Origin of the sequence: uncultured Chitinibacter sp. (genome assembly GCF_945957625.1) — a bacterium.
GTDB classification, from domain to species: domain Bacteria; phylum Pseudomonadota; class Gammaproteobacteria; order Burkholderiales; family Chitinibacteraceae; genus Chitinibacter; species Chitinibacter tainanensis.
Map to the genome: position 1 here is coordinate 1 of NZ_CAMFLP010000009.1, position 115343 is coordinate 115343.

Below are 115343 nucleotides of genomic sequence, written 5' to 3' on the forward strand. Positions count from 1 at the left end.
AAACGTCACTTCGTTTCGCTGCGTCATCAGCAGAGAGGCCGAACTATACCCACCCATCGAAAACACGTCAACACCAATCCAACGAAAAAGCACCAACAAGTCGATAAGCGATTGATTTGCAAAGAAGCGAACACCAAAGAAAATCGCGCCAAACCAAGAAGAACTATCAAACCCCAGGCCCAGCAATACTGCAGCACCAGCGCAAACACCGCCAAAACCCAACCTAGAAACACCACAGCCCGCTGACGCGGGCTGTGGTTGCTCTAAAAGTGAGCTTTAGTAGCAGTGTTCGGTGGGGCACGCGCTCACCGCTGAACTACTTTGTGGCAGCCAGATACTCACCGTCACCCCTGCGGCGGGACGACTATCCAAGGCAATGTCACCCGCATGCAGCCGGACAATATCTTTACTCATGGCCAGCCCCAGCCCTGTACCCGGTTGATGACCGGAATGATCCGCGCGATAGAAGCGCTCGAAGGCATGCTCGAGCTGCTCCGGCTTCATGCCGATGCCGTGGTCACGAATACTCAGTAATACTCCGGCGGCATCACCCCGCATTTGCGGCCGTAGCTGTAGATCAACTTGCTTGTGTTCGGGGCTAAATTTGATGACATTACTAAATAGGCTAGAAAACAGTTTCAGCATGACATGCCGATCTACCTGAACCAAACATTGCTCAACTTGGTAGTCACGCGTCACCAGAAAATCATCAGCCCCAGCAAAGCTAGAGCTAACCGCCATTTCGAGTAGCTCCCGCAAATCATGGTTAGCGAGTTTAAGCTTATCGCGGGTCAGCTCATCCAGCTTGCTCAGGCTGAGCAAATCTTCGATCAATTCGGTCATATTGACCGACTGCCGATTGATGGTGGCCAACATATCTTGCTGCATCGCTGCGGGCACGGGGCGACTCACCAATAACTCGGAAAACCCCCGAATACTCGCGAGGGGGGTGCGCAATTCATGCGCAGCCATGGTTAGGAACTCGGTTTTTAGTCGATTAGCTTCAACCTCGGCGGTGATATCCCGCAAATACAGCACCACCCCGCCCTCTTCATCGGCCGTGGCGCCTTGCAACTCGATCACCCGACGATAAGGCACATTAAAAGACAGGTGCAACGGGAAATGAGTATCGAGCATTTGCGCCAGCGAGGGGTAAGTTGGCGCCTGAGCGGTTTGTAACCAGACTTCGAAATCACGCCGTTGCAAATGATCAAGCTGTTCGGTAGAAAGCCCCAGCAAGCGCTGAAAGCTCGGGTTGGCATAATTTAGCACCCCATCGGCGCCAAAGTAGGCCAAGCCGTCCGGGCTTAAGCGCATCACGGTATCGAGCTGCTTGGATTTATTGCGCAAGCGGCTAGCCAGGCGATTGGCGTCTGCCAAGGACATTTGGTTGGTTCGGTGCATCAGCAGCATATCGCCACTGGCATCATGGAAAGCAAAATCCCCCATCCCCAGGCCCGCCGCCTGCATTTCCTCGCTTGAGGTAAGTACCGGCGAAAGTAATAGTAATAAGCCCTCTGCCCGGACCAGAATGTTGCCACGTAAGCGTAACGCCCCCTGCTGACGCGCTTGCACAACCAAGGCAACATCATGCTGAGCGGCTAATTCCTGCACAGTTGCCACTTTGGGGCGCACGATCGCAAAGCAATCTTCGAAGTATTGCCCCGCAGCCAAGCCTGGAAAAGCTTTACAGAGTGATACCCCTGCCTTGTATATCTGACCCTCTGGATTAAGCGCCAGATAAAAGGGGAAAGCTTGCGCCAATTCAGCTTCAGTGAGGTGAATCATGCCCGTCTCCGCGTAACCCGCGTTTGGCTCAGCTTCAAGCTTCCTGAATCCGGAAAACTCCGGCAAACCCTGCCCGGCTTGGTAATTGCTCGATCTCAATAGGCTGGCCAAATCGCTTAGCCAGCCCTTTGACCAAGCCCACCACCATCGGCGCTAGCCCTTCCCGCTGCGACTGATAAAGCAATACATAGCGGCCCGGCCCTTCATCTTCAACTGAAAATACCGGGGCGACCATTTGGGCAAAGACAGTTTCGATGCGGCTGTGCATCTGGTCTAGATTACCCAGAAATTCGCGCAGACTAGTCCCTGCAGTTTGCAGCAAATCGGCATAGCCCTCTTCGGCGGTATACATAATCCAATATTCGCCAAATGCTTCCAGCACCTGCTCAGGGCTCATGCCCATTTCTTGCGATACGGCACCGACCAGTTTGTAAGTCATTTGATCGGGGTAGGCACTGATCGCCACAAAGCCATCATCAGCAATACCGGCCTGCTTGCAGACGCGTGCCCAGCCGGTCGGGCCCAAATGTTGTTCCACTAACTGCTCGACTGCGCGGTTCACCAATCCATACATGATGTGCTCCTCCATTTTGTTTAGAGCCCAACCAGCTGCAACCAGAGGTGCGCAGGATCGGGAATACAACGTTCAGGGCATTGCGAGGCCAAACACAGCTCACGCGCATGAATCAACTGTGTGAGATGTTCACCCACATACTGCACCAGACGCGGGCTATGCCCGCTAAAGACCGCGGCCACCGGTTGTAATTGGGCGGGGCCTTGGGCCTGAGTGAGCAAATCATCTAGCTGCAGCACCAGCGCGGTCATCTGTGCCGCTTCGTGCACCAGCTCGCCCTCGGCCGTATGCTGAATACCTTGCGCTAAGAGCGCCATTTGCAAAACAATCAGCTCACTCATTTGCACTTCGGGCACCGGGCTGGCCGCCAGCAAAAAGGGCACGGCCTGTTGCACGGCCCCATCGCCCGTGCGCAAAATCGCCGCCAGCATGGCCGCACGACACAACTGCTCACAGGATTTGCGATCAAGCCCGGCAAAGTGCGCAAGCAAACCAGCCAGCACCCCAATACGATAGCCACGACGCTGCTCAAATGGCTGCAACTCTTCAGCCAGCGTAGCCCAGCGCAGTAACACATCAATCTGCCCAGCGTGCATCTGCTGCATCATTTCTTCGCGCTGGCGCAGCGCCACCTGCATATCGGACATCACTTTATACAGCTGGGCATAAGCCATGCTTTCGCGGTCACTCGGCGGCGGAGCACTCGACCAACGTGATATCGGATCGGGCAATGCCTCTGTGACTTCGATTTCTTCTTCAATCTGCCAATCAAATTGGTAATCCATGCTTACCTCCTCGCTGGGCTAGATAGGCAACAAGGGGAGCCACAATGAGACGGTTGTCCCCTGCCCCCACGTGCTATGGAGTTTGATTTCGCCGGAATGCAGCTCGATGATCTCTTTCACCAGCGACATCCCCAGCCCAGTACCGGGGATAGACCCGGAATCATCAGCGCGGTAAAACCGCTCAAACACGCGCGCCAATTGCTCTTCGGTCATGCCGATACCCTGATCCGCCACATGTAGCGCCACCCAACCGGCGCGGCTGAAATCAAAACTGAGGGTAATTTCGCCGCCTTGCGGGGAATACTTCAGCGCATTAGACAGGACATTCAACAACGCCTGCTGAAGCTTGGCGACATCGGCATTGACCATGGCCTTGGGTAGCTCGGCCGGTAGAATTTTGGCGCTGTAATCATTTTGATTAATGGCTTTGACACTGTCTTGCAGCACTTCAGCCAGATCAAGCGGCTGCAGATGAATATCTTTGCCGCCACGTGCTTCGATGCGGGCCAGATCCAATAGCTCGTTTAATAGCCCAGTCATCCGGCGGGATTGCCGCAAAATCGTATCCAAGATATCGCGCACAGTTTCCGGCGGAAAATCACGCAAGCGCAGCAACTCGGCAAAGCCCATGATCGATGCCATTGGTGTGCGCAGCTCATGCGCGGCGGTAGAAAGGAACTCGCTTTTAATCATTTCTACCTGATGTTGCTGGGTAATATCGCGCAGCTGCAGTACGGTGGCAGTTGTTTCACTACCGGCATTAAACAGCGTAATTTCCAGATAGCGATTAGGCTTGCCTTGCAGCTCGAGCACCGGCAGGTTGTTCAAGAGCATGGGGGCAAAATCAAATTCAAAACCAAAGTCGTCCGGCTTTTGCTGCAACTTTTGTACCCAACGGCATAACTCAAAGCGTGGGGATTTATCGGTCAGCAGCACATTGAGCATGGATTCGGCCTCGGGCAACCCGACCCCGGTGAGATCCCCAATCGTGATATTGACCAGTTTTTCAAACGGCGGATTGGCATAGGTCAGGTTGCCGGAGAGATCAAAGGTAGCGAAACAATCGGGCGTGAGGGTGAAAATCACTTCCTGCCGGAATGCAAAATCCATCATCATTTTTTCGCGGCGTTTCACCTCGGTCACATCCGAAATAATGCCATTCACCCGCACGCCACCATCACCCGGTTCCCGCACCGGGTGGAAATGATTGCAATGCCAGCGCACCTGGCCATCGGGCAAGACCACACGGTATTCCAGCTCGGCGCCTTGACCGCTAGCAGCACCATCAAATGCCGCTTTAACTGCGGGGTAATCTTCGGGGTGCACTAATTTGAGCCAGCCCTGCGGGCTGTGCAGCATATCGGGCTGATCCAGCCCCAGCCACTGTCGCGCTAAGGGGCTGAGGAAAATAAACTCATCCATCGCCGCATTGGCCGAATAGAGCAAATACTCTTTCTCGCCCAACACCCCGGAAAGCACGTGATCCAGATCGGCCATTTCCTCGTCGCACCAAGCCTGCTGCAACAGAAGATCGGTTTCACTCGAGCGTAAGTGCTGCGCCAAGTCCAGCATGGTTTGCGCCACTAAAGTGCCGGGTTCATCTAAATTGCTGGGCAAGGTGGGTAATGGCGCCTCGGTATTTTTTGCGGCTAGCCACGCCTGCATTTGCCGCGCCAGCACCGTTAAGGCTTCTGGCGTGGCGAGCACATTACGCGCAAGCGGCGCACTGCCGCCTACCGACATGGAACGAGTCATAGTGGACTCCTTGGCCGGCGCAACCGGCAGCTCAATCAGGCGCCGGCGGCGGCGCGCTCTTGCAATAGTTTCTCGATGGTATCGATCAACTCTAAGGGGCTAAATGGCTTGGTCAAGTAGCCATCTGCGCCAGCTTGGCGGCCAGCCTCGAAATCAGATTGCTGCCCCCGCGCGGTTAGCATAATGATGGGGATATGGCGTAATTCCGGGTCGGATTTAATCCGGGCACAGGCCTGCAAGCCGTCAATCTCACCGGGCATCATCACATCCATCAAAATCAAGGATGGCCGCACAGCCTGCGCCATTTTGACCCCGAGCAAGCCATGATCCGCTTCATGCACTTCGTAATTACCAAACTGCATGGTCATATTTATCAGCTTGCGAATATCGCTTTGATCTTCCACTACCAGAATTGAGGTTTTCATCATGCACCTCTGCACTTGGTTAATCGGCTATTTCACTATAGCTACGGGGTTTTCATCCGCCGCGCCATCAGCTGACTAATGTCATGGGCGTAACGCTCGATCTGCGCGGCATTCACCTCGGCTTCTTTGCGTGGCGCACCAGTCGGCAGCTCTAGGGTGATGCCGCCGCTTTCTTCATCCAGCCGCACATGCCCGCCATAGCGTTGCACCACCGCCTTCGCCAGCGCCAAGCCCAGCCCCAAACCAGCGGGGCGCGCCGCCGAGCCGGCTTGGGTGCCATGAAAAGGCATAAACACGCGGTCACGCATATGTGCCGGCACTGGCCGGCCGCTACTCGAAAACACCAGCGTGGCGAATTCACCGTATTGCCGCGCTTTGATCAGAATTTCGCCGCCTTCAACACTGCGTGCCAACATGTCTTCCAGCACCGAGGTCACGGTTTCTTGCAACCAAGTTTGGCTGCCATACACCGGTGGCAATTCGGTGTGATCCAGCCCGCTTAAAGCAAAATTAACTTTGCGCCCAGCGGCTTGCTGGCGAGTTTGCTCCAGCGCCGTTTTGACCAGATCGGGCAGCATCACCCGCTCGATCGCCCCCAGGGGCTCACCGGCATGCAGTTGCGCCAGGCCCGTAATCTGTTTCAGGCATTGCCGTACTTCGGTGAATAAATCGAGTGCCTGCTGATGCAGGGCGGCATCGGGGCTAGCGCTGGCTTGCGCCAGCGTGTCGAGCAAAGCTTTGGTGGGCGTGATGCAGCCGTCATACACCAAAGTGAGGAGATTATCGACGGTGGACTGATAAAAATGCTGGGCCGCCACATCGCGCAATAGCAGCACCAAATCATCCCCCACCGGGCTGCGCAGCAAAGTAGCGGCCAGGCTTTCCTGCCCCGGCACTTCCAGCTGAAACTGGCTGGGCAATTCGATATAGCCGGCGCGCACGCCGGTGAGCTGCTTGCCGACGGCATCCTGCTGCAAAATTTGCCCCATCAGCAAACCCAACATGCGCTTGGCGGCTGGGTTGGCAAAGCGGGCTTTGCCTTCCGGAGATAAAATCAGCACACCATCGCTCAAGCTATTAAATAGCAAGCTCATTCCGGTATTCATGATTCACCTCCCGCGTGCTGGGGCCTTGGTTTGAATCTATATCAGTATTTACTTATAAACAAAGCCATCCGGCTAACACGTAAGGTTTAGCTGACAAGCGGTTTGACCGCCGCCACAGCTGCACTACGCCGGCGGCGATCATTCTGATTGCTAGCTAATCGGCTGCCATTGCGCAATGGCTTTCTATCGCCACCAGCTCGGCCAAGCGCATTTTTTGCCGACCATCGGTCGTAAAGTTATCGTCAGCCAGCCAGCGCTGATAGGCGCGCCAACGGGCCGGCCATTCACAATCAATAATCGAAAACCACGCGGTATCGCGGCTGCGGCCTTTGTTCACCGTGGCCTGCCGAAAGGTGCCCTCATACTGAAAGCCCAGCCGCTCGGCAGCGCGGCGGGAGGGCTGATTAAGCGCATTGCATTTCCATTCATAGCGCCGATAGCCCAGCGCAAAGGCCTGCTGCATCAGCAACACCATAGCAGCGGTGGCCAGCCGCGTGCGCTGCAGAGCCGGCGAAAAATGCAGCCAGCCCACCTCGATCGAACCCGCGTGCGGGTCGATGCGCAGATAGCTGGCCAAGCCCAGCGCCTGCCCGCTGGCCGCAGCGATAATCGCGTAGTACTGTGGGTCACGCGCTTGCGCGCGGCGCGTAAGCTCTGCCGTGAATTCGGCCAGCGTGGCATAGGGGCCGGCGCTGAAGTAAGTCCACATAGCGCCGCTATCGGCGCTGAATGCCTGCCACAAATCGGCGGCATGTTGCTCTGCATCCAGCGGTTCTAGCCGGCAGCCCCAGCCAGCCAGCACTTGCCGCGGCGGAAACTGCGCCCCTTGCCAGTTGGGCACCAATGGCCCCAAGGGCTGGCCAAATTCATTGAAATACACCCCAGTAGTATCTTGCTCAACACTCACAGCGGATACCCTCATCGAGCAATACCCCCGGCTCAGCCCCTGTGGCAACGGCATAGCCATCCTGTTGCCACCAATGAATGCCGCCAATCAGCTCTTTCACCTGAAAGCCCAGTTTGGCCATTTTGTAGGCGCCCCAGGTCGAGCCATTGCAGCCGATGCCGTCGCAGTAGCACACATACACTTTGCTGCGATCCAGCTGGGCCGTACTCGCCGCCGTCATCGTGCGATGCGGAAAGGAGATCGCCCCGGGGATATGCCCAGCCTGATAAATCTCGGCCGAGCGGGTATCCAGCACCACAATCTCGGGCGCCTTGGCCAACAAATCGGCGGCGAGATCAGCCGGATCAGTGCGAAACTGCAATTGCGCTTCAAAAAACTCGGCGGCAGCGCCCGGGGTGGCCAGACCACTACTCAATACCACACTCATGTTCTTGCTCCTTTCGTGAAATCATCTAAAGCACCGGCCGGCCAGCTCACCCGCCAGGTGGCGATGTGACTGCCATCCGGCGCGGCCCAGCTGGCGGCTTCCTGCTGGCTCGCACCCAGACGCAAATAAAACGCGAGTGCCGGGGTATTGGCCTGATTGCAATACAAATAAAGACCTTGCGGGCCATACCCCAGCAAGGCAACTTGCGCGGCCGCATGTTGCAGCAGCTGGCGCCCTACGCCCTGCCCTTGCCAGCCAGCGGCCACATGCAGGTTATCCAGATAATGCCCCCACTGCGGGTGATGGGCCGGATACAGGCAATAAAAGCCCACCAGCGTTGCGCCGGCGCGCACCAGCCACACTTGCTGCCCCGGGCTGGGCGCCGCTAAGCGTTGCTGCCAGACGGCGGCCCGCTCGGCAAGCACAGGCCCGGCCAGAAAATCCGCCGCCAGCTGGCCGGCGTAGGTGCGCTGCCAGCTCACCGCATGCAGCTGGGCAATCTCGGCCGCATCGGCCAGTGTGGCGGCTTGCCAATTCAACATACTGAACTCCCCCATCCAGTCCGCCACACGGCGGTGCTTACTGCAGACCACTTTACGCGCATAATGGCCTACTGAAACCGACCAATTTTGCGCACAGGAGCAGGCCAATGTTCAGCCTTCAAGCCTGGCTTAGCGATGAAACGGCGGCGCGCTTACCGCGGCATGAGCAAATCAGCCGCGCTTTGCGAGCCGCGATCCTGGCTGGGCATTGGCCGGCGGGCAGCCGCTTGCCGGCCACGCGCCAGCTGGCCAGCGAATTGGGCCACGCCCGCAGCACCATCGAGCAAGCCTATGCACAGCTTGAGGCCGAGGGCTATCTGCAGCGGCGGGTGGGTGCGGGTAGTTTTGTGAGCCTGCCGGCCAGCTTGCCGCTCCGGCGCTCACCCAGCCCGCCGGCCGCCGCGCGCCTCTCGCAGCGCGGGCAAGCGATTGCCGATACGGGCGCCTGCCGCGAGGCCACGCTGGGGGTCGGCGCAGACAGCCGCCAGTTGTTTAGCGGCCAGCCGGATAGCCAGGCTTTCCCCCACGCGCTGTGGGGCAAATTGCTGCAACAACGCTGGCGGCAGGATGGCCCTGCGCTGATGCGCTATGGCGATCCGCAAGGCATGCCGGCTTTGCGTACCGCCATTGCCAGCTATCTGGCGCTGGCGCGCGGGGTGAATTGCCAGCCCGAACAGGTGCTGGTGCTCTCCAGCTCGCAACAGGCCTTGCTACTGGCGGGGCAGCTATTGCTGGATGCGGGCGAGCTGGCCTGGCTCGAAGAGCCCGGCTATCTGGGTGCGCGCAATGCCCTGCTCGCCGCCGGCGCGCAGCTGTGCCCGGTGCCGGTGGATGATGAAGGCCTCAATACCAATGGGGAGTACCCGAAGCCAAAGCTCATCTACACAACACCTTCACACCAATACCCCCTGGGAATGGCCATGAGCTTGCCACGACGCATGGCCTTGCTGGCCCGCGCCCGCGCCGCCGGGGCGTGGATTATCGAAGACGATTACGATGGCGAATTTCAATATGACACCCATAGCCTGCCGGCGCTGCAAAGCCTCGACCCAGATGGGCGGGTGATCTATGTGGGCACGTTTAGCAAGGTGCTGTTTGGCTCCTTGCGGCTGGCGTATATGGTGGTGCCGGCCAATCTGGTCGAGGCCTTTAGCAACGCTCGCACTGCGTTTGACGGGCATAGCAATCAGCTCTTGCAGGCGGTGACGGCCGATTTTATGGCCGGTGGGCATTTCGCCAGCCATTTGCGGCAAATGCGGCTGCTGTATCAGCGTCGGCGCGATATTTTGCTCGCCAGTCTGGCCGAACATTACCCGGCGTTGTCGGTGCGCCACCACAGCGCCGGGCTGCAATGCGCGGTGTATACCCCGCCCGGCCGCGAAGCAGGCTGGACGGCGCTCGGCCGGGCCCAGGGGCTGCCGTTGCGCCCACTGGCGCAATTTTATGCCGGCCCGCCAGATCGGGAAGGTTGGCTCATGGGGTATGCGGCGCTAAGCAACGAAGAGATTCGCCGCCAGATCGATACCCTAGGGCGTATCTTGCGCCATAGCGCTTAATGGCGCTGCCAGCGGGGCTAAGGGTAATTACTGACAGGTTTTTCCTGATGGTGTCATGCTGGCAGCCTGCGACAATCCAGCCGCATATTATTAATAATATTTAATTCGACTGGAGTGGCTATGCAGGATTGGGTGAACACCATCAATGGCTTTGTCTGGAGCCCGGCGCTGATTTATCTGTGCCTGGGCGTGGGCGTGTATTTTTCGATTCGCACCCGCTTTATGCAGGTGCGGCATGTGCGCGAGATGATTCGCCTGATGTTCGATGGCAAAGCCAGCGATGAAGGCGTGTCTTCGTTTCAGGCGCTAACCATGACGTTGTCTGGCCGGGTGGGAATCGGCAATATCGCCGGTGTGGCCACCGCGATTGCCTTTGGCGGCCCGGGCGCGGTGTTCTGGATGTGGATGATGGCGTTTTTGGGCGCCAGCACCTCGTATGTGGAATGTACGCTGGGGCAGATTTACAAAGAGCGCGTGAATGGCCAGCTGCGCGGCGGCCCGGCCTATTACATTGAACGCGGCTTGGGTATGCGCTGGTATGCGATTGCCTTTGCGCTGGCCACCATTCTGGGTTGCGGCGTATTGCTGCCAGGCATGCAGGCCAACGGTATCGCCAGTGGTTTGGCCAATGGCTTTGGTATTCCGGCCGAAACCACCGCGCTGGGCGTGGTGATTGCACTGGGGCTGATTGTGTTTGGTGGCGTGAAGCGCATCGCCCGCTTTGCCGAAATCATCGTGCCGTTTATGGCGCTGGGCTACATACTGATGGCCTGCGTGATTATTGCGCTGAATCTCAGCCTGCTGCCCGAAGTGCTGCGCCTGATTGTGAGCTCCGCGCTGAGCCTGGATGCCGGCTTTGGCGGCATGATCGGCATGGCCATCATGTGGGGCGTGAAACGCGGCGTGTATTCCAATGAAGCCGGCCAAGGCTCGGGCCCGCATGCGGCAGCAGCAGCCGATGTCAGCCACCCGGCTAAGCAGGGCATCGTGCAAGCCTTTGCCGTGTATGTCGATACGCTGTTTGTCTGCTCGGCCACCGCATTTATGATTTTGATCACCGGTAAATTCAATGTGGTGAATCCAGCCGGTGGCTTCTTGTTTAGCGGCTTGCCGGGGGTGGAAGCGGGTACGAGCTACACCCAATCGGCGGTTGAGAGCATTTTCCCGGGCTTTGGCGCGATGTTTGTCGGTGTGGCGCTGCTGTTTTTCGCCTTTACCACCATCATTGCCTACTACTATGTGGCCGAAACCAATGTGGCCTACCTGCTGCGCGGCCGGGCGGGCAGTGATGTGGCGCTGTTCCTGCTGAAATTCGCGCTGCTGGCTACCACCGTGTATGGCGCCGTGCGTACCTCGGATCTGGCCTGGGGGCTGGGCGATATTGGCGTAGGGCTGATGGCCTGGCTGAATATCATTGCGATTTTGTTATTGCAAAAACCGGCACTAAAAGCCCTGGATGATTACGAAGCGCAGCAGGCCAAAGGCCTCGAGCCCGAGTTTGATCCGCAGGCGCTAGGTATTAGTAATGCCGATTACTGGACCAGCCGCAGCAATGCCAGCGAGCCCGATGTGCGCAAATAAGCGTGCAGCGCTCGCATCAGGTAAAAAACCGCGCTTCGGCGCGGTTTTTTTTGGCGGGCCCATGCTAGCGCGCCTGATAGCTCTCCACCAGCTGACGCATCAGGCCTTCTTTCACCAGCTGATTGATGCCCGCATTCAGTTCATCCATAAAGCGCGCTTTATACACTGGCGTGAAATACGCGCTAAACCCCACATGCGCGGTCGGGTCGCCCAGCTGCACGGTTTCAACCAGCTGCAAATGCTGGGTGACGGCCGCCGTGGCCGGGCTGGTTTGCAGGCGATGCAGGGTATAGCGAATCGACAGCGCATCATTGGCATAGCAATCGATGCGCCGCGCCGCCAATTTGAGCAGATTGGCTTCGTTGCTATCGGCTTCGTCGAGGCGAATCTTGCCGTTGCGTGCGGCAGTTTGCAGCGTACGCGCCAGCAAAAAGCCGCGATTCACGCCAATATGCAGGCCAAGAAAATCTTCCGGGAAGCGGGTACGCGGCTTTTGCATCACATCGGGATGGCAGGCAATCAGCAAGCTTTCCTGCCAGAGCGGCACCGAATACGGCACCATATAGCCGCGCTCGCTAAATTGATACGGCGGAAACAAGCCCATTTGCTCGCCACGGCGAATCATCTCTAACCCGCGCTTCCAGGGTACCGGCCGTAGCTCCAGCTCGAAATTGCTCAGCCGGGTGCTCACCTGCTTGAGAAAATCGACGTAAATGCCCTTAAATTCGCCGTTTTCTACATAGGAATACGGTGGATACGCCTCATCCCCAAACAGCACCACCCGCTCGCGAGCCTGCGCGGTGAGTAGCCAGAGACACAGTAGCCAGCAGAGCCAAGGTCGCAGCATGCAGCCTCCACGGAGCGGTGCCCCTATTTCTGCACCTAATGCCCCAGTGTAGTAGAGGCCCACCACGACTGCGGGCCAAGCTTACGAACGGCCTGACGGCGCCCCACTGTCAAGGTATAGCCCGCAAGGTCATATTGAATAATGCCTGGCGGGCCATACATCCCTAGCGTATGTTTTTCAGGAAGCTCTGCCCATTGCGCCGTAGCTGCTGCACCAGGGCTTCAACGCCGATTTGATCCAGCTGCTGATCGCGCAGATAGAACACCCAATCCACATCCTGCTGGTACTCACGCCACGCCGTGCTGCGCAACAGGCCGGGGCTGCCATCGGGCATGCTGGCGTTGCTGAGCCAGATTTGCAGCGCCAGATACATCGGGTGATCGGGCTGGGCGATTCCGCTGTAATCCTGCATCAGCTCGCCATCCACGTAAAAGCGGATATAGCCATCACTCACATTCATCAGCAGCGTATGCCAGCCGCGCAGGCTGCCGGACCGACTGGCCGTGGGGTGATTCAGCGCATCGTAGGCCGCGATTTCGTAAGTGCCGCTCCACATGGTGGGGCCCACTTTGCCCCAGCCGCCATTGGGCAGGTATTCAAAATCGATCTCGCTATAGGGCTCGGCGCCTTCCAGATACTGGGTAATGCCAAAGAAGGCATTCACCACCATATCCCCATCGGGCCCGCTCACCGGCTCATCGCCCATATACATCCGCGCCGCCCAGGTGCCATTGAGGTAAATCGCCTCTTGTGTGCTGAGCTCGGCTTGCGACACCGTGCCGCTGGTCAGCGTATTGCCATTCACCGTGTCACCGCTGGCATTGGTGCGCGCTTTCATCCGCAGCAGCACATTGCCCGGATTGGCCGGATCGGGCACAAAGCTGAGATTGTCTGGGCTCCAGCTGCCATTGCTAAAGCCGGGGCCACCACCCCAACTGCGCACTTGCCAGCCATTGCCGCCCAGCTGGCTGACGCTGCTGTAGCTGAAATCATCAAACAGCAAGCCTTGGCTTGGAATCGTGGGGGTAGGCGCGGGCGTCGCCGTTGGCGCAGGGCTTGCTGTCGGCGCCGCAGTCGGAACAACGCTTGGAGTTGGCCTTGGGCTAGCGCTCGGCGTTGGCACCGCAGTCGGGGCGATGCTGGGTTTCGCGCTGGGGGTCGCCGTCGGCGTCGAGGTTGGGCTAGCCGTGATCACCGGCGTGGGCGCGGGGGTGCTGCTATTCAAACAGGTGCCCATGTCTTTCCAGGCGCCCCAGCTTTCATAGCTTGGCGCGGTATTAACCCACCATTTGGCCACAAAATTATGCCCCTGATAGCTCACCAGCTGGCCAGCCGTATATACCCCGCTTTGCCAGGCCGCAGCGCACTGGCCATGCGGCGGCAACAATGGCGTCACTACCGGCGTAGGAGTGGGCGGTGGTGGCACCGTCAGATTTGGCGTGGGTACGGGGCTGGCGGTTGGCAGGCTAGTCGGCGCGAGCGTGGGGGCGCTGCTGGGCGCCGTACTTGGGCTTGGGGTGGTGGTGCTGAGCAAGCGCCAGAGCGTAGGGGTATTGGCGGGCCGCCAGCCGGCACCCACATAGGCGGTGTGGGTTAACAGCGACTGATAGTCTTGCCCGCCGTCGCTCACTACCGTACCGGCCGGGTAGCTTTGGCCTTCCTGCCATTGCGGGCTGGCCGCCTGCGCCACGACCGCAAGGCTTAGCAGCGCGGCGGCGCTGATTGTTTGAAAATGCATGTCTCACTCCAATTGTTGTTTTTTGTGTGCGCGCCCACAGCGCCATTGCCAGCCGCAACGTTCTGCCGCTTAATCAACAGGCTTACAAGGTGGAGCGCAGCGCCAGCTTAAGCGATTGGCCAGTGCCTGAACATGGCCGAATCTGATCTGCGCTTTGTCCGGATGACACCTGTCATGTCGATGATTTACCAAGAATTATTTGAGATTGGCCCCGAAGCCCAGCAAATGAGCGTGGGCGCCCGCAATTACCATCACCCGCATCTGTCTTTGCTGGCTCAGCATGAGATTTTGTTTATGGGCCTGTCGGAAGCGCGCGGGCTGGTGCATGTCGAGCGCAAAGGCGCGCCCTTTCATGTGCTGATCATAGGGGTGGAAGGCCAGGGCGAAATCATTGCCGGCGAGCAAACCCTGCCACTGGGGCCCAATCAGCTGGCGATTTTGCCGGCCTATGGTCATGGCGGCTTTCGCCGGGTGAGCGAGCATTGGCGCACGGCCTGGTTTTTGCTCAATGATGCGCCCTGCTGGGATCGCCTGCGCGGTGACACAGTGCGGATTGTCAGTATTCAGCAGGCGCATAGCCTGTTTTACGCCATGTATACGCTCTGCCATGAAGCGCGGCTGGCCGAGGGGCAAGCCAGCGCTACCGCGCTGGAACTGGTGCTGACCTTATTGCAGCGCATGCTGGCCAACGCCGTCAGCGGCGATGCGCTGGCCGAGCGGCTGCGCGAGCTGTTCCGGCCGATTCGCTTTGAGCCGGCGCGCGCCTGGCGGGTGGATCAGCTGGCGGCGCAATACGGTGTATCGGCGGCGCATTTTCAGCGCCTGTGCCAGAAAAATCTCGGCGCCACCCCGCAGCAATTGATCATCGAACAACGCATGCTGCGGGCGCAGGAATTACTCAGCACCGGGCGTTACACCGTGAGCGAAGTTGCGCTGCTGATCGGCTATGAAGAAGTAGCGAGTTTTTCGCGCCGCTATCGCGCGCATTTTGGTGGCTCGCCCGGCGAGCTCTTACGCCCATTGCGCCAACAATGGATACCCGACGGGGTATCGACTGCGACAGCAATTTAATCAATCATCCTCTGGCAATACCCCTGCCACCGTATCAGGTGCGGCGGATTCATCCACCACCACCCGGTTGCGGCCTTGCGCCTTGGCGCGATACAGCGCCTGATCCAGCCGGCTAAAGAAGGCCGCTCGGGTTTCGCGGCGCTCCCAGCGGCACACCCCGAGGCTGATGGTGAGGCTTTGCTCGGCCGGCAAGCCCAGCGGCGCTGCGGCCACGCGCTCGCGTAGGCGCTCGGCCCATTGCGCGGCCTGCGCCAGATCGCAATCATCCAGCAGCACGATAAATTCTTCGCCGCCCCAGCGGGCCACCACATCACCCGCGCGGCCCTGCTCGCGCAGCAACTGCCCCAGTGCCCGCAGCGCGGTATCGCCCACCTGATGGCCATGCTGGTCATTCAGCAGCTTAAAGTGATCCACATCCAGCAACACCCCGCATAAGGGGCGCGGCTGACGTGCGAGTTCCAGCCCTTTTTGTTTCAGCAAGACCTCAAAGGCTTGGCGATTATTCACCCGGGTCAGTGCATCGGTGCTGGCCAGTTTTTCCAGCAAGCGCTGGGTGCGGTTAATGCTATACAAGGCCGCCGCAATCACCACGCCGGTCACCAGCGCCGAAATCAGCAAATTGATCAGCAGCATCCGCTGCGCGGGGCGCAAGAGCCGGGTTTCGTTTTGCTCCACCACCAGATACCAGCCCAGCTCGGGGATAAAGCGGCTATTGAGCTGAATCTCTTCACTGCCTTGCCGGTACACCAGCTGCGTGGGCTCGGTATTGCGCGACAAAATCTGCTCAGCGATGTCGCTTAAGCCCGCTTGCTGGCGAATCGAGCCGCGATGCTGATCGGCGCGCCCGGTGAGCACCACTTCGCCCTGCTGGTTCAGAAAATAAATCTGCCGGCCAAAACGCAGCTCATACGATTTAAGCAGCTTGGCCATGCTATCGAGGGTAATGCCCACGCCGGTAATGCCAATAAAGCGCCCGGCGTAATCATTCACCCGATAATTAATAAAAATGGTGAGCTTGTTGCGATTGGCGTAATCGGTATCGACATTGATTTCGTAATCGGCTTTGAGCTGGCGCGCGCGGAAAAACCACGCATCACGCGGGTCAGTTTCCGCCACGGTTTTGAGTAGACCTTGGTGATGATAATAATGCCGGCTGTGCTCGGAAATCAGAAAGCTGGTAACGGTTTGATTGCGCAGGCGCACTTCGGCCAGATAGCGCTCGATACGGCTGGTGTCTTGCTCGCCGGCGATAATCCAGTCGCGCAAAAAGGTGTCATGCGCCATTTGCGCCGAGATAAACACCGGGCGCAGCATGTCTTTCTGGATTTCCGAATAAATCGTGTCGCCCGTCAGCGGCAGCGCGTTATTCACGATGCTGCGGTGAATTTCCTGCCGTGATACCCAGTAACTAGCGAGCGAGGTGGTGACAAAACCTGCCACCAGCACCAGCGTCACCAGTGCGAGCAAGCGCCCGCGTTCCCGAAACAGATTCACGCCTGACTTTTCCATTCAGCTTGGATAATGGCGCATTATCCACGCTGAGCGTGGCGAGCCCCAAGCCGCACCCAAGGGCGCGGCACGGAAAAACCACAAGCGCCTATTGCGCCTGCGCCGCCGCGTTCACGCGGGCCTCTAATTCACTGGCCGGGATATCCTCGCCCACCGGCTGGCTGGCCGACCAATTCACGCCGGCCAACACGCCATCCTGCGTCAGCGCTGGCACCCACTGCGCGCAAAATTGCGCCCAATCCACGGCCACCGGGGTGAAGCCCGCAAAGGCCGCCACCGCGGCGATTTCCTCTTCAGCGCGCTCGGCACTGGCCCAAAAGGGCATGCTGCGATAGCCGGCCGTGGTCATCGGGGCGGGAAAACCCACCTCGTCTTTAATACTCCACAGCTGCTGTTGCTGGGCCACAGTGGTAAAAAAGGCCTGATTATCCGGGGCAGTTTGGCTCATGGCGCGCACTCTGAAGCGATCAAAACGGCGCAGCCTACAGGGTTTGGCCGGCTTTGCAAACCAGTGGGCTATCGTGCTCGCGCACCCTCAGATTACCCCCTACCCGTATAGTCATACGGCAATTAATTTGAATTGGATGCGTGGCAATACCCATAGAAAAAGCGGCCAAGGCCGCCTTTTTGATACACGCGCAGCGGGGCTTATTCCTGGCCGGCTACTTGTGCTTTTTCTGGCGCCGCCCAAATCCGGTATTGCAGCTCAACGCCTTCGGGCACATACACCACCAGCGGCAGTTTGGCGTTGTAGCGAATCAGCTGCTCGTTATACACCGGCACAAAGCGCTCGGTTTTGCTGCCTTCCGGGCAGGCCATCAGCGTCGTGGGGCCTGCGCTCACCGGGCCGACGGTCCAATAGTTATACCCCCAGCCCTGTACGGTTTGCTCTTTGATCTTGGCGCGCAGGCTGCGGGTATTGCAATCGGCCGCGATGACTTGGCCGGGGATCAACTGCACCCGATAGAGTTCGGGGTTTTGCATTTCCGGCAGGCGGATCACTTTGCGCACATAGCCTTCTTTGGCCGGTGGAAACGGCTGCAAATCGCTCGCGGCCAGTGCCGGGGTGATTAAGCCTGCGGCCAATACGCCAGCCAATACTGATTGTGCGGTGAGTTTCATATCCTGCTCCTTGTTCGGGGTGAATAAAGCATGCCTTAAGCATAAATGCGCGCGAGCCGTTGGCACGATGCAAGATTGCACAGCGCAGCGCGGCACAATTACCAAGCCGCCCAGCGCCAGCCATGCCATCTGAATAAAAATTTTTCCTATTCTGGCAAACTTGACCTACACCAAGATTACGATGATTGCATATTGCAAGTCAGGTCTAAATCAACTTTGCACAGGTGTGACATGCAGCTCACGATTAAATCCCGTCTGATCTACACCATTACCTTTCTGGCCGTGCTGCTGCTGGCCATTGGCGGGCTCGGCATTTACCACCTGGGCCAACTGAATCAATCGCTAAAAACCGTGTACGAAGACCGCGTGGTGCCGCTGAAACAGCTTAAACACATTGCTGATTTGTATGCGGTCAACGTGATCGACACCGCCAATAAGGCCAATGCCGGCCTGCTCGATGCCCCCACCGCGCTCAAAGCCCTGGCTGAAGCGCAGCAGCAAATCAGCGAGGAGTGGAAAAGCTATCAAAGCACCACGCTGACCAGTGATGAGAAAAAGCTCTCTACCGAGGCCATTGGGCTATTTGATAAAGCCAATGCCGATATTGATCGCTTGGAGCAATTTTTGCAGCAGCATGTGGGCCCACTGGCCGGTGAGCTGGGGGATTTTGATGGGCCACTTTATCAAACCATCGATCCGATTGGCGGCAAGATCAATGAGCTGATTGTGCTGCAACTGGATGTGGCCAAAGCCGAATATCTGGGCGCCCAGCAAACCTATGAGCAAGTGCGGCTGCTGTCATTGATTTTACTGGCTGTGGGCATAGGGCTGGCGATGCTGTCGGGTTATTTATTAATCCGCGCCATTTCCACTCCGCTCTCACGTGCTGTCGCGGTGGCGCAAGGCATTGCCAAAGGCGAGCTGGATCATCAAATTGTGGTGCACAGCCGCGATGAAACCGGACAGCTGATGCTGGCCATGCAGCAAATGCAGCAATCCATTCAAAGCTTTGTCAAAGCCCAGCAACATATGGCTGCCCAGCATGCCGCCGGCACCATGAGTGCGCGGATGGATGCCGCCCAATACCCGGGCACTTTTGGCACCATGGCGCAGGAAGTCAACACGCTGGTGAGCGAGCATATTCAGGTCATCCAGCAAACCATTACCGTAATTGGCGAATACTCGCAGGGCAATTTCAGCCGTGATATGCCGGCCTTGCCGGGTGAAAAAGCCCAGATCACCGCAGCCATTACCGAAGTAAAACGCGCCTTGCTGGCGATTAGCGGCGATATTCAGCGGCTGGCCGAAGCCGGCGCCAAGGGCGATTTCAGCCAGCGCTGCAATGCCGAGCAATATCAATACATGTTCCGCAGCATGCTGGAAAACCTCAATCAGCTGATCATCACCTGCGACGTCGGCTTTAACGACATCCTGCGGGTGAGCGAAGCGCTGGGGCGTGGCGATCTGAGTCAAACCATCACACAGGATTATCCGGGCCTATTTGGCCGAGCCCAGCAAGGGGTGAATGGCACCGTCACCACCCTGCGTAGCCTGATCGGTGAAGTGAATAAGCTAGTCAGCGCCGCCGCCAATCAGGGTGATTTCAGCCAACGGCTGGAGCTGGCCAATAAACAGGGCTTCTCGCTCGAGCTGGCCGAGCAGCTCAATCAGCTCTCCAGCGTTACCGACAATGGCCTGCGCGATGTGATGCGCGTGTCCAGCGCCCTGGCCAAAGGCGATCTCACCCAGATGATTACCCACAGCTATCCGGGCCTCTTTGGTGAAACCAGCACCGCGGTGAACACCACGGTGAGTAATCTGCAGCAGCTGGTGGGTGAAATTCAGCTCTCGGGCCTGACCATTCAGCGGGCCGTCGGGGAAATCGTGCAGGGCAATACCGATCTATCACGCCGCACCGAAACCCAAGCCGCCAATCTGGAAGAAACCGCCGCCAGCACTGAAGAGCTGACCGGCACCGTGCGGCAAAATGCCGATCACGCCAAAGAAGCCAACAACCTTGCCCGCGAATCGGTACGCATCGCCAAAGAAGGCGGCCAGAGTGTGCGCCAGGTGGTGGACACCATGCAGGCGATTCAAGATGCATCGCGCAAAATTGTCGACATCATTGGGGTGATTGATGGCATTGCTTTCCAGACCAATATCTTGGCGCTAAATGCCGCAGTTGAAGCCGCCCGCGCCGGCGAGCAAGGCCGTGGTTTTGCCGTGGTGGCCTCGGAAGTGCGCAATCTGGCCCAACGCTCAGCCGTCGCGGCCAAAGAGATCAAAGAGCTGATCAGCAATTCGGTGCATCAGGTGGAGCATGGCAGCCAGCAAGTGCAGCAAGCCGGCCACACCATGGGCCAGGTTGAGGCCAGTATTGATAGGGTGAGCACGCTGATTGGCGAAATCGCCGCCGCCTCCAGCGAGCAAAGCGCCGGCATTGCGCAGGTAAATCAAGCCGTCACCCAGATGGATGAAGTCACCCAGCAAAATGCCGCACTGGTCGAAGAAGCCGCCGCCGCTGCCGAATCGCTGGCCGAGCAGGCGCATGTATTGGCTGAAGCGGTCGGTACTTTCAAGCTCAAAGCCGATACTCTATTGAGCAAAAATCCCGCCCCATTAGCGGCCCTGCCCGCCTAAACGCGGCAACCGCCGGTTGTGACACGAATGTTGCAATTACCCACGCCGCCCACCCGGGCGGCGTGTGCTTTACCCTGCCGCGTATAAGCTGCAAAGCTTTGATCTGCAATGGCTTTGCGCACATACCCCCGTGTGACCTAGGCTGCTTTGTGATTCATGCAGCAAATCGCCCCACATTAGGGATTTCCGCAGGTCTTATCCCATCCGCATATCCCCTATCCTCCTTGTGTCTTGCCGAACGAGAACACAAAACCGGCGCAAAACGGTCGGGCAAGACTTAACCAAATAGGATGGAGATCCCTCATGCAAATCAAAACTTGCCACGCGCTGGTCGCGTGCGCGCTGGCCTCGCTCGGCCTCACGGCGCAGGCCGACACCGTTGACCGGATTGTGGTCAAACTCAAACCCTCGCCGATGATGCGCAGCCTGAGCGCCAATGATGTCAGCGATACGCTAAATCAAGCCACGCAGGGCAAAGGCCGGCATGCCTTTACCATGGCCGACGGCGAATCGCATGTAATTCAGCTGCCCAAGGGCCTGAGCGATGCCGAGCTGAAAGCCTATCTGCAAAAACTGCAGGCCAGTGGCGAGTTTGCCGCCGTTGAGGCCGATATCCGCATGTATCCACAAGGCGTGGTGCAGCCCAATGACAGCCTGTGGAGCTCGATGTGGGATTTCCTCGCCCCGGTACCGGGTCGCAGCTATGGCGCGAACTTTCTCGGCGCATGGGAATTTGGTAGCGGTCAGAATGTCGTGGTGGGCGTAATTGATACCGGCGCGGTGCCGCACCCTGATTTGGGCACTTTAAGCCCGTTGGCGGGCAATTATGTGTCGGATGGCTATACCTTCGTGACCGACTGCTATCGCGCCGGCACCTGCGACTGGACCAGCGGCAGCCGCACCATCAAGCCATTTGCCGGCGCATTGGATCAGGGCGACTGGTGCACCAGCAGCGATGTCAGCAATCAGATTTGCCAGCGCACCAGCAATAGCTCTTTCCACGGCTCGCACGTGGCCGGCACCATTGCCGCACTGGGCTACAACAATGTGGGCGTGATCGGTGGCGCCTACAACGCGCGCATTCTGCCAGTTCGCGCGCTGGGTAAAGGCGGCGGCTCGGCGATTGATATTGCCGATGCCATCCGCTGGGCCGCCGGCGTGCACCCTAGCATCCCCAACCCGAATCCGGCCAAAGTGATCAATATGAGTCTGGGTGGTAGCTCCAGCTCTTGTCCAAGCTACTATCAATCGGCGATTAATGATGCGGTGAATGCCGGGGCGATCATCGTGGTGGCGGCCGGCAATGAAAGCCGCGATGCCTCACAAGCAACGCCCGCCAACTGCGCCAATGTCATCACCGTGGCCGCCACCGGCCAGTCGGGCGAAAAAGCCAGCTATTCCAACTTTGGTAGCAAAGTGACACTGGCTGCCCCGGGCGGGAATGGCAGCATCCGCATCACCTCCACGGTGAACAAGAGCACCAGCCGCGTTGATCTGTCGGCCAATGGCGCCGGCTACACCGGCATGAATGGCACTTCGATGGCCACGCCGCACGTTGCGGCGGCGGTTGCGCTGATGCTGGGTGTAAATCCAAAGCTGAAATACAACGACGTGGTGAGCTTGCTGCGCCAGTCGGCGACGGCATTCCCAAGTAGCGGTGGCTGCACCACCAGCAACTGCGGCGCGGGGATTTTGAATGCGGAAGCGGCGATCCGCCTGGCCAAGCAATCGGCTGGTGACAACACCGAACCCAATCCAACGCCCACGCCAGTGATCACACCAACCCCAGCGCCGGTCATCACGCCGACGCCAGCGCCAGTGATTACCCCGACTCCCGCGCCGATCGTAACCCCAACACCAAAACCGACTACCCCACCGAGCGCCGGCTGCTACAGCGCCTGGGCGGAAGGCAAAACCTATCAAGTGGGTGATTGGGTGACCTTTGATGGCCGCAACTATCGGGCGCTGAATACGCATGTGGCCTATGTAGGCGCCAACTGGACGCCAAAAGCCACGCCAACCCTGTGGCAAGATGGCGGCGCCTGCAGCGGTAGCAGCACACCTGCACCCGTGGTCACGCCCAAACCAAGCACCGCGCCGGTCATCACCCCAACGCCAGCACCGGTGACCACGCCACAGCCGAGCGCGGCACCCAGTACCGCGCCGACCGCCGCCCCAGCCTGCCCGGCTTGGGTAAGCAGCAGCGTGTACACTGCCGGCCAGTGTGTGAGCTTTAATGGCAAAACCTACACAGCCAAATGGTGGACAACCGGCGAGCAGCCAGGGGCTTCACAATGGGGCCCATGGGCGGCTCAGACTGTAGCCAGCAGCAAGCGTTAAGTCGCGCCCCTAGTCAGCCTCTGCGCTGACTGGGGCTGACTCACCACATTTGCGGCGATCGCCGAGGGTATACCCGGCAAAGGAGCATATATGAAGCGTTTTAGCCTAATACTCTGCGGGGTATCATTGGGCATAGCCAGCGCACTGGGTGGCTGCAGTACGCAGGCGGCCAGCCCCAGCAGCCAGCAAGTGGCCGCCAACGGGCCGAAGCTGATTATTCAGTTACGCTCGGCGCCCAGCGATGCCAGCGCGGCGCAGGCTGCACTGGCGGCCTTGGCGCAGCGCCTGCAGCTGAGCTGGCAGTTCGAGCGCGAGCTGGGTGGTGGTTTTTGGGTGGTGCAACTGCCGCAGCCGCTGAGCCAAGACGCACTCAATGCCCAATTGGCCCGCATTGGCGCCGACCCGGCCGTGCAGAGTGCAGAAGCCGATCAGCTGCAGCAAACCCAGCCAGCCCCGTAATTAGATCAACAACCCCAAAACCGCCAACACTGGCGGTTTTTTCTATCCTGCGGTGGGCTTAGACGCTACGCCCTGCTTCGGGCTGCAGCGTAGCGGTATCTCGCGCTGACTCTGGCGCAGCAAGCTCAACCGTCGCCACTCGGGGTATTGGCTTGGCCGTAGCAATGAGCAAGGCCGAGATCAAGATACCCACCCCACCCAGCAGTTGCCAGCCGCTGAGTTGGTCGCCGAGCAACGCCGCTGCCAGCAATACACTCACCACCGGCTCAAGCGTCGAGAGCATCGAGGCTTCGCTGGCCGGCAAGCGCTCCAGCCCGGCCAAAAAAGCCAAAATGGCGCCCACCGTCGAAACCAGCGCAATCGCCAGCAGCGCCAGCCAGCCGCTGTGGCTCCCCGGCCAGACCGGAGTTTGCCAAGCGCTGGTCAACCACAATGCCAGCGCCGCGGCACTCATCACCACCGTCGCAGCCGGCATCGCACCGGCCTGCGGGGTGAGCCGGCTACCGGCCAGAATGTAGCCAGTGTAAATCGCCGCCGCCAACAGCCCGAGCAGCACACCCAGCCATTGCCCACCGGCCGGGCCAATGGTGAGAATCAGGCTGACCGCAGCCAGCGCTAGCGCCAGCAATTTGCGCCCGCCCAGCCGCTCGCCACCCCAGATGACCGCCACCAGCGTCACCAGCACCGGATAGGCATACAGCAACAAAGCAGCCAGTGCGGCCGAGCCATACTGCAGGGCGGAAAAATAACTATAGGCCTGCCCCACATAGCCCAGCGCCCCCATGGCAGCCAAGCCCAGCAAGACCTTGCCGCGCGGCCAGCGCCCGCCACGCCAGAACATCACCGCAATCATCACGGCGGCCGCCAGCGTAAAGCGCACCAGCAATAAGCCTTGGGTGTTCACCCCGCTTTGGTAGGCCCAGCTGCCAAAGATCGGCATCCAGCCAAACGCGATCGCCGAGAAAACCACCAGCCACTGGCCAGCGCGTCGGGAAGCCTGCATGACAGCTACATCCGGAAAGCAAAAAACACAGTGTGCCGGAAAGCCCAGCGGCGCGGCAAGCTAGGCGCGCGCGCCGGCTGGTATGGTGGCGTGATGCTTCAGCCGAGGGTGGTCAGCACGTTTTCCCATTGGCGCACCAGCTGCTCGATGTGCACGGTGTCGGCTTGGAGTGCAAGCGCCTCGGCGCTGGCCGTGCGGCCAGTGGCTTGCGCGATCAGATGCCCTTGCGGGGTGGCTTGCCATTGATATTCGCCCTGACAATGCGGGCAGGCCAGATAATCCCCGGCCACCGAGCTATGAAACTGCACCAAGGTGGGCCCGCACATCTGGCATTGCCCCAGCGGGATACCTGCACTGGAATGCCCGACAATATGCGCCAGCTCGCCCGCCTGCCCCAGCGTCAGCAGCACCGTGCCGCATTGCCGATCAAACTGTTGCCCCAGGGCCGCTTCGATAATATTCAGCGCGCGCTCAATCGGCATTCCCGCCCGATAAGGGCGCGAGCTGGTCATGGCATCAAAGGCATCACACACGCCGATGATGCGCGCATCTAGGGAGATCTGCTCGCCCTGCAAGCCGGCCGGATAACCGCGACCATCCGGCGTTTCGTGATGTTCCAGCACCCCTTTAAGCACCAGCGGCGCAAACGGATGTTGCGCCAGCAGCCGCGCACCCAGCGCCGGATGGGTTTTGATCACCGCGTATTCGTCGTCGGTGAGTTTGTCGGGCTTGCGCAAGATGGCGTCGGGCACGCCAATTTTGCCCAGATCATGCAAAAAGCCAGCCATAGCAATGCGATTTACCTCCACCGCATCCAGCCCCAGCGCTCGGGCCAGCTGGGCCGAGAGCATGGCCACGCGCCACAAATGCCCGCCGGTGTAGGCATCGCGCGCCTCCACCACCCAGGCCGAGGCCAGCAAGCTGGCTAGCAAGGCGCGCTGCTGCGCCTCCCATTGCTCGCGCAGGCGGCTGAGTTCGGCTTTGGTTTTTCCTAGAAACAGCATGGCCTTTCTCCGGGTGAGCTGTTTCCTTGGTATAGCTGGTTTTCAGGCCGGTGGCGCGTGCCGCGCCAAGAGATAGTCAATCCCGGCATTCAGCGTAGCCACTTGCGCGGCATTGCACTGCGCTGGCGTGGCGCTGGGGCTGTCAGGGTAGACTTCGGTGGTGGTCACCAGCGCCGCCGCAGTCATCCCGCCACACAGCCCAAGCTCGCGCTTAGCGTAATTGATCACCCCGTGCTGCTGCAGTGGCTCGCCAATCAGGCAGCCCTGCGCATCGGGCAAGGCAATGTGGGTCACCTGGCTCACAGCGGTAATCAGTGCGCGCTGAAACTCAGGCGCTGGGCGCTCGCTATCGCCCACCAGATAAAAGCCATCCGGAATCGCATGCCAATCAAAGGCCACGCCATCACGGGCGGCTTTGGCCGGGCCAAATTCGCTATTGTCGGTGTCGGTGGTTTCGTGCAAATCGATATGCAGCGCCACCTGCGGCGCATGGGTGGCCACACAGGCCAGCGCCGCCGCGGCTTCTTGCGCCGGGCTATCGGCATAAAAATGCCGGTTAGGGTCGAGCGTGAGCGGATTCCAGCGATTGATGGTTTCAAAGCCCCACGGGCTGATACAGGGCAAGACCAAGAGATTCACTTGCTCGGCATAGCGGGTAAATTCGTGCGCAATAAATTGCAAGGCACCAAGCACGCCGCTGGTTTCGTAGCCGTGTACGCCCCCGGTAATCAGCACCGTCGGGCGCTCGGGCCGCCACACTCGGCTTTTTACCGCCAGCAAAGGATAGCTCGCCAAGCCCAGCGCGCAATAATCTAGCCGGCCGTACTCAATCAGCTCCGCTGCGGCGGGCAGGGTCTGGCGCAACGGCTTGAGCACCAGATCGGCATAGCAGCGCTGCCGTTGCTGACGGGCCAGCCAAGCGGCTTTTTCCGCTGCGCCCCAGGCCTGGCCGGGACGGCCAATTGGGTAGATGGTGCGATGGGGAGCAGACATCAGAAGCAACCTCGGCAGACAACGCAGAAGGCCTCACTATACACCGCCCACCTTGGCCTCGGGATCAGGGGAATCGGTCACGGCTGAGGTGCCCAGGACTTGCCACACGCCTTTATCTGGTCGGCCTATAAAAAACAAAACCGCAGCAATCGCCGCGGTTTTTAATGGGTATCCCCCTACAAGCATTGCTTTAAAAAGCTTACGGGCAGATACCCTTAGCCGGCATTCCAATTCACCAACCCAAAATGCCAGGTTGCCAGCACAATCAGGCCGAACACGATGCGGTACCACGCAAACACCACGAAGGTATGCGTAGACACAAAGCGGATCAGCGCGCGAATAGCGATAAAGGCAAAAATAAACGAAGAAATAAAGCCCACCGCAAACACCGCAATATCGGCGCTATCAAGCACATGACGGTGTTTATACAAGCTATACAGCGAAGCCGCGCCCAAAGTCGGAATGCCCAAAAAGAACGAAAACTCGGTCGCCGCTTTGCGCGATAGACCGAGGAACATCCCGCCAATAATGGTCGCGCCAGAGCGGCTCGTACCGGGAATCAGCGCGAGGCATTGGCAAAACCCGACTTTGATCGCGTCTTTCAGCGTCAGCTCGTCTACCGTCTCAACCCGCACGGTGTGCTGGCGTTTTTCCGCCCACAGAATAATAAAACCACCAACGATAAAGGCCACCGACACGGCCACCGGGTTAAACAGCACCGCCTTGATGTGCTCGGAAAACAGCTTGCCCAAGATCGCCGCCGGAATAAACGCCACAATCACGCCCAGCAGCAAGGTGCGGCCCGGGCCGGGCTGGCCGGCGCTGGCAATACTGCTGCCGATTTTGCGCCGGTATTCCCACACCACCGCCAGCATCGCGCCCAGCTGGATAAAAATCTCGTACACATCGCGCTTTTCCTTGGTCAGGAAATTAAGCAAATCGCCAGTCAGAATCAAATGGCCAGTCGAGGAAATCGGCAGGAATTCGGTGATACCTTCCACCAAACCCATAATCAGGGAATGAAACAGCAGAATCGGATCCATAGCGGGGCGCAGGCAAGCAGTTGAAAAGGTGCGCGATTATAGGCTTAAGCGCACTGTAATGGGCAAGTATCGCCGCGGCGGATGACGGCCTGATGATGTGGCGCGGTGTGAATATTTACACCCACCCTTGGGAACCGCCCCAAGTGGCCCCACTCTCAGAAGGGTGTGCAATGCACGAGTGCATTATGCTCATCTCCTCCCTGTTGACCGGGCGCCCGTTACCCAACCGGCGCCCGTTTTTTTGCCCTCGGCAATCAGCGCCAGCGCGGGTGATCTTCCGCGCGTATCGGCTAGGCCAGCGTGGCCTAGCGCCGATGATGGCGCAGCAAATTACTCAGCGCCTGCTTTAAATCCGGATCACTCACCTCTTCAGCCAGCGCCGAAAACGCCGCCTTGGCCGGCTCGGTCATGCGTAAAGTCTTGGTTTGCATCGGATTTCCCTGCTGCAGGGCAACTTGCACCTTGGCGCGGATTGCGGTAGCGTGCACTCCAGCCCGATCCAATGCCGCGAGAATATCCGGCTCGGACTGGCGCAAACGCGCCGCCGCGGCACTGCCGGGCACAGCCACCAGCAAGGTGGAACCCGACCAAGCCACGCCCTGACACACCCGTGCTACTTCCGGACTCAGGGCCGAGCGGACAATCTGCAGCAGCTGTTGATACTGATCGAGCTGACGCACCAGCCGTTTAAGCTGGAAATCGCCTTCCATCAGTTGCGAAACGTGGACCTGTTTATTCATACAAGGATTCCAATGAATATCATTGTGGTGTCGCCCCGACTCAATCAAGCCATCTCGCTGGGCCCGCGCGAACTGAGCGCGATTGGCTTAATGCTGACCGTGCTGATTGGGGCTGCGGCCTTTGGTTTGGGCATGCTGTTTGCTCCCAATCGGGTCGAGCCCTTGCTACGCATGATGCCCGGCCAGCACGCCCGGCAAAACGAAATCGATGCCCTCGCGGTACAAGTCGGGCAATTGCAAGCCAAATTGGCGCGGCTCGATAGCTTGGCCAATCAAGTGGGCGACAAAACCGGTATCGATATTAAACCGTTTTTAAGTCAGCAGGCAGCGCCACAGGGCGGACTGGCTCAGCCCGGCCAGCATTTTGCCGTCTCGGGCCTGCGTGAAATCCTGCAACAAACCGATGCCAAAATGGCCGCAATGATTGATCAGCTGACGCTGGCCGAAGCGGTTTTGATGACGCCCGACGCGAGCTATCTACCGCGGCATGCACCATTGGCGATTGCCCCGCAATCATCGAGCTTTGGCTGGCGGATCGATCCCTTCAAAGGCACACAGGTTTTCCACGAAGGGATTGATTATCAGGGCGATAGCGGCACCCCGATTGTGGCCGCTGCCACAGGCAAAGTGGTGTATGCGGCTTACCACCCGCAGTATGGTAATATGGTCGAGCTTGATCATGGCAAAGATTTAACCAGCCGTTACGCCCATGCCAGCCAGCTACTGGTCAAGGAAGGCGAAACGGTCAAAGTCGGCCAGAAGATTGCGTTACTGGGCAGCACTGGTCGCTCTACCGGCCCCCACCTGCATTTCGAGATCCGCTACCGCGGCATCGCGCAAAATCCACTACGTTTTCTTGATGGCGGACAAGCAAACCTAGCCGCGGCAAGCAGCAAGCCTTGAAAAAAGGTAGGGTGGAGTCCATTTAGGCCCAATGCCCCTGTTCCGGCTAAGGGCTTTTGAACTAATTGATAAAAATTTGAGCCTCGCCGAGGCCGTCACGTTGGTAGCACTATGATTGCAACTCTGCTGAAAAAAGTATTTGGAAGCCGTAATGACCGTTTGTTGAAACAATACGGTGCCATCGTCAAGCAGATTAATGCGCTCGAACCGCAAATCGCTGCCTTATCCGACGAGCAATTGCGAGGAAAAACCCAAGAATTCAAAGACCGGCTGGCCAAGGGCGAAACCCTCGACCAAATCCTGCCGGAAGCCTTTGCCGTCTGTCGCGAAGGCGGCAAGCGCGCATTGGGCATGCGCCATTTCGATGTGCAGCTGATCGGTGGTTTGGTGCACCATCAGGGCAAGATTTCCGAAATGCGTACCGGTGAAGGTAAAACACTGGTGGCTACGCTGGCGGCGTACCTGAATGCCCTGACCGGTAAAGGTGTGCACGTGATTACCGTGAATGACTATCTGGCGCAACGCGATGCGGCGCAGATGGGCAAGCTGTATAACTTCCTGGGCCTGAGCTGCGGGGTGAACCTCGGCCAGATGGCACATCAGGATAAAAAAGCCGCCTACGAATGCGATATCACCTACGGTACCAATAACGAATTCGGCTTTGACTACCTGCGCGACAATATGGTGTTCAGCGTGGAAGAGCGCGTACAGCGCGGCCTGAATTTCGCCGTGGTCGACGAGGTGGATTCGATCCTGATCGATGAAGCGCGTACTCCGCTGATTATCTCTGGCCCTGCCGATGACAACACCGAGTTGTATAAGGCCATGAACAACGTGCCAGCCCGCCTGATCAAGCAGGAAACCGAAGAAGGCGAAGGCGATTACTGGGTGGATGAAAAAGCCCACTCGGTGATGCTGTCGGAAGCGGGCCACGAGCATGTGGAGCAAATCCTGACCGAAATGGGCCTGCTGCCTGCTGGCGATAGCCTGTATGCGCCAGCGCATATCAGCCTGATTCACCATCTGAACGCCGCCCTGCGCGCCCATGCGCTGTTCGTGAAAGACCAGCACTATGTGGTGATGGATGGCGAAGTAATCATCGTGGATGAACACACTGGCCGTCTGATGTCGGGCCGCCGCTGGTCAGAAGGCCTGCATCAGGCCGTCGAAGCCAAGGAAGGCGTCGACATCCAGCAAGAAAACCAAACGCTGGCCACTATCACGCTGCAAAACTATTTCCGGATGTACAACAAGCTGGCCGGTATGACCGGTACAGCTGATACCGAAGCCTACGAATTCCAGCAGATTTATGGTCTGGAAACCGTGATCATCCCGACCAATCGCCCGATGATCCGTCAAGACCGCCAAGATCAGGTCTTCAAAACTGCGGCGGAAAAATACAAAGCCATCATCACCGATATCAAAGGTTGTGTTGAGCGTGGCCAACCCACGCTGGTCGGCACCACCTCAATCGAGCAATCCGAAATCCTGTCGAACATCCTGAAACAGGAAGGGATTGCGCACAACGTCCTGAACGCCAAACATCACGCCAAAGAAGCGCAAATCGTGGCGCAAGCCGGTAGCGCGGGTCAGGTGACCATCGCCACCAATATGGCCGGCCGTGGTACTGATATTGTGCTGGGCGGCAGTATCGAAGCGCAGCTCAAACAAATCGAAGCCGACGAAACACTGGACGAGGCTGCCAAAGCCGCCCAAGTGGCCGCGCTGAAAGCCGACTGGCAAGTGAAACACGATGCGGTCTTGGCCGCTGGTGGTCTGCACATCATTGGTACCGAGCGCCACGAATCACGCCGGATCGACAACCAGCTGCGTGGCCGTTCTGGTCGTCAGGGTGACCCGGGCTCAAGCCGTTTCTATCTGTCGCTGGAAGACCCGCTGCTGCGTATTTTCGCCGGCGATCGCGTGGCCTTCGTGATGGACAAGCTGAAAATGCCGGAAGGCGAGCCAATCGAAGCCGGCATGGTGTCGCGCGCCATCGAATCAGCCCAACGCAAAGTGGAAGGCCGCAACTTCGACATGCGTAAACAGCTGCTGGAATACGATGATGTCGCCAACGAGCAGCGCAAAGCCATCTACAGCCAGCGTAATGAAATTCTGGAAAGCACCGAAGTCACCGACACCATCGCCGCGATGCGCACCGGTTACTTTGGCGAGCTGTTTGACACCTATCTGCCACCCGATTCAATGGAAGAGCAGTGGGATGCCGAAGGCCTCGAGCGCGCGCTGAACGAGCTGCAAGTCAGCGCCGCGGTGCGCGAGTGGGTGGCCAACGAGAAATCTCTGTCGATCGAAGACATGCGCCAGCGTGTAATCGACGCGGCCAAAGCCAGCTACGACGCGAAAGTGGAACAAGCCGGCGAGCCGAATTTCCGCAATTTCGAACGCTCAGTGCTGCTCTCGCACGTGGACCAATACTGGCGCGAACACCTGTCGGCGCTGGATCACCTGCGTCAGGGTATCCATCTGCGCGGCTACGCGCAGAAAAACCCGAAACAGGAATACAAACGCGAAGCCTTCGAGCTGTTTGCCGCGCTGCTGGATCAGATCAAACGCAATGTGCTGCAAGTGATCATGACAGTACAAGTACGCAGCGCCGAAGATGCGGCCGCCGTCGAACAACACGCCGTGCCTGCCGAAGCGCTGCAGTTCTCGCACGAAGAGCTGGAAGCTGTATTGGCCAGTGGCGATGAAGAGCAGATTCGTGCCGCGCTGATGGCCGCCATGCAGCAAGAAGGTGGCCCACGCATTCAGTTCAGCGGCGTAAGCCGCAACGACCCATGCCCATGCGGCTCGGGCAAGAAATACAAACACTGCCACGGCCAGCTGAACTAAGCCGCCACGCAGCCAATAAAAAAGCACCCCGCGGGGTGCTTTTTTATTGCGGGCGCATCGCGCAGCTCAGGGATAGATCAAGCAACTAGACCTAAAGCCGTGGCTCGCTCTAGGCCAGCCCATGGCCAGCGCTGCGTATCTGCACAAGCCAGCAACCATGTTGCCACCCGAGGCGACCATCACCGCCCACGATGACTTTTCAACCGCAGATACTCAGACCGGGTATCTAGCCACAAAGCTCATTCATAAATAGCTTTCCGGCTATACCCCATTCATCACTTACTGGCCGCGGGCAAACTAACCGGCTCGACCTTATACCCTAGCTGGCGTAGTAGATTCGGCAAGCCATGTTCACCGACCAGATGCAGGCTGCCCACCGCGATAAAGTTAGCCTGCCCCTCGCGCAACAGCGCATCAATGCGCTGCGCCATGCGTGGATTGCGCTCATCCAGTAAGCGCACCATCGCCGCGCGATCTTCAGCGGTGTTTTCACATTCACACCAGCTGCGGTATTGGCTCATGGTGGCCCAGTCGCGGCGATTCCATACGTCAACCAACTTGAGCAATTGCTGGCGGCCATGGCCATTTTCCAGCATGGTTAGCGCCTGTTCATGCTGCGCCAGGCTAAGCTCGCCATCGTCTTTCAGCGCGGCCAGCTGCTCGGCGACGGTTTCCAGCCCTTTGACCGGCAGCTGCCGCTGTTTGGCCAGCTGCAGCAAGACGTTTTCGGTGCCATAGCTGCCTTCCACCCCGGCCAGCTGCGCATCCAGCAGCGTTAAGGTCACCATCAGGAAATTGATGTCCAGCTGTTCCAGCAAGGCATTGGGCAAACACAGTCGGGCCAGCTGCGCCTGATAGCGTGCTTTCACGGCTGCGGGCACATTGGCTTTGCCCTGCATGCCGGCCAGCAATTGCTGCGAGACACTGGCGTCGTCCAGATCCAGCTCCAGCACCAGCTGGCGGCTAGCCTGCAAAGCACTGCGCACTTGCGGCCCCAGCGCGCTCCCTTCTACGCGGTTGGCATGGATGGTGCCATACAGATAAGACTGGGTTTTACCGTGACTAATGCGCCAGAGAAAGCCGCGCTCGCTGCCCACTTTGGCCAGCTGCGCTGGTGTGAGCGGAGTTGGTATCGGATTGGGGCACACTGCCGCCTGCGCCGTGGCCGCGAGGCCGCAAACGGCGAGCAGCGCCACCGCCAGCTGCTTTAGGCGCATGTGGCCTCCTGCGCAGCAAACATCGCCGCAATATCGCGCACCAGCTGCAGCGAGGCTTCGATTTCGTCTTTGCGAATTGCCACACTTTCTACATTACACCCAATGGGTATCTGCTTGACTGCCGCATACTGCAATAGCTCGGAGAAGATACTCCGGCATACCGCCAATGAATCAGCCAGAATATCGCCCGAATGGCGCAGATCATTTTCCAGCCATTGCGGAATACTGATCCCCAACCATTTCATAAATTCCAGCGTTTTGGCCGAGCCGCACGGAGTAATGGTAAAAATAATCGGCACCATCGGCGTGCCGCTGGCCTGGCAGGCGTAGTAGTAATCCGAAAGGAAATTCTTGGCGGCCTCGACGTTATACACACATTGGGTCACAAAGAACGAGCAGCCTTCGGCCACTTTATGCGCCACGCGCAGATGCTCATCCTGCTTCACCAAATGACGCTCAGGAATCGCCACCCCGCCCACCAGCAAGCGCGGGTTCACTTCCCGGCGCAAGGCATAGGCCTGATTCACCGTCAGCGCCACCGCCTGCTCACGCGAAGCCGCGCCCACAAACACCGACACCCCCTCACCCAGCGCCTGCAAATCGGCGCCAAACTGCGCCGGCGCATATTTGCCCACACAGCGGTAGTTAATCTTGGGTATCGGCAACGCGGCCAGATAATCGCGGCTGTAGGTCAGCGGATCGAGCGTCGCCAGAAACGGAAACGGCCGCGCCATATCGGTACGCTCAGCTTCATCCTGAATGTCATACAGCACCAGCCCATCAATCGGCAGCGGCGCAATGCGCTCTACTTGCAAGGCGGCGATTTCAGCAATTTTCTCCGCCGGATGATTGGCCTTGGGCGGCGTAATACCGTACAGCAGAATCCCAGCCTGACGCTGGGCAATTTTGGTGTGCAATGGAGTGGGCATGAACAGGCTCGCAATCGTTTGCGCGATTTTACCCAGTTTTAGGCCCTGCGGGGCTGAGAAACCGTGCCCTAGCTGTTTGAAAAAACGCAGAAATCTAGCCCTGATTGGCCCCTTTACTCACCCAATCGTACCCACCCCTGCGCCGGTATAAGCCAATCTGGCCCCGCACCACCACTCTCCGCTAGCTTTGTATTGGCTTAGGTAGGGCTTTCTCGCATTGCTGCACTGGTGTGAAGCGCTGAGAATGAGCTTTTTAACGCATGGCAGAAGGTGAAAAATGCAAATCCGCACTCTCTTTTCGACCCTGGCGCTGGCCATGGGCCTGTCTTTGGCACCGGCACACGCTGAGCGTGTCTACACCGTGGGGACAGACGCCACATTTGCGCCATTTGAATCGTTGAGCCAGAACCGCGAAGTGGTTGGTTTTGATGCGGATCTGATCAAAGCCATTGCGCAAAAAGCCGGCTTAAAAATCAAAATCATCAACACCCCGTGGGAAGGCCTGTTTGCCGGCCTGAATAATGGTGAGCGCGATATCGTGATCGCCGCCGTCACCATCACGCCCGAACGCAAAGCCAGCATGGATTTCAGCGAGCCATATTTTGAAGCCAAACAGCTGATCATCGTGCGCGATGGCAGCAAAGTGACCAAACTGGCCGACCTGAAAGGCAAAAAAGTCGGCGTACAAACCGGCACCACTGGCGACACCGTGGCGCAAAAAGCCTTTGGTAAAACCAGCCCGGACATCCGCCGCTATGAAAACATTGTGCTAGCCATGACCGAGCTGCGCGCTGGCGGCATTGAGGCCGTGGTGGCCGACAACGGCGTGGTGAATAACTATCTGGTGAACAACAAAAACAGCAAGCTCAAAACCATCGATGACAGCAGCTTTGCAAAAGAGTACTACGGCATTGCGGTGAAAAAAGGCAATAAAGCCCTTCTGGATCAGCTGAACAAAGGCCTGGCCGCCACCAAGGCCGATGGCACTTTCCAGAAAATCTCGCAGCAATATTTCGGCCACTAAGCCAGCGCGAGCACTCGCACTCAGCCCGGCCTAGCACCGGGCTTTTTGTTTAGCCGGCCGCCGCCGGATTGGGTAAGCTTAGCCCGCCGCTGAGCGCGCCATCGCCATACGTGCGCAGTACTTGCGCAATGATGACCTGATAACCGCCTAGCCACGTTTGATAGCGCTGCTTGGCGGCCAAATGCTGCGGATGCGCCATCAATTCGCGCAGGCCCGCTTCGCTGGCCCAGTAATACACATTGGCAATCCGCCCGGTTTTCGGGTCTTCCCAGCTTTCTTCGCCCAGATAGCCCTGGCTGGCTTTGGCGGCGGCAGCGATTTGCGCATCCAGCGCTTCAAACTCGGCATCGTATTGCTTGGGCGTAAAAATAAAGGTGGCGGAATACATGGCGGGCGCTCGCAAAGGGTGAGTCAATGTCCTTGTCATTTTAACCTACCCCACCCCATCCGCTCGCGGCACAGCCAGCCCGCGCCAAGATAGCCACCTATACCACCCCATGGTATCGAGCTATAAGCATTATTAAAAATAGCGCCCCAGCCAATACCCATATCCAGCCAACCGATGCGACCAGTCGTAATTTAGGAAAGGTTTGCCTGACAGTTGGTTACACGTCATCCCGTTGTCATTTTGATAGCATGAATTGGCCACCGTTACTCACCCGGTGCCGGTGGCGACTTCCCACTCTCACAAGGAGGCTTCATGTCATGGCTCAACCGCATTACCGCGCCGTTTCGCGGCCTACCCCGCAGCGTGTACATTCAAGCCACCGCCACCCTGATCAACAATATGGGTGGCATGGCCAAGCTGTTTTTGCCGCTGTATTTTCGTGAACATTTCAATCTTTCCTATGCCCACATTGGCTGGCTGATGGGGGTGTATGGGCTGGGCCTGCTGGGCGGCTCTTACCTTGGTGGCCTCTTGAGCGATCGCTATGATTCGCGCCGGATTGCCAAGCTGATGTTGCTGGCCAGTGGGGTGCTGACCCTGCTGCTGGCAGCGCCATTGCCGATCTGGGCCTATGTACCGCTGCTGCTGGCGGTCGGCACCAGCGATGGCGCATTTCGCCCGGCCAATATGCGCCTGGTGCTCGAGCCCGTTCGCCCCGAACAACGTGCGGTGGCGCAGGGCGTGTATCGGATCGCCTTTAATCTGGGCGTATCGGCGGCCGGCATCAGCGGCGGCTTGCTGGCCGCGCTGGGCTATCACTATGTGTTTGTGGCACAGGGCATCGCCGCCTTGCTCGCCTGTGGCTGGCTGCAATGGGCGTGGCGCGGGATGCCGTGCCTAAATAGTGGGCTAGCGTCCAGCAAGGCCAGCTCGCCCGACATGGCCACCGGCTCGCCTTGGCAAGATCGGGCGTTCTTGCTGTTTGTGGCCGGGCAGCTGGTGATCCTGACCGTGTTTGACCAGATGTATGGCACGCTGGGGCTGTTTTTGCGCGAGCATTATCGGCTCTCGCCCAGCTGGCTGGGCTATCTGTTTACCCTGAATGGCCTGATGGTGGTGACGCTGCAAGTGGCGATTGCCAACCGGGTGAGCCACTGGGGCTTGCTGCGCTCATCCATGCTGGGTGTGCTGTGCATGGGCGGCTCGTTTACCTTGCTCAATGCTGGGCAACACGCGGGCTGGGCTATCGCAATGATGGTGGTGCTGACCTTGGGCGAGCTGCTGATTTCGCCGACCTGGACCACGATCATCATGCAGCACACCGAACAGCGTCAGCGCGGTCGCTATCTGGGAATTTACTCTGCCGTGTGGTCTGGGCGCACGCTGTACGCCCCCACCGTGGGAGCCTTCAGCTATGCCATTTGGGGCGCCAGCGTAACTTGGTGGCTGTGCGGGCTGCTGGCGCTGATTACCTGTGCGCTGCATCGGCCGGCCCTGCGGCAGATGTTGGCCCCAGCCAATTAAATACCCCTACCCCGTAAAATAACAAAGGCCAATCAATGATTGGCCTTTGTCTTGATACCCCTAGGGGTTATTCTTCATCGCGCGGTTTGGTGCCGCTGCCCCCCAGCAAAGCGGGCGTGGGCCGGCTGCTGCGGCGCGCGGGTTGGCCTTGCTGGCCTTCACCATGCGGAGTGTGATGCTTGGGCTTGCGGTGATCGCTGCGATTGGCATCGCGCGGTCCACGTCGCTGGCCATTGCCGGCGCCCTGACCGCCCCCATTCCCACCTTGGCCACGGCCACCGCCGCGATTCTGGCGCTCTTCATTATCGTAATAGCCGCCTTGCCGCGGAATCGGCGGGAAGCCACCGAGCGGATCATAGCTATTCGGATTGGCACGGCGCTGGCCGCCACCACCGCGGCGACCGCCTTGGGTCAGCTCGAACGGCAGCGCATTGGCGTTGGATACCGGCTGGCGCTCATCGTAGTTCGTCCGGTTGCCGCCGCGCTGTCCACCTTGGCCACCCTGACCGCCTTGCGGTTTTGGCTGGCTGCGGCGCTCATCCCGACGGTCATCCCGACGGTCATCCCGGCGTTCGCCCCGGCGTTCATCGCGGCGTTGGCCTTCACCTTGGCGTGGCGGGCGTTGCTCGCCAGTTCTGGCTTGCGCGGCGGCTGGGCGGGCTTCGCCTTGGCCTTCACGCGCACCACCACGACCACGGCGACGATTACGTTTGCGCTGTTGTTCGTCTTCGCTGCCCGCAGCGGCAGGCGCACCTTCACCCGTGCTGGCGGCAGGTTTGGCCGCTGGGCGACGGCGGCGCTGTTGCTGCTCGCGCTCGGCTTCGGCTTTCTTTTGTGCCGCGATTTTCGCGACTTCATCCGGATCCATGCCTGCATCGAGCATGGCTTGTTGCTCGGCTTTCAGCGCTTCGGCATTGGCTTTATTCCAGCCTTTGGGCGGGCGTGAATTCTGATTACGCTGTGGGCGCTCGCGGCCCAGACCACCACGCACAATCGGCTCGGGTTTCACGCTCAGATCGGCTTCATAACCGGGCACGGTAAATTGCTCGATCGGCTGCTTGATCAGTTTTTCGATGTTTTTCAGGTACTCGAGCTCATCCACACACACCAGCGACAGCGCTTCACCGGTGCAGCCGGCGCGGCCAGTGCGGCCGATGCGATGCACATAGTCTTCGGGGACGTTCGGCAGCTCCAGATTCACCACATGCGGCAGCTCTTCGATATCCAGCCCGCGGGCGGCGATGTCGGTGGCCACCAGCACTTGCAGCTCGCCGGTTTTAAACTGGGCCAGGGCCGCCGTGCGGGCGTTTTGGCTCTTATTGCCGTGAATCGCCAGCGCGGTAATGCCTTCTTTCTGCAATTTTTCGGCTACGCGGTTACAGGCGTGTTTGGTGCGCATAAACACCAGCACCTGATGCCAGTTGCCTTCTTTAATCAGCTGGGTGAGCAGCTGCTGTTTTTTATCGCGATCCACCAGATGTACCCGCTGGGTCACCAGCGCATTGGCGGTATTCGGGCGGGCCACTTCGACCAGCGCCGGGCTATTGAGCAGGCCATCGGCCAGTTTTTTGATCTCGTCGCTAAAAGTAGCCGAGAACAGCAGATTTTGCCGCTGCGCGGGCAAAAGCTTCAGGATTTTCTTGATGTCATTGATAAAGCCCATGTCCAGCATGCGGTCGGCTTCATCCAGCACCAAGATTTCCACTTCGGCCAGTGTCAGCTCGCCCTGTTTGGCCAGATCAAGCAAACGGCCCGGCGTAGCCACCAGAATATCCACAGGCGCTTCTTGCAGGCGTTTGATTTGCGGATTTACCCGCACGCCGCCAAACATCACCATGGATTTAAACGGCAGGTATTTGCCATAGGCTTGTACCGATTCTTCCACCTGTGCCGCCAGCTCGCGGGTTGGGGTCAGGATCAGCACCCGGGGCGCGGCCAGCGCGCTGGTGGCGCTGTCGCTGAGCAGGCGTTGCAAAATCGGCAAGGTAAAGCCGGCGGTTTTGCCGGTGCCGGTTTGCGCCGCCGCCAGCAAATCGCCGCCTTGCAGCACCTGCGGGATCGCCTGCGCCTGAATCGGCGTAGGTTGGGTATAACCGGTATCAGCGAGCGCACGCAACAGCGGCTCGGCCAAGCCAAGCTTGGCAAAAGTCAGATCAGACATTGGAGTATTCCTGCTGCGGCCTATCGCGAGCGCGATACCAATCCAGGGCAGGGTTTGGGTAATTAGGAGTTTGGGCCGGGGAGCTCGTGGCTCACGCGCCGGCGCGCCGATTGGTTAGGCGCCAAGGAACTGAATACTACCGGTTTTTCTTTAAATTACAACCTCTACGCCGCTTAATGGCATTTAGCCACCACAAACTGGTGCAAGAATGCGCTGCGGTAACAGCGCCTGCTGCAAGGTGCTCAGGGCCTGCTGAATACCGGCGCGGCACGCCGGATCCGCGGCAATGGCCTCGGCGCAGCTCAAATCGCCCACCACCGGAATCGTGAGCGAGGCTGGCGCGATCCAGTCTACCGACATCAGCTGCAACGTTTCTTGCAGTGCCTCGTAGGCGTGCCGCGCCCGTGGGGCGGCGTTGAGCAAGGCCAGTGGTTTATGCACCAACACATCGGTACCCACCAGCCAATCCAGCGCATTTTTCAGCACGCCACTCACCCCGTGGGCGTATTCGGGGCTGGCCACCAGCACGGCATCCACCGCGCGCAGCTCAGCCAGCCAACGCTGCAGCACCGGAAACTGCTCGGGCGCTAGATCGGGATTAAACGGCGGCACGAAGGCGAGCGCGGTAAACGGGGTGAGCGTCATTCCGGCTGGCGCCAGCTGCGCACAGGCCTGCAACAGCGCCGTATTGCGTGACTGTGCGCGCAAACTTCCGGAAATCGTCATGATCTGCATGCCCTACCCCCGCTCGAAACCAGCCAGCATCATCGCATGCCGTGTGTAGGGCAGCAATTCAGGTACACTGCCGTCTTTCGCGATGAGGGATCACCATGGCGCTGAAAGCCACGATTTTTAAAGCCGAGCTCAATATCACCGATCTGGATCGCAACTACTACGCGACCCATGCCCTGACCGTGGCGCGCCATCCTTCTGAAACCGACGAGCGGATGATGTTGCGCTTGCTGGCCTTTGCCCAGCAAGCCAGCGAGACGCTGGAATTTACCCGCGGGCTGTGCGCCGATGATGAGCCCGATCTGTGGCAAAAAAATCTGGTCGACGAGATTGAATGCTGGATCGAGCTGGGCCTGCCCGATGAAAAGCGCATCAAAAAAGCCTGCAATCGCGCCGCCAGCGTGTGGATTTATGCTTATGGCGGCCCGCGCGCCGTGGATTTATGGCTCGATGGCGTACGCGGTCAGCTCAGCCGTTTTCCGCAGTTAAATATCGTTAGCGTGGATGGCCCCGAGCTCAGTGCGCTGGGCGCGCTGGCCGAGCGCGGCATGCAGCTGCAGATCACCATTCAGGATGGTCAGCTGTGGATTTCCAGCGCGCAGGGCGATCTGGCGATTACTCCCCGCGCTTTGTGGCGCGATGGCCAAGCGGTGACGAGCTAATACCCACCCAATGTATCAACCCCAAAACTAATTAATATATTGATTACCAACACATACCCCAGGAGTCGAAAATGAAAGCCCTGTGTAGCCTCTTGCTCGCCACCCTCGCCTTCAGCGCGCAGGCCGCCGACGCCGCCAAACCCGTCAAAACCGAATCGGGCATCGAAATCACCATGCTCAAAGAGGGCAAAGGTGCGCAGCCCAAGGCGCTGGATACCGTGACCGTGCACTATCGCGGCATGTTTCCAGATGGGAAGGAATTTGATAGCTCGTATAAACGCGGCCAGCCGGCGAGTTTTCCGCTCTCGGGCGTGATTCGCTGCTGGACCGAAGCCGTGCAACAGATCAAGGTGGGCGGCAAAGCGCGTCTAGTGTGTCCGCCCAATCTGGCCTATGGCAGCCGCGGCGCCGGCAATGTGATTCCGCCGAATGCCACGCTGGTGTTTGAAGTGGAATTACTGGCGATCGAATAAGGCCAGCCTGCAGGGTATAGGCTGAAAGCGATTAATTGATCAGTCTTTCAGCCACATACCCAGGCGCAGTAACCGCGCCACCTGCTGCGCGGTACGGGTGAGATTGGCTTCGGCCTGCAGCAAGACCTCGTCGCGGCTAGCCAGCGCCGGAATGCAGTCAAACGCTGCCAAAATTCCGGCCGCCTCCAGCTCGCGCGGGCTGGCTTGCAATGCGCCCACAATCGCCAGCACCGGCACCCCCGCCTGCTGCGCCAGTTGAGCCACGCCAAACGGGGCTTTGCCGGCCAGCGTTTGCGCATCCAGACAGCCCTCGCCGGTAATCACCAGCGCCGCACCTTGCAAGGCCTGCGTGAGCTGCACCGCCTCCAGCACGATATCAATGCCGCGCCGCAGCCGGCAATTAAACAAAAACGCCAGCGCCGCCGCGCCAATGCCTCCGGCCGCCCCGCCGCCGGGCAGGGCTTCTACATCTTTGCCCAATTGTCGGCGAATCACATGGGCAAACTGGTGCAAGGCCTCATCCAGCTGCACCACCTGCGCCGGGCTCGCGCCTTTTTGCGGCCCAAACACCGCCGAGGCGCCGCGCGGGCCGGTGAGTGGGTTATCCACATCGCAGGCCAGCTCAAACTCGCATTCCAGCAAGCGGGCATCCAGGCCGCTCAGATCAATCTGCGCCAGCCGGGCCAGCGCCGCACCACCGGGCGGCAAGGGCTGGCCGTCGAGCCCCAGCAATTGCGCCCCCAGTGCCCGCAGCATGCCGCTGCCGCCATCATTGGTGGCTGAGCCGCCCAAGGCCAGAATAAAGCGGCGGATGCCCTGATCCAGCGCCGCACGAATCAGATCGCCCACGCCCTCGCTGCTGGTGAGTAGCGGATTGCGCTCATGTGGCGCCAGCAGCGCCAAACCACAGGCTGTGGCGATTTCGATCACCGCCGTTTGCCCGTCGCCCAATACGCCCCAATGCGCCAGCACCGGCTGGCCCAATGGCCCGCGCACTTGTGCTTGCTCCAGCCGGCCACCACAGGCTTCCAATAGCGTGGTCAGCGTGCCCTCGCCGCCATCGGCCAGCGGGAGCTGCACCAACTGCGCCTGTGGCAACTCGGTGCGCAGCGCCGCCGCGATCATCGCCGCCACCTGCGGGGCGCTAAGGGTTTCTTTAAACGAATCGGGGGCAATAATAATTTTGGGCATGCAGACCACAAAAAATAAGGCGCCGCCGGCATTCGCCATGGCGGCGCACAATCAGATTAGACACGGGGTATAGCCCGCAAGCCTTTTCAAAATAAAGCCTAGCGAGCAATACCCAAAAGAATGACTAGCGCGGTTGCGGGTAAGGGCGCTCGACCGCTTCCCACAGGCTAGGCGCTTTCTCTGGCGTCCAGCCAGCGCCCCGCTCGGCTTTATGACTTTGCAGGCAGCGATAAGTGCGGCCGCGATAGCTAATCAATTGCCCGCGCGCATACGACACCCCTTCCCGCCAGCTGCCGCGATCACCCCATTGGCCATCACCATGGGCGTCCACTTTGCGCCACAAGGCTGGTGCGGCTTCCGGATTCCAGTTGGCACCTTTCACCGCATCGTGGGCTTGTTGGACTTCATACAGTTGGCCGTGATACATCACTCGCTCGCCCAGCTGATAGGCGCGACCTTCACGCCAGGGGCCAGCCGCCCAAGCGGCGCTAATGGTCAGACACAGGCTCAAAGCCAGAATACGACAAGTACGGTGCATGAGGTTCTCCTTGGCAGTGCCCGACAGTATCGCCGAAAGCGCGGCAAACCCGCATGACAAAGCGCACAAGCAAGGGGTGAAAAGTACCCAAGGCACCCCAGCAAGTTTGACGCGCATCAGGCGCAGGCGCTAAAAGCCCGCGCCAAGGCGGTGAATGTTGTCTACAACCGAGAAACACCTTTGCCGGGCAGGCCTATTGTATGTACAACCGCAATGTGACGATGGACAGCATCTCAACCTTCCGCATCCGGCTTTTTGACATGATCTGCGCGCTCTCAACCGCGCTAGATTTACTCGACCCGGCGCTGGGCTCGCACCAGAAGCGCACCTGTCTAATTGCCTCGCAATTGGCACGCAGCCTGCAGCTGAGCGATTCCGACTATCAGGAAGTCTTTGGTGCGGCGATTTTCCACGATATTGGCGCGATTGGCCTGCAAAACCGTTTATCCATGCTGGACTTTGAAGAGGTCGATCCGCACACCCATGCCACGCTGGGGGCTTTGCTGCTGGAACGCTTTCCGGCCTTCCGGCGCTATGCACCGCTGGTGCGCTGCCACCATGTGCAGTGGCAACATGGCGCGGGCACGCAGCATGCCGGCCAAGCAGTGCCCACCTACAGCCATCTGATTTATCTGGCCGATCGCATTGAAGTGCTGGCGCAAGGGCAAGAGAATATCCTTGGTGCCGTGCCGCAAATCGTGGCACAGATTCAGGCGGTGCGCGGCAGCAAATTTCACCCACAGCTGGTGGACGAGTTTGTCCAGCTCGCCCAGCATGAGAGCTTCTGGCTGGATATCTTCTCGCGCAATCTGGATCGCATCCTGATGGATGCGGCACCGTTCGATAATATTGAGCTGGATCTGCAGCAGATGCTGCAATTTGCCCAGTTTTTTGCGCTGGTGATCGATTCGCGCAGCCATTTCACCGCCACCCACTCGGCCGGGGTGGCCATCACGGCCGAAATCATCGCCCAGCAAATCGGGATGACGGCGCAGGAATGCACCAAAATGCGCATTGCCGGCTATTTGCATGATTTGGGCAAGCTGGCCGTGCCCAGCGAATACATCGAGCGCAATGGCAAGCTCGACCAGACCGAGATGGCGCGCGTGCGCTCACACAGCTACATCACGCTGGATATTCTGGGCAATATCAAAGGGCTGGAAGACGTAGCGCAATGGGCATCTAGCCATCATGAACGGCTAGATGGCAGCGGCTACCCCTACCATCGCACCGCCAACGAATTACCACTGGGCTCGCGCATCATGGCCGTGGCCGATGTGTATACCGCCCTCACCGAAAATCGCCCTTATCGGGCCGGCCTCGCTCCGAATGCCGTACTGCAGATGCTGGATGAGCTAGCGCAAGACGGCAAACTCGACCCAGTGGTGATCGGCGTCTTGCATCAGCACCTGGCCACCGTCGAAGCCGCCCGCATTGCGGCGCAAGAACAAGAGAGCCTGGATCTCGCCGAATTCTGGCAAGTGGCCTCCCGCGAATGTGGCGTACAAAAGGCTCGCCAAGCCGCGCAGGCAGGAGTCTAGCTTCAGAAATTCGAATGAAGCTACTGCTCCGCCAATATTGCTTACGCCAGATCAGTCATCAATGAAGCTTGCCCTCATTTTCATCAAAAATAGTCGCCACAATTCAAATCCAACAAGATAAAACCAAGCGCCGTCAGGAAGCAGAAATTTAACTTGCCTTATATAATTTCACGACAAATAATATTCAAGCCAAAAAGGCGAAAGCTACATTTAGATTGCAATTACCCAAGGAGAGTTACCCATGAAACTGATTCAAACTACGATTCTGGCGGCTATTCTGGCAATGTTCGGCGCATCTGCGATGGCAACTGAAAACAATACTGCAGGCGTTAAAAAGTCTGTAGAGAAGAAAAATGAGCAAATTAGCAAAGCAAATGCCAGCGGTGCAAGCAAAGCTAAGAAAGCAAAAAAATCTCACGCTAGCGGTGAAAAAGCAGCTGAGCAAGTTGGTCACTAAGCCACTAGCTACTGCTTACTAGAAATCAAAAGGCTTTGCCACTTGGCAAAGCCTTTTGATTTCTGACGCGCCAGTCTAAAGAATCTCTCCAAACCTGCCTGAACAACCTTCTCAACAGCGACACACAAGATTGGTACATTTTGGCGATTAGACTTTTAACTGGCCTTTCGAGCACACCAGCAAAAAATTGCCCTTGTGCCATATTGGCACGGAAGATCAATCATAGCTTAAAGCGGCTTACCGCCTGTTTTAGTTCGGCCGCTTGGCTGCCCAGCTCACGGGTTTGGCTGGCGGCGGCATCAAAGGTGCGCAGATTATCCTGCGCGCCCCGTTCAATTGTGCTGACCAGCTCAGCCACGCGTTCGCTTTGTTCGCTTTGCATGGCCATCACTTGCAGCAGTTCATCCACCGCTTGCACCACCTGCTGGCTGCTATCAACGATGCGGCCCATGGTGTCTTCGGCCTGCTGGGTTTGCTGTAGGCCCTGATCAGCCAGGGTCACATTCTGATTCATGCCCGAGACCACCAAACCGGTTTTATCCCGGATACTGGCAATGGCCGTGACGATGTCTTGGGTGGCCTGTGTGGTGCGCTCAGCCAGTTTGCGCACTTCATCGGCCACCACCGCAAAACCACGCCCTTGCTCGCCGGCGCGGGCGGCCTCAATGGCGGCATTGAGGGCCAACAGATTCGTTTGGTCGGCAATTTCACGAATGCTGATCACCAACCCGGAAATGGCCGCCGTTTGATTGCCGAGATCCTGCACTTCATCGGCCGCGATATTAATGCTATCGGCCAGCGTGCGAATACTGCCGGCAACGGTTTGGATGCTATGAATGCCCTCGCCGGCTTGCGAGCCGGCCGCACGGGCGAGTTCAATCGCCATTTCCGTGCTGCTAGTCATTTGCTGCAGACCCTGATTGGTGCTGGCCACGCTTTCTTGAATCCCAGAGACCGAGGCATTCATCGTATGCACGCGAGCGCGCAAATCATGCACTCGGGCATCTTGCCCGGTGGCGGAAACCGACACCTGATCGGACACTTGCCGAATGGCCTGCACCACCTGCCCGAGTTCACGCTGCATTTGCGCCACTCCGCCGAGCACCGAATCGGTGCGATGGGCATGAATAGTCTGGCTCAGATCACCTGCGCCAATCTTGGCCACCAATTCCCGCAAGGCCAAGGGCTCGATTTCCAGCGGCTGATAAATCCGCCGCGCCACCAGGGCCAGCATGCCGCAGACAAACAAGGCCACCAGCACATTGAGCACCAATAGATTACGGGTGGCCTCGGCCACTGCCGCTTCTTGCTCGCTTTGGGCGGCAGCAAAGGCGGCTTGAACACGCTGATCTTCGGTATCAACTAGGGTCGCGAGCTGCTCACCGGTTTGGTCAATCAAATCATCAATCGCGGCAAATGCCGCTTCATCGGCGCGGGCAGCAATAATCCGGGGCAAATCGCTCGCCACCCCTTGCTGCAATTTGCTAAACAGGGAGAGCATCTGCTCACGCGTGGCCGTGGCTTCGATTTGTTCGATGGCTTGGCGAATGCTCTGACTGAGGGCTTCGGTTTCTTTTATCCGCTCAGGCTGCACCTGGCCTTCGTCTTTATCGACGATATTATCCATCGCGACGAGGGTAATCTGGGTGACATCGGTACGCAGCCGGCCTAGCGCATTGCTTTGTTTAGCCAGCACGCTGGCGCGAGCGATTTTTTCCGAAACCAGCTTTTGACTGGCCCAGGCATTAATCGCCAAGGCGAGCAAGCCGGCAATCAAGGTGGCGGCCAAAATCAGCAGCCAGTGACGAATCGGCAAATTTTTCATAACTACCAAGCCTCGATTAAGTTTCACCTACAGTCTAGTCAAGATAGTCGCAAAAAAAAGCCCGCGACATCCTTCGATGCGCGGGCTTATCAAAGTGCCTGAACAGCACACAGGAACAAACTCGAATTACATGTTGTAGGCTTTCTCGCCGTGGCTGGTGACATCCAGACCTTCACGTTCTTCGTCTTCTTTCACGCGCAGACCGATGGTCATATCAACCAACTTGTAAGCGATGGCCGCGACAACACCGGACCACGCCAGCGTAATACCCACACCAATAGCTTGGATTTTCACTTGCGTGGCAATGCTGTAGCCGCTGGCCACGCTATTGCTCACATAGTCCCACACACCAGTGCCGCCCAGATCAGGGCTCGCGAAGACACCGGTCAGGATCGCGCCCAAAATACCGCACACGCCATGCACGCCAAACACATCCAGCGAATCATCCGCGCCCAGCAGACGTTTCAGACCATGCACGCCCCACAGACCAGCCACACCCGCCAGCAGACCCATGATCAGACCACCGCCCACGCCCACATAGCCAGCAGCCGGCGTAATCACCACCAGACCAGCAACCGCACCTGAAGCAGCCCCCAGCAATGATGGCTTACCTTTCAGAATCCACTCCGCAATCAACCAGCTCAGTGCTGCAGCAGCAGGCGCAACCCAAGTGTTGATGAACGCCAGTGCGGCAACGCCATTGGCTTCCAGTGCCGAACCGGCATTGAAACCAAACCAGCCAAACCAAAGCAGTGAAGCGCCGATCATGGTCATAGTCAGGCTGTGTGGGGTCATTGGATCACGACCGTAGCCCACCCGTTTACCTACAAAGTACGCACCCACCAGGCCAGCAACTGCGGCATTGATATGCACCACGGTGCCGCCGGCGAAATCCAGCGCGCCGTCTTGGAACAGATAACCGGCAGTCGCAGTGGCAGCGGCAGCAGCTTCAGCCGACGTATAGGCGTCAGGGCCAGCCCAGTACCACACCATGTGCGCCATTGGCAGATAGCTGAAGGTAAACCAGATCACGCAGAACACCAGCACGGCCGAGAATTTGATGCGCTCCGCAAACGAGCCCACGATCAGCGCACAAGTAATAGCGGCAAAGGCACCTTGGAAGGCGATATAGATCATCTCGGAGATGCCAATGCCTTTATTCCAGGTGGCGGCAATCGAATCAGGCGTTACGCCTTTGAGCAGCACTTTTGACAGCGAGCCAAAGAATGCATTGCCTTCGGTAAAGGCCACGCTGTAGCCGTAAACCACCCACAGCACCGAAATCAGGCTGAAGACGGTGAATACTTGCATCAGCACCGACAGCATGTTTTTGCTGCGCACCAGGCCACCGTAGAACAGCGCCAAACCTGGAATCGACATCAGAATCACCAAGGCAGTGGCGACAAACAACCAGGTGTTATCGCCTTTATTAATGGTGATGGTTGGGGCTGCTGCAGCTGGGGCCGAAGCCACCACCGAAGCTGCGGCGGGTGCACTCGCCCCGCTTGAGGCTGCATCAGCGCTCACTTCGCTCGCCACCGCAGTGGCTGCAGAAGCCTGCACGGCACTGGCGGCTTCTTCGGCCATCGCAGGCACCGCGAAAAACATGGCGCCGATCAGCGCCAAGCTACCAAGTAATTTTTTCATTATGCGCTCTCCAGTCGGTCCGAATTAGATGGCGGCTTCGCCGGTTTCGCTGGTACGAATCCGCACGATGTGGGCCAAGTCGAAGACAAAAATCTTGCCGTCACCGATCTTGCCGGTATGGGCGGCTTTTTCGATCGCTTCGATGGCTTGCTCCAGCAAGTCATCGCTGATGGCGATTTCAATTTTTACTTTGGGCAGAAAATCAACCACGTACTCGGCACCGCGGTACAACTCGGTATGGCCTTTTTGCCGGCCGAAACCTTTTACCTCGGTGACCGTCAAACCTTGTACGCCGATTTCTGACAGGGCTTCGCGCACTTCATCGAGCTTGAAGGGCTTGATAATCGCAGTGACGAACTTCATGGTTAACTCCTGATACGAAACGATCAATGGGTGGACGGGCCACTATCAGCAGGAAGCGTGCCAACTTCAAAAGTGGCGTATTTTCAGACCTTTACAGCTTAGTCGATGGATGATTGCACAATTTTGAACCAGCCTAGATCGACCCCAGCCCATGCGTGCACTTTTTTTGTGCATGCTGTGCGCATTGCTTTATAGGGCGATCTGCTACACTCATGGATGAACCCGCCTTTACTAGGAGCATGATCATGCTGAAAGAAAAATTCTTTGATGAAATTGCCAGCAAACTCTCAGATGCCGTGGCCAATAGCCCTGCCAAAGACATGGAAAAAAACGTTCGCGCCATGATGGGCAGTGCGTTTAATAAGCTGGATCTGGTAACCCGCGAAGAATTCGAAATCCAGCAGGAAGTTTTGGCGCGCACGCGCGAAACCGTGGTGCAGCTGGAAGCCCGTGTCGCCGCACTGGAAGCGCGCCTCGAGCTCAATAACCCGCAAGACGGCATTTAAGCTCACCGGCTTTACAACAGCCTGACCGACAAACCGAGCCTTGCGCTCGGTTTTTTTGTACCATCGTAAACTCAACTACAACAACAATCGTGCGTACCAATGACCATCAGCATTACCAAGGCTGGCATTCTCGATCTGGATGACCTCGCCCCGCTCTATCAGGCCTATCGGCAGTTTTATATCGATCACGCCATTCCTTATGCCCACTGCAGTACCGATTTTGAGCAAACCCGCGCATTTATCGCTGAGCGGCTCGCTCATGGCGATTCGCGCCTGTATCTTGCCCGCAACCAAGGCGGCGAGGCCGTGGCTTTTGCGCAGGTCTACACCAGTTTCTCGTCGATGTTTCTTTGCCGCAGCTGGGTATTGAATGATCTGTATGTCGCGCCAAGCCAGCGTGGACAAAAACTAGGCGAAACCTTGCTCGCGCATGTCGAAAAAGAAGCACTGGCGATTGGGGTAGCGATTTTGACGATGGAAACGTCACCGGAAAACGTACAGGCGCACCGGTTGTATCAGAAGATGGGCTATGAGCGCGAAATGGGGCATTTGCATTTCGTGCGCAAATTGGGGATTTAGCCCAAGGCCGGGTATACCCCGCCAAGCATTATCTGGATTGACTTATAGGGCAATACCCCATAAATAATCCAAATACAAGACGTAAAAAAACCAGCCCGTAGGCTGGTTTTTTTGTCCAGAACATCGTCCAGCGATGATCAGTGGCCGCGCCGTTTGATCTTGTCGATAACTGCCAGTTTGGCAACCGCTTCGACCAGTTCGGCCTGCGCCATGGCAAAATCCATCGACGAAGCATGATTTTTCAATGCTTCTTCGGCCTTGCGCTTTGCTTCCTGCGCTTTGGCTTCATCGATGTCTGCACCACGAATCGCAGTATCGGCCAATACCGTTACCCCATCCGGTTGAACTTCGAGCATGCCACCTGAAACAAACAGAATGACATCATCTTCGTTCGAGTTCGCGATCTTGATCCGGATCGCGCCCGGGCGGATGCGGGTCAGCAGCGGCGCGTGCCGCGGCAAGATACCGATCTCACCTCGTTCGGCAGGCGCAGAGACAAACTCGGCGGTGCCTGAGTAGATCAGCTCTTCGGCGCTAACTACGTCCACATGCATGGTCATGGCCATAGCTTAACCCCTTATTGCATGGACTTGGCTTTTTCGACCGCTTCCTCGATGCCGCCAACCATGTAGAAGGCTTGCTCTGGGAGGTGATCGTAATCGCCGTTCAGGATGCCCTTGAAGCCCTTCAGGGTTTCTTTGAGCGGAACGTATTTGCCTGGAGAGCCAGTGAATACCTCGGCCACGTGGAATGGCTGAGACAGGAAACGCTGGATCTTACGCGCACGCGATACGGTCAGTTTGTCTTCTGGCGACAGCTCGTCCATACCCAGAATCGCGATGATGTCTTGCAGTTCTTTGTATTTCTGCAGCGTAGATTGTACGCCGCGAGCTACGTAGTAGTGCTCTTCACCAACGATTTGTGGGTCCAGCTGACGTGAAGTTGAGTCCAGTGGATCTACCGCAGGGTAAATACCCAGAGACGCAATATCACGGCTCAATACAACAGTCGCATCCAAGTGAGCGAATGTGGTTGCTGGAGATGGGTCAGTCAAGTCATCCGCAGGTACGTATACGGCCTGGATTGACGTGATCGAACCAGTTTTGGTCGAAGTAATACGCTCTTGCAGCGCACCCATCTCTTCGGCCAGGGTAGGCTGATAACCTACGGCTGAAGGCATACGACCCAGCAGGGCTGATACTTCAGTACCGGCCAGGGTGTAACGGTAGATGTTGTCTACGAAGAACAGGATGTCACGGCCTTCATCACGGAATTGTTCCGCGATGGTCAGACCAGTCAGCGCTACGCGCAGACGGTTGCCTGGAGGCTCGTTCATCTGACCATAAACCATCGCCACTTTATCAAGAACGTTAGAGTCCTTCATTTCGTGGTAGAAGTCGTTACCCTCACGAGTACGCTCACCTACACCAGCAAACACAGACAAACCGCTGTGCGCTTTCGCGATGTTGTTGATCAGTTCCATCATGTTTACGGTTTTGCCTACACCGGCACCACCGAACAGACCAACCTTACCACCTTTCGCAAACGGGCATACCAAGTCAATTACCTTGATACCAGTTTCCAACAGGTCGATGGTTTGGTTCAACTCATCAAATTTTGGAGCAGCTTGGTGAATAGCGCGAGTTGCCTCGGCGTTCACAGGACCTGCTTCATCGATTGGGTTACCCAATACGTCCATAATACGACCCAGAGTCGCTTTACCTACAGGCACAGAAATAGCTGCGCCGGTGTTAGCAACTTGCAGGCCACGTTTAAGACCATCGGTACTACCCATGGCGATCGCACGCACTACGCCGTCACCGAGCTGTTGCTGGACTTCCAGCGTCAGATCGATATCGACCAGTTTGAGCGCGTCATACACCTTGGGCAGGTTGTCGCGTGGAAATTGCACGTCAACAACTGGTCCAATGATTTGTACGATTTTACCTTGGCTCATCGTTTTTCCTAATCCAGTTAATCCGTCAGGGCCCATTAAACTGCAGCGGCACCAGATACGATTTCCGAAAGCTCTTTCGTAATCGCAGCTTGACGCGTTTTGTTATACAGCAGTTGCAGGGAGCCGATTACCTTGTCGGCATTGTCGGTTGCGGCCTTCATTGCCACCATCCGAGCTGCTTGTTCCGATGCCATGTTTTCCGCTACGGCTTGGTAAACCAATGCCTCGATGTAACGGTTCATCAATTCATCGATCACAGTCTTCGCATCCGGCTCATACAGGTATTCCCAGTTATGAGTGCGGGCCGGTTTTTGTGCCGGCTCGAATGCATCGCTCGACAATGGCAGCAACTGCTCGGCAACTGGCTCTTGTTTCATCGTATTGATGAAGCGGGTGTAAACGAGGTGCACTTCGTCTACTTCGCCAGCTACGTAGGCATCGATCATCACTTTGATCGGGCCAATCAGCTGTTCCAGATGTGGGGTATCACCCAAACCGGTAACATGCGAAATCACTTTCGCGCCATTCCGGTTCATGAAGCCCAGACCCTTATTACCGATTGCAGTTACAACCGTCTCAATGCCATTCTGGTGACGATCTTTCATGTTATTGAAAGCCAGACGCAGGGAGTTGGTGTTCAAGCCACCACACAGACCTTTGTCCGAAGTCACCACAATCAGGCCAACCCGTTTGACGGTGTCGCGCTTTTGGAGATATGGGTGTGCATAGTCAACCAGCGCAGCGCTCAGGTGAGCGGCCACATTACGGATTTTTTCACCGTAAGGGCGGGCCGCTTTCATGCGATCCTGAGCTTTGCGCATTTTCGACGTAGCTACCATTTCCATGGCGCGGGTGATCTTCTGCGTGTTTTTTACGCTTTTGATCTTGGTACGAATCTCTTTACCGCCTGCCATGATCTGATCCTTTTATTGACGTCTCAAATCAGTACGCAGCGCTAGCCTTGAAGGAATCCGCAGCTTTCAGTACAGCAGCTTCGTCGTCAGATGACAGTTCACCTTTCTCGTCGATGCGGGCCAGTACGTCGGCGTGGTTTGCCTTGAGGTGGCTGAGGAACGCGGCTTCAAATGCCAGTGCGCGGTTAACAGCGATGTCTGCATAAACACCTTTGTTAATCAGCAGCAGGGTCACACCCAGCTCGCTCACTTTCATTGGGCTGTATTGAGCTTGTTTCATCAGCTCAGTTACCAGCTTACCGTTTTCCAGCTGTTTACGAGTTGCTTCGTCCAGATCAGAGGCAAACTGAGCAAATGCAGCCAGCTCGCGATATTGCGCGAGAGCCAGACGTACACCACCACCCAGTTTCTTGATGATCTTGGTTTGCGCCGCACCACCTACACGCGATACAGAAATACCGGCATTCATCGCAGGACGGATACCCGCGTTGAACAAGTCAGTTTCCAAGAAGATCTGACCGTCGGTAATCGAAATCACGTTGGTTGGTACGAATGCAGACACGTCACCGGCTTGCGTTTCAATGATCGGCAGCGCAGTCAGTGAACCTGTTTGACCTTTCACTTCGCCGTTAGTCAGTTTTTCAACTTCTTCAGCGTTGATACGGGCCGCACGTTCCAGCAGACGTGAGTGCAGATAGAATACGTCACCAGGGTAAGCTTCACGACCTGGAGGACGACGCAGCAGCAGGGAGATCTGACGATAAGCCACGGCTTGTTTCGACAGATCATCGTAAACGATCAGAGCGTCTTCGCCACGATCGCGGAAGAACTCACCCATGGTACAACCTGAGTAAGCAGCGATGTATTGCAGAGCAGCTGATTCAGAAGCAGACGCGGCCACCACGATCGTGTGGGCCAGAGCGCCGTGCTCTTCCAGTTTACGCACCACGTTGGCGATCGAAGAGGCTTTTTGGCCAATCGCAACGTAGATACAAGTTACGCCAGTGCCTTTCTGGTTGATGATCGCATCCAGAGCTACGGCAGTTTTACCGGTCTGACGGTCACCAATGATCAGCTCACGCTGACCACGACCAATCGGCACCATGGTGTCGATTGATTTGATACCGGTTTGCATTGGTTGAGCAACTGACTGACGTGCAATTACGCCAGGAGCAATTTTCTCGATTGGTGCAAATTTGTCGGTACCCAGAGGGCCTTTACCATCGATTGGCTGACCCAGCGCATTCACTACGCGGCCTACCAATTCGCGGCCAACTGGAACTTCCAGAATACGGCCGGTACATTTCACTTCGTCGCCTTCGACGATGTGTTTGTAGTCACCCAGAATTACGGCACCTACTGAGTCACGCTCCAAATTGAGCGCCAGACCGTAGGTATTGCCAGGGAATTCCAGCATCTCGCCCTGCATAACTTCTGACAGGCCGTGCACACGCACGATACCATCAGTTACCGACACAACAGTACCAGTGGTGCTGGACTGTGCGCCTTGAGGCAGATTCTGGATCCGAGCTTTAATCAGTTCACTGATTTCGGACGGATTAAGTTGCATGATTTCTCCTAACTCTTCAGGCTCGTTGCAAGTGCGGTCAATTTGCCACGAACAGAGGCATCGATAACCAGATCACCAATGGTCACCTTCACACCACCGATCAAATCGGGGTTGACGCTAACATCGGCCGTAACCTTGCGTTTGAGTTGCTGAGTGAGCGTAGCCGTCAGTTCGGCCAGTTGGGCATCAGTCACAGCAAAAGCAGACTCGATATGTGCTTGCGCCACACCTTCATCTGCAGCTTTGAGCTCTTCGAAGAGAGCAGCTACCGCCGGCAGAGTGGTAAAGCGGCGATTTTCGAGTACTGTTGCCAGGAAGTTGTTAACCTCAGCGCTTGCCTCACCGCCCAGAAGCCCCGCGAGGAGCTCCTGAACCTGTGCCGCAGAACACTTCGGATTAGCCACTACTGCAAGGGCATCGTCGTTACTCGCGATGGACGCAAGCTTGGCGAGAATGTCCGACCATTGAGCAAGCGTGTTGCTCTCTTTGGCCAAGCGGAAAACCGCTTCAGCGTAGGGTCTAGCGACTGTGATAAGTTCTGCCATGACTGTCTTACAATTCCGCTTTGATAGATGACAGCATGTCAGCATGCTTAGCAGCGTCTACTTCACGCTGCAGAATCTTCTCAGCGCCGGCAACGGCCAGAGTGGCCACTTGCTGACGGAGTGATTCTTTGGCTTGCTGGATTTGCTGTTCGATTTCACCTTGAGCGCCGGCCAACAGGCGTTCGCCTTCGGCCTTAGCATTGCTCTTAGCTTCTTCGACAAGTTGTGCAGCGCGTTTTTCTGCCTGAGCGATGATCTCTGCGGCCTGCTGTTTAGCTTCGCGCAGTTTATCTGCTGATTTTTTCTCAGCATTTTCGAGATCTTGCTTGGCGCGGTCCGCCGCGGCCAGGCCGTCGGCGATACGCTTCGCACGCTCATCCATCATCTTGGTCAGCGGAGGCCAAACAAACTTCATCGTGAACCAGATCAGGATCGCGAATGTGATCATCTGACCTATGAGAGATGCATTAAATTCCACGCTGAAAGTCCTCCTTAAAGGCTGATCAAATGATTAGTGAGCAGCAGCAGTCAGGGCAGCAAGGAATGGGTTGTTGAAGGTGTACAGCATAGCAACACCAACGCCGATCATAGAGATCGCGTCCAACAGACCAGCGATGATGAACAGTTTAGTTTGCAGAACTGGGATCATTTCTGGTTGACGAGCAGAAGACTCGAGGAATTTACCACCGAGGATTGCGAAACCGAGTGCAGTGCCGATCGCAGCCAGACCGATGATGATCGCAGCAGCGATAACAGTCATGCCTTGTACGGAAGCAATTACTTCAGGTGCAGCCATTTTGATACTCCTAAGGTTTAAATCAAAAGTTACTAGGTTGGGTAAATCTTTGTCCGACACCGTGCACCCAACCGACACACGTCACCGGACGAAAATTTTAGTGGTCTTCTACAGCCAAGCTCAGGTACACGATGGTGAGCATCATGAATACGAAAGCTTGCAGGGTTACAACCAGAATGTGGAAGATCGCCCATGGCGCGCCCAGCACCCAGTTGATCCACCATGGCAGCAGCGCGATCAAGATGAAGATCAACTCACCGGCGTACATGTTACCGAACAGACGCAGTGCCAGAGAGATTGGCTTAGCGGCCAGCTCGATCAATTGGAACGCAAAGTTAACTGGCATCAGGATGATGGTCATTACCAAGCCTTCGGCGTGGAATGGGGCAGTGAACAGCTCTTTGATCCAGCCAAACAGGCCTTTAGCAGAAATCGAGAAACCAATGATCAGCAGCATCACTGTCAGTGACATTGCGAAAGTCTGGTTTACGTCAGCGGTAGGTACGACACGCAGATAAACGTGATGAGGATCCATACCGAAGAAAGTGTGACCGATCCATTGGGCGATGGTAGGCAGCAGATCAACCGGCAAGAAGTCCATGCTGTTCATCAGGAATACCCAGCAGAAAATGGTCAGACTCAGTGGGCCGATCACTTTCGATTTGGCGTGGAAAGCATCCTTGATCTGGGTGTCGACCATTTCGACAATCAGCTCAACGAAGTTTTGCAGGCGACCTGGCACGCCAGAAGTGGCTTTGTTTGCCACGTAGGCAAACAGGGCGACGAAGGCCAGACCCAGAACCAACGCAATCCAGAAGGTATCCAGATGGACGCCGCTCGCGGATTTGGCAAAGGTCAAATGGTGCTGGATATAACTAGTTGCATCTTGTGCCATGATCTACTTTTTACCGTCAAATTGAATTAAAAGCCCAAACCAGTAAGCACTTGCGGCTGCGAGGTAACCTACGAACACCCACAACCAGGCGGCTTGCTGGTATACAACAAACAACGCTGCAAAACTCAGCAACGTCATAAAAAGCTTGGCCATCTCGGCAGCAAAGTGGCGACGCATCAATTCGGCGGCGGGCGCAAACTTGACGCTGTAGGCGATCAAGGCATACAACAGACTGCCCGCGATGGCGATGATTCCACCTATACCACTTGCAATTGCTTCGTTTTGACCCAAAATCAAGAACAGGCCGAGGGCGAGTACTATCGTAATTGCCACTTTGAGGCGGATCACGCCCCGAATTTGTGCCGTCTTGACCATCATTTCACCGTAAGCGAAACCCCGCGATTATACGGAGTAGATTTGCCCTACGTCAATTTTACACATTGACTTCATGGCATTTATTTTCCCGCTTTGATGCCAGACGGATAAAACAAAAGCCTTTCTTTTTTAACGAGTAATCATCGTTTAAGCCAAGCCGCACCGAGCTCGCCACATTTTGGTGCAAACCGCTGTCGAACTTACAACTGGGCCAGCAATGCAGCCAATTGCGCCTCGTCGAGGTACTCGATGGTGATTTTCCCCTTCCCCTTCGAGCCGGCCTGAATCTGCACTTTGGTGCCTAAACGGGCGCCAAGTTCCGTGGCTTTGCTTTCCCACTCAGCTTTAAGTGCTGGTTTATTCACCATCGGTGCTTGCGCGGGCTCGCTGAGCCATTTTTTCACCAGCGCCTCAACTTCCCGCACGGTGAGACCCTTGATCACCACGTGCCGCGCGGCCTCATGCTGGCGTTCTGCCGGCAGGCCCAGCAGTGCGCGAGCGTGGCCCATATCGAGCTGCCCTTCCAGCAGCAACTCACGCACTGGCTCCACCAAATTTAGCAAGCGCAGTAAATTGGCAATCGCCGGGCGCGATTTGCCCAAGGCTTGCGCGGCGGCTTCCTGAGTCAGACCAAATTCATCCATCAACCGCTGAATGCCAATCGCCTCTTCCAGCGGATTGAGATTTTCCCGCTGGATGTTTTCAATCAGCGCCATCGCCAGCGCCGCTTCATCGGCGATTTCACGCACCAGCGCGGGAATCTCACTCAGCCCCGCCAGTTGCGAGGCCCGCCAACGCCGTTCACCGGCGATAATTTCATAGCGCTCGGGCGCGATTTCGCGCACCAGCACCGGCTGCATCAAGCCCTGCGCCCGGATCGAATCGGCCAGCTCCAGCAGCGCTGCTTCATTCATCAGCGTGCGAGGCTGGTACTTACCCGGCTGCAAAGCCGTAACCGGCAGAGTTTTTAGGGTGTCTTGGGCGGCAGTATCGCCCATCAATGCGTCAAGGCCACGGCCGAGGCCTTTGAATTTCTTGCTTGCCATGCTGTTATCCCTGCCCGCCCCTGCCTCGGGGTGAGCCACTATTGTCTAGGTTTGCGGAATGATTGGGGCGCACCTCACCTTAGATGGCGGGCGCGACTTCGAGGGCGTTATGCCGCGCCAACAACTCTTCGGCCAGCTGCAAATAGGCTTGCGCGCCTTTAGACGATTTGTCGTAAGCCAAAATGGGGCGTCCATAGCTTGGCGCCTCGGCCAGCCGCACATTGCGGGGAATGACGGTGTGATACAGCTTGCTGGTAAAGTGCTTCACCAGCTGATCAGAGACTTGCTGCGCCAAGGTGGAGCGCGGATCAAACATCGTACGCAGCAAACCTTCGATCTCAATCTTGCGATTCAGATGCTGCTTGATGCGTTTGAGGGTGTTCACCAGATCCGACAAACCTTCCAGCGCATAGTATTCGCACTGCATCGGAATCATCACGGCATCGGCAGCCACCAGGCCATTGAGCGTCAGCAAATTCAGCGCCGGCGGGCAATCGAGCACGATGTAATCGTATTCGGCCGCCACTTCGCTCAGCGCAGCTTTCAAGCGCCCTTCGCGCGCCTCGGCTTCCACCAGCTCGACTTCGGCACCGGCCAGATCGCGATTGGCGGGCAACACGCTAAAGCCGCCGGTTTCTGATTCAACCAAGGTATCGCGAATCGCTGATTCACCAATCAACAGCGAATACACCGAATGCGCCAAACGCGCCTTATCGATGCCGGCGCCCATGGTGGCATTCGCTTGCGGGTCCAGATCCACCAGCAGCACCTTTTTCCCCAGATGCGCGAGGCTGGCAGCCAGATTGACTGCCGTGGTGGTCTTGCCCACGCCGCCTTTTTGATTTGCGATGGCCAGTATTTTCATCAGAATCTCTCGACACGGTGTCGTCGGTACAGCAAAGCCGATAGTTTACCCGCTTCAGCGCAGACTGGGCTGACCATTCACCGGCGCTGACGTTTTACTTTCGCAAACGCAACGCCTGAGCTGGATTAAGCCTGGCGACGCACATGCACCAGATGGCGCTCCGCGGCCAGCTCCGGCACTTGCAGTGCATCTACCCCTACTACGTATACATCTGGAGGCAAATGAGTGATTTCTTCGTGAGGATATACCCCCTTGAGCGCAGCCCATTCACCGGTTGGCAACAACAGATGATTCGTCCAGCGCACAAAATCACCCAGATCGGCAAAGGCGCGCGAGGTGATGATGTCAAAGCCGGCCTCGGGTTGATAAGCCTCGACCCGATCTGTTACCACCGTAACATTCGGCAATTGCAGCTCTAGCAAGGCCTGCCGCAAAAAGGTGGTTTTCTTGTGGTTGGAATCCAGCAAGGTCAGCTGCCATTCGGGGCGCACAATCGCCAGCGGAATACCCGGAGTGCCAAAGCCAGAGCCCACATCCAGCATCCGCAGCGCGCTAGCAGGTAAAAATGGCAGCGGTGCCAGCGAATCGAGCAAATGATGCGTCACCATGCGCTCCGGCTCGCGGATTGCCGTCAGGCTGTAGGTTTTATTCCATTTGGCCAGCAAGGCCACATAGGCCAGCAGCTTTTCCTGCTCGACCGGGCCAATCGCCAAGTCCATCGCGGTGAGGCCCGTGGCGAGTTTCGCGGCCAGATCAATCCCGTTACTCATGCTTTTTCCTGATTTAGGCTTGTTTCTCGGCGGCCTGCTTGGCTTTTTTCAGATAGACCAACAGCAGCGCAATCGCCGCCGGCGTCACGCCCGAGATGCGTGAGGCAAGGCCCAGCGTTTGCGGGCGTTGGGCCGTGAGTTTTTGCTGAATTTCTTTCGACAGGCCCGACACTTGGCTGTAATCGAAATCCGCCGGCAGCGGCACATTTTCAAGCGCATCGCGCTTGGCCACTTCGTCTTGCTGCCGCTCGATATAGCCTTGGTATTTCACCTGAATTTCAACCTGCTCGGCCACTTGCTCATCGCTAACGCCCGGGCCGGCAATATCGAGCGTCATCAGGCTTTGATAGCTGACTTCAGGGCGGCGTAATAACTCGGCCAGTGTGTATTCCCGCTCAATCGCTTTGCCCAGCACGCGCTCGGCCTCATGGGCGGCCAAAATCCGCGGATTGGCCCAGGTTGATTTCAGCCGCTCGAATTCGCGCTCGATGGCTTCGCGTTTTTCGCTGAACATCTGCCATTGCGCATCACCTACCAGCCCTAAGCGGCGGCCATGCTCGGTCAGGCGCAAATCGGCATTGTCTTCGCGCAATTGCAGGCGATACTCGGCCCGGCTGGTGAACATGCGATACGGCTCGGTCACGCCACGGGTGATCAGATCATCCACCAGCACGCCCAGATACGCCTCATCGCGGCCCGGACACCAAGGCGCTTCGTCGCGGGCATACAGCGCGGCATTCAAGCCGGCAAACAAGCCCTGCGCCGCAGCTTCTTCATAGCCGGTAGTGCCATTAATCTGACCTGCAAAATACAGGCCGGCGATGGCTTTGGATTCAAAGCTGTTTTTCAGCCCGCGTGGATCGAAATAATCGTACTCGATCGCATAACCGGGGCGCAGAATGCGCGCGTTTTCCAAGCCGTGAATCGATTGCACGGCCGCCAGCTGAATATCAAACGGCAAGCTGGTCGAGATGCCGTTCGGGTAAAACTCATTGGTATCGAGGCCTTCTGGCTCAAGGAAAATCTGGTGGCTGTCTTTATCGGCAAAGCGATTGATTTTGTCTTCGATACTTGGGCAATAGCGTGGGCCCACACCTTCGATTTTGCCGGTGAACATCGGGCTGCGGTCAAAACCGCTGCGGATAATTTCATGCGTTTTGAGATTGGTGTGCGCAATCCAGCACGGCAGTTGCTTGGGGTGCAAACCGCGATGGCCGCGCACCGAGAATACCGGCTCGGGCGTGTCGCCCGGTTGTGCCTCAAGCACGGCAAAATTAATCGTGCGGCCGTCAATTCGCGGTGGGGTGCCAGTTTTCAGGCGGCCCACCGGCAGCTGTAATTCCCGTAAGCGCTGCGATAAAGTTAACGAGGCCGGGTCGCCCGCGCGACCGCCAACGTGGTTTTCCAGCCCAACGTGGATCTTGCCGCCCAAAAAGGTCCCCGCCGTCAGCACCACGGCGCTGGCTGAAAAACGAATGCCGATTTGCGTTACGGCGCCGGTGACTTTATCGCCTTCCAGCAAAAGATCGCTGACTTCCTGCTGGAAAATATCGAGGTTTTCCTGATTTTCCAGCATGCCGCGAATCGCCGCCTTGTAGCGCACGCGATCGGCCTGCGCCCGGGTTGCCCGCACGGCTGGGCCTTTGCTGGAATTGAGCGTTTTGAACTGAATGCCGCCCATATCGGTGGCCAGCGCCATCGCGCCGCCCAGCGCATCCACTTCTTTTACCAGATGGCCTTTGCCAATGCCGCCAATCGACGGGTTACAACTCATCTGGCCCAGTGTCTCGATATTGTGGGTCAGCAACAGGGTTTTACGCCCCATCCGCGCACTGGCGAGCGCGGCTTCGGTGCCGGCGTGACCACCGCCGACCACAATCACATCATATCGAACAGGATAAAGCATGGCACTGGGCCTCAAACTACGGTAAAGGGGCAATATTCTACGGCAAAACAGGCACTTGAGTCAGCAGGAATGATTTTCATCGCGGCATGCAAATCTGGCATGAGGGCCTTAATGGGTCGCGTGGGTATCAGGCCAGCAGACCACCAGCGAGCCCTTACCCGCACCAAGCCCAAAAAACAAAACCCCGGCCATGCCGGGGTATTGGTCAGAAAGGCTTACAGGACAATCACTTGCCAGCCATACCTACACTTTAAAATGTTTGGCCGCCTCCAGCGCCGCGCCGACGATGCCAGCTTCATTTTTCAGTGTGGCCGCCACCAGCTCGAAACGCAGATTTTGCATTTCGGGGATAAATTTATCGGCCTTTTTACTGATCCCGCCACCAATGATCACCAGATCAGGCGAGAACAGTAGCTGAATGTGCTCCAGATACGCATTCAGACGCGGGTTGTAGTCTTTCCATTTCAGGTCGAGATCTTCCTTCACCTTGGCCGAACAATATTTCTCGGCAATGGTGTCTTTCGGGAAAATCAGATGCCCAAATTCGGTATTGGTAATCAGCTGACCATCAACGATCAGCGCGCTACCGATGCCAGTACCCAGCGTAATCACGATGGTTTTGCCACTGCGGCCTTTAGCCGCGCCAAACACCACTTCGGCCAGGCCCGCCGCATCGGCATCATTCAGCACAATCAGAGGCAAACCGGTGGCATCAGCCAAAATCTGTTGCGCCGGGGCATTCACCCAGCTTTTATCCACATTGGCGGCCGACAGGGTAACGCCATTATGCACAATCGCTGGAAAGGTACAGCCAATCGGGCCTTGCCAGTTGAAATGCTCAACGATCTGTTTCACTACCTGCCCCACCGCTTCGGGCGTGGCGGGCTGCGGGGTGTCGATGCGGTGGCGTTCGGCCACCAGCTCGCCGGTTTCCAGATTGACCGGCGCACCTTTAATGCCGGTGCCGCCAATATCAATACCAAGAACAATTCGGGCTTGAGTTTGTGCTGTCATCTCGTTCTTCACAGATTATTTTGAACCGCAGTGTGCCAGCCTGCCGGATGGCCACCAACACCGTAAAACCCTTACGTAGCGGGCCTTACCGACTTAATTGGGCGCAAAATTGCGCAGCTGGATAAAGCGGGCTTTGTCAGCCTCGGCCCGCTGGCGGATTTTCACCGCTTCCTGATCCTGCTGCTGCAATAATTGCTCAATTACTTGGATTTCATCCCGATTTTGATCAAGTTGTGCTTGTAAATCGGCAGGTAACGGTTTTTTTTGCTTCTGGAAGCGCTCAGCTTGCGTTTGCAGCTTTTTATTGCGCTCCTGAATAGTTTGAATACGCAGGCGGTTGGTTTGCTGGCCGGCGGCCAGCGCCTCGAGCTGGCGATCGCGCAATAAATCAATCTCATCCGGCGAAGAGAATGACTGCAGCAGTGCTTTATCTTTGCGCCGCTGCTCTATCTGCGCGCGCTGGCGTTCCAGCTCCGCAGCGCGCTCGGCCTCGCTCATCACACCGCTGCTACGCGAGCGGCCGGATTTATCCAGCGTGGTGAGGTCGCGGCTTTGGCCAGACGGGGGTTTATCGCTGAATTGCACCTTGCCGTGCTCATCCACCCAGCGATATACGGTGCCGGCGGCGACTGGCCAGGCACACATCAATAAAACTGCCAGTAAACACCCACGCATCATGGCCGCTTGATTACCTATCTTTTAAACACCGTATTGGGCACGGTATTGTTGAACTTTCGCCAGATTCTCAGTCATTCCGGGCTGATCAGCAAGAAATGCCAGCAAATCTTGCAAAGATGCAATAGGAATAACCGGCATGCCGAATTGTTGCTCGACTTCCTGCACCGCCGACAGACTACCCTGACCGCGCTCCATGCGATCCAGCGCTATCAGCACCCCGGCCGGCTCAGCCCCGGCCGCGCGGATCAGATTGACCGATTCGCGCACCGAAGTGCCCGCTGAAATCACATCATCAATAATCATCACGCGCCCCTTGAGTGGCGCGCCCACCAGTACTCCGCCTTCGCCGTGATCTTTGGCTTCTTTGCGGTTGAACACAAAGGGCACATTGCGCCCCGCGCCGGCTAGCGCCACAGCCGTCGCCGAAGCCAGCACAATGCCTTTATAGGCTGGCCCAAACAGCACATCAAACTCCACCCCAGAGGCAATGGCCGCCTGCGCGTAAAAACGCGCCAGCTCACCCACCGATGCCCCGTCGCTAAACAGTCCCGCATTAAAGAAGTACGGCGAGTTGCGGCCGGCTTTGGTGATAAAATCGCCAAAACAGAGCACTTTTTGCTCTACTGCGAAACGGATGAAGTCCTGACGGAAGTCGCTCATGGGATAGTCCTAATTCGTAAATCACAATACAAGCTAGAAGCATATCATTGATTTGAACAAGGAATCGCCGCGTGCGCATCATTTCTGCCAACCTGAACGGCATCCGTTCGGCCACCAGCAAAGGTTTTTTCACCTGGCTTGAGGGCCAGAACGCGGACGTAGTCGGCGTGCAGGAATTAAAAGCCCAAGCGGCGGATATCAAGCCCGAGCATACCCCGGCCGGGTTTCACGCCTATTTCCATTACGCCGAGAAAAAGGGCTACAGCGGCGTGGGCCTGTATTGCCGCCGCGAGCCCGATGCGGTAATTACCGGGCTGGGCATTGCCGACATCGATGCCGAAGGCCGCTATCTGGAAGTGCGCTTTGGCAATCTCTCGGTGGTATCGCTGTATCTGCCGTCGGGTTCGTCGTCGGAAGAGCGGCAGGATGTCAAATTCAGTTTTCTCGATCGCTTCTGGCCACGGCTGAACGAGCTGCGCGAATCCGGTCGCGATGTGATCATCATGGGCGACTGGAATATCGCGCACAATGAAATCGACCTGAAAAACTGGAAAGGCAATCTGAAAAATTCGGGCTTCTTGCCCGAAGAACGCGCGTGGCTGACCCAATTACTGGGCAGCGGCTGGGTCGATACCTGGCGCACGCTGTATCCCGAAATCCCCGGCTACACCTGGTGGAGCAATCGCGGCCAAGCCTATGCCAAAGACGTGGGCTGGCGCATCGATTATCAGATCGCTACCCCGGCGCTGGCGGCCACCGCGCGCGCGGCCAGTATTTATAAAGACGAGAAGTTTTCCGATCATGCACCGCTGATTGTCGATTATGACTACCCGCTCTAAATCAATACCTAGCCACGTATCAAGCCATACACCTCAATAACAATAGCCCCTAAGGCAATACCCCATGCAGCTCAGTCATTATCTGGCCGTTTTTACCAATCGCCGCATTGCTGCGGCGATGTTTCTGGGTTTTGCCTCCGGCTTGCCGCTGGCACTCACCGGCTCCACCCTGCAAGCCTGGCTGTCCGATGCCGGGCTGGATTTGAAAACCATCGGCTGGTTTACTCTGGTGGGGCAGCCCTACACCTGGAAATTCCTCTGGGCGCCGCTGATTGATCGCTTTCCACTGCCGCTCTTGGGCCGCCGCCGCGGCTGGATGTTGCTCACCCAGCTGGCGCTGGCCGGCGCGATTGCCACCATGGGCGGGCTCGACCCGCAAACCCATCTGGCCACTTTTGCGGTGCTGGCCGTGCTGGTGGCGTTTTTCTCCGCCACCCAGGATGTGGTGATCGACGCCTACCGGACCGAAACCCTGCAACAAACCGAGCGCGGCGCTGGCGCGGCGGTGGGGGTGTTTGGCTACCGCATGGCCATGCTCACCTCCGGCGCATTGGCGCTGATTCTGGCCGATGGCATTTTGAGCTGGCAGCACACCTATTGGGCGATGGCGGCCATGATGGCCGGCATGGCGCTGGTGACCTTGCTTGCGCCCGAGCCCACCGGCCTGCCACGGCCACCGCAATCGCTGCGCGAAGCGGTACTCGAGCCACTGCACGAATTTTTCACCCGCCGCGGCGCGCTCTGGCTCTTGCTGCTGGTGGTGGGCTACAAGCTGGGCGATGCGTTTGCCGGCAGCTTATCGACCAAATTCCTGCTGGATATGGGCTATGTCAAAAGCCAGATCGGCTCGGCCAATAAGGTCTTCGGCATGATCGCCACCATTGTCGGCGGTTTTGCCGGCGCGGTGTTGATGCTGCGCTGGGGCTTGTATCGCGCACTGTTGGTATTTGGGGTGCTGCAGGCTCTCACCAATCTAGGCTACTGGATTATCGCCCTGCATGGTGCGCCGGACCTGCTGCTGCTGTACGCCGCGATTGGCGGTGAAAACCTCGCCGGCGGCATGGGCACCACGGCGGCGGTCGCGCTCTTGATGAGCTTGTGTAATCCGCGCTTTACCGCAACCCAGTTTGCCTTGCTCTCGGCGCTGGCCGCGTTTGGCCGCGTGTATGTCGGGCCGGCGTCGGGCTATCTGGTGTTGGCCTTGGGCTGGGCGCATTTCTTTGTGTTTTCGGCGCTGGTGGCTATCCCGGGCTTATTACTGGTGGTGTATTTGCGCCAAACCATTCGCGCCCTGGAAACCCCAACAGATTTACCGGCGGACGATTAAGGCCCGCCCACAGATCCGCAACAACGGCCTGCCTGCATATGACGGGGCACGCCGTTGTTTGCCATCATGGCGACTCACCCACTGCGCTCGAGTCATCATGTTGCATACCCGCCGCCTGTTTACCCTCTGCTTGCTCGCCACACTGAGCGCCGCTAGCGCTGCCGCCCCCCCCAGCTGGCACGGCGTGTGGCGCGGCCAAGTGGGCAGCTATCCGGTCACGGCCTGCCTGCAGGGCGATAATGATCCGCCACTGGGGCTGTATTACTACCACAAGCACCTCAATCCAATTCAGCTGCAAGCGCAAGATGAACACCCCCAAAGCCCAAGCCGCTGGCAAGAAGGAGAAGGCGGCGCACGCTGGCAAGCGGTGGCCGTGGGCAGCGATGGCGTCTTGCGCGGGCAATGGCAGCTCAAGGGCAAGACCCTTGCCATTCAGCTACAGCGGGTGGCCTTTAACGGCGCCGAGCCCTGCCTGAGCGATGCGTTTAATGCCGCGCTGGAAGCCCCACCCAAATTCAAGAGCAAACTCGCCCAATGGCACGGCCAAAGCTATTTGCAAGTGTGGCTAGCCGGCAGCGATAGCGACAATGAATTACGCCGCATCGTAGTTGCTGCCAAACCGGGCGACACGCCCACGCTCACCGCCGAGGTGCGGGCCCGCCTGCTGGCCGACGCCAAAGAGCAGGCCGAATGCATCCGCTATACCCAGCTGTATCATGGGCAGCAAGGCTATCTAAGCCGCACCTCCCGGCCCGAACTGATTACCGCCAGCTGGTATGTCGAAGAAAACAATAGCGGCGACTATTGCGGCGGCGCCCACCCCAATTACGGCACCAGCTACCAAACCTATCGCCGCGGGCAGGCCAAGCCGGTGGAGGTGTGGCGCTGGCTCAATGCCAAAGCCGTGCGGCAAGACGGGCAGTTTTTCAAAATCGAAGCGCCACTCCGCCGGCTGCTAAGCCAAGCTTGGGCAGAGGTACAACAAGAGGGCTGCGAATCGGTCGGCGACGAGACCGAGAGCTGGGATGTGTACCCCACCGCCAACGGGCTCGCGTTTATGCCCTATTTGCCGCACGCCATGTTCGCCTGCACCAATAACGCGGTGATTAGCTACCGCCAGCTCGCACCCTTGCTCAGTAGCGAAGGCCAGGCCGCCATTAACAGCATTAAGGCGGAGCTGCGCTAGCGGGTATTTCCTCTAGTGCACTATCTATACTGGCCTCTAGCCAGATACCCTGGCTATTTTGCTGAAATCGCGCCGCAAATGGCGCAGCAGCGCCGGCCAGCCAGCGCTGCTTTTGCGCCGCACTGAGCTGCTTGATGGCGTATTCAAGCTTCAGCGCCACGCTGCGGCTAATGCAGGGCAAGCTGCGCAGGAGGGCTTCGGGTGGATGGGCGCGGGTGAATTTGGCGCCGGTGCCGGCCTGATGCTGGGCCAGCCGGCGCGCCACATCAATGGCGATGCCGGTATAGAGCCGCCCGCCGCGGCAGCGCAATACATACACTGACCATGGGGCGAGGTCTTTCATGGGGTATTGCTCGCTAGCGCCTATCAAATCAGCCACCAGGCGCAATACCTAGCCGACAATCCGTTCCAGCTCGGCTTCGGGGTGCTCCAGCACCAGCTCTTTTTCACCGGCGCGGCGTGGTGCCCAGTAAACCTTCACCAGGGCTTCTTTTTTGCCCAGCGGGATAAACACATCCAGCACCTTGCCCTTGCGGCCATCCAGCAGACGGGCCGTGGCCGGGGCATAGGTTTGCAGATGATCGCGGCGCAGGCGCACCCATTGTTTGGCTTCGAATTGACTCATGGCAGACGGGGCCAGATAAAAATAGCTCGCCATCATACATCGGCGCGGCACAGCTGCGCTTGAGTGCGCGCGAGCGCCGCGCAAAAACAAAACCCGCCAGCGGCGGGTTTTGGTCAGCTAAGCGGGGTAGGCTTAGTTTTTCGGCATGATGTCGTTGAAGACAAATTTCACGCCTTTGATGCCTTCAGCCAGCATACCGGCTTGGGCCATTTGCTCGCCTTCATCCACTGAGCCAGACAGTTTGACGTCATAAGTGTCGGTGGCTTTAACTTGGATATCGAATTTTTTCAGTGCTGGATCAGCATCGATTGCGGCCTTGGCTTTCATCGCCAAGCAGCCCCATACGCAAGCGTCTGAAGCGTGAGCGGTATTCAAAGCAGCAAAGGCCACCAGGGCCAGCAGGGCAGAACGTTTCATTGTTATCTCTCAATCAGTCGGAACGATCGCCCAGAGCGGGCGGGGCAATGGCGGCAATCTTAAGTGCCGTAGATGACAAATGTGTTTAAAGCAGATGAACTTAGTATGACAAGCCACAGCCGGCAGCAACATTGCCACAGCCCCGGCCGCGCTTGGTACACTGATTCACCTTGCCCCGCCGCCCTTGCGAGCCTGCCCATGCTGCCCGACGATTTTCAGCCCGCACATACCCCCATTACGCATCTACTGCCAGAACACATCATCATTGCCCTGCAGGGCGATACCCTGCTGTGCAGCGCTGAGGGTTTGCCCACCGCCAGCGCTTTGGCCCACCTCGCCGCGCCCGAGCGGGCGCAGATCATCGGTCATTGGCAGCAGCGGCCGGTGGTGCTGGCGCAATGGCCAGCAACTACAGCCATCCCGGCAGGCCTAGAAGCCCTCGACTTGCGCGCCAGCTACGGTCTGCTCAGTGAAGATGAATGGCTATTGGCGGGGCGGGCGAGCCAGATTGCCACCTTCTACCGCACTCACCAGCACTGCGGGGTGTGCGGGCACGCCACCACGTCGCTGGCGGAGGAAGTGGCCTGCGGCTGCCCGGCCTGCGGGCATCGGGTATGGCCGCGGGTGTCGCCGGCGGTGATGGTACTGATTCGCCGCGAAGTGGCCGGCCAAACCGAGCTCTTGCTCGCCCGCTCACCCGGCTTTCGCCCCGGCGTGTATAGCGCGCTGGCCGGCTTTGTGGAACCCGGCGAGAGCCTGGAGCAATGCGCGCATCGCGAGGTGCTGGAAGAAGTAGGCGTGCGGATTCGCCATCTGCGCTGGTTTGGCAGCCAAAGCTGGTCGTTTCCACATTCGCTGATGCTGGCCTTTGTGGCCGACTATGCCGAGGGTGACATCCGCTGCCAGCCCGGCGAGATCGAAGACGCGCAATGGTATCCGCTCAGCGCCCTGCCCGAGTTACCCAGCCGCTATAGCCTGGCCTATCGACTGATTCAGAGCGTATTGCCCGCTGCGACTTAGGCTTTCTTGCGCAGCACCAGCGCCGCCACGCCGCCGGCGAGCAAGCCCCAGAAGGCCGAGCCAATCCCAAATACCGTCAGACCCGAGGCGGTGACCAGAAAAGTCACCATCGCCGCTTCGCGGTGCAGATCATCCCGCATCGCCAGCGCCAGGCCATTGCCGATGATATTGAGCAGCGCCAAGCCAGCCACGATCATAATCAAGGCGGCCGGCAAGGCCGCAAACAGCGCCGCCACCGTGGCGCCGAATATCCCGATCAGCAGATAAAACACCCCAGCTGCCACCGCCGCCACATAACGTTTTTCGGGCGCTTCGTGCGCATCTTTGCCCATGCAAATGGCAGCCGTAATTGCGGCCAGATTGATGGCAAATGCGCCAAAGGGCGCCAACACGATGGTGGTGAGGCCCGTCCAACTAATAATCGGCGAAATCGGCGGGCGAAAGCCATTGGCGTGTAGCACCGTCACTCCGGGGATATTTTGCGAGGCCATGGTCACCATAAACAGCGGCAAAGCCACGCTGGCCACGGCCGACCAGCTTAGGCTAGGGCTTACCCACACTGGCTGCGCCAGCGCCAGCTGCATACCCCCCATATGTAACTGCCCCTGTACCGCACTGCAAATTACGCCGGCGAGCAATACCCCTAGAATGGCATAGCGCGGCTGCCAGCGGCGCAGCAGCAAATAGGCCGCCAACATACTCAAGCCCAAGGCCAATTGCGTGCCCAGCGCCTGAAAAGCGCCCAAGCCAAATTTCAGCAAGACCCCGGCCAGCATGGCCGAGGCCAGGCTCATCGGTACCCGTTGCATCGCCCGTTCAAACCAGCCCGTTACGCCCACCAGCACAATCAGCGCGCCACAAAGCATAAACGCCCCCACCGCTTCCGGCAGGCTGATACCCGACACCGACGTCACCAGCAGCGCTGCACCGGGCGTTGACCATGCCGTCACCACCGGCACGCGGTAGCGCAAGGATAAGCCAATACAGGTGAGGCCCATCGCCAGCCCCAGCGCCCACATCCAAGACGCCGTTTGCGCTGGCGTGGCCGCTAAGGCCTGCGCTGCCTGAAACACAATCACGGCCGAGCTAGTAAAACCCACCAACACCGTAACCAGCCCCGCCACTACGGCGGAGAGTGAAATATCGTGCCACCAGCGCATGCGCAAGATCCGAACAGGGAAAACGGCATTGTGCGCTGCCGGTGGGGCGCTCGGCAAATCCAGTTGGCTGGCCAACAACTCGTTACAGTTCACCCAATTGACGCCTTACGCCCTGCGCAGGCAAGATGAAGGCATGAAAGCCCATAGCACTTACATTATTGCCCTTCATGCCCACGCAGCAGCCTGGCTAGCCGTGCTCGCACGCTAGCGCTCGCCCTTGCTGTGGCCACGCGCTTGTCACCCTGACCGCGCCGGCCACCTGCCCCACTCCCGACGCGGTTGTTTCGCTTAAGGAGCTCTGTATGCCGCAATTGTCCATGTCTTTGCGCCCCGCCCAAGTTGGTTTTATTTTGGCTTTGCTGGCCTCAACCGGATTTGCCGCCAAGGCCATCTTTGCCAAGCTGGCTTATCGCTACGGCGTAGATGCCGTCACCATGGTGACGATCCGCATGTTGCTCTCGGTGGTACTACTGGTGGGTATCCGCCTGTGGCGCACAGAAACCGGCGCTCCGCTGACTATACCCCAGAAATTATGGCTTATTGCGCTGGGGGTAGTGGGTTATTACCTGTCTAGCCTGCTCGATTTCATTGGCTTGCAAACGGTAAGCGCCAGTCTGGAGCGGCTGATCTTGTGTCTGTACCCCACCCTGACCGTGCTGATCAGCGCCGCGCTGCAACGAAGCCGCATTCCCGGCCGCATCTGGCTGGTGATGCTGGTGACCTATCTGGGCATTGTGCTGGTATTGGGGCCAGATTTGTATCACGCTCGCGCCGACTGGTTTGGCGTGCTGTGCGTGGCACTCAGCGCCACCACTTTTGCTCTGTATATGAGTTTCAGTCCGCGGGTGATTCAGGCGGTGGGCAGCATGCGCTTTACCGAATTGGCGCTGGGCGTGTCTTGCCTGGCGATTGTGGCGCATTTTGCCCTGACCCGCCCATGGAGTGATTTGCAGCAGCCCGCGCCGGTGTGGGGCTATGGCTTATTGATGGCGCTGTTTTCGACTGTGTTGCCGATCTACGCCACCAGTGCGGCCATGCAGCGCATTGGCGGCGCTAAAACAGCGCTGATCGGCAGCTTTGGGCCGGTGCTGACGATTATCTTCGGGCTGGGCATCCTGGGCGAAGTGCTCACCCCTTTGCAATGGCTGGGGGCTGCTGTGGTGCTGTTTGGCGTCAGTCTGGTGAATAAAAAGGATTAAGGATGTCGATGGTTTTGCAGCGCCGCAAGGCTGAATCTGCTATCACGAAAGCACCTCTACTTAATGCGGCGCAAGCCATCGATCCCAGCATGCGGGTTGCCCTAGTCCGTGATTATTTTGCCGGAGCGTGTGTATGACGCATCTGGCCATGAATGAGCGCCTGAACGCGCCCAAGCTCGATGCCGATGCCATCTTGCCGCGGCCCGATCCGCTCGCGCGCCTGCCGGTGACGCCTAAGCTGATCGCCATTGGCACGTCCACCGGAGGGACGCAGGCGCTGGAAGCCATTCTGCCCAAACTGAAACGCAATTGCCCCGGCATTGTGATCGTGCAGCACATGCCGGAAAAATACACCGCCAGCTTCGCCCAGCGCCTGAATGGCCTGTGTGAAATCGAAGTACGGGAAGCACGCCCGCGTGATCGGGTGCAACCGGGGCTGGCGTTGATCGCCCCTGGCGGCAAGCATCTGGTCGTGCAGCGCGCCGGTTCGCAGTATTTTGTAGATGTGGTGAATGGCCCGCTGGTAACACGCCATCGCCCCTCGGTGGACGTGCTATTTCGCTCGGCCGCCAATGCCGCTGGGCGCAATGCGGTGGGCTATATCTTGACCGGTATGGGCGACGATGGCGCCAAAGGTCTGCGCGAGATGTTCGATTGCGGCGCCATGACCTATGCCCAGAATGAGGCCAGCTGTGTGGTCTTTGGCATGCCCAAAGAAGCCGTACGGCTGGGCGCGACCAAAGAGCTGATCGCCCTGGATCAGGTGGCGGCGTCGATCATGCGCTATGGCTAGCCGTCAGCATTGTGCGTGTCGCCACCCAATAAAAACCGCGCCGTAGCGCGGTTTTTATTACTGCGAGAGTTGCAGAGCGCTTAAATCACCCTGAAGCGCTGCACGGTTTGCGCAAGCTGGCTGGACATATTCTCCAGCCGGCTGATCGAATCGACCATATTGCGCACAGCCACCGAGTTTTCTTCGGCCATTTGCGCGATTTGCTCGACATTGACCGCAATATCGCGCGCCGCCGCCCGCTGCTCCTGTACCTGCTCGCTAATCCCAAATACCGACTCCACTACGCTGCTGCTGCTGTCGTTAATGCGGGTAATACTATCGCTCGCCTGATTGGCCAATTGCAGCCCTTCGCTGACCCGGCGAGTGCCATTGCTCATCCGCGCCACGGCATCACCGGCGCTAGACTGAATCGCATTCACCATCGAGGTAATCTGCGTGGCAGATTGCGTAGTACGCTCGGCCAACTTGCGCACTTCATCGGCCACCACCGCAAAGCCGCGGCCCATATCGCCGGCACGCGCCGCTTCAATGGCGGCATTGAGTGCCAGCAAATTGGTTTGGTCGGCCACATCTTTAATCACCACCACAATGCTGCCGATTTCTTCGATGCGCTGACCCAGCTCGGTAATCTGCTGCGCCGCACCGCTCACTTCACCGGAAATGGCCTGCATTTCGCGCGTGGCCGCCACCACATCCTGGCTACCGACTTGCGCTTGCTGGCCAGCATCGCGAGCCCGCTGCTCGGCATCAACCGAGTTATGCGCCACCTGATCCATGCTGACGCTCATTTCTTCCACCGCAGCGGCCATATTGCTCGCAGCCGCCGATTGCGCATCAGTACCGCCATGAATCTGCTGCGAGGCTTGGCTCAAGGTGCGGGCCGTGCCGGCCACATCTTGGGCATTGTCACGAATCTGCCGGATAATCTGGGTAAGGTTATCCTGCATTTTTTTCAGCGCACCCAGCAACACGCCGATTTCATCCTTGCCAATGCGCTGCGCCCGCCAATCGTGGGTAAGATCGCCAGCCGCGATTTTCTCGGCCACACTGCTGGCCGTCGCCAGTGAGCCAATCACCTGATTGGCAATCAGCGCCGCAAATACTAGGCCCGCCACAATCGCGATGATGGCCGTGACCACAATCACGGTGTGGGCAGCGCCGCTGGTGCGGCCCATGCTGGCCTTGCCCTGCTCCATCATTTCGCCCTGCTGTTTGCCCAGTTGCAGCACCGCATTGCGATATTCATTACTCACCTTGGCGTAGGTGGTGTTGATAAAGGTCGCTCCCACCGCACGGTCGAGTTTCAGCTGGCTGATCAGCGTGGCTTTTTGCTTATCCATCGCCGCATTGGCACGCTCTACTTCGGCCAGCAAGGTTTTCGCTTGCGCATCCAGTGGCATGGCTTTGAGTTTGGCAATCGCCGCTTCTTCCTGATCAGCCTCTTGGGTGATCACGGCGATGATCTTTTCCATCTCTTCAAAATTTTCGGCCAGCGCCGCATTGCGGAACAAGAGATCCGTGTTGTAGGCCTGAATAATCAGGTCCTGCGTCACCACCACCGCCGGATAGCGCTCACCCACCAGCTCTTCGATCTTGCCACTGATGCTCTGCAAGCTATACAAAGCCGCAGCCGCCAGCACCACCAACAAGCCCAGCACCAAGCCAAATCCGGCCATTAATCGTGTTTTCACACCCCAGTTATTCATGCTTATGCTCCCTCTCTGGTGGTAAAAATTCACCCGTCTTACAAGCTTAGTTGGCTTATACTTTAGGACAACAACTATAACCTATATCACAAAATTCTAATGGGAGGCTGGCATGACCGCTGAAACGGTGAAATTTGGCTTTAACGACATCGGAAAACGCAACTTGTCAGCCGAATTTGCCCTGATTGCCCAGTACAACGCGCTCAGCTACGAACAAAAAGACGAAAAGAATGCCCTGCTGCGGCAGATTTTTGCCGAAGCGGAAGAAGTCATTTTCCAGGGTAAGCTCAATATCGTGGGTGGTCAGCTGATCCGGCTGGGGCGCAAAGTATTTATCAATCACGGGGTGGAAATCGCCGCCGCCGCGCCCATCACGATTGGCCACCACACCCTGATTGGCCCCCATGTGCAAATCCAGACCGGCACGCATCCGGTCGACCCCACCGAGCGCCAACGCTGGGCCTTCTGGGCCAAGCCGATCAGCATTGGCCAGAATGTCTGGATTGGCGCTAGCGCCATCATCTGCCCCGGCGTCACGATCGGTGATCATTGCGTGATTGGTGCTGGCAGCGTGGTGACCCGCGATGTGCCGCCGTGCTCTTTGGTGCTGGGCAACCCCGCGCAGGTCGTAAAAGCGCTGACGCCGCCCGACGAAGCCACGCTCTACGAGCTCAACCCCTAAACATGCTGGGCATCCTCAAACAATGGCTGGGGCGCACCCCCGCCCCGCCCAGCGCCGACCCGGCTCTGATTGATCAGCTGGTCGAGCTGGCCGCGCCGCAGGTGAAATTGGCGCGTAAATACCAGCAACGCCTTGGGCCGTATGTGCATTGGGCCGAAGAGCACGCTGCCCGCTTTACCGCCCAATGGCCGCCAGCGCTGCGGCTGGATGCCGAACACTGGCGACAGCACCGGCTGTTGCAATTACTGTTTGCCAATCCGGCCCGGATGGGCGAGCTGATTGGCGAACATCCCGCCCTGCATGCCTGGTTTGCCGCGCATCCGCTGGCCGATGAAACCGTGGTGGTGTTTACCGCCGATATTCAGCGCAAACACAGCTTTGGCATGGTGGAAGAAGGCGGGCAGATTCGCCAAGATGTCGCGCAACAGCGATTGCAATTTGGTCATTACCGGATCAGCAGCGCGGTTGAGTCACTCGCCGCCTTGCAAGCAGCGGGCCCGCGCCGGCTGCTGGAAGTCGTGGCGCAACAAGCCAGCTTCGCGCTCACGCAGCTGGGGCAGGAAAAACAAGCCCTGGAAGAAGCGCTGCTGAATGCCCGCACCATGCTGCGCATGGCCAGCCCGCACAGCGCGGACTACGACAAGCAACAAGCGCGAATTGCCGAGCTCACGGCCCAGCTGCAGGCCAATGCCAGCGCCCGCAGCCCCGATGCCCAGTGCGAGCGACTAATCGCCGAGCTGGCCGCCACACCCGATTTACTGACCCTGCAAACCGAAACGCTGGCGGTCGACCCGCTAGGCGTGATCGACAGTGGCATGGGCGATGAGCAAACCATCGAATTAAGCGAAATCGTGCTGCACGGCGAGCCACCTGTGCGCAAACTACTGCAAATATTGATTATCCCGCGCAGCCTGCTGCAAACCCCAGCCGCCCCGCTGCCCGACGTCCGCTTTTAAGCGCCCTACTGGATACGCCGATGAAAACCTGTTTACTCTGGGCCAGCTTACTGCTGGCCGCACCAAGCTGGGCCCAACTGCCCGCGGAAGCCATTTACCGCTGCGCCGAAGGCGAAGTCTTTCAATTACAGCACCAGCCTAATGGCGTGCGCCTGTGGCGCGGCCTGTATCAGCCGGTGAAAGACGGCAGCCGTTTGAACCTCGCCAGCACTGCAGCGGGCGAATTTAGCGATGGTGAATATCGGCTCCACAGTACCGAACAAACGCTCAGCCTGTTTCGCCAAGCGCAGCCACTGGGCAGCGATTGCCGCCCAGCCCCACAAGATGAGCCAGTCAACCCGGTGCGCGACGCCGCCAGCGGGATTGTGTTTGTGCCGCCCGAGCGCTGGTTAGCGCAAGAAGTGAAGCTCACCGCCACATCAGGCAGCGAGCTACCCGCCGATGCGGCAGCCGCCCTGCAACGCCTGAGCTATTGGTATCAAGCCGCCGATGGCCGCCGCAGCCCGCTACTGACGCTCACGGTTTATCCCGGCTCAGTCAGCCCCTTGCCCAATGGCCCGGCCGACAGCATGGCGCTGGGCACCGATACCCAGCGGGTGTATTACGCCAAAATCAAACTACCATCTACATTCGCAGCCAATACCCCAGAAGATGCACGCCTACAGGCTTTGCGCCTGACCGAAGCCGAATTACGGCAAGCATTTTCAATGTATGGCGTGGTGGTAAATCGGGCGGTTGAAACCGTCACCGTCATTCCCAGCTGGCTGGAACGTAATCTGCGCCCCGGCGCGCTGCAAAGGGTGGAATTGCGCGAGCTCACTGGCCAAGGGCTAGGGCAACGCATCGCGGTACAAGAGCGTGTGCTGGAGCGCGGCAACCCCATCCCGCTCACACTGCGCTTTGACCCAGCGGCCATTAACCCCAAACTGCAGTACGTAGTGCAGGCGCAGCTGCTGCAAAACGGCCGCGTGGTCATGCAAAGCGAAACGGCTGCCGTATTAACGCAACAACACGGCCGCGAAGCGCGCGTATTGCTGAAATCCCTAAGATAGGGAATATTAGAAATTTCATACAAAGCACTGCCTGTCAAGACATAGCTCTAGCTCGTTTTGGCAGGCACAGCAGCGCCGCGCAAGACGCTGAAACTAAAGCTTTTTCTGTATTCTGTACCCGCCGCATTCCTGCCCGCACGCCCAACTGTACTGCTTACGCCCCCACTTTGGCACAACTGTAGCCCGCGCTAACTACCTGATCAGTGAGGGATTTACCGAATGTTTTGCCGTGCGCGCCCTCACTAGGATGCTGAGGCAAACCTCAAAAAAACCGCCTACATTGCAGTGCAATCAGGCCGCGGGCAACTTACCCGCAGAACAAACAGGCTTGCCATACGCATAACACGTCATCAACACCATCACGTCTTTGCCTCATTTGTGGAGAAAGCAAAATGAATTTCAAGATGCGCAACTGGGTTCTGGGTAGCGCCGTTGCCCTGCTGGCCGGTACTGCCAGCGCGGCCGGTACTCTGATTTATTGTTCGGAAGGCAGCCCAACTGGCTTTGACCCTTCGCGCCAAGTGACCGGCACCGACTTTGATGCTTCGGCTGAAACCATGTTCAACCGTCTGGTTGAATTTGCCCCTGGCTCAACGCAAGTACGCCCGGGCCTGGCGGAAAAATGGGAAGTCAGCGCCGACAACCTGACCTACACCTTCACCCTGCGCAAAGGCGTGAAATTCCACACCACCAGCTACTTCAAACCAACGCGTGAATTCAACGCCGATGACGTGGTGTTTACCTTCAAACGCCTGACCGACAAAAACTTCCCGTTCAATAAAGCGGCCCCAAGCGATTTCCCATATGCCTCTGACATGGCGATGGATACCAATCTGGTCGCGATCGAGAAAGTGGATCCCTATACCGTACGCATGAAGCTGAAAGCGGTTGATGCGGCCTTCCTGCAAAACTTGGCGATGTCGTTTGCTTCGATTCACTCGGCTGAATACGCCGAGGGCCTGTTGAAAGCGGGCAAAGCCGCCAATATCAACACCCAGCCCATCGGTACCGGCCCGTTTGTGTTCCGCTCATTCCAGAAAGACGCCAATATCCGCTATGACGCGAATAAAGACTTCTGGCGCAAAGGCGATGTGAAGCTCGATAAACTGATTTTCGCGATCACGCCCGATGCATCTGTGCGCTATCAGAAGCTGCAAAAAGGTGAGTGCCATGTGATGGCCTACCCGAAACCGGCCGATCTGAAAGCCATGCAAACCAATCCGAAGCTGAACGTGCCAAGCCAACCGGCCTTCAATACCGGCTGGCTGAGCTACAACGTGAGCCGCAAGCCATTCGATAAGCTGGAAGTGCGCCAAGCGCTGGATATGGCCATCAACAAGAAAGCCATTATCGATGCAGTATTCCAAGGTGCCGCGCAACCGGCTACCAACCCAATGCCACCAACCCAATGGTCGTACAACAAAACGCTGAAAGATGCGCCAATGGATGTGGAAAAAGCCAAAGCGCTGCTGAAAAAAGCCGGCATCGCGGAAGGCACCGAGATCACCCTGTGGGCCATGCCAGTACAGCGCCCGTACAACCCGAACGCCAAGCTGATGGCCGAAATGATCCAGAACGACTGGGCGAAGATAGGCATCAAAGCCAAGATCGTGACTTACGAATGGGGTGAGTACATCAAACGCGCCAAAGCAGGTGAACACGACACCATGCTGATCGGCTGGACCGGCGACAATGGCGATCCAGACAACTGGCTGGGCGTGAATCTGGGTTGCGAAGCCGTGGGCGGCAACAACTACGCGCGCTGGTGCAATAAGGAATTTGACGATCTGATCGTAAAAGGCCGCAGCACCACCAATCAGGCGGAACGCGTGAAGCTGTACGAAAAAGCGCAAACCATCTTCAAACGTGAAGTACCTTGGACCACCATCGCGCACTCAACGGTATATCAGCCAATGCGCAAAGAAGTACAAGGCTTCAAGATCAGCCCATTTGGTCTGAATTCGTTCTACGGCGTGAGCCTGAAGTAAGCCCTTGGGCGGTGCCGCTTCGGCGGCATCGCCCATACCCACTGGCGGTACTAGCCGCTAAGCATCTGCACCATTAGTCTGCCGAGCTATACCCCAATAATAATCTCGCCGGCTGGCTGTTTCCGATTTCCACCCGATGTAGCGGGCTGCCCCAGCTACAGGGGAGAGTTTCTATGCTGAGTTTTATTCTGCGCCGCATTGCCGTGGTGATTCCGACCTTCCTCGGCGTCACCCTGCTGGCCTTCGCGCTGATTCACATGATTCCGGGCGACCCGGTCTTGGTGATGATGGGCGAGCGACAAATCGATCCCGAATTTTATGCCTCGGCGCTCAAAAGGCTGGGGCTGGATCAGCCCTTATACGTGCAATATTGGCACTATCTGCTCAATTTGCTGCACGGCGATTTTGGCACGTCCATCGTCTCGAACGAGCCGGTGATTCGCGAGTTTCTAACGCTGTTTCCCGCCACGCTGGAGCTCTCGCTCTGTGCAATGATCTTCGCCTGTTTGCTCGGCCTGCCAGCCGGTATGCTGGCAGCCACACGCCGCGGCACGATTGTTGATCACGTCACCATGGGCAGCGCGCTCACTGGGTATTCGATGCCGATTTTCTGGTGGGGCCTGATCCTGATCATGCTGTTTTCGGTGTCGCTGGGCTGGACACCGGTCTCGGGCCGGATTTCCCTTGAATACGATATTCCGCCAGTCACCGGCTTTATGCTGATCGACACCCTGCTCTCCGGTGAAGAAGGCTCGTTCAAATCCGCCGCCCACCATCTGATCTTGCCAGCGATTGTGCTAGGCACGATTCCGATGGCGGTGATTGCGCGGATGACCCGCTCCGCCATGCTGGAAGTGCTGCGCGAAGATTACATCCGCACCGCACGGGCCAAAGGCCTGTCGCGCGGACGCATCGTGATTGTGCATGCCCTGCGCAATGCGCTGATGCCGGTGGTGACGGTGATTGGTCTGCAAATCGGTACCCTACTGGCTGGCGCCGTGCTGACCGAAACGATTTTCTCGTGGCCAGGCATTGGTAAATGGCTGATCGATTCGATCTCGCGCCGCGATTATCCGGTCGTTCAGGGCGGGATCTTGCTGATCGCGACCATGGTTATTTCTGTCAACCTGCTGGTGGACATCCTGTACGGGGTGATCAATCCACGCATCCGCCACGCGAGGTAAGTGTATGTCGACCCCTAGTAATCTCACTGCGGCCGATCAGGCCGCCAATGCCGCGGCGCTGAGCTATCCATCGCCGCTGAAAGAATTCTGGCAATCGTTCAGCGCCAATCGGGGCGCTCTGATCGCACTGATATTTTTTGCCGCACTGGTGCTGGCCGCGATTCTGGCCGGTGTCTTGGCGCCACATTCGCCCACCGAGCAATATCGCGAGCATTTGCTCACCCCACCGGCCTGGGTACAGGGCGGTAGCCTGCAATTTTTGCTGGGTACCGATGAGCTGGGCCGCGATATTCTGTCGCGCCTGATGCATGGCGCCCGTTTAAGCCTGATGATCGGCGTGGTCTCGGTGGTGCTCTCGATGCTGCCGGGGATTGTGCTGGGCCTGCTGGCGGCGTTTTACCCTACATGGCTGGGCAACGGCATTATGCGCGCCATGGACATCATGCTGGCGCTGCCTTCGCTCTTACTGGCCGTGGCGGTCGTCGCGGTGCTGGGGCCGGGGCTGGTGAATACCATGCTGGCGATTGCGATTGTGTCACTGCCATCGTATGTGCGGCTGGCGCGCGCTTCGGCCATGACCGAGCTCAACAAGGATTACGTGGTTGCCAGCCAGCTGGCCGGCGCCGGTAAATTGCGCCTGATGTTCAATACCGTGTTGCCCAACTGCATGGCCCCGCTGATTGTGCAGGGCACGCTGGGCTTTTCTTCGGCCATTCTGGATGCGGCTGCGCTGGGCTTTCTGGGTCTGGGCGCGCAACCACCACTACCGGAATGGGGCACGATGCTGGCCTCGGCGCGCGATTACATCGACAGCGCCTGGTGGGTAGTCACCATGCCCGGGCTGACGATTCTGTTTACCGTGATTGCCCTGAATCTGCTGGGCGACGGGCTGCGCGATGCGCTCGATCCGAAACTGAAAAAACTGGCGTGAGGCGCGGCATGTTATTGGATATTCGTAATTTAAGTGTGAGCTTTGGCAGCACCGCGCAGCCGTTTCAGGCCGTATCCGGCCTGGATTTAGCGATTAACCGCGGCGAAATCGTCGGGATCGTCGGCGAATCGGGCTCGGGCAAATCGGTGACCATGCTAGCGCTGATGGGGCTGATTGATGCGCCTGGCCGCGTCACCGCCGATGCGCTGCAATTTGCCGGGCAAGATCTGCTGGGCATGAAAGCCGCGCAAAAACGCCAGATCATCGGCAAAGACATTGCGATGATTTTTCAGGATGCGCTCACCAGCCTGAATCCGGCCTACACCGTAGGCTATCAGCTAATGGAAACCCTGCGCCTGCATACGCCGCTGCGCGGGGCTGCGCTAAAACAACGCGCGCTGGAGCTCCTGGAACAAGTTGAAATCCCCGATGCCAAATCGCGACTCAATGCTTACCCACACCAGCTTTCTGGCGGGATGAGCCAGCGGGTGATGATTGCCATGGCCATCGCCTGTCAGCCCAAGCTGCTGATCGCCGATGAGCCCACCACGGCGCTGGATGTGACCGTGCAGGCGCAGATCATGGAGCTACTGGTCAATCTGCAAAAGCAGAATGATATGGCGCTGATTCTGATCACCCACGATCTGGCGGTCGTGGCTGAAGTAGCGCAGCGCGTGGTGGTGATGTATGCGGGTGAAGTGGTGGAAACCAGCAGCACCGAGCTGCTGTTTAATACCCCGCGCCACCCGTACACGCAGGCACTGTTGGCCTCGATTCCCGAACACAGCAAGGGCGCTAAGCGCCTGTCGACCTTGGCTGGCGTAGTGCCTGGCCAATATGACCGGCCAAGCGGCTGTTTGCTCAGCCCGCGTTGCCCGTACGCCACCGACACCTGTCGTACGCAACGTCCGCCGCAATTACCCCTATCGGGTACCAGCGTGCGATGCTTTACACCATTGAATGATAGCGGGATACCTAGCCATGAGTGAGCCGAACATCATCCTTGAAGCCAAAGGCTTGTCGCGCCACTATCAGGTGAGCCGCGGTTTTTTCCAGGGCCATGCCACGGTCAAAGCCCTGAATAATGTGTCATTCCAGCTGCAAGCCGGCAAAACCCTGGCCGTGGTCGGCGAATCGGGCTGTGGTAAATCCACCCTCGCCCGCCAGCTCACGCTGATTGAAGAGCCCACTGCCGGCGAGCTCAATATCGCCGGCGTAGCCATCGCCAAAGCCGATGCCGCCGCGCTCAAAGCCTTGCGCCCGAAAGTGCAGATGGTGTTCCAAAACCCATTTGCCAGCCTGAACCCGCGCAAGCAAGTGGGCGCCATGCTGGCCGAGCCACTGCAGCTCAATACCACGCTGAGCGCCAGCGAGCGCGAACAGCGCGTGCGCGAACAGCGCGTGCGCGAAATGCTGCAAATCGTCGGCCTGCGGCCCGAACATTATCACCGCTACCCGCATATGTTCTCGGGCGGGCAGCGCCAGCGCATCGCCATTGCGCGCGCCATGATGCTCAAACCGGCCGTGTTGGTGGCCGACGAGCCCACTTCGGCGCTGGATGTGTCGATTCAGGCGCAGATTCTGAATCTGTTTATGGATCTGCAAGACGAGCTGGGTACGGCCTATGTGTTTGTCAGCCACAATCTGGCTGTGGTGGAGCATATCGCCGACGATGTGATGGTGATGTATTTCGGCAGCACGGTGGAATATGGCGCCAAAGAAACCATCTTCCAGCAACCACTGCATCCGTACACCAAGGCGCTGATGTCAGCCACGCCAGCCATCCGGCAGGAAGATCGCCGCGCCAAGATCAAGCTCACCGGCGAATTACCCTCGCCGCTGAACCCGCCGACCGGCTGTGCTTTCAATACTCGTTGCCCGCACGCCAATGAGCGTTGCCGCAGCGAAGTACCGGTGCTGCGCCCGCTGGCGAATCGGATGATCGCCTGCCACCACATCGAAACAATCCCGCAGTAATCTAACAGTGGCTCGCTTAGGCGGGCCACTGCCCTTTTGGGCGTTGCGCCACGCGCTGGCGGCCACTATGCTGAAAACCTACTCACCGATTTCATCCTTACATCATGCAATTTGCCGATAAAACCGCCGAACAGCTGAATAACGAACGTTTCGCAATGCTGGAAGACATTGCCAAAGAGCTCGAAGGCGATGTCGTCTTTCCTACCTGTTTTGACGCGTCGGTGCAAATCAGCACGGTGATGAAAAGCAAAACCGCCTCGGTACAACGGATTGCACACGAAATTCAAAAAGACCCGCTGATCACCGCCAAGCTACTTAAGCTGGCTAATTCGGTGGTCTACAACCCGATGGGCAAACAAATCAGCGATCTGGGTAGTGCGCTGGCGCGGGTGGGCATGGATACGGCGCGCGCCACCGCGCTGGCCTGCGCCATGCAGCAGCTGATCCGCTCACGCGATCTGAATAATTTCGAGCCGATTTCCAATCGCTATTGGGTACACAGCCTGAAAACCTCGATGATCGCGCGCGTCATCGCCCGCCGCCTCACCCGCATCAACCCCGAAATCGCCATGCTGGCCGGACTGGTGCACGATCTGGGGGCGTTTTTTATGCTGGATCGGGCCGGTCGCTACGCCGAGCTGGCCGAGCGCCCGCGCACGGTGGAGTTTCTGATCGCGCAATGGCATGAAAGCGTGGGCAATATTTTGCTCGATTCACTGGGCTTGCCCGAAGAAGTGGTCGAGGCGGTTAAAGAAATTGACGTGCCACGGGCGTTTGTTGAAACCCCGCGCAGTCTGTCGGATGTGGTGTACGTGGCCAATCTGTTTGCCGGCGGCTTCTGGGAAATGCAGCTTCTGGATATCCCCAACCTGGAAGAACCCAAAGAGCTCAGCTACGGCCGCTATACCGAATTGCAGGCCGAGATGGATGAAGCCTGCCAGGAAATGATCAGCATGTTCTAAACCCATGAATTGGCAAGTTATTTTGCCATTCATCGGCTCAATGCAACCCGCGCCGCCATCGCAGTCTAACTCAGGGTGAAAGACCTTAGGCTGGAGGTGGCATCATGGCAACACATCTGTCTGCGCTGGACCGGCATTTCACACTGCCCGCCACGCGCGCAATTACCCTCACGAGCCCGCTGCGCTGGCTCGCCCGTGGCTGGCAGGATTTACGCGCCAACCCCGGCCCGAGCCTCACTTACGGGCTGCTCATCACCGCAATCGGCTGGCTGCTGTTATCACTGGTTGATACCCACAGTCATTTCTTTACCACCCTGTTGACCGGCTTTTTACTGCTAGCGCCACTGGCTGCCAGCGGGATTTATGAGCTGAGTAGCGAGCGCGAAGCCGGGCGGCCGACTTCATTCCTGCATTCGTTGCGCGATGCCGGCCGCAATCTGGGGCAAACAGCGTATATCGGCGTGGTATTAACCCTGATCGCCATTGCCTGGGAGCGCATTTCAGCCATTCTGTTTGCCCTGCTATACGGGGGGATGGTACCGGCTGAAACGCCTTTATGGGAGGCCTTTACCGGGCAATACCTCAACTTCACCTTAATCTGGGTATTCTGCGGTGCGGTATTAGCCGCCTTTGTGTTTGCCCTGACGGCGGTTTCGCTGCCGATGTTAGCCGATCGAGAAGTCGATAGCATCACCGCCATGATGACGAGCTTGCGGGCGGTGATGGAAAACGGCGCCCCCATGTTGCTGTGGGCCATGCTGATTGTGGCCATTACCGCGCTGGGGCTGGCCACCTATCTGGTCGGCTTGATTGTGCTGTTCCCACTGTTGGGCCATGCCAGCTGGCATGCCTATCGGGATTTGGTGGCCGCAGAGGAATAAGCCACGCTGGTATCTGTACCTAGTAGCTGTGCCCAGCCGCGCATGGGCAATTTGAGCCATCGTCAGTGCAGAGATGGCAACGATGTTCCCCGTGGCGCAGAGCGCGCCGTTTGGCGCCAGTGCAGACTGGCGCCTTTTTTCTGCCCAGTTTATTGCAGCAGCGCCGCTTGCTCAGGCGCAGCAAACCAGGCCAGCAAAAACTCGACCAACGCCCGCACCTTGGCCGGCTGCGGCAGCCGCTGTGGATACACCAGATACAGCGGCTGCCCCGGCAAGGCATAGTCGGGCAGCAGCCGCTGCAGCTGTCCGGCTGCGACTTCTTTGGCCACCAGATAAGTTGGCAAGCGCGCCACCCCGGCGCCGGCCAGCGCCAGATTACGCAGCAGGTTGTAATCATTGGCCTGCAGCTTGGCACTCACCGCCACGGCTTCGAGCTGGCCCGCACGGCTCAGCGGCCAATGGCCGGCGTTGCCAAAATGCATATTCACCAAGCACGGTAGCTGCGCCAGATCGCTGGGCTGGCGCACCGGCGGCCAGCTGGCCAGTGCAGCCGGGGCCGCCACCAGCCAATCGTGCATAATCGCCAGCGGCCGGCTTACCAGCCGCTCGGGCGGCGGTAAATTGGCGCGGATCGCCAGATCAAAGCCTTCCGCTTCCAGATCATGCGGGGTGGCCGATAAATCCAGCGCCACCGTCACCTGCGGATAGCGCGCCTGAAATGCCAGCAGCGCCTGCGCCATAAATACCCCGCCAAAACTAGTGGGCACCGTTAGCCGCAAATGCCCGGCGATCTCCTGCCGCTGCTCGGCCAGCTCCAGCTGCGCCGCTTGCAAGCGCGCCTGCCAGTCGCGGCAATGGGCTAAATACAATTGCCCCGCCTCAGTCAGATGCAGCCGCCGGGTGGTGCGATACAAGAGCTGGCTACCGAGCGCATGCTCCAGCTGGCGAATCTGCTTGCTCAGTGCGGCCTTGGAAATCCCCAGCTGCGCCGCCGCCGCCGTAAAGCTGCCTTGCTCCACCACACAGGCAAAAGCCATCGCCCACGGCCATTGCTGCTGCAATGCTTGCCATTGTTGCGGCATATTGTTATCCCCAAGTGAACATTGATTTCGATTTTAGCGGATTTATCTGCCGATTAAGCTGGAATAAGCTGTAGTCACTTACCTACATCACTGGAGCAAAACATGAAGATCCTCTTAATCGGTGCCAGCGGCACCATTGGTCAAGCCGTTTACCAAGAATTAGCCCCTCGCCACGAAATCATCACCGCCGGGCGCAATAGCGGGGATTTGCGGGTTGATTTACGCGATCTTGCCAGCGTGCAAGCACTGTACGCCGCGGCCGGCCCAGTCAATGCCGTGGTCTCAACCGCCGGCAATGTGCACTTTGGCGCGATGGCCGAAATGACACCGGAGCTATTGGGCGTGGGTCTGGCGGATAAATTGATGGGGCAGGTAAATCTGGTACTGGCCGGCCAGCATCTGCTGCAAGATGGTGGCAGCTTTACACTGGTCAGCGGCGTACTGTCGGCCGACCCGATTGTGTATGGCAGCAGCGCCAGTATGGTCAATGGTGCGCTCGATAGTTTCGTGCGCGCAGCGGCCATCGAATTACCGCGCGGTCTGCGTATTAATGTGGTTAGCCCAACGGTGCTCAGCGAATCTTTACCGAGTTACGGCCCCTACTTCCGCGGTTTTGAAGCCGTGGCCGCCGCTAAAGTCGCGCGCGCCTTTAGCAAAAGCGTGGAAGGCAAACAAACTGGGCAGGTGTATATCGTTCAAGGCTAATTGGTATTTGGCTTAGCGCGATATACCCTTCCGAAAGCCGACCGTATGTACTGCTTATGGATTGACTTAGGCTCTACTCAGCCATAACCAGCAGCAGCCCTCACCTTACCGGCGAGGGCTGCTTGGCGGCTTAGTTCACATTCACCATCGCGTTGGTGTTGGCGCCGAGGCTGGTGGTAGGCAATTTGCCATCCCATTTCTCGATCCACAGCGTTTGGTTTTTCACCTGCGCGGCTTGCGCGCCGTATTTCTTGATCGCCTCACCCACGACTTCCAGTGCTTTGGCATCGCCCTCGGCTTCGGCGATTTTGGCCTCGGCCTTACCTTTGGCCACCGCGACAGCATTGGCGGCATCGGCTTGGTTTTTACGCAGCAAAGCTTCGGATTGCAGCGCTTCTTGCGTAGCCTGAATCTTGGCGTTGATGGCGTTCTGGATATTCACCGGCAGGCGCAATTCGTTCACAAAGCCAAATTGCTCCACCACGATGCCGTACTGATTCATCTCCTGATTCAGCTTGCTGCGCACCTGCTCCGCTAGGCGAATTTTCCCACCGGCCAGCAGGCCTTCGGCATCGTACGCCGTGCCATAGCTATTAAGCGCATTACGAATCGCGTTGCGGATAATCTGGCTGGTGATTTCCTCGTAGCCCCGTTTGTATTTCTGGTACAGCACCGGGGCTTTGCTGGAATCAATGCTGTAAGAAATACTGATATCCGCATTGATCACCACGCCAGATGCCACCTGAAAATTCATGGATTCATCGCTAGCCGAGCCTTCGGTTTTCGATTGCGTCCAGGTGTAGGTCTGGGTAAAGGTCGGAAACTCGACCACACTGGTGCCAATGCCGATCAGATGCCAACCGCTAGATAGCGGCACTGGCTCCACCTTACCGTCAATCCGGTTGAATTCGACCCCCACATGGTTAGCCGCCACCGATGCCACGAATAGGTTCAGGATAAAACCCAAGCCCACAATCAGCGCAGCCCCACTCACCCACACTGCATGTCGTATGCCATTCATTGTCATTCCCCTTAATCAGCCACCGCCTCGACTGTGCGGCGTACCCACCCAGCATATGTAAGCAAGGGGCGGCTGAATATGCGGAAAACTCGAAGGATATGTCAGGTTTTTCTTGGGGAGAGGTGAAGAGAAAGACTGGCCAACCCACTAGCTGGGCTCTGGTGGGAAACCCGGGCACACCGCGCTGGACGCGCGGTCATACACTCAAGCGGCAACGACCTTGATTTGCTCACCCAAACATTCCACTACCATACCGGGGCGGATTTTGGCGGTTTTGCGCGTCTCGATGGCGCCATCCACCAGCACATCACCAGCGGCAATCATCAGCTTGGCTACACCGCCCGAGGGGGCCAGCGCAGTGGCTTTCAGTAAGTCGCACAGGGCGATGTGCTCGTGCTGCAGAGTAAAAATCTGTTCGTTCATTTTGCTTTCCATGTAAACGGGGTATTGCTCGGTAAACCAATTAGCACCATAGCCAAAGGCCGATACCCCTATTGTGCTAACCAACCTAAACCATGCTCCGCCAGCAGCACCGCGGTATCGTGCAGCGGCAAGCCCATCACGCCGGTGTAGCTGCCTTCCAGTTGCGCCACAAATAAGCCACCGATGCCTTGAATACCATAGGCGCCGGCTTTATCCATCGGCTCGCCGCTAGCCACATAGGCGGCAATTTGCGCCGCACTGAGAGGCGCGAACTGCACCCGGCTGACATTCAGCCGGGTTTGCACGCCCTGCTCGGTGCGCAGCGCGAGGCTGGTCAGTACTTCGTGCGTGCTGCCCGATAGTTTGCTCAGCATGGCCGTGGCATCAGCGGCATCGAGCGGTTTGCCTAAAATTTCATCGCCCAGCACCACCGAGGTATCTGACGCCAGTACCGGCTTGAGCGCCAAGCCCATTTCCTGCAAATGCCGCCAGCCCGATTCGGCTTTTTCTACCGCCATGCGGATCACATAGTCGCGCGGGTTTTCGTTCGGCCGCGGGGTTTCATCGATCGGCGCGGCGATGCGCTCAAACATTACGCCGGTTTGCGCTAGCAATTCTTTACGGCGTGGGCTGCCGGAAGCCAGATAGAGTTGGGTCATTATTCGCGGTGATACGGGTGGTTATTTAAGATGGATACGGCGCGGTACAGCTGCTCGGCCAGCATCACGCGCACCATGCCGTGCGGCAGCGTCATCGCCGATAGCTGCAGCAATTGATCGGCGCGCTGCTTGATTTTCGGATCGAGCCCGTCGGTGCCGCCGATGATAAAAACCGTTTCGCGCCCGTCGATTTGCCACTGCTTCATGTTTTCAGCCAGCTTCATCGTCGTCCAGTTGGCGCCGCGCTCGTCCATCGCCAGCACGCGGGCGTCATTAGGAATCGCGGCTAGAATGCGCTCGGCTTCCTCGGCCATCACTTGCTGCGGCGTGCGCGCGCTGATGCGCTTGTCGGGTTTTAGCTCGGTGAGCGTCAGGGCAAAGTCGCGCGGCATGCGCTTGGCAAATTCGTTGTATCCGTCAGAAATCCAATCCGGCATTTTGTGGCCGACGGCGATGATATGCAGTTTCATACGGCAGGCTTTATTCAATCATGCGGTATGATAGCAGCTTGCATCGCCGGGCGAACAAAAGCCCGCCAAGGTGGGCGGGCTTTCGGGATGTTGGCACCGGGTATATCGACCTAAGCTTTATTCGATAAGCGACCCAGATCAATACCTAGCCAGGTATTACTCAGTGCGACCGCTAGTCACGCGCTCGCGCTGGATCTTCCATTTGCCACCTTCTTGCACCAGCTCCAGCGTCTTTTGCACGGTGTCGCTGTAGTCTTGCGAGCGGTATTGCTGGGTGAAGGTCACTTCGCTGCGCTCTTTGCTGACTACTTTGCAGCTTGGCTGTTCCAGTTTCAGCGTGATCGGGCCTTCTTTGGTTACGCGTACGCGGCGTTTGGCAGCCCAATCGGCGCGGCTGCGGCCGCCACTGGCTTCAAAGCTTTGCGCGTAGAAGCCCAGATAGGTGTCCAGCTGTTTGCCCGACCAGGCGGCCGACCAGTTGCTGACCAGATCGGTGACGGCTTTCTCGCAAGTGCTGCTGTCCGCCGGTTTGGCTTCCGGGGCTGGGGCCGGAGCGGGCATGGCTGGGCGTGGTGGACGACCGGCCAGGGCGGCGTCGCGGTCGAGTTTCACGCTGTCGATCAGATTGCCGCCGCAGGCGATTTTTTCATCATCGCTGATGCTGTCGCCCAGATCATCCGCCGGGGCGGTGTTTTCCAGCGGGGCCAGTTGCAGCGCGCCCAACAGCTGGTGGGTTTGCGCCAGTACGCGCGCTTGCGCCAGCTGGTAGTCAAACTCGCCATTCACCAAGGCGATGCGTGCTTCGAACAATTCGTTTTCGGTATCCAGTACGTCCAAGAGCGAGCGCTGGCCAATGTCGAACTGGCGGCGGAAGGCATCGCGCGATTTCTCGGTGGCCAGCACGTGCTGATCCAGATAGCCGATCTGCTCTTTCAGCTTGGCGGTGTCGTTCCAGGCGATCTGGGTGGTTTGGCGAATATCGCGGCAGACTTTGTCGCGCACTTCATAGGCCACATTCAAGAGCTCGGCGTATTGCGCCGCGCGCGCCGTGGTGGTGCCACCGCGGAACAGGTTGTAATTCATCACCAGCTGGATGCTGCTGTCGCGGTAGTTGCCATCCAGATTGTCGCGGTTTTTATCCAGACCTTGGCTAGCGCGCAGCTCGAAGGTTGGGTAGTAATCGCTCTTCTTGTTTTGCGCATCAGCGCGGGCCGAGCGGATGTTGTACACCGCGGCTTTAAATTGCGGGTTGGTTGCCAACTGAGTGCGCAGGCTGGCGGTATCGCGCGGCAAGACCGAGGCCAGATCGGCTGGTTTGCTCATGTCATTGCTGGGGGCCATGCCGGTCAGGCGCTCGTAGCGGGCCGACACATCATGCAGATTGGAAGACTGGGTCAGCCAATTGGATTCGGCCAGCGCCAAACGGCCGGTGGCGGTTTCCAGATCCACGCGGCGGCCCACGCCAGCATTCACACGCTCGGCGATCTGATCGTAGGTTTCTTTGTGGATGGCGTAATTGTCACGCGCCAGATTCACCAGCTCACGGTAGCGCAAGACATCCAGATACGCCTGGGTGGTTTCCAGCGCCGCTTGATCGCTGGCGGCCAGCAATTCGTAATAGCGGGTCAGTTTGCCATAGCCGAGGCGGCGCACTTCGGTTTGGGTGGCGAAGCCATCAAACAGCATCTGACGCAATTCCAGATTCACGCCAGGGTGCGTGAAACTGCCGGTTTTGCTCTTCGGATAATCTTTGTTTTCGACGCCGTAATAGCCATTCAGATCGACGCGTGGATAGTAATTCCCCTTGGCGGCATTTTGCTCTTCGCCCGCGGCTTTGTAGCTCAGCCATTTCATGCGTACTTCAGGGTTTTTGAGGATGGTTTGCTCGACAGCGTCTTGCAGGCTGGCGGCGCCCGCTGCCGTGGCCCAGGCAATCAACGTACAGGCCACACTTAATTTCAATTTCATACTCATTTCCCCAGCAGCAATCATTCATCGAATGGATTCAGTCTAATTGCAAATTGGGAGGTCAGCTGAATTGCTCGCTGCAAACTGTTTTTTTTGGCGCGATTGTAGCGAGATACACACGCTCAATATATCTGGCGTTTATACTGGGCTTTTGCGACTGAAGCGACGCGCCGTTTATTTCCCATGTTGGCTCTCCGCCTATTTTATCTACGCCTGCGGCCCCTGCTGCTTGCCCTCAGCCTGGGTGGCCTGCTGCTGGCCAGCTGGCCGGCGTGGTCGAATTGGGATTTCGATAAATTATTAAAAGTCGCGCAGCAAAAATACGGGGCCAATGCCGCCAAAACCGTGAGCGAAGTGCAAAACCTGCTCGGTAGCCTGAAAGCTGCGGCCGAGCCGGACAAGCTGAAACGGGTCAATGAGTATTTTAACCGCAAGCTGGCCTTCACCGACGATAGCGCGCTGTGGAATGCTCCCGATTACTGGGCTACGCCGCTGGAAACCATCGGCAAACAAGCCGGCGATTGCGAAGACTTTGCCATCATCAAGTACTTCGCCCTCAAGGAATTGGGCGTCGCACCCGAAAAATTACGTATGAGCTATGTCAAAGCCAAAATTGGCGGGGCCAACAGCACCGTCACGCAGGCGCATATGGTGCTCACCTACTACCCCACCCCGGACGCCGAGCCTTTGATTCTGGATAACCTGATTACCGACATCCGCCCGGCCAGCCGCCGGCCAGATCTGGTACCGGTATTTAGTTTTAATCAGGCCGGGATTTTTACCGGCGGGGGAAACCAGCCGGCCGGCTCGATTGACCGACTGTCGCGCTGGAAAGATGTTTTGCTGCGCATGCAGAGCGAAGGGATTGATTTTTAAGGATTTGGCTATGTCGTTATTTCGCCAGGTATGGCTCATGATTATTGGCTCGGCACTGTTGGCTTTCGTGGCCGCTTTGCTGGTCAGCACGCTCAGTGCCCGGGATTACCTGCAAACCCAGCTCTACACCCAGAGCAATGACACCGCCACGGCGCTGGCGCTGTCGATGTCACAACAAAGCGGCGACCCAGCCATGCTGGAGCTCATGAGCAGCGCGCTGTTTGATTCCGGCCATTTCGAGCTCTTGATTGTGCGCGACCCGCATCACAAGGTCTTGATTGAATTACGCAATAAAGAGCTACCAAGCGACGTGCCACACTGGTTTGTGCAAGCCTTTCCGATTCAGGTGCAGTCGGGGCAGGCGCTGATCAGCAATGGCTGGAAACAGGCCGGCTCGGTCGAGATTCGCGCGCATAGCAAATTTGGCTATGAATCGCTGTGGAGCAGTGCGCAAAAGCTATTTATCTGGATGCTCCTCGGGGGTATTGCCGTCGGGGGCTTGATGCACTTTGTGCTCACGCGTATACGTAAGCCGATCACCCAAATTACCGAACAAGCCCACGCGATTACCGAGCGCCGCTTTATCGCGCTGCCTGAGCCGCGCTATATCGAGCTGCGCCCTGTTGCCGCGGCGATGAATGTGATGGTGGCGCAAGTAAAAGCCATGTTTGACGAACAGGCGGCGCGGATTGATCAGCTGAAAAAAGACGCCAACCGCGACCCGGTAACCGGCCTAGCCAATCGCAGCTTCTTTATGGGCCGGCTATCCAGCTTGCTAGGTGGTGAAGACAGCCCGCCAGAAGGCTATTTGCTGATGCTACGCCTGCATGATCTGGGGCAAATTAACCGCAACCTCGGCCGTGAAGCCACCGACCGCTTGCTGGCCGAGCTGGCTGGCTTGCTGGCCAAACAGGCCGATGAACACGAAGGCTGGGTGGCCGCCCGGCTGAATGGTGCCGATTTTGCCTTGGCAGCGCCCGAATTAAGCGATGGCACGGCGCTGGCCGAACAGCTGCTGGCCGAGCTGGGCGCCTTGGCACCAAGCGAAACCAATCTGCTGCATCTGGGCTACAGCCACTACAGCCGTGGCGAGACCATGGGCGAATTGCTGGGCCGCACCGATGCCGCGCTGGCCCGCGCCGAAGCGCATGCCCACAATGCACTGGCCGATGCCGCCCATCAGCCAACCCAGAGCAGCAAACCCAGCGCCGAATGGCGCAGCCGCCTGCAAACGGCGATCGAACAGCAGCAATTTGTGGCGCATAGCTTCCCGGCAATTGATTGGCAGGGCAAAGTTCTGCACCGCGAGCTGATGTTGCGCCTGCCGGATCTGGAAACCGACGAGTTGTTGTCCGCCGGGGTGTTTATGCCCTTTGCCGCGCGCTTTGATCTGCTGCCGGCCATTGATCTGGCCGCGATCCGGCTGGCGCTCGAGCTGCTGGCAGCGCAGCCTGATGATGTGGCCGTGAATGTGGCGCCGCAATCGATGCGCGACAGCCGCTTCCGCCGTGAACTGGTGCAATTGCTCCAAGCCCAAACGCTGGCCCCCCGCCAGCGGCTGTGGCTGGAAATTGCCGAACAGGGCTTGGGGCAAGATCTGGAATCGCTGGCGACTTTTGCCGCTGAAATGCATCAGCTGGGGCTCAAAGTGGGGATCGAACACTTTGGCCGCCAGTTTGGCAGTATGCCGCGGCTGTATGATTTACCGCTGCATTACCTGAAAATCGACGGCAGCTTTGTGCACGAAATTGATCAGCACGAAGGCAACCAGCATCTGGTCAAAGCCATGGTGGGTATCGCCAGCAAATTGGGCATCCGCACGCTGGCCGAGCTAGTGCGTACCGAAGGCGAATGGCAACAACTGCAAGCGCTGGGCCTGCATGGCGCGACCGGGCCAATTACCCAGCATAAGTAAGCAACAGCATCTGGGTATATCGCTACAAGCTTTATTTGAAAAGATCTGCAGCCATATACCCACCTAGGCCGATTAACTTACCCACAAAAAAGCCCCCGTTTTACGGGGGCTCAGATTGATGACCAACCCCACTCGCGAAGCGAGCCCCCCCAAGGAAGGGACGGGAGGGGTGGGAATAGAACACCAAGGCTGCAGATTCAAAGCCTTATTTTCTAGGCTCGGCTGTGCCGAGACTTGAATCATGTTGTTATTCCACTTTGCTAGCAGCCTGAGCCCCCGTAGATACGGGGGCTTTTGCATGCCGAGACGAAAGCTTAGTCAGTCAGCAGGTTTTTATTGTTCAACAGGTTTTGGATCACCGTTTGATCATTGCTGCCGGTGGCGCCTAAATCGACGTTTTTCAGAATGATGGTCTGATCTTCAGCGCCTTTATAATCGGCCGCCAGCCCGGTGAATTTACCCGCGCTGCTGATGTGCACAATGGTGTCGCTGCCCGATTTCTCGAAATGCAGATACTGGGTGAGATTACCGCTGTTTTCCCCTTGCAAGAGATCACGCAGATCCAGCGCATCGCCGGTATTGGCCGTTTTGTCGAAATCCACAATCAGGTCAGTGGCATTGTTCACCACATTCACCGTGCTGCCCACACCGTAGACATTCCCCGCCCCGGCGGCCGTGGCCCCCGGAGTGCTGGCCTGATCGCCCAAAGTCCATTTAAAGACATCCGAGCCGGCGTCACCACGCAGCAGATCATTGCCAGTACCGCCGACGAGCAAATCATTGCCAGCACCACCGCGCAGAATATCCAGCCCAGCGCCGCCAAACAGCTTGTCGTTGCCGGTACCACCATACAGCGCATCGGAGCCGTTTTCGCCAAACACGGTGTCATCCCCTGCGCCAGCATTCACCAGATCGGTCACCGGCTGCATCTGGTTCACAATCGATTGCACCAGTTTGTCGTTATTAGCCGTTGTGGCCAAGGTGCCATCGGCAGCCATGAGGAAATCTTTGCGCGCGCCGGTATAGAACTCGGCCAGCGTCCCCTCGAGGACCGAATTATTGGCACTCTGGGTTTCACCCATGTAGATCAGATCATTACCGGCCCCAGCCTCAACGTGGTCATTGCTACCACCGGTGAGGATCACCTGGCTATTGCCGGTGCTGGTGGACGAATATTGCGCCCCGGGCTGCGGCACATTATTGGCATTGAAGTAAGCCGAAGTCGCCACATCAATCACATTGCCAGCGCCAGACTCAGGCCCTTGCACAAAGTAAGACCCTACCCCGCCGTCACCGGCACCATTGAGCACCGCATCGGGCGGCACCACCCGCACAAAGACAATCGCCGTATCCGTGCCACCAAAGCCATCGCTGATGGTGTACTCGATTTGCGCCTCACCCAGCCAGCCGTTGCTAGGGGTAAAGGTCAGCGTGCCATCGGCATTTTTGCTCACCGTACCATTGCCGGCCAGTACGGTTGGGGTACCGATAATGGTTACGGCATCCCCCTGCGCATCGCGGTCATTGCTCAGCACATTCACCGTTACTGCCTGATTTTGCTTGGTAAAGGCGTAGTCATCTGCCGCGATTGGCGGAGTGTTGTAGCGTGGCGGAATCACATTCAGGGTCAGAATGCTATTCGAGGTGTCTTTATCGCCATCATTGTCGATCAACGTGTAGCCAATTTTCTCTTGGGTAGTGGCGGTGAGGTTAGTGGGTGGCGTGTAGGTGTACTTACCATCATCCAGATCAACCACAAACAGGCCGCCCAGCGCGGTGGTAATTTTCAGAACATGGTTAGTCGCATCGAAGCTGTATTTATTGCTAGTAGCCGACGGGGTGATGGTGTTCGCCGTGGCGTCAAAGGTGTATTTGATGCCATCGACGGTCACATCGTTAATATGCCCACCATCGGCGCCAAACAGGCTCGATGCGGTACCACTCACCGCAATCTGACCCGATGTTGGGGTCAGCACGGTATCGCGCAGGATCGGTGGCAATTGCGACAAATCAGTCACGATAATCGCATTGGCCTCTGTACCAGTGCCGACGCCATTGTAGGCCAGCGGATCCAGATTAGTGCCACTCACACCAGAACCCAAGCCGATGGCCAGCGAGTTGATGTCTTTGCTGTTGAGGAAATTGGTCCAGTTGGTGATTTCTGTCCCAACAATCCCCACGCTACCGGTGCCATTGTCTTCGGTCGGCACGCCGTCCGAGAAGAAATAAGCCACATTCTGCCCGCCCGGCAGTTTGCCAGCGTCATCGTAGCGCGAGGTGACCTGCTGCAGGGCGGCATCGTAATCGGTGCCGCCACTGGCAGTTAAGGCCGCCAGCACTGATTTCGCTTCTGCTGCGGTAATCCAGGTCGTGCTACCCCGAACACTGGCGCTGCTGCCAAAGGTCACCAGCATGACTTTCACGTCACCGACATTGTCATAGTCATTGATCAGCTGGGTGAGCGCCTCTTTGGCCACCTGCAGGCGGGTTTTGCCAGCAATCCCGCTTGGGTCATTCATACTGCCGGAGATGTCCAGCGTGAGAACCAGATTGGTGTTCACATACGGCATTTGCACATCCACCGTTTTGCTGACACCCAGCGGCATATCGTCTTCAACGTTCACCGTGAATTTACCGCTGGCGCTCAAGCTACCGTCGCTGGCTGTCACGGTAACGTCAAACGAGTTTACGTCTTCCACTCCTTTACCGGCATGATCCAGTGGCCCGCTCAAGGTGACGGTGTATTTACCGCTCGCATCGATATTGATGGTGAGGATCGGATTGCCATTCACACTGCCGACCAGATTGGTCGTGCCATTGCCAGACCACACTAGCGGCACACCACCCGAGCTCAACCCGGTTGGGGCCGTGAGCGCCAAGCTTACCGCAGCGCTATCTACATCACCAAAAGTCACCATGCCCTGAGCAGTAGTGCTATCGGTCGTATCGCTGGTACCGGTCGTGTCTTTCAGGCCGCCCGACAGGCCTTCTTCAGACACGGTCACCGCGGCCGTATTGATAGTCAGGGTCGGCGCATCATTTACGGCAGTGACTTTAATCGTGCTCACAGCCACATTGCTATCAAGCGCACCATCGTTGACCACCACATTGATCGTGCGATCCACCGTGCTAGGGTTATCCGAGCTGGAGCTAAAGCGGATGGCCTCAATCGCGGTTTCGTAATTGGCCTTACTAGCAAGGCCTGTGAGCGTGATGACAACCTGGCCATTCACCAGCGTTTGGCTCGCGGTAATACCAGCTGGCAAGGTGCCCACCGTCAACAGATCACCAAGCTGTGGATTAGTCAGCGTAATCACCGCTTTGGTCAGGTTCGCGCTATCCACATCGGTAATCAGTGAGTCGGTATCCGCAATGGCCACACCTGCGCCATTCTCGGTATAGCTCGTGCTGTAACCAGTACCCGTAGCGCTGGCATCCAGATCCAACACTGGCGCGTCGTTCGTGCCATTGATGGTGATGCTCAGTTTGGCGCTGCTGGTGGTGCCGTCGGCGTCGCGAACGGTGTAGGTGAACACTTCGTCGGTGAGGCTCTGCCCCGGATTGAGGGCGTTCACCGTCGGGTTGCTGTTGTTCAGCGTGTAGGTGTAGCTGCCATCGGCATTCAGCGTCAGCGTGCCGTATTTGCCGGTGAGCGTCCCGGCATTGGTGACGGTCAGGCCAGTGTCGGCGCTGTTCTGGTCGGCGACGCCGCCTTTGGCGTCGCCCAGCACCACCTGGCCAGTCACGCTGGCGGTGTTCTCCAGAATGCTGTTGCTGTCATCTTTGGCCACCGGTGCCGTGTCTTTGATGGCAATGTCCAGCGTGTCGCTGGCGGTGACGTTGTTGTTGTCTTTAACCACCACGCTGATGCTGTCGATCACGTCGGCGTTGTTGGTGTTGCTTTGCACGTTCGGGTCGTAGGTGTAGCTGACCTTGCCGGTGGCGGCATCAAAGCCGGTGAGCTTGAGCGTGCCTTCGCCGGTGTTGATGCTGACCGGTGTGCCGCTCAGGCCATTGAGCTGGGCGAGCGTGAGGGTGGTGGTGCCAATGGTGACCTCTTTGAGGCCATCGGGGGCTTTGACGGTGAAGTCGCCGGCCACGGGGCCGTCGCTTTCCAATACCGTCATGTCGCTTGGGTCTGAAGATGGTAGACCACTGCCTCCATCGGTATTTGGGATCTCGGTACTAGGCTGGCCGAGGCTTTCGGCCGCCAAGACGGAGCTCGGGATGGTAATCTCAACCGTAGGCAGTGGGTTCTCGCCAAAATCGAAACTTACGGGGTTCACCGCTTCGGCGATGCGCAGTAGCCGAACAAAGCCACTGCCTTCATCCGAGCCACCAGCGCCACCCAGACCTGCGGCGGTGGCCTCCAGATCCTGGCTGAGATCCTGGCCGGCATTCAGCGCTGCAATAATCTGATCCGCGCTGGCATCCGTTGAGGCGACTTTAGCCTCAGTCGCATCCGTGGGCTGATTGCCAGTCAAATCCGCATCAAGCAGTAGCTCACGCCCGGCGCCCAACTCCACTAACTGGCCATTAGGCAACATCAGCGTCACTTGGCCGTTGGCCGAGGTATGAATCACCTGACCTTCCAGCAATTGATCGCCGGTCACAACGGGGGTCTCTTTACCGGTGGCATCGCGAATGAACGCCTCGCCCGCAACAACAACAATACCCTGTGCGCTACCGGATTTACTATTTGCAACTGTGCTGGCCATGATCGAACTCCACCCGCTGAACCGAAAAAAGGTTTTTTAAACCTAGGACACGGATAGTCTTAATTCGACTGTACCAAAGTACAATCTGGCGATGCCTCTATTGACGGCATAAGAAAAACGCCCCATTCGGGGCGCTTTTCAGACAGGCGGCATGGCTTAGCGTTCGGTTAATGCACTGGATTTTGCTTTCAACACGGGCTTGAGCAAATACGACAGCACCGTTTTCTTGCCAGTGAGGATGTCTACTTCAGCCACCATCCCCGGAATAATCGGCAGGCGTTTGCCATCTTTATGCAGGAAAGCTTCTGAGGTCCGCACGCGGATGAGATAAAAGGCGTTGCCTTTCTCGTCTTTTACCGTGTCGGCACCGATCTGCACCACCTCGGCATCCAGCCCGCCATAGACCGAAAAATCGTAAGCACTAAACTTCACGGTGGCTTTTTGCTGCGGACGCAGGAAAGCAATATCACGCGGCTGGATTTTTACTTCCAGCATCAGACTTTCACCCGCAGGCACAATCTCGATAATGTCCTTCCCCGGCTGTACCACCCCGCCCACGGTATTGGCAAACAATTGCTTGACCGTACCATCCATGGGCGAGCGGATTTCAGACTGCTTCACCCGATCTTGCAAGCCAACGCTACCGGCTGACAATGCGCTCAACTTACCGCTAGTTTCGGCCAGCTCGGTCCGGGCTTGGTTGCGGAATATCAGCTCCACCTCCTGAATCTTGCGATTCGCCTCGGCCATCGCCGCCTGCACGCGCGGAATTTGCGCCCCGGCGCTATCACGTTCGCCCTGATAGCGCGATACATCCCGCTCCAGCCGCAAGACTTCCACATCCGATACCGCGCCTGATTTCAACAACGGCCGGGTGGCGTCCAGCTCTTTCTTGGTCAGCTCATAGCCTTGGGCGGCCTGCTCGCGACGCGCGCGGATTTCGTTCAACTCTTGAGTGCGTTGATTCAACTGCTGGCGAGCGATGCCCACCGACGCATCCAGCTCCGAGCGTTTAGATTGGTACAGCATTTCTTCTTGTGCCGCGATTTGCGGCGCCTGGCTGCTGACCTCGGCCGGCATATTCAGGCTCGTACCATTGGCGAGCGCTTCCAGTCGCGCGGCCTTGGCTTTCAAAGATAAAAACTGCGCATTACTTTCTTTGAGGGTCGAGACAAAGCGGGTTGGGTCGATTTTCAGCAGTAACTGCCCTTTTTTGACCTGCTGCCCCTCGCGCACCAAAATCTCTTGCACACTACCGCCATCTAGGCTCTGAATGACCTGCAGTTCCCGCGAAGGAATTACCTTGCCCTCGCCTTTGGTGACTTCATCCAGCTCAGCCAGGGCAGCCCAAATAATCAGCGCCAGCACCGCCAGCAAAGACAGCCGAATCAGAATCCGCGCCTTGTAGGGGCTTTGCTCGGCAATCGTATGGGTGGCATCGGCCACATAGTTAGAGTCATCGATCAGATCACGATCATCGGCAAAAAAGATATACCGATCGAACATCATATTGCTAAAGCTGCGCAGGTTTTCCCAACTACGCTTGATGAAGCCGGGCTTGGCCGGCTGTGTGTGTGGTGCATTCATTATGCGCCCCCTCCTGCCTTGCCAATCCGCCCTTGCTGCAATGCCTCCACCACCTGGGCTTTCGGCCCATCGGCCATCACCTGCCCTTGATCAATCACAATCAAACGATCAACCAGCTCCAGCAAGGAGGTCCGGTGCGTCACCAACAGTAGCGTTTTGCCGGGCAGATAACTACGCAGCTTGGCCTTGAGCCGCTCTTCACTTTGATGATCCATTGAGCTACTTGGCTCATCCAGCAACAAGACCGGCGGATCATTCAAGACCGCCCGGGCAATCGCCACCGCTTGCCGTTGCCCGCCCGATAGCGACTCGCCACGCTCGCCAATCGGCATATCAAAACCACGCGGGTTGGCGTTGGCAAATTCGGCAATCCCCGCTAATTCGGCTGCGGCCAAAATCTGGCTGTCATCGCAAGCACTGCTGCCCAAGGCAATATTCTGTTTCAGCGAACCAAAAAACAGCAGCGGGTCTTGTGGCACATAGCCAATCGCTTTGCGCAGCTCGGCGGGGTCAATCTGACGGGTGTCGATCCCATCTATCAAGACCGCGCCTTCATCGGGCTGATACAGCCCCAGAATCAATTTTTCCAGCGTGGTTTTACCCGAACCTACCCGGCCGATAATCCCCACCCGTTCACCAGCCTTCAATTTGAAACTGACGTTTTTCAGTGCTAAATCATCACGCCCGGTCGAGCGATAAGTGAACGACACATTGCGAAACTCGATTTCGCCGCGGAACGACTCACGATGCAGAAAAGCGCTATCTGCTGGCCGTTCAACCGGCATTTGCATATGGCTTTCCACCGCACCGAGCGAGGTCTTGGCATTTTGGTATTGCATTAGCAAACCGGCGACTTGGCCTAGCGGGGCCATCGCCCGCCCAGCCAGCATTGAGGCGGCAATAATGCCCCCCATTGAGATCTGACCATCAACCAGCAGATACACGCCGACAATCACCGTCACTACCGACACCAGCTGTGCTACGGCCTGAGCGAAATTCACCGTGGTGGTTGAAATCAGCTTCAGGCGGCCACCAATTTGCGCCAGAAAGCGGGTGGCGCGCTCGTAGCGGCGCTGCATTTCACCCTCGGCCCGCATCACCTTGATGGTTTCCAACCCCACCATACTCTCTACCAGCGTGGCATTACGCTGCGCCGCGGCTCGTTGAGTTAACTCCACCAGCTGGTTCATCTTGTCCTGTGCCAACCACGAGAACAGCACAATCAGCACAGAACCCACCAGCGGCGGCAACAGCAACCATGGGGAAATCCAAGTCAACACGAGGAAGAAAATCAGTACAAAAGGCAGATCAACCAGGGTGGTGATCGAGGCAGAGGCAATAAAATCGCGCACCGACTCGAACGCGCGCAAATTGGCGGTGAAAGAACCCACCGAGGCCGGCTTGGCCTGCATTTTCACGCCCAGCACCCGCTCCATAATCAGGCCGGAGAGCGTTACATCAATTCGCTTGGAGGCCACATCCAGAATGTAGCCGCGCGCCGTGCGCAATACGAAATCAAACCCCAGCACCAGCACCGCCCCAATCGCCAGCACCCACAGGGTTTCGACGGCGTGATTGGGCACCACGCGGTCGTACACATTCATCGAAAACAGGGGCATTGCCAAGGCAAACAGATTGATCAGCAAGGCCGCAAACAGCGCGTCGCGATAAATCCGCCAATTGTCATACATTGCGCCCCAGAACCAATGCCGCTCGCGTACCTGCCCCATTTCGGGAGTGCGGGCATCAAAGCGAAACCGCGGACGCACGACGATGACAAAGCCAGCGTAGAGCTTCAGCAGCTCAGCGCCTTCCAGTACCTCGGATGATTCGCCACTTTCCGGAAAACGCACGCGGAATTTCGCGCCGGGCAGTCGCTCTAGCAGCACACAAGCGCGGTGGTTATTCAGCAGTAAAATCGTTGGGTATAAGCGCTCGGGAATATCTTCGAGCTTTTGCCGCAATACCCGTGCCGATAAACCCGCCCTTGCCGCCGCACGGGGCAGCAGTGAAGGGGTGAGCTGGTTATTCACCAGCGGCAAACCCGCCGCCAGCGCCTGGGCGGTCCATGGTTCACCATGTACACGGGTAATTTCGACCAGACAATCCAGCAGCGGGTCAAAATGCCCCTGCCCTTCGCCTAAATGCCAGCCAAATCCATCATTGCTCGTGCTTGTCTGCGTCATGCCCGATCCTAAAGGTCCGCGATGTTGTTGTTCTCTGGAACTGCGCCCAGTCTAGCGCGGCTTGTGCTCTACTTACAAAACTTTGCCAGGATTGAGCAGGCCGGCGGGGTCTAAGGCCTGCTTGATTTGCCGCATCAGAGTCAGCTCCAGTGGACTGCGCACACTGCGCAAGGTGTCGCGCTTAAGTTGCCCGATGCCGTGTTCGGCGCTGATACTGCCGTGCAAAGCCGCGACATGCCGATAAACGATGGCATTCACCGCCGCTTCCTGCTGATACACCCCAGCCGTTTTATCGGCCAGAAATAGGTTGTAATGCAGGTTGCCATCTCCCAAATGGCCAAAGGCCACAATCCTTACATCTGGAAATGACGCTTGCATTTCAGCATCGCATATTTGCAGAAAGTCCGGAATTGCCCCGATGGGCAGACTGATATCGTGCTTGATGCTCACGCCTTCTACCCGCTGCGCCTCGGGGATCGACTCGCGCAGCTGCCAAAATAGTGCCGCTTCGCTGGCATTATTCGCCACATAGGCCTCTTCCAGCCCGTGAGCAAACAGATATTCAGCCAGGCGCTCGGTCAGCTGCTCACTCTCGCCCCCATCTGATAACTCGATCAGCACCGACCAGGCCGGCGGTGGCGAAAACGGCTGGGCCAGGCGAGGAAAATGCTGCTGCAACAAGGCCAAACACGGGGCAGAAATCAGCTCGAACGAGGTCACCCGGTCGCCCACCTCGGCCTGCAATCCGCGCAGCAAATCCACCGCTGCCTGCGGGTCGCTCACCGCCACCAGCGCGGTGGCATGGGCAGTTGGCAGCGGATATAAGCGCAGCACCGCCTTGGTAATCAGCCCCAGCGTGCCTTCCGAGCCCACAAACAGCTGCTTCAGATCATAGCCGGTATTGTCTTTTCGCAGCCCGCGCGCGCCATCCCAGATCTCGCCATCGGCCAGCACGACTTCCAGCCCCAGCGTCAGCTCGCGCATATTGCCGTAGCGCAGTACATTCACGCCGCCGGCATTGGTCGCCAGCGCCCCGCCGATCTGACAGCTTTCAAATGCCGCCCAATTGGCCGGAAACAGCCGGTTTGCCGCCAGCGCCGCCTGCTGCACCGCCGCCAAGGTCACGCCGGCTTCTACCGTCATGGTGTTGTTGTCAGCATCCACCTTGATAATTTGCTGCATGCGCTCGAAGGAGATCACCAGCGATTGGCCACTGGCCAGCGGCGTGGCCGCGCCACACAGGCTGGTATTGCCCCCTTGCGGCACGATGCTCACGCCATGCGCTGCGCACAGTTTCACCAGCTCTTGTACTTGCGCCGTGCTGTTCGGGCGGGCCACCGCTAGCGCCTCGCCCTCATAGCGGCGACGCTGATCCAAACAATACGGCGCCGTGTCGGCGCCGAACAAAATCGCATGGGATTGTTGCCATGCCTGCAATTCCGCGAGCAGTGTCATTACGGGTCTTGGGCCTTTCGCCTGCACGGCGAAAACGGGGTTAAAACGGGGGCGGCGATGCCGATCGGCATTACCGTATAGCCACCCAGCCTAGCCTGATCAAGGTATAGCGGGCAATACCACCCCCAGTATATTACTTAAGCCAGCCAGAAATCCTGCCGGGCGGCATGATGCTGAATCACGCGCTGGAAATGCGTCGGGTCTTTGGCGAAAGTCATCTCGCCAGCAGCCGGCTGGTAAAAATCCAGCAGGCGCGACACCCAGAAGCGCAGTGCCGCGGCGCGCAACATCACCGGCCAATCGGCCACTTCGGCCGCAGTCAGCGCACGTACGCTTTGATAGCCAGCCAGCATGGCGCGGGCGCGGGTATCGTCGATATCGCCATCGGCCAGCACACACCAGTCGTTCAGGGTAATCGCCAGATCGTAGAGCAGGATATCGTTGCAGGCGTAGTAAAAATCGATAAAGCCGCCCACTTCATCGCCATTCATCAACGCATTGTCGCGGAATAAATCGGCATGAATCACGCCGCGCGGCAGCTGATCAAATTTGTGCAGCGATTGCAGCTGCACTTCGGCATGCAGCTGGGCCGCATCGGCTTCAGCCATATACGGATACATTTGCTGCGCGGTGTCGGTCCACCAGCGCGGGCCGCGCGGATTGGCCATCTGCCCGGCATAGCTTTGTGCAGCCAGGTGCATTTGCGCCAGCATTTGACCCACCTGGCGGCATTGCGCGGCATTCGGCTGCTCGATCACCGCACCGGGCAGACACGGCACCAACAGCGTGGGCCGGCCATTGAGCGTATCAATATACTCACCCGCGGCATTGGCAATCGGCGCCGCAATCGCAATGCCCTGCTCGCCCAAGTGCACCATCAGGTTCACGTAGTACGGCAGCTCGTCGCTGCGCAGGGTTTCAAACAGGGTCAGCACATAGCGGCCCTGCGTGGTGGTCACAAAATAATTGGTATTGGTAACGCCGGCGGCAATGCCTTTGAGCTCCAGCAACTCGCCCAGCGGGTAACGCGCCAGAAAGGGGCGCAGCTCGTCGGCACTAACAGTGGTAAAAACAGACATGAATACTCTCAGAATTCCAGCAACACCCACGTCGGGATGGCGATATTGCCCACATCGTCGCGGCGCATGAATTCGCCTTTGCCGGTCGGGTCGATCAGATAATAGGGTTTCCCCACTTTCGGGGTGACTTTCACTTGATACAACTTGCCGTGCAGACGGTATTCGGCAATCGTGGCATCCGCTTTTTCGATGATGCGCACTTCAGGGGCCTGTTCGGCCAAAGAGGGTGTGTCTTCGGTCGGCATGGGTGGTGGCAGATCGGCCACCACTTCGGCCAGCGCTGGGCTTGCCAGCAAAGTACTGAACAGCAGGGCCAGCAGGCGGGTTCGCAATTCACGCATGGCGTCACTCCTTGGTCGGTTCCGACGTTTATAATGCGGGCACTATTTCATTCAATATAGAGACTGCCCGCATGGCAACGCTGCTTTTAATCGACGGCTCATCCTATCTGTACCGCGCCTTTCATGCCATCCGCGAACTCAGTGCCCCGGATGGCACGCCGAGCAATGCGCTGTTCGGATTTGTGAACATGCTCAAAAAGCTGCGGGCGCAAACTCACACCGATTATATCGCGTGCGTGTTCGATGCCAAAGGTAAAACCTTTCGCGATGACATCTACCCAGCCTACAAAGCCCAGCGCCCGCCCATGCCCGATGAGCTGCGCGTGCAAATCGAGCCGATTCACGCCGCAGTAGCTGCGTTTGGCATCCCGATTTTGATGCTCGAAGGCGTCGAGGCCGACGACGTCATCGGCACTTTGGCGCGGCAAGCTTCAGCGCAAGGCATCACCACGATTATGTCCACCGGCGATAAAGACATGTCGCAGCTGGTCGATGACTACGCGCGCATCGAAAACAGCATGACCGAAGAAGTACTCGACCGCGACGGCGTATTTGCCAAATTCAACGTCTGGCCCGAGCAGATTGTGGATTACCTCGCGCTGATCGGTGATACGGTGGATAACGTGCCGGGCGTGCCCAAATGCGGCCCGAAAACCGCCGCCAAATGGCTGGCCGAATATGGCAACCTGGATAATCTGGTCGCCAACGCCGACAGCATCAAAGGTGTGGTCGGGCAAAACCTGCGCGATACTTTGCAATGGTTACCCACAGCGAAAGAGCTGGTGACGATTAAATGCGACGTTGATCTCTCGGCCGAGCTACCCAACGGCCTCACCGATCTAACGCCGAAAGCCGAAGACAGCGCCACGCTGTTACAGCTGTTTACCCGCTTTAATTTCCGCACCTGGATGCGCGAAATGGAAAACAAGGTGGAGGGCAAAGTCGGCCAAGCGGCCACTAGTAATACCCCGGCCGGTATCACCTCAGACCTATTCTCTGACGAGGCTAGTGCAGCAATACCCCCTGCAGATACCAGCACCAGCAGCCCCGCCGTCCCCGTCGAGCGCCATTACGAATGCATCAACACGCCCGAATTGCTCGCCAAATGGCTAGCCAAAATCAGCGCCACAGCAATGACCGCATTCGACACCGAAACCGATAGCCTCGATCAAATGCAGGCGCGCTTGGTCGGCATGTCGTTCTCGGTGGAAGCGGGCGAAGCCGCCTACCTGCCGCTGGCGCACCACGGTGCCGATACCCCTGAACAACTGCCGTTCGACACTACGCTGGCGCAACTGAAACCGTGGCTGGAATCGGCGGAACACAAAAAAGTCGGCCAGAATCTGAAATACGATCAGCACGTTTTGGCGAACTTAGGCATTAATCTGGCCGGTATCGCCGACGATACGCTGCTGATGTCGTATGTACTCGCCAGCCACGAAAAACACAATATGGACGACCAAGCCGCGCGCGAGCTCGGTGAAACCACGATTAAATACGAAGACATTTGCGGCAGAGGCGCCAAGCAGATTGGTTTTGCTGAAGTTGATCTGGATACCGCCACTGCGTATGCGGCGGAAGACGCCGATATTACTGGCCGCCTAGCCCATACCCAACTCCCTCGCTTGCAAGCCAACGCCGGGCTGCACTATGTGTACCGCGAGATCGAAATGCCGTCGCGCCAAGTGCTGTACGTAATGGAGCGCAACGGTATTTTGGTTGATGCCAATAAACTCAACCGCCAAAGCCACGACATCGGTCTGCGCCTGATCGAGTTGGAACAGCAAGCCTATGAGCTGGCAGGCCAGCCGTTTAACCTTGGCTCACCGAAGCAACTGGGCGAGATTTTCTTCGATAAACTCAAACTACCGGTCATCAAAAAAACGCCAAAAGGCGCGCCATCCACCGACGAAGAAGTGCTCAGCGAGCTGGCCAAAGACTACCCGCTACCGAAAGTGCTGCTGGAGCACCGCAGCCTCGCCAAGCTCAAATCCACCTACACCGACAAGCTGCCGCTGATGATCAACGCCGCCACCGGCCGCGTGCACACCAGCTTTAACCAGACCGTCGCGGTGACGGGGCGTTTGAGCTCGTCCGACCCGAACTTGCAAAACATCCCGGTGCGCACGCCCGAGGGCCGCAAAATCCGCGAAGCCTTTATCGCGCCAGCGGGCAGCAAGATTGTCTCGGCCGATTACTCACAGATCGAGCTGCGCATCATGGCGCATCTATCGGGGGATGCCGCGCTGATCCGCGCCTTTGAGCAGGGTCTGGACATTCACAAAGCCACCGCCGCCGAAGTGTTTGGCGTGAGTCTGGATGAAGTCACTAGCGAGCAGCGCCGCTACGCCAAGAGCATCAACTTCGGCCTGATCTACGGCATGAGCGCGTTTGGCCTGGCCGCCCAGCTCGAAATCACCCGCGAAGCGGCGAAAACCTTTATCGAACGCTATTTCAACCGCTTCCCCGGCGTGGCCGAATACATGGAAGTCACCCGCGCCGCCGCGCGCGATGCGGGCTACGTCGAAACCGTCTTCGGCCGCCGCCTGTGGTTGCCAGCGATCAAATCATCCAACGGCGCGCAGCGCGCCGGCGCCGAGCGCGCAGCGATCAATGCGCCGATGCAGGGCACGGCAGCCGACCTCATCAAGCTAGCGATGGTGGCGGTGAATAATTGGTTGATTGCCGAGAAGTTGAATAGCCGACTGCTGTTGCAGGTGCATGATGAGTTGATCTTAGAAGTGCCTGACGATGAGCTTTCTTTGATAACATCTCAATTACCGATCATCATGGCGGGTGTGGCAGAGTTGAAAGTGCCATTGCTGGCGGAAGTGGGGGTTGGGGAGAATTGGGAAGAGGCACATTAAAAAGCAAAATTGAATAATCATTAACAATGGCAAAATCACATGAAAAGAGAGCTTGAGAATATTTGTGCAGCCTTAGACAGCCTTTCTGCTTCAATAATCGCAGGTTGGAATGCAGATTACTGCTTAACCGAGGGCATAGGTTGGATGGCTCCGGCTCTTACGCGTCATGATCTTGCTGGGATGGCTTCAAAACTGTCAGAAGATATTCGAAATTTGAATGTCGGAACAATAGAAATTAATGAAGCCCAGAAACAATTGATTATCGATTTACCGAGAAGACTGCAATCACTCCAAGGAAATACAGTTCCTCAATTTTATAGCAGCAATGCAGGCCAAGCTGTTCCGGCATATATAACTACAATTAATTTCATACGCTCTCAAGTATTGCCCTCACTAGGTTTTACAGAGATAACCGATGTTAAATTATTGCCTTCAAATATCGCCAAAAGAGCAAGGCTAGCTAATTCAGCATTAGATCAAGCAATTCCAAATCTTGAAATTTTGAAATCCAAAGTAATAGAGATTGAATCCGCACATTCAGCGGCAGATTCTTTACCTATTTATTTAGACGAGATCAAATTAGGACGAGAGGAATTAACCAGAGCCACAAGTAATGCCGCCTTAGCTGAAAAAGAAGCTGATAAAGCTGCAAATTTAGCAAATGACAAATTGAAAGAGATCTCTGCTTTACGAACTAGTGCTGAAATGCTCGTTGCGCAATGCGAAGATGCATATAAAATAACGACAACAAAAGGTTTAGCTGCAGCTTTTGATCTTCGAGCAAGAAACCTTAGTAACTCTCTAATTATTTGGGTAATTCTGCTCGCAGCTGCGCTCATTGTTGGATCAATGATTGGGGCAAGTAGATTAAATGTACTTTCTGAAGCCTTAATTAAACCAAATGCAAATACCGCAGGAATTGCAATTCAAGTATTTCTATCTATGCTAAGTGTTGGTGCACCATTGTGGTTTTCTTGGTTAGCAACAAAACAAATTGGTCAACGTTTCAAATTGGCAGAGGACTATGCTTTTAAAGCTTCAGTTGCAAAAGCATATGAAGGTTATAAGAAAGAAGCTGCTAGGCTTGATCCTAATTTTGAAGCTAGGCTTTTTGCATCCGCACTAGATCGATTAGATGAAGCGCCACTTCGGCTAATGGAAACATCTACACATGGAAGCCCATGGCATGAGCTTGTTAACTCTAAAGCTGTAGAAAAAGCATTTGAAGTAATGCCAGAACTAAAAGATCAAGTTTACACGCTACTACGTGACGGCATAAATAATACTAAAGGTGCTATCACAGAAACTGAAAAGAGTATTTCAAAGGCAAAAAAACCATCACCCGAGAATGAAGCAGAAAAGCCGTAAAACACATTGCACCTCCCGAGAGATGATGAACCGCCAAATATGGCGGTTTTTCTTTGCCTGCAATTGGCATCCACCACGGATTGGCGGCTGTGCGCCGCGGCACTGACTTTCCTTGCTTCGCCAAGGAAAGTCAGCAAAGGAAGGCGACCCCACATCTGCGTCGGCTACGCCGATTCCCTCGACTGCGGACGGATCGAGGCGGCGGCGGGGCTTAACAAAACAGGCCCCGCCGAAACCCCGCCCCGCCCGTTCCTCGCTCGGCGCAGCTGTAGGGGAAACGCGCAGCGCCACCATTACAGATACTGCATAGCGGTATTTGCCTTCAAGCGTTTATAGATTTGACTGCCGTTGATATACACCACCGCCAATTAGAACGGATTGCCCGTGGAGCCGCGCCGTTCGAAAAAATCATGGCGAGATTTTAAGCCGCGTAGTGTTTGAGCTGCTCGTAGGATGGGTGGAGGCCGCAGGCCGATACCCATCAGGCTACCGATGATGGGTATCGCTACGCTCTACCCATCCTACGAGCTTTGGTTGATATACCCCACGCTAATTTTATTTGCGCTCGTTGATCTGGGGCTTAATCCCCTGTCGCCCATCGCCGAGGGAGTGGAGTGAGACAAACAGTTTTTCGTTTGGCTCACGACCGACTGAGGGAAGCCCGGAGGGCCGCAGGCGGGGGGCTCCTTTGGGGTGTTGGGGGCTTTGGAGAAGCAAAGCCCCCAACCTGCCAGCGCGGCGGAACGCGCATTCAAACATCGCGGCGTAGCCGCATATAACCCAAGCTCGCGCAGCGAGTTTTGCGGCGATCGGGCGCGTTAGGGTTATCAGGGGCAAGGCAAGACTGCCCCTGATTGGCCTTAGGCCACGGCCTTCGCTACGGCGGCATAGCCGCCAAGCTCCGTCACGTCGTCCGGCGGGCTAAACCGCCGGTTCACCGCCTGCGTCAGCAGGCTAAATGCAGGTCGATCAATATACCCTGCGCGGTATTAGCTCACACGCAATTATCTACTATGCTTCAGGGCATATACCCCCAGCAAGCCAGAAGCGCGTAGATAAACCAGTTTGTTGCAAGCCGATGCGATGCTGCGCGCAAAAGTTCCAGCCCACGGCACTGCGTAGTACCATTCTTACACCGATCTTCGCCGCAAAACGGCGCCTAGTTTCGGCTGCTGGCGGCTTAGCCCGCCGATTTCCTCGCATTGATCATTGCGCGTCAATCAACCCTTATTGCACGCGATGATTGCCAAAAAAAAGAATTAGACACCATGAAACTCACAACTACCCTTGCCCTGATCGCCACCGTGCTCATCACCGGCTGCGCCTCCGTGGATATGGCGCCGAAAGCCGATTCGGAGCAGGCCAAAACCTTTAAAGCCCCTAGCGCAGGCAAAGCGGGGATTTATGTCTATCGCAATAGCAGCTTTGGCGCAGCGCTGAAACGCAGCCTGTGGGTAGACGGCCAATGCTTGGGTGAATCCGCGCCACATGTGTTCTTTTATACCGAAGTCGACGGCGGTAAAACGCATAAAATTGATACCGAATCGGAGTTTTCGGCCAATACGCTGGAGCTGACCTCTGAAGCCGGCAAACACTATTTTGTTCGCCAATACATCAAGATGGGCGTTTTGGTCGGTGGCGCGGGGCTGGAGCAAATTCCTGAAGAGCAAGGCAAGGCCGATGTGGCACAGCTGAATCTGGCCAAGACAGGTAAATGCAGCCCTAAACAGTAATCGGCGGCTACGCTGCACAAAACTCAAAACCGCCCGCTGTGGCGGTTTTTGTTTGCCTGCCAAGCGGGCTCACCCTCGGCCTAGCCTCGCGCTTAGCCAGCGCCCCCCACTACCCTGTGCGCGGCCTAACAATCTGACTATTCCTTGCGCATAATCATTTGCTAATACTGTCAGTCCTTGGCAAAATTCCGGCTCTTTTCTTTCTTCAACACCAAGTTATACCCATCATGTCGAGTAAAAAAGTAGTTCTGACTGCCAGCCTCTTGAGCGCCATGCTAACTGCCTGCGGTGGTGCAGGTGGTGATGCCATCACACCAGCCAACACCCCGACCCCAACCGCCGCGCCGACCGCAACGCCAGCCCCCGTAACAGCCCAAGGCATCTGGAAAGAAAGCCACACCGATGCAAGCAACAGCAATTCGCTGGAAGAAACAGCAGCGGTGCTGCTGGAAAACGGGACAGCCATTACCCTGGCATGGAGCAATGGCACGCTGAATGATCTGAATATCACCAACTATAACTACGCGAACCAAAGCCTTTCGTTCTCATCCACCTTTGAAGCAGACCCGCTCGCCAGCATGACATTAAGTAGCCTCAGCCTCAGCGGGGCGGTATCGAGCCAGGGCTTAACCCTCCGTGAAACAGGCGCTAGCTCGGGCCTGACCTTGAATGCGGTGGGCAGCACCCCAGCAAAAATCAGCGATGTGGTCGGCACCTACACTGGCAAAAGCTATGCAGGCGCTGGGCCAACTTATCTGAATGTCACCGATGGCTTTAAAGTGCTGAGCGACGGATCGATTGTTGATAATGCGGTCACCAGCTGCCGCTTTAGCGGTCAACTGACCCCAAGCACCAAAATGAATGCCTTCACTTTCACCTTAACGTTTAATCCCAGCGGTTGTGTGCTCAACGGCCAAACCGTGACCGGTATCGCCTTTAAAGAGCCATTCCGCAATAAACTGGTGGCCTTTGGCGCCAATGCGGCAAAAACTCAAGGCCTGTACTTCGAAGGTAGCAAGTAATGACCCCGGCCGGCTGATCTGCCGGCCACAGCTACAGCTGGTTACATCTGGCCACGCCACCGCGCTTGCACCCCCTGCAAGGCAGGGAAATAATCAAGACTCCCTCTCGCTCCGGAGTCGCCATGTACCAGCTGTTTATCGCCAATAAACTGTATTCATCCTGGTCGCTGCGACCTTGGCTGCTACTGAAAACCCTGCAGATTCCCTTTATCGAAACGCTAGTGCCGTTTGGGGCAGGTGATCGCCAACCACAATTTCTGCGATTCTCGCCCACAGGCAAAGTGCCTTGCCTGCAAGCCGGCACACAAACCGTGTGGGATTCGCTGGCGATTATCGAATATCTGGCAGAACGCCATCCCGGCGTATGGCCGGCGGACGAAGCGGCGCGCACTTGGGCGCGCTGTGCTGCGGCCGAAATGCATTCCGGTTTTAACGCCCTGCGCCAGCAATGTGGCATGCATTGCGGTTTGATTATCGAGCGCTATACGCTGGATGAAGCTTTGCAGCGCGATCTGAACCGCATCGCAGCCTTGTGGCAAGACGGCCTTAGCCGCTTTGGTGGGCCATTTCTGGCCGGTGATCAATTCAGCGCGGTGGATGCATTTTTTGCGCCTGTGGCGATCCGGGTACGTGCTTATCAATTACCACTGCCGAGCGCTGAAGCGGCCTACGCCGAGCGTTTGCTGGCCTTGCCGGCGCTACAGCAATGGCTAAACGAGGCGCTGGCCGAGCCCTGGACCGAAGAAAGCCACGAAACCGAAATCCGCGCCACCGGTCGCGTGGTGCGCGATTTACGTGCCAACTGACATGCCGTACTGGCGCCCAGCAACAGCCTACGCGCGCTGGCTGGGGCTCGCCTCAGTCGTCGCGCCATGGGCTTTCTATCATTGGCAAACGCTCCGCTTTAGCCAGCAACTGGCGGCGCAAGCTTGGCTCTGCTCTGCTCGGCCAGTGCAGTGTTTTTGTTCTGGCGGGCAAAGGGGCAGGAAAGACGAAATTGGGCCTGGATTTTAGAATTGATCGCGCTGGGCTGGGCCTGCTGGGTGGGCTTGGGGATGGGTGGGCTGGCGCTGGTTTACTAAGCCCACATCGCCAATACCCGCACATGTATATCATCACAAAGCAATATTAATAAGGCATTTGCGGATATACCTGCAAAGCTGTGCTCGTATAATCATTCATCGTGTTTGCCCCAATAGCCCAGCCGGCGCCGGGGTCGCATGATGTAGAGCATGACCTACCTTGAGGATCGCCATGTTTAGCACCGATGCCCGTAGCCTCAATCCCGATTACCCCGCGCTGGCGCGGCAGCTGGCCAGCTTGCTGGCCGGCGAGCGCGATTTTGTGACCAATGCAGCGCAGTTTTCGGCGTTTGTATTTCAAACTGTGGCCGAGCTCAATTGGGCGGGGTTTTATCTGGCGGTGGATAAACAATTGCGACTCGGGCCGTTTCAGGGGCAAGTGGCGTGTGTGCACATTCCGTTTGGCCGTGGGGTATGTGGCACCGCCGCAGCTACGCGCCAAACCCAACTGGTGCCCGATGTGGAGGCTTTTCCCGGCCATATCGCTTGCGATAGCGCTTCGCGTGCCGAGATTGTCTTACCGGTAGAGGCCGATGGCGTCTTGTGGGGCGTATTTGATGTGGATAGCCCGGTGTTAAACCGCTTTAGCCCCGCCGACGCGGATGGCCTGCAGATGCTACTGGCGGTGTTGATCGCCCACACTGATCCACCCAAGGTTTAATGCGCCTGCTCCCTGCCCTAGCGTGGCATCGGCACGACCTGTGGGCCTGACGGCTTGCCAAAGCTCGTCAGGCGGGCGCAAGCTGTTAGGCCTACAGGGAGAGCATGATGGGTCACGTTCGTTTGGTCGATTTCCCCGGCGCACTGTTGCACGGCATCGATCTGATCACCACCCGGCGCGAGGGGCGTTGTTTTCGCGATATTCCACGCGCCTGGCAGCGCGCGATTGATAACGGTAGCCTGATTGGCCTACCGCATCGGGTGAGCAGCCCGCTGCCGCTATTTGGCGTGGTGCATGATGTGTCGTGCGTGGCGGAGCAGTTTCATTATCTGCTCGGGGCCGAGGTTAGCGCGCAGGCTCCGGCGCCACCTGCCGGCTATCGTGCCCTGCAATTACCCGCCGGGCGCTATGCGGTGTGGCAAACCGAGCCCCCGACCGAAGCGGGCGAGCTGACCAGTGCGATTATGGCGGGCTGGGAAGGCCTGACGGCATGGCTGCCCAGCCAGCAATTACAACGCGCGGCGGGCCCGGATTTCGAGTTTTACGATGCGCGCTTTGATACGGCAGGCACGCTGGAATTATGGCTGCCCGTTGAGCCGCAACTGAGCTAGCCGGTGGCAAGCAACCGCCAAGCACCACCAAGCTGACCAGCGCCAGGGTATAAGCCCCTAAGCCTTGATTCATAAAGCCTTTCAGCATATACCAGCAGACGTGTAGTCGGCCATTCCGGCGTGGCACTGCCCATTCAGCCGTTTTTCGCCCGCCGGCGCTTTGCCCCTCTCGCCAGCGCCCGAGCTTACGCCTACAATGCGCGCACAGCGGCGCAGTGGCGCTGCGTTTTGCTGATCTAATTGCTGATGTCTGCCCAATCCCGTTTTGTTGTACTCGATAGCTTCCGCGGCCTGTGCGCCCTGTCGGTGGTGCTGTTTCATATCCATATCTGGCAAAGCCCCGCGCAGTGGAGCTACTTTCGCTCCGCCGGGCTATTGGTAGAATTTTTCTTCGTCTTAAGCGGTTTTGTACTCGCCCATCGCTATACCCGCCGCCCGCTGCGCTGGCGGGAATGGGGCGACTTTATGCTCAGCCGTTCCTGCCGTATTTTGCCGCTGCATCTGGCGATGTTCGCGTTGATTTGCAGCCTGCTGTATCTGCGCCCGCTGCTGTACGACGCACCTTGGCAGCAACTGGACGAGCTGTTCTGGAGCCGGGAGATGGTCGAGCAAGGGCTGTATAACTTGTTCCTCGTGCACGCCTGGCTGCCACAGGGGTTGCTGTTCTCGTTCAACGGGCCGGCCTGGAGCATCAGTATCGAATACTACTTATATGTACTGTTTGCGCTGGTGTTATGCCTGAGCGGCCAGCGCCAACGGTGGTGGTTTGCCGCTATGGTCGTGTGTTGCAGCATTGGCGCGTGGATTTTGCCAACCCAACTGGCCACCAGCCCGGGGCTGCGCGGCTTAAGCTGTTTCTTTCTTGGCACCTTGCTGCATGGCCTGCAGCAGCGGCTAGCGCCCATCCCGCTGCGCCGCTCGCTGGCGACCGCGCTGGAAGCGGCCATGCTGCTCGGTTTGTACGCGATGATTACCTTTAATTATCCACACAAAAGCTTTTGGGCGGGCTGGGGCTTTGCGCTGGCGATTCTGGTGTTTGCTGGCGAGCGCGGGCAGATTTCCAGCTGGCTGCGCCACCCATGGCTAGTGCGACTGGGCGAGTGGTCGTATTCGGTCTATCTCACACATTTTGTGCTGCTGTTTGGCGTGGGCATGCTGATCAGCCGCTAT

At 57.7% G+C, this 115343-nt stretch carries 107 protein-coding genes (1 of these 107 running past the window's edge); 44 read left to right on the forward strand and 63 right to left on the reverse strand.

The window, feature by feature from the left end; all coding sequences use genetic code 11:
• The 10 genes from QV747_RS11015 to QV747_RS11060 form a co-directional block, all read right to left on the reverse strand.
• The coding region (locus tag QV747_RS11015; protein ID WP_273431855.1) for a hypothetical protein at window positions 1–222 on the reverse strand (222 nt) is incomplete at its 3' end.
• 54 nt (window positions 223–276) lie between these two features.
• Entirely contained in the window at window positions 277–1788 is a 1512-nt protein-coding gene (locus QV747_RS11020) for an ATP-binding protein (protein WP_273431853.1), read from the reverse strand.
• Window positions 1789–1822: 34 nt separating this feature from the next.
• A complete protein-coding gene (locus QV747_RS11025; protein ID WP_273431851.1) occupies window positions 1823–2362 on the reverse strand; it encodes a heme NO-binding domain-containing protein in 540 nt (179 codons plus the stop codon).
• A 20-nt stretch (window positions 2363–2382) separates the two neighbouring features.
• A complete protein-coding gene (locus QV747_RS11030) occupies window positions 2383–3147 on the reverse strand; it encodes a hypothetical protein (RefSeq protein ID WP_273431849.1) in 765 nt (254 codons plus the stop codon).
• 18 nt (window positions 3148–3165) lie between these two features.
• Entirely contained in the window at window positions 3166–4902 is a 1737-nt protein-coding gene (locus QV747_RS11035; RefSeq protein ID WP_273431847.1) for a PAS domain-containing sensor histidine kinase, read from the reverse strand.
• A 35-nt stretch (window positions 4903–4937) separates the two neighbouring features.
• Window positions 4938–5330: a response regulator transcription factor gene (locus QV747_RS11040; RefSeq protein ID WP_197053749.1), complete on the reverse strand. Its 393-nt coding sequence runs from the start codon at window positions 5328–5330 to the stop codon at window positions 4938–4940.
• Window positions 5331–5368: 38 nt separating this feature from the next.
• Window positions 5369–6433, reverse strand: coding sequence for an ATP-binding protein (locus tag QV747_RS11045; protein ID WP_034618488.1), 1065 nt, complete (start codon window positions 6431–6433; stop codon window positions 5369–5371).
• 154 nt (window positions 6434–6587) lie between these two features.
• The gene (locus QV747_RS11050; protein ID WP_273431845.1) at window positions 6588–7355 is read right to left on the reverse strand and encodes a GNAT family N-acetyltransferase; all 768 of its coding nucleotides are present in this window, start codon (window positions 7353–7355) and stop codon (window positions 6588–6590) included.
• Window positions 7330–7767, reverse strand: a complete 438-nt coding sequence (locus QV747_RS11055) for a rhodanese-like domain-containing protein (RefSeq protein WP_273431843.1) — start codon at window positions 7765–7767, stop codon at window positions 7330–7332. Before QV747_RS11055 ends, QV747_RS11050 begins: the two co-directional genes overlap by 26 nt.
• Window positions 7764–8309, reverse strand: a complete 546-nt coding sequence (locus QV747_RS11060) for a GNAT family N-acetyltransferase (RefSeq protein WP_273431841.1) — start codon at window positions 8307–8309, stop codon at window positions 7764–7766. Before QV747_RS11060 ends, QV747_RS11055 begins: the two co-directional genes overlap by 4 nt.
• Before the next feature lie 107 nt (window positions 8310–8416).
• On the opposite strand from QV747_RS11060, the gene QV747_RS11065 reads away from it, so the two are divergent.
• Together QV747_RS11065 and QV747_RS11070 are read left to right on the forward strand one after the other, a co-directional pair.
• Window positions 8417–9865 (forward strand): PLP-dependent aminotransferase family protein, encoded by a 1449-nt coding sequence (locus tag QV747_RS11065; protein WP_273431839.1) that lies wholly within the window; start codon window positions 8417–8419, stop codon window positions 9863–9865.
• Window positions 9866–9985: 120 nt separating this feature from the next.
• The gene (locus QV747_RS11070) at window positions 9986–11446 is read left to right on the forward strand and encodes a sodium:alanine symporter family protein (protein ID WP_273431838.1); all 1461 of its coding nucleotides are present in this window, start codon (window positions 9986–9988) and stop codon (window positions 11444–11446) included.
• 64 nt (window positions 11447–11510) lie between these two features.
• On the opposite strand, the gene QV747_RS11075 is transcribed toward QV747_RS11070, so the two are convergent.
• On the reverse strand, window positions 11511–12293 hold the full coding sequence (locus tag QV747_RS11075) for an ABC transporter substrate-binding protein (RefSeq protein ID WP_273431836.1): 783 nt from the start codon (window positions 12291–12293) through the stop codon (window positions 11511–11513).
• Window positions 12294–12456: 163 nt separating this feature from the next.
• Window positions 12457–14031 carry a carbohydrate-binding protein gene (locus QV747_RS11080; protein WP_273431834.1) on the reverse strand — a complete coding sequence of 525 codons (1575 nt, stop codon included), beginning with the start codon at window positions 14029–14031 and terminating at the stop codon, window positions 12457–12459.
• Between the two features lie 132 nt (window positions 14032–14163).
• Here QV747_RS11080 and QV747_RS11085 point away from each other — a divergent pair, with 132 nt between their 5' ends.
• Window positions 14164–15102 (forward strand): AraC family transcriptional regulator, encoded by a 939-nt coding sequence (locus tag QV747_RS11085; RefSeq protein ID WP_273431832.1) that lies wholly within the window; start codon window positions 14164–14166, stop codon window positions 15100–15102.
• On the opposite strand, the gene QV747_RS11090 is transcribed toward QV747_RS11085, so the two are convergent.
• The 3 genes from QV747_RS11090 to eco all read right to left on the reverse strand — a co-directional run bounded on the left by QV747_RS11090 (window position 15103) and on the right by eco (window position 17733).
• A complete protein-coding gene (locus tag QV747_RS11090) occupies window positions 15103–16596 on the reverse strand; it encodes a sensor domain-containing diguanylate cyclase (protein WP_273431828.1) in 1494 nt (497 codons plus the stop codon). It lies immediately after the preceding gene.
• Window positions 16597–16699: 103 nt separating this feature from the next.
• A complete protein-coding gene (locus tag QV747_RS11095) occupies window positions 16700–17059 on the reverse strand; it encodes a DUF2750 domain-containing protein (protein ID WP_047390971.1) in 360 nt (119 codons plus the stop codon).
• Between the two features lie 200 nt (window positions 17060–17259).
• Window positions 17260–17733, reverse strand: a complete 474-nt coding sequence (gene eco, locus QV747_RS11100; RefSeq protein ID WP_028448303.1) for a serine protease inhibitor ecotin — start codon at window positions 17731–17733, stop codon at window positions 17260–17262.
• Between the two features lie 231 nt (window positions 17734–17964).
• Between eco and QV747_RS16560 the strand changes: the two genes are divergently transcribed.
• The 3 genes from QV747_RS16560 to QV747_RS11120 all read left to right on the forward strand — a co-directional run bounded on the left by QV747_RS16560 (window position 17965) and on the right by QV747_RS11120 (window position 23172).
• Window positions 17965–20373, forward strand: a complete 2409-nt coding sequence (locus QV747_RS16560) for a methyl-accepting chemotaxis protein (protein WP_308445262.1) — start codon at window positions 17965–17967, stop codon at window positions 20371–20373.
• A gap of 303 nt (window positions 20374–20676) precedes the next feature.
• Window positions 20677–22713 carry a S8 family serine peptidase gene (locus tag QV747_RS11115; RefSeq protein WP_273431824.1) on the forward strand — a complete coding sequence of 679 codons (2037 nt, stop codon included), beginning with the start codon at window positions 20677–20679 and terminating at the stop codon, window positions 22711–22713.
• Between the two features lie 90 nt (window positions 22714–22803).
• Entirely contained in the window at window positions 22804–23172 is a 369-nt protein-coding gene (locus QV747_RS11120) for a hypothetical protein (protein WP_273431821.1), read from the forward strand.
• Between the two features lie 58 nt (window positions 23173–23230).
• Here the strand turns inward: QV747_RS11120 and QV747_RS11125 are convergent, their stop codons facing one another.
• The 5 genes from QV747_RS11125 to QV747_RS11145 all read right to left on the reverse strand — a co-directional run bounded on the left by QV747_RS11125 (window position 23231) and on the right by QV747_RS11145 (window position 27955).
• Window positions 23231–24175: a DMT family transporter gene (locus tag QV747_RS11125; protein ID WP_273431818.1), complete on the reverse strand. Its 945-nt coding sequence runs from the start codon at window positions 24173–24175 to the stop codon at window positions 23231–23233.
• 98 nt (window positions 24176–24273) lie between these two features.
• Window positions 24274–25179: an HD-GYP domain-containing protein gene (locus tag QV747_RS11130; protein ID WP_273431816.1), complete on the reverse strand. Its 906-nt coding sequence runs from the start codon at window positions 25177–25179 to the stop codon at window positions 24274–24276.
• Window positions 25180–25221: 42 nt separating this feature from the next.
• Window positions 25222–26172: a succinylglutamate desuccinylase/aspartoacylase family protein gene (locus QV747_RS11135; RefSeq protein ID WP_273431814.1), complete on the reverse strand. Its 951-nt coding sequence runs from the start codon at window positions 26170–26172 to the stop codon at window positions 25222–25224.
• Window positions 26173–26387: 215 nt separating this feature from the next.
• Window positions 26388–27215, reverse strand: a complete 828-nt coding sequence (locus QV747_RS11140; protein WP_028448307.1) for an undecaprenyl-diphosphate phosphatase — start codon at window positions 27213–27215, stop codon at window positions 26388–26390.
• A 305-nt stretch (window positions 27216–27520) separates the two neighbouring features.
• The gene (locus tag QV747_RS11145; RefSeq protein ID WP_052190455.1) at window positions 27521–27955 is read right to left on the reverse strand and encodes a DciA family protein; all 435 of its coding nucleotides are present in this window, start codon (window positions 27953–27955) and stop codon (window positions 27521–27523) included.
• A 12-nt stretch (window positions 27956–27967) separates the two neighbouring features.
• Between QV747_RS11145 and QV747_RS11150 the strand changes: the two genes are divergently transcribed.
• Window positions 27968–28858, forward strand: a complete 891-nt coding sequence (locus tag QV747_RS11150) for a M23 family metallopeptidase (RefSeq protein WP_028448308.1) — start codon at window positions 27968–27970, stop codon at window positions 28856–28858.
• Window positions 28859–28969: 111 nt separating this feature from the next.
• Entirely contained in the window at window positions 28970–31711 is a 2742-nt protein-coding gene (gene secA, locus QV747_RS11155; protein ID WP_273431810.1) for a preprotein translocase subunit SecA, read from the forward strand.
• Between the two features lie 275 nt (window positions 31712–31986).
• Here secA and QV747_RS11160 read toward each other — a convergent pair whose 3' ends face one another.
• Both QV747_RS11160 and QV747_RS11165 read right to left on the reverse strand, forming a co-directional pair.
• Complete coding sequence (locus QV747_RS11160) at window positions 31987–32928, reverse strand: TraB/GumN family protein (protein WP_273431808.1); 942 nt, start codon at window positions 32926–32928, stop codon at window positions 31987–31989.
• Window positions 32919–33857, reverse strand: a complete 939-nt coding sequence (locus QV747_RS11165) for a methylenetetrahydrofolate reductase (RefSeq protein WP_273431806.1) — start codon at window positions 33855–33857, stop codon at window positions 32919–32921. Before QV747_RS11165 ends, QV747_RS11160 begins: the two co-directional genes overlap by 10 nt.
• A gap of 277 nt (window positions 33858–34134) precedes the next feature.
• On the opposite strand from QV747_RS11165, the gene QV747_RS11170 reads away from it, so the two are divergent.
• Entirely contained in the window at window positions 34135–34881 is a 747-nt protein-coding gene (locus QV747_RS11170) for a basic amino acid ABC transporter substrate-binding protein (RefSeq protein ID WP_034618492.1), read from the forward strand.
• A 49-nt stretch (window positions 34882–34930) separates the two neighbouring features.
• Here QV747_RS11170 and QV747_RS11175 read toward each other — a convergent pair whose 3' ends face one another.
• Window positions 34931–35269, reverse strand: a complete 339-nt coding sequence (locus QV747_RS11175) for an antibiotic biosynthesis monooxygenase (protein WP_273431804.1) — start codon at window positions 35267–35269, stop codon at window positions 34931–34933.
• 312 nt (window positions 35270–35581) lie between these two features.
• Here QV747_RS11175 and QV747_RS11180 point away from each other — a divergent pair, with 312 nt between their 5' ends.
• Window positions 35582–36793: an MFS transporter gene (locus QV747_RS11180; protein WP_273431801.1), complete on the forward strand. Its 1212-nt coding sequence runs from the start codon at window positions 35582–35584 to the stop codon at window positions 36791–36793.
• Between the two features lie 67 nt (window positions 36794–36860).
• Here the strand turns inward: QV747_RS11180 and QV747_RS11185 are convergent, their stop codons facing one another.
• Both QV747_RS11185 and QV747_RS11190 read right to left on the reverse strand, forming a co-directional pair.
• A complete protein-coding gene (locus QV747_RS11185; RefSeq protein ID WP_273431799.1) occupies window positions 36861–38954 on the reverse strand; it encodes a DEAD/DEAH box helicase in 2094 nt (697 codons plus the stop codon).
• A gap of 183 nt (window positions 38955–39137) precedes the next feature.
• Window positions 39138–39680, reverse strand: a complete 543-nt coding sequence (locus QV747_RS11190) for an NADPH-dependent FMN reductase (protein WP_273431797.1) — start codon at window positions 39678–39680, stop codon at window positions 39138–39140.
• A gap of 104 nt (window positions 39681–39784) precedes the next feature.
• Here QV747_RS11190 and QV747_RS11195 point away from each other — a divergent pair, with 104 nt between their 5' ends.
• Window positions 39785–40348 carry a YaeQ family protein gene (locus tag QV747_RS11195; protein ID WP_047391015.1) on the forward strand — a complete coding sequence of 188 codons (564 nt, stop codon included), beginning with the start codon at window positions 39785–39787 and terminating at the stop codon, window positions 40346–40348.
• A 71-nt stretch (window positions 40349–40419) separates the two neighbouring features.
• Entirely contained in the window at window positions 40420–40821 is a 402-nt protein-coding gene (locus QV747_RS11200; protein ID WP_047391021.1) for an FKBP-type peptidyl-prolyl cis-trans isomerase, read from the forward strand.
• Between the two features lie 39 nt (window positions 40822–40860).
• Here the strand turns inward: QV747_RS11200 and QV747_RS11205 are convergent, their stop codons facing one another.
• A complete protein-coding gene (locus QV747_RS11205) occupies window positions 40861–42012 on the reverse strand; it encodes a glycerate kinase (RefSeq protein ID WP_273431793.1) in 1152 nt (383 codons plus the stop codon).
• Between the two features lie 124 nt (window positions 42013–42136).
• Entirely contained in the window at window positions 42137–42550 is a 414-nt protein-coding gene (locus QV747_RS11210) for a carbohydrate-binding protein (RefSeq protein WP_273431791.1), read from the reverse strand.
• A 221-nt stretch (window positions 42551–42771) separates the two neighbouring features.
• Between QV747_RS11210 and QV747_RS11215 the strand changes: the two genes are divergently transcribed.
• Entirely contained in the window at window positions 42772–44091 is a 1320-nt protein-coding gene (locus QV747_RS11215) for an HD-GYP domain-containing protein (protein ID WP_288791510.1), read from the forward strand.
• 241 nt (window positions 44092–44332) lie between these two features.
• Window positions 44333–44548, forward strand: a complete 216-nt coding sequence (locus QV747_RS11220; RefSeq protein ID WP_273431787.1) for a hypothetical protein — start codon at window positions 44333–44335, stop codon at window positions 44546–44548.
• A 220-nt stretch (window positions 44549–44768) separates the two neighbouring features.
• Here the strand turns inward: QV747_RS11220 and QV747_RS11225 are convergent, their stop codons facing one another.
• The 3 genes from QV747_RS11225 to glnK form a co-directional block, all read right to left on the reverse strand.
• Complete coding sequence (locus QV747_RS11225) at window positions 44769–46373, reverse strand: methyl-accepting chemotaxis protein (RefSeq protein WP_273431785.1); 1605 nt, start codon at window positions 46371–46373, stop codon at window positions 44769–44771.
• Between the two features lie 126 nt (window positions 46374–46499).
• A complete protein-coding gene (gene amt / locus QV747_RS11230) occupies window positions 46500–48020 on the reverse strand; it encodes an ammonium transporter (RefSeq protein WP_273431783.1) in 1521 nt (506 codons plus the stop codon).
• 24 nt (window positions 48021–48044) lie between these two features.
• Complete coding sequence (gene glnK, locus QV747_RS11235; RefSeq protein ID WP_028448322.1) at window positions 48045–48383, reverse strand: P-II family nitrogen regulator; 339 nt, start codon at window positions 48381–48383, stop codon at window positions 48045–48047.
• Between the two features lie 245 nt (window positions 48384–48628).
• On the opposite strand from glnK, the gene QV747_RS11240 reads away from it, so the two are divergent.
• Window positions 48629–48889, forward strand: a complete 261-nt coding sequence (locus QV747_RS11240; protein WP_028448323.1) for an accessory factor UbiK family protein — start codon at window positions 48629–48631, stop codon at window positions 48887–48889.
• A 99-nt stretch (window positions 48890–48988) separates the two neighbouring features.
• Complete coding sequence (locus tag QV747_RS11245; RefSeq protein WP_047391036.1) at window positions 48989–49468, forward strand: GNAT family N-acetyltransferase; 480 nt, start codon at window positions 48989–48991, stop codon at window positions 49466–49468.
• A gap of 137 nt (window positions 49469–49605) precedes the next feature.
• Here QV747_RS11245 and QV747_RS11250 read toward each other — a convergent pair whose 3' ends face one another.
• From QV747_RS11250 to pyrE, 16 genes are all read right to left on the reverse strand, one after another.
• On the reverse strand, window positions 49606–50034 hold the full coding sequence (locus tag QV747_RS11250) for a F0F1 ATP synthase subunit epsilon (RefSeq protein ID WP_273431779.1): 429 nt from the start codon (window positions 50032–50034) through the stop codon (window positions 49606–49608).
• 11 nt (window positions 50035–50045) lie between these two features.
• A complete protein-coding gene (atpD, locus tag QV747_RS11255) occupies window positions 50046–51425 on the reverse strand; it encodes a F0F1 ATP synthase subunit beta (RefSeq protein WP_028448326.1) in 1380 nt (459 codons plus the stop codon).
• Between the two features lie 35 nt (window positions 51426–51460).
• Window positions 51461–52339: a F0F1 ATP synthase subunit gamma gene (gene atpG, locus QV747_RS11260; protein ID WP_028448327.1), complete on the reverse strand. Its 879-nt coding sequence runs from the start codon at window positions 52337–52339 to the stop codon at window positions 51461–51463.
• Window positions 52340–52367: 28 nt separating this feature from the next.
• Window positions 52368–53909: a F0F1 ATP synthase subunit alpha gene (atpA, locus tag QV747_RS11265; protein WP_028448328.1), complete on the reverse strand. Its 1542-nt coding sequence runs from the start codon at window positions 53907–53909 to the stop codon at window positions 52368–52370.
• An 8-nt stretch (window positions 53910–53917) separates the two neighbouring features.
• The gene (locus QV747_RS11270; protein WP_273431775.1) at window positions 53918–54454 is read right to left on the reverse strand and encodes a F0F1 ATP synthase subunit delta; all 537 of its coding nucleotides are present in this window, start codon (window positions 54452–54454) and stop codon (window positions 53918–53920) included.
• 7 nt (window positions 54455–54461) lie between these two features.
• Window positions 54462–54932 (reverse strand): F0F1 ATP synthase subunit B, encoded by a 471-nt coding sequence (locus QV747_RS11275; RefSeq protein WP_028448330.1) that lies wholly within the window; start codon window positions 54930–54932, stop codon window positions 54462–54464.
• Window positions 54933–54965: 33 nt separating this feature from the next.
• Window positions 54966–55232, reverse strand: coding sequence for a F0F1 ATP synthase subunit C (gene atpE, locus QV747_RS11280; RefSeq protein ID WP_369076719.1), 267 nt, complete (start codon window positions 55230–55232; stop codon window positions 54966–54968).
• Between the two features lie 115 nt (window positions 55233–55347).
• Entirely contained in the window at window positions 55348–56145 is a 798-nt protein-coding gene (gene atpB, locus QV747_RS11285; RefSeq protein ID WP_028448332.1) for a F0F1 ATP synthase subunit A, read from the reverse strand.
• Window positions 56146–56148: 3 nt separating this feature from the next.
• Window positions 56149–56523 carry an ATP synthase subunit I gene (locus tag QV747_RS11290; protein WP_028448333.1) on the reverse strand — a complete coding sequence of 125 codons (375 nt, stop codon included), beginning with the start codon at window positions 56521–56523 and terminating at the stop codon, window positions 56149–56151.
• 197 nt (window positions 56524–56720) lie between these two features.
• Window positions 56721–57566: a ParB/RepB/Spo0J family partition protein gene (locus tag QV747_RS11295; RefSeq protein WP_273431772.1), complete on the reverse strand. Its 846-nt coding sequence runs from the start codon at window positions 57564–57566 to the stop codon at window positions 56721–56723.
• A gap of 79 nt (window positions 57567–57645) precedes the next feature.
• Window positions 57646–58434, reverse strand: a complete 789-nt coding sequence (locus QV747_RS11300; protein ID WP_197053753.1) for an AAA family ATPase — start codon at window positions 58432–58434, stop codon at window positions 57646–57648.
• Between the two features lie 122 nt (window positions 58435–58556).
• A complete protein-coding gene (gene rsmG, locus QV747_RS11305; protein WP_373317312.1) occupies window positions 58557–59201 on the reverse strand; it encodes a 16S rRNA (guanine(527)-N(7))-methyltransferase RsmG in 645 nt (214 codons plus the stop codon).
• A 13-nt stretch (window positions 59202–59214) separates the two neighbouring features.
• Window positions 59215–61107 carry a tRNA uridine-5-carboxymethylaminomethyl(34) synthesis enzyme MnmG gene (gene mnmG, locus QV747_RS11310; RefSeq protein ID WP_273431769.1) on the reverse strand — a complete coding sequence of 631 codons (1893 nt, stop codon included), beginning with the start codon at window positions 61105–61107 and terminating at the stop codon, window positions 59215–59217.
• Window positions 61108–61350: 243 nt separating this feature from the next.
• Window positions 61351–62121, reverse strand: a complete 771-nt coding sequence (ppgK, locus tag QV747_RS11315) for a polyphosphate--glucose phosphotransferase (RefSeq protein WP_047391057.1) — start codon at window positions 62119–62121, stop codon at window positions 61351–61353.
• A gap of 93 nt (window positions 62122–62214) precedes the next feature.
• Window positions 62215–62766: a DUF4124 domain-containing protein gene (locus QV747_RS11320; protein ID WP_273431767.1), complete on the reverse strand. Its 552-nt coding sequence runs from the start codon at window positions 62764–62766 to the stop codon at window positions 62215–62217.
• A gap of 54 nt (window positions 62767–62820) precedes the next feature.
• On the reverse strand, window positions 62821–63459 hold the full coding sequence (pyrE, locus tag QV747_RS11325) for an orotate phosphoribosyltransferase (protein WP_047391065.1): 639 nt from the start codon (window positions 63457–63459) through the stop codon (window positions 62821–62823).
• Window positions 63460–63530: 71 nt separating this feature from the next.
• Between pyrE and QV747_RS11330 the strand changes: the two genes are divergently transcribed.
• The 3 genes from QV747_RS11330 (at window position 63531) to QV747_RS11340 (ending at window position 66811) form a co-directional block, all read left to right on the forward strand.
• Entirely contained in the window at window positions 63531–64298 is a 768-nt protein-coding gene (locus QV747_RS11330; RefSeq protein WP_273431765.1) for an exodeoxyribonuclease III, read from the forward strand.
• Between the two features lie 64 nt (window positions 64299–64362).
• Window positions 64363–65625 (forward strand): MFS transporter, encoded by a 1263-nt coding sequence (locus QV747_RS11335; RefSeq protein ID WP_273431763.1) that lies wholly within the window; start codon window positions 64363–64365, stop codon window positions 65623–65625.
• Window positions 65626–65722: 97 nt separating this feature from the next.
• The gene (locus QV747_RS11340) at window positions 65723–66811 is read left to right on the forward strand and encodes a hypothetical protein (RefSeq protein ID WP_273431761.1); all 1089 of its coding nucleotides are present in this window, start codon (window positions 65723–65725) and stop codon (window positions 66809–66811) included.
• On the opposite strand, the gene QV747_RS11345 is transcribed toward QV747_RS11340, so the two are convergent.
• From QV747_RS11345 to QV747_RS11355, 3 genes are all read right to left on the reverse strand, one after another.
• Window positions 66792–67154 (reverse strand): GIY-YIG nuclease family protein, encoded by a 363-nt coding sequence (locus QV747_RS11345; RefSeq protein WP_273431759.1) that lies wholly within the window; start codon window positions 67152–67154, stop codon window positions 66792–66794. The genes QV747_RS11340 and QV747_RS11345 overlap by 20 nt on opposite strands.
• Window positions 67155–67202: 48 nt before the next feature.
• Complete coding sequence (locus tag QV747_RS11350; protein WP_273431757.1) at window positions 67203–67436, reverse strand: hypothetical protein; 234 nt, start codon at window positions 67434–67436, stop codon at window positions 67203–67205.
• A gap of 132 nt (window positions 67437–67568) precedes the next feature.
• A complete protein-coding gene (locus tag QV747_RS11355) occupies window positions 67569–67853 on the reverse strand; it encodes a BON domain-containing protein (RefSeq protein WP_028448346.1) in 285 nt (94 codons plus the stop codon).
• A 105-nt stretch (window positions 67854–67958) separates the two neighbouring features.
• Between QV747_RS11355 and nudC the strand changes: the two genes are divergently transcribed.
• Window positions 67959–68873, forward strand: a complete 915-nt coding sequence (gene nudC, locus QV747_RS11360; protein ID WP_273431754.1) for an NAD(+) diphosphatase — start codon at window positions 67959–67961, stop codon at window positions 68871–68873.
• Here the strand turns inward: nudC and QV747_RS11365 are convergent.
• Window positions 68870–70033 (reverse strand): benzoate/H(+) symporter BenE family transporter, encoded by a 1164-nt coding sequence (locus QV747_RS11365; protein WP_288791511.1) that lies wholly within the window; start codon window positions 70031–70033, stop codon window positions 68870–68872. The genes nudC and QV747_RS11365 overlap by 4 nt on opposite strands.
• Here QV747_RS11365 and QV747_RS11370 point away from each other — a divergent pair.
• The 3 genes from QV747_RS11370 to QV747_RS11380 all read left to right on the forward strand — a co-directional run bounded on the left by QV747_RS11370 (window position 70032) and on the right by QV747_RS11380 (window position 72025).
• Window positions 70032–70241 carry a hypothetical protein gene (locus tag QV747_RS11370; protein WP_047391078.1) on the forward strand — a complete coding sequence of 70 codons (210 nt, stop codon included), beginning with the start codon at window positions 70032–70034 and terminating at the stop codon, window positions 70239–70241. The two genes, QV747_RS11365 and QV747_RS11370, sit on opposite strands and share 2 nt — an antisense overlap.
• A 94-nt stretch (window positions 70242–70335) precedes the next feature.
• Window positions 70336–71232: a DMT family transporter gene (locus QV747_RS11375; protein WP_273431750.1), complete on the forward strand. Its 897-nt coding sequence runs from the start codon at window positions 70336–70338 to the stop codon at window positions 71230–71232.
• Window positions 71233–71365: 133 nt separating this feature from the next.
• Complete coding sequence (locus tag QV747_RS11380; protein ID WP_051258611.1) at window positions 71366–72025, forward strand: chemotaxis protein CheB; 660 nt, start codon at window positions 71366–71368, stop codon at window positions 72023–72025.
• Between the two features lie 80 nt (window positions 72026–72105).
• Here QV747_RS11380 and QV747_RS11385 read toward each other — a convergent pair whose 3' ends face one another.
• On the reverse strand, window positions 72106–73731 hold the full coding sequence (locus QV747_RS11385; RefSeq protein ID WP_273431748.1) for a methyl-accepting chemotaxis protein: 1626 nt from the start codon (window positions 73729–73731) through the stop codon (window positions 72106–72108).
• A gap of 112 nt (window positions 73732–73843) precedes the next feature.
• Between QV747_RS11385 and QV747_RS11390 the strand changes: the two genes are divergently transcribed.
• From QV747_RS11390 to QV747_RS11435, 10 genes are all read left to right on the forward strand, one after another.
• A complete protein-coding gene (locus tag QV747_RS11390) occupies window positions 73844–74413 on the forward strand; it encodes a sugar O-acetyltransferase (RefSeq protein WP_051258613.1) in 570 nt (189 codons plus the stop codon).
• A gap of 2 nt (window positions 74414–74415) precedes the next feature.
• Window positions 74416–75369, forward strand: coding sequence for a hypothetical protein (locus QV747_RS11395; protein ID WP_273431746.1), 954 nt, complete (start codon window positions 74416–74418; stop codon window positions 75367–75369).
• A gap of 20 nt (window positions 75370–75389) precedes the next feature.
• Window positions 75390–76421, forward strand: a complete 1032-nt coding sequence (locus tag QV747_RS11400) for a YbaY family lipoprotein (RefSeq protein WP_273431744.1) — start codon at window positions 75390–75392, stop codon at window positions 76419–76421.
• A 392-nt stretch (window positions 76422–76813) separates the two neighbouring features.
• Window positions 76814–78409 carry an ABC transporter substrate-binding protein gene (locus tag QV747_RS11405; protein WP_047391089.1) on the forward strand — a complete coding sequence of 532 codons (1596 nt, stop codon included), beginning with the start codon at window positions 76814–76816 and terminating at the stop codon, window positions 78407–78409.
• A gap of 173 nt (window positions 78410–78582) precedes the next feature.
• Entirely contained in the window at window positions 78583–79593 is a 1011-nt protein-coding gene (locus tag QV747_RS11410) for an ABC transporter permease subunit (RefSeq protein WP_273431742.1), read from the forward strand.
• Window positions 79594–79597: 4 nt separating this feature from the next.
• Window positions 79598–80524 carry an ABC transporter permease subunit gene (locus tag QV747_RS11415; protein WP_028448354.1) on the forward strand — a complete coding sequence of 309 codons (927 nt, stop codon included), beginning with the start codon at window positions 79598–79600 and terminating at the stop codon, window positions 80522–80524.
• Between the two features lie 8 nt (window positions 80525–80532).
• Window positions 80533–81513 (forward strand): ABC transporter ATP-binding protein, encoded by a 981-nt coding sequence (locus QV747_RS11420; protein ID WP_047391094.1) that lies wholly within the window; start codon window positions 80533–80535, stop codon window positions 81511–81513.
• Entirely contained in the window at window positions 81506–82501 is a 996-nt protein-coding gene (locus tag QV747_RS11425) for a dipeptide ABC transporter ATP-binding protein (protein WP_273431739.1), read from the forward strand. Before QV747_RS11420 ends, QV747_RS11425 begins: the two co-directional genes overlap by 8 nt.
• Window positions 82502–82605: 104 nt before the next feature.
• Window positions 82606–83463, forward strand: coding sequence for an HDOD domain-containing protein (locus QV747_RS11430; RefSeq protein ID WP_273431737.1), 858 nt, complete (start codon window positions 82606–82608; stop codon window positions 83461–83463).
• Between the two features lie 104 nt (window positions 83464–83567).
• Entirely contained in the window at window positions 83568–84344 is a 777-nt protein-coding gene (locus QV747_RS11435; protein ID WP_028448357.1) for a DUF2189 domain-containing protein, read from the forward strand.
• 149 nt (window positions 84345–84493) lie between these two features.
• Here QV747_RS11435 and QV747_RS11440 read toward each other — a convergent pair whose 3' ends face one another.
• Window positions 84494–85426, reverse strand: coding sequence for a LysR family transcriptional regulator (locus QV747_RS11440; RefSeq protein ID WP_273431736.1), 933 nt, complete (start codon window positions 85424–85426; stop codon window positions 84494–84496).
• A gap of 102 nt (window positions 85427–85528) precedes the next feature.
• Between QV747_RS11440 and QV747_RS11445 the strand changes: the two genes are divergently transcribed.
• The gene (locus QV747_RS11445) at window positions 85529–86131 is read left to right on the forward strand and encodes a short chain dehydrogenase (RefSeq protein ID WP_273431734.1); all 603 of its coding nucleotides are present in this window, start codon (window positions 85529–85531) and stop codon (window positions 86129–86131) included.
• A gap of 130 nt (window positions 86132–86261) precedes the next feature.
• Here the strand turns inward: QV747_RS11445 and QV747_RS11450 are convergent, their stop codons facing one another.
• The 5 genes from QV747_RS11450 to QV747_RS11470 all read right to left on the reverse strand — a co-directional run bounded on the left by QV747_RS11450 (window position 86262) and on the right by QV747_RS11470 (window position 90672).
• On the reverse strand, window positions 86262–87152 hold the full coding sequence (locus tag QV747_RS11450) for an SPFH domain-containing protein (RefSeq protein WP_051258617.1): 891 nt from the start codon (window positions 87150–87152) through the stop codon (window positions 86262–86264).
• Between the two features lie 204 nt (window positions 87153–87356).
• Window positions 87357–87575, reverse strand: coding sequence for an RNA-binding S4 domain-containing protein (locus tag QV747_RS11455; RefSeq protein ID WP_028448360.1), 219 nt, complete (start codon window positions 87573–87575; stop codon window positions 87357–87359).
• A 68-nt stretch (window positions 87576–87643) separates the two neighbouring features.
• A complete protein-coding gene (locus QV747_RS11460; RefSeq protein ID WP_273431731.1) occupies window positions 87644–88234 on the reverse strand; it encodes a nucleoside triphosphate pyrophosphatase in 591 nt (196 codons plus the stop codon).
• The gene (gene rlmH / locus QV747_RS11465) at window positions 88234–88704 is read right to left on the reverse strand and encodes a 23S rRNA (pseudouridine(1915)-N(3))-methyltransferase RlmH (RefSeq protein ID WP_047391107.1); all 471 of its coding nucleotides are present in this window, start codon (window positions 88702–88704) and stop codon (window positions 88234–88236) included. The genes QV747_RS11460 and rlmH overlap by 1 nt, the downstream gene beginning before the upstream one ends.
• Window positions 88705–88860: 156 nt before the next feature.
• A complete protein-coding gene (locus QV747_RS11470; protein WP_273431729.1) occupies window positions 88861–90672 on the reverse strand; it encodes a TolC family outer membrane protein in 1812 nt (603 codons plus the stop codon).
• A gap of 183 nt (window positions 90673–90855) precedes the next feature.
• Here QV747_RS11470 and QV747_RS11475 point away from each other — a divergent pair, with 183 nt between their 5' ends.
• Both QV747_RS11475 and QV747_RS11480 read left to right on the forward strand, forming a co-directional pair.
• Window positions 90856–91548 carry a transglutaminase-like cysteine peptidase gene (locus QV747_RS11475; RefSeq protein ID WP_273431728.1) on the forward strand — a complete coding sequence of 231 codons (693 nt, stop codon included), beginning with the start codon at window positions 90856–90858 and terminating at the stop codon, window positions 91546–91548.
• A gap of 10 nt (window positions 91549–91558) precedes the next feature.
• Entirely contained in the window at window positions 91559–93463 is a 1905-nt protein-coding gene (locus QV747_RS11480; RefSeq protein WP_273431727.1) for an EAL domain-containing protein, read from the forward strand.
• A gap of 314 nt (window positions 93464–93777) precedes the next feature.
• Here the strand turns inward: QV747_RS11480 and QV747_RS11485 are convergent, their stop codons facing one another.
• The 6 genes from QV747_RS11485 to QV747_RS11510 form a co-directional block, all read right to left on the reverse strand.
• Complete coding sequence (locus QV747_RS11485) at window positions 93778–98181, reverse strand: retention module-containing protein (RefSeq protein WP_288791512.1); 4404 nt, start codon at window positions 98179–98181, stop codon at window positions 93778–93780.
• A 156-nt stretch (window positions 98182–98337) separates the two neighbouring features.
• On the reverse strand, window positions 98338–99768 hold the full coding sequence (locus QV747_RS11490) for an HlyD family type I secretion periplasmic adaptor subunit (RefSeq protein ID WP_273432437.1): 1431 nt from the start codon (window positions 99766–99768) through the stop codon (window positions 98338–98340).
• Window positions 99768–101954, reverse strand: a complete 2187-nt coding sequence (locus tag QV747_RS11495) for a type I secretion system permease/ATPase (RefSeq protein ID WP_273432435.1) — start codon at window positions 101952–101954, stop codon at window positions 99768–99770. The genes QV747_RS11490 and QV747_RS11495 overlap by 1 nt, the downstream gene beginning before the upstream one ends.
• 72 nt (window positions 101955–102026) lie before the next feature.
• Window positions 102027–103409, reverse strand: a complete 1383-nt coding sequence (locus QV747_RS11500) for an FAD-binding oxidoreductase (RefSeq protein WP_273432433.1) — start codon at window positions 103407–103409, stop codon at window positions 102027–102029.
• A gap of 137 nt (window positions 103410–103546) precedes the next feature.
• Window positions 103547–104488 carry a homoserine kinase gene (locus QV747_RS11505; protein ID WP_273432432.1) on the reverse strand — a complete coding sequence of 314 codons (942 nt, stop codon included), beginning with the start codon at window positions 104486–104488 and terminating at the stop codon, window positions 103547–103549.
• Window positions 104489–104496: 8 nt separating this feature from the next.
• Window positions 104497–104829: a DUF2782 domain-containing protein gene (locus tag QV747_RS11510; RefSeq protein WP_051258623.1), complete on the reverse strand. Its 333-nt coding sequence runs from the start codon at window positions 104827–104829 to the stop codon at window positions 104497–104499.
• 71 nt (window positions 104830–104900) lie between these two features.
• On the opposite strand from QV747_RS11510, the gene polA reads away from it, so the two are divergent.
• From polA to QV747_RS11550, 8 genes are all read left to right on the forward strand, one after another.
• Window positions 104901–107696 carry a DNA polymerase I gene (gene polA / locus QV747_RS11515; RefSeq protein ID WP_273432429.1) on the forward strand — a complete coding sequence of 932 codons (2796 nt, stop codon included), beginning with the start codon at window positions 104901–104903 and terminating at the stop codon, window positions 107694–107696.
• A gap of 39 nt (window positions 107697–107735) precedes the next feature.
• Window positions 107736–109064 (forward strand): hypothetical protein, encoded by a 1329-nt coding sequence (locus QV747_RS11520; protein ID WP_273432428.1) that lies wholly within the window; start codon window positions 107736–107738, stop codon window positions 109062–109064.
• 1268 nt (window positions 109065–110332) lie between these two features.
• Window positions 110333–110797, forward strand: a complete 465-nt coding sequence (locus QV747_RS11525; RefSeq protein ID WP_273432426.1) for a DUF2846 domain-containing protein — start codon at window positions 110333–110335, stop codon at window positions 110795–110797.
• A 227-nt stretch (window positions 110798–111024) separates the two neighbouring features.
• Complete coding sequence (locus QV747_RS11530) at window positions 111025–111819, forward strand: hypothetical protein (protein ID WP_273432424.1); 795 nt, start codon at window positions 111025–111027, stop codon at window positions 111817–111819.
• A gap of 122 nt (window positions 111820–111941) precedes the next feature.
• Complete coding sequence (locus QV747_RS11535; protein ID WP_273432422.1) at window positions 111942–112625, forward strand: glutathione S-transferase family protein; 684 nt, start codon at window positions 111942–111944, stop codon at window positions 112623–112625.
• Between the two features lie 448 nt (window positions 112626–113073).
• Window positions 113074–113562 carry a GAF domain-containing protein gene (locus QV747_RS11540; RefSeq protein WP_273432420.1) on the forward strand — a complete coding sequence of 163 codons (489 nt, stop codon included), beginning with the start codon at window positions 113074–113076 and terminating at the stop codon, window positions 113560–113562.
• 107 nt (window positions 113563–113669) lie between these two features.
• Window positions 113670–114173 (forward strand): GyrI-like domain-containing protein, encoded by a 504-nt coding sequence (locus tag QV747_RS11545; protein ID WP_273432418.1) that lies wholly within the window; start codon window positions 113670–113672, stop codon window positions 114171–114173.
• A 246-nt stretch (window positions 114174–114419) separates the two neighbouring features.
• Window positions 114420–115343, forward strand: the 5' portion of a protein-coding gene (locus QV747_RS11550; protein WP_273432416.1) for an acyltransferase. 222 nt of this gene lie beyond the right edge of the window; the window shows 924 of its 1146 coding nt (coding positions 1–924); the start codon lies at window positions 114420–114422; its stop codon lies off the right edge, out of view.

Coding starts and splice junctions, on each gene's coding strand:
- QV747_RS11240 (WP_028448323.1), top strand. CDS start 48,629: ATGCTGAAAGAAAAATTCTTTGATGAAATTGCCAGCAAACTCTCAGAT.
- QV747_RS11210 (WP_273431791.1), bottom strand. CDS start 42,550: ATGCACCGTACTTGTCGTATTCTGGCTTTGAGCCTGTGTCTGACCATT.
- QV747_RS11055 (WP_273431843.1), bottom strand. CDS start 7,767: ATGAGTGTGGTATTGAGTAGTGGTCTGGCCACCCCGGGCGCTGCCGCC.
- QV747_RS11220 (WP_273431787.1), top strand. CDS start 44,333: ATGAAACTGATTCAAACTACGATTCTGGCGGCTATTCTGGCAATGTTC.
- QV747_RS11205 (WP_273431793.1), bottom strand. CDS start 42,012: ATGCCCAAAATTATTATTGCCCCCGATTCGTTTAAAGAAACCCTTAGC.
- QV747_RS11485 (WP_288791512.1), bottom strand. CDS start 98,181: ATGGCCAGCACAGTTGCAAATAGTAAATCCGGTAGCGCACAGGGTATT.
- QV747_RS11095 (WP_047390971.1), bottom strand. CDS start 17,059: ATGAGCCAAACTGCCCCGGATAATCAGGCCTTTTTTACCACTGTGGCC.
- QV747_RS11415 (WP_028448354.1), top strand. CDS start 79,598: ATGTCGACCCCTAGTAATCTCACTGCGGCCGATCAGGCCGCCAATGCC.
- QV747_RS11080 (WP_273431834.1), bottom strand. CDS start 14,031: ATGCATTTTCAAACAATCAGCGCCGCCGCGCTGCTAAGCCTTGCGGTC.
- QV747_RS11085 (WP_273431832.1), top strand. CDS start 14,164: ATGGCCGAATCTGATCTGCGCTTTGTCCGGATGACACCTGTCATGTCG.
- atpD (WP_028448326.1), bottom strand. CDS start 51,425: ATGAGCCAAGGTAAAATCGTACAAATCATTGGACCAGTTGTTGACGTG.
- eco (WP_028448303.1), bottom strand. CDS start 17,733: ATGAAACTCACCGCACAATCAGTATTGGCTGGCGTATTGGCCGCAGGC.
- QV747_RS11175 (WP_273431804.1), bottom strand. CDS start 35,269: ATGTATTCCGCCACCTTTATTTTTACGCCCAAGCAATACGATGCCGAG.
- QV747_RS11045 (WP_034618488.1), bottom strand. CDS start 6,433: ATGAATACCGGAATGAGCTTGCTATTTAATAGCTTGAGCGATGGTGTG.
- QV747_RS11165 (WP_273431806.1), bottom strand. CDS start 33,857: ATGCCCACTCCATTGCACACCAAAATTGCCCAGCGTCAGGCTGGGATT.
- QV747_RS11130 (WP_273431816.1), bottom strand. CDS start 25,179: ATGCTGTTTCTAGGAAAAACCAAAGCCGAACTCAGCCGCCTGCGCGAG.
- QV747_RS11500 (WP_273432433.1), bottom strand. CDS start 103,409: ATGACACTGCTCGCGGAATTGCAGGCATGGCAACAATCCCATGCGATT.
- QV747_RS11420 (WP_047391094.1), top strand. CDS start 80,533: ATGTTATTGGATATTCGTAATTTAAGTGTGAGCTTTGGCAGCACCGCG.
- QV747_RS11170 (WP_034618492.1), top strand. CDS start 34,135: ATGCAAATCCGCACTCTCTTTTCGACCCTGGCGCTGGCCATGGGCCTG.
- QV747_RS11395 (WP_273431746.1), top strand. CDS start 74,416: ATGCTGGGCATCCTCAAACAATGGCTGGGGCGCACCCCCGCCCCGCCC.
- QV747_RS11290 (WP_028448333.1), bottom strand. CDS start 56,523: ATGATGGTCAAGACGGCACAAATTCGGGGCGTGATCCGCCTCAAAGTG.
- pyrE (WP_047391065.1), bottom strand. CDS start 63,459: ATGAGCGACTTCCGTCAGGACTTCATCCGTTTCGCAGTAGAGCAAAAA.
- QV747_RS11385 (WP_273431748.1), bottom strand. CDS start 73,731: ATGAATAACTGGGGTGTGAAAACACGATTAATGGCCGGATTTGGCTTG.
- atpA (WP_028448328.1), bottom strand. CDS start 53,909: ATGCAACTTAATCCGTCCGAAATCAGTGAACTGATTAAAGCTCGGATC.
- QV747_RS11490 (WP_273432437.1), bottom strand. CDS start 99,768: ATGAATGCACCACACACACAGCCGGCCAAGCCCGGCTTCATCAAGCGT.
- ppgK (WP_047391057.1), bottom strand. CDS start 62,121: ATGACAGCACAAACTCAAGCCCGAATTGTTCTTGGTATTGATATTGGC.
- QV747_RS11245 (WP_047391036.1), top strand. CDS start 48,989: ATGACCATCAGCATTACCAAGGCTGGCATTCTCGATCTGGATGACCTC.
- QV747_RS11540 (WP_273432420.1), top strand. CDS start 113,074: ATGTTTAGCACCGATGCCCGTAGCCTCAATCCCGATTACCCCGCGCTG.
- QV747_RS11545 (WP_273432418.1), top strand. CDS start 113,670: ATGGGTCACGTTCGTTTGGTCGATTTCCCCGGCGCACTGTTGCACGGC.
- QV747_RS11425 (WP_273431739.1), top strand. CDS start 81,506: ATGAGTGAGCCGAACATCATCCTTGAAGCCAAAGGCTTGTCGCGCCAC.
- QV747_RS11335 (WP_273431763.1), top strand. CDS start 64,363: ATGCAGCTCAGTCATTATCTGGCCGTTTTTACCAATCGCCGCATTGCT.
- QV747_RS11525 (WP_273432426.1), top strand. CDS start 110,333: ATGAAACTCACAACTACCCTTGCCCTGATCGCCACCGTGCTCATCACC.
- atpB (WP_028448332.1), bottom strand. CDS start 56,145: ATGGCACAAGATGCAACTAGTTATATCCAGCACCATTTGACCTTTGCC.
- rlmH (WP_047391107.1), bottom strand. CDS start 88,704: ATGAAACTGCATATCATCGCCGTCGGCCACAAAATGCCGGATTGGATT.
- QV747_RS11150 (WP_028448308.1), top strand. CDS start 27,968: ATGAATATCATTGTGGTGTCGCCCCGACTCAATCAAGCCATCTCGCTG.
- amt (WP_273431783.1), bottom strand. CDS start 48,020: ATGAAAAAATTACTTGGTAGCTTGGCGCTGATCGGCGCCATGTTTTTC.
- QV747_RS11040 (WP_197053749.1), bottom strand. CDS start 5,330: ATGATGAAAACCTCAATTCTGGTAGTGGAAGATCAAAGCGATATTCGC.
- QV747_RS11195 (WP_047391015.1), top strand. CDS start 39,785: ATGGCGCTGAAAGCCACGATTTTTAAAGCCGAGCTCAATATCACCGAT.
- QV747_RS11250 (WP_273431779.1), bottom strand. CDS start 50,034: ATGGCCATGACCATGCATGTGGACGTAGTTAGCGCCGAAGAGCTGATC.
- QV747_RS11345 (WP_273431759.1), bottom strand. CDS start 67,154: ATGAAAGACCTCGCCCCATGGTCAGTGTATGTATTGCGCTGCCGCGGC.
- QV747_RS11140 (WP_028448307.1), bottom strand. CDS start 27,215: ATGGATCCGATTCTGCTGTTTCATTCCCTGATTATGGGTTTGGTGGAA.
- QV747_RS11365 (WP_288791511.1), bottom strand. CDS start 70,033: ATGCGCTGGTGGCACGATATTTCACTCTCCGCCGTAGTGGCGGGGCTG.
- QV747_RS11440 (WP_273431736.1), bottom strand. CDS start 85,426: ATGCCGCAACAATGGCAAGCATTGCAGCAGCAATGGCCGTGGGCGATG.
- QV747_RS11410 (WP_273431742.1), top strand. CDS start 78,583: ATGCTGAGTTTTATTCTGCGCCGCATTGCCGTGGTGATTCCGACCTTC.
- QV747_RS11025 (WP_273431851.1), bottom strand. CDS start 2,362: ATGTATGGATTGGTGAACCGCGCAGTCGAGCAGTTAGTGGAACAACAT.
- QV747_RS11270 (WP_273431775.1), bottom strand. CDS start 54,454: ATGGCAGAACTTATCACAGTCGCTAGACCCTACGCTGAAGCGGTTTTC.
- QV747_RS11355 (WP_028448346.1), bottom strand. CDS start 67,853: ATGAAACGTTCTGCCCTGCTGGCCCTGGTGGCCTTTGCTGCTTTGAAT.
- QV747_RS11180 (WP_273431801.1), top strand. CDS start 35,582: ATGTCATGGCTCAACCGCATTACCGCGCCGTTTCGCGGCCTACCCCGC.
- nudC (WP_273431754.1), top strand. CDS start 67,959: ATGACAAGCCACAGCCGGCAGCAACATTGCCACAGCCCCGGCCGCGCT.
- QV747_RS11460 (WP_273431731.1), bottom strand. CDS start 88,234: ATGACCCAACTCTATCTGGCTTCCGGCAGCCCACGCCGTAAAGAATTG.
- QV747_RS11455 (WP_028448360.1), bottom strand. CDS start 87,575: ATGAACGAACAGATTTTTACTCTGCAGCACGAGCACATCGCCCTGTGC.
- QV747_RS11145 (WP_052190455.1), bottom strand. CDS start 27,955: ATGAATAAACAGGTCCACGTTTCGCAACTGATGGAAGGCGATTTCCAG.
- QV747_RS11390 (WP_051258613.1), top strand. CDS start 73,844: ATGACCGCTGAAACGGTGAAATTTGGCTTTAACGACATCGGAAAACGC.
- atpG (WP_028448327.1), bottom strand. CDS start 52,339: ATGGCAGGCGGTAAAGAGATTCGTACCAAGATCAAAAGCGTAAAAAAC.
- QV747_RS11520 (WP_273432428.1), top strand. CDS start 107,736: ATGAAAAGAGAGCTTGAGAATATTTGTGCAGCCTTAGACAGCCTTTCT.
- QV747_RS11120 (WP_273431821.1), top strand. CDS start 22,804: ATGAAGCGTTTTAGCCTAATACTCTGCGGGGTATCATTGGGCATAGCC.
- QV747_RS11400 (WP_273431744.1), top strand. CDS start 75,390: ATGAAAACCTGTTTACTCTGGGCCAGCTTACTGCTGGCCGCACCAAGC.
- QV747_RS11350 (WP_273431757.1), bottom strand. CDS start 67,436: ATGAGTCAATTCGAAGCCAAACAATGGGTGCGCCTGCGCCGCGATCAT.
- QV747_RS11030 (WP_273431849.1), bottom strand. CDS start 3,147: ATGGATTACCAATTTGATTGGCAGATTGAAGAAGAAATCGAAGTCACA.
- QV747_RS11065 (WP_273431839.1), top strand. CDS start 8,417: ATGTTCAGCCTTCAAGCCTGGCTTAGCGATGAAACGGCGGCGCGCTTA.
- QV747_RS11160 (WP_273431808.1), bottom strand. CDS start 32,928: ATGCGCCTAAAGCAGCTGGCGGTGGCGCTGCTCGCCGTTTGCGGCCTC.
- mnmG (WP_273431769.1), bottom strand. CDS start 61,107: ATGCTTTATCCTGTTCGATATGATGTGATTGTGGTCGGCGGTGGTCAC.
- QV747_RS11340 (WP_273431761.1), top strand. CDS start 65,723: ATGTTGCATACCCGCCGCCTGTTTACCCTCTGCTTGCTCGCCACACTG.
- QV747_RS11070 (WP_273431838.1), top strand. CDS start 9,986: ATGCAGGATTGGGTGAACACCATCAATGGCTTTGTCTGGAGCCCGGCG.
- QV747_RS11495 (WP_273432435.1), bottom strand. CDS start 101,954: ATGACGCAGACAAGCACGAGCAATGATGGATTTGGCTGGCATTTAGGC.
- QV747_RS11135 (WP_273431814.1), bottom strand. CDS start 26,172: ATGTCTGCTCCCCATCGCACCATCTACCCAATTGGCCGTCCCGGCCAG.
- QV747_RS11375 (WP_273431750.1), top strand. CDS start 70,336: ATGCCGCAATTGTCCATGTCTTTGCGCCCCGCCCAAGTTGGTTTTATT.
- QV747_RS11510 (WP_051258623.1), bottom strand. CDS start 104,829: ATGCGTGAATTGCGAACCCGCCTGCTGGCCCTGCTGTTCAGTACTTTG.
- glnK (WP_028448322.1), bottom strand. CDS start 48,383: ATGAAGTTCGTCACTGCGATTATCAAGCCCTTCAAGCTCGATGAAGTG.
- QV747_RS11445 (WP_273431734.1), top strand. CDS start 85,529: ATGAAGATCCTCTTAATCGGTGCCAGCGGCACCATTGGTCAAGCCGTT.
- QV747_RS11125 (WP_273431818.1), bottom strand. CDS start 24,175: ATGCAGGCTTCCCGACGCGCTGGCCAGTGGCTGGTGGTTTTCTCGGCG.
- QV747_RS11380 (WP_051258611.1), top strand. CDS start 71,366: ATGACGCATCTGGCCATGAATGAGCGCCTGAACGCGCCCAAGCTCGAT.
- QV747_RS11200 (WP_047391021.1), top strand. CDS start 40,420: ATGAAAGCCCTGTGTAGCCTCTTGCTCGCCACCCTCGCCTTCAGCGCG.
- QV747_RS11035 (WP_273431847.1), bottom strand. CDS start 4,902: ATGACTCGTTCCATGTCGGTAGGCGGCAGTGCGCCGCTTGCGCGTAAT.
- QV747_RS11320 (WP_273431767.1), bottom strand. CDS start 62,766: ATGTGTGCCTGGCCAGTCGCCGCCGGCACCGTATATCGCTGGGTGGAT.
- QV747_RS11190 (WP_273431797.1), bottom strand. CDS start 39,680: ATGACGATTTCCGGAAGTTTGCGCGCACAGTCACGCAATACGGCGCTG.
- QV747_RS11435 (WP_028448357.1), top strand. CDS start 83,568: ATGGCAACACATCTGTCTGCGCTGGACCGGCATTTCACACTGCCCGCC.
- QV747_RS11475 (WP_273431728.1), top strand. CDS start 90,856: ATGTTGGCTCTCCGCCTATTTTATCTACGCCTGCGGCCCCTGCTGCTT.
- QV747_RS11505 (WP_273432432.1), bottom strand. CDS start 104,488: ATGTCTGTTTTTACCACTGTTAGTGCCGACGAGCTGCGCCCCTTTCTG.
- QV747_RS16560 (WP_308445262.1), top strand. CDS start 17,965: ATGCAGCTCACGATTAAATCCCGTCTGATCTACACCATTACCTTTCTG.
- QV747_RS11115 (WP_273431824.1), top strand. CDS start 20,677: ATGCAAATCAAAACTTGCCACGCGCTGGTCGCGTGCGCGCTGGCCTCG.
- QV747_RS11470 (WP_273431729.1), bottom strand. CDS start 90,672: ATGAAATTGAAATTAAGTGTGGCCTGTACGTTGATTGCCTGGGCCACG.
- QV747_RS11050 (WP_273431845.1), bottom strand. CDS start 7,355: ATGAGGGTATCCGCTGTGAGTGTTGAGCAAGATACTACTGGGGTGTAT.
- QV747_RS11020 (WP_273431853.1), bottom strand. CDS start 1,788: ATGATTCACCTCACTGAAGCTGAATTGGCGCAAGCTTTCCCCTTTTAT.
- QV747_RS11295 (WP_273431772.1), bottom strand. CDS start 57,566: ATGGCAAGCAAGAAATTCAAAGGCCTCGGCCGTGGCCTTGACGCATTG.
- QV747_RS11215 (WP_288791510.1), top strand. CDS start 42,772: ATGGACAGCATCTCAACCTTCCGCATCCGGCTTTTTGACATGATCTGC.
- QV747_RS11225 (WP_273431785.1), bottom strand. CDS start 46,373: ATGAAAAATTTGCCGATTCGTCACTGGCTGCTGATTTTGGCCGCCACC.
- QV747_RS11530 (WP_273432424.1), top strand. CDS start 111,025: ATGTCGAGTAAAAAAGTAGTTCTGACTGCCAGCCTCTTGAGCGCCATG.
- QV747_RS11075 (WP_273431836.1), bottom strand. CDS start 12,293: ATGCTGCGACCTTGGCTCTGCTGGCTACTGTGTCTCTGGCTACTCACC.
- QV747_RS11405 (WP_047391089.1), top strand. CDS start 76,814: ATGAATTTCAAGATGCGCAACTGGGTTCTGGGTAGCGCCGTTGCCCTG.
- QV747_RS11060 (WP_273431841.1), bottom strand. CDS start 8,309: ATGTTGAATTGGCAAGCCGCCACACTGGCCGATGCGGCCGAGATTGCC.
- rsmG (WP_373317312.1), bottom strand. CDS start 59,201: ATGAGTAACGGGATTGATCTGGCCGCGAAACTCGCCACGGGCCTCACC.
- QV747_RS11430 (WP_273431737.1), top strand. CDS start 82,606: ATGCAATTTGCCGATAAAACCGCCGAACAGCTGAATAACGAACGTTTC.
- polA (WP_273432429.1), top strand. CDS start 104,901: ATGGCAACGCTGCTTTTAATCGACGGCTCATCCTATCTGTACCGCGCC.
- QV747_RS11185 (WP_273431799.1), bottom strand. CDS start 38,954: ATGTCTGATCTGACTTTTGCCAAGCTTGGCTTGGCCGAGCCGCTGTTG.
- QV747_RS11480 (WP_273431727.1), top strand. CDS start 91,559: ATGTCGTTATTTCGCCAGGTATGGCTCATGATTATTGGCTCGGCACTG.
- secA (WP_273431810.1), top strand. CDS start 28,970: ATGATTGCAACTCTGCTGAAAAAAGTATTTGGAAGCCGTAATGACCGT.
- QV747_RS11450 (WP_051258617.1), bottom strand. CDS start 87,152: ATGAATGGCATACGACATGCAGTGTGGGTGAGTGGGGCTGCGCTGATT.
- QV747_RS11370 (WP_047391078.1), top strand. CDS start 70,032: ATGCGCAAGATCCGAACAGGGAAAACGGCATTGTGCGCTGCCGGTGGG.
- QV747_RS11535 (WP_273432422.1), top strand. CDS start 111,942: ATGTACCAGCTGTTTATCGCCAATAAACTGTATTCATCCTGGTCGCTG.